We start from the raw sequence: 114967 nt of genomic DNA, 5'->3' as shown, positions 1-114967 counted from the left end.
ACTCGCTCATGATCGTCCCCGTGATCGTCGGGATCGTCCTGCTCGGCGCGAACCTCCGGGTGCCGGTCTGGCTCGCGGCGGTGGCCGCGGTGGGGGCGATGGTGGTCATCGCCGTCTGCGCGACGATCGAGCACGCCTCGGTCCAGTTCGTCCTCGGCACGAGCGGCGGGCTGCTGCTCGGCGTGCTCATCGGGTTCAGCCGCCGGCAGTTCCGGGTCGCGGCGCAACGTGCGCGGCAGGCCGAGCGGGACCAGCAGCGGGCGCAGCTCCTCGCCGACCGGTCCCGGGCCTCGCGGGACATCCACGACGTCCTCGCGCACTCGCTGGGCGGACTCGTGCTGCAGCTCGACGCGGTCGAGGCCCTGCTCGAGGCCGGCCGGGTCGACGACGCGACGAAGCGTGCCGGCGAGGCCAGGACCCTGGCGGCGGACGGCCTCGCCGAGGCCCGCCGAGCCGTGCACGCCCTCCGCGACGACGCGGACGCCGAGCCCGGTGCCACCCCGGACCGGGCCGCCGCCCCGGACCGGGCCGCCCCCGACCCGACCACGACCGCGGACCGCGCCACCACACCGGACCGGACCACGGCCCCGGACCAGGCCACGCGGACCACCGGAGCCGACGTGCCGGACGCGAGCCGCGCCTCCCGGCCGTCCACCGACCACGTGCCGGACCGCGCCGACCACACCGACCGCACCGACCACGTGCCGGACCGCACCGACCTGACCGCCCTGGTCGCCGCCCACCGCTCGTTCGGCGGCACCATCGTGGTGCAGGGCGACGTGACCCTGGCCGCACTCGACGAGGCGCACCGCGCCGCCGTCGTCCAGGTCGTCCGCGAGGCCCTCAGCAACGCCCGCCGGCACGCCCCCAGCCGCCCCGTGTCGCTGTCCGTCAACCGTGACGGCGACGCCGTGGACGTCGTCGTGGCCAACCCGCTCACCGGCGGCGGCCAGGGCCTGCTCGGGATGCGCGAGCGCGTCGAGGAGCTCGGTAGCGGCGCGACGGTCGAAGCGGAGCGGTCCGACGACGAGTTCGTCGTCGCGCTGCACCTGCCGGTGGACCGGGTGGCCGAGCACGAGGTGGACGCCTCGTGACCATCCGTGTCCTCGTCGTCGACGACCAGGCGATCGTCCGCGACGGCCTGGTGACGGTGCTGTCGCTCGTACCGGACCTGCAGGTGACGGGTGAGGCCGCCGACGGCGCCGAGGCGATCGCAGCGGTGGACCGTGACGCTCCCGACGTCGTGCTGATGGACCTCCGCATGCCCGGTACCGACGGGCCGACGGCGACCGCGCGCATCGTGGCCGACCACCCGCAGGTGGCGGTGCTCGTGCTGACGACCTACGCGGACGACGAGTCGATCGTGACCGCGCTCCGGGCCGGTGCGCGCGGGTACCTGACAAAGGACGCCGGACGGACCGAGATCGCGACGGCGATCCGGGCGGTCGCGTCGGGGCAGTCGACGTTCGACGCCACGGTGGGGGCGCGGCTGGTGGCGCAGCTCGCCGGCGGCGGGGCGACGGCATCCGCACCCGCTGTGCCGGCGCTGCGTGACCGGTTCCCGGACCTCACCCCGCGCGAGGCCGACGTGCTCGAGCGCATCGCGGCCGGCCGGACGAACCCGCAGATCGCGGCGGAGTTGTTCCTGACGGTGCCGACGGTGAAGTCGTACGTGAACCAGGTGTTCGCGAAGCTCGGGGTCGCCACCCGCGCCGAGGCGGTCGCGCGCGTCCTGCGCTGACCGGTCCTGGCCGGTACGTGAATGCGTACACATGGACGGCCAGCGGACGCCAAGACTCGTTCCGTACTGTTCATCCGGTCGTCACGCGGGACCGCGTCGATGCGTGCAGTGCCCCACACCTCGCGCGTCCGCCCTCCCGACGTGACCACGACGTGCCGTCGAGCGCCCCCACCGCTCGAGCGTGCGCGCCGTCGGCACGCGTCCGCGTGCCCCTTCCGGTCACCCGCGCGCGCTGGCCGTGATCACATCGCACCCGTCATGTAAAATACGGGATGCAACACTCCGCCGAGCCGCAGGAGACCCGACATGACCGCTGACGCGATGAGCGTGCCCACCGCACGCCCGGCCGCACCGACGACCCGCGCCACCATGCGCACGACCGCGAGCCGGACGACGCGGGTGCCCCGCGCCTCCCGTCCGGCCCACGCCGACCACGAGGCGGCGCCCACCTGGATGCGTGTCGTCGGCGCGGTCCTGCTCCTCGGTGGCCTCGGCCTGACCGCGGCGGTGACCGCCTGGCCCGGCGACGCGCCGGAGACCGCGCTCATCGTTCCGGCGCTGGTCGCCGTCGTGGCGGGCGTGCTGCTGCTGCTCGCACGAGCCGGGTTCGCTGTCACCGACTCGCACGTCACGTTGCACTTCCGGCCGCTGCCGCCACGGCGCATCGCACGTCGGCGCATCGCCGACGTCCGACTCGTGGAGGCGGACGCTCGCACCTACGGCGGCGTCGGCCTGCGGATCGGTCGCGGTGTGCGCGCCCTGATCCTCACCCCCGGACTCGGGATCGAGCTCACCGACGACCGTGGTCGCGTCACCTTCGTGCGCACCCGTCGACCCGAGGACGCCTTCCGTGCGCTGGCCGGACTGCAGGGCCAGCCGGGAGGCGCGGGGCACGTCGAGCGCGAGCGCCTCGGCTGAGCGCACGGCCGGGTCCACTGCGCGGGCCGGGTGCGCAGGCCCGTTGCGGGCCGTCGCGGGCCGGACGCGGGCCGTTGCGGGCCGGGCGCGGGCCGGGAATTCCGCGGGCACGGAGCGGCTTATACACGCCACTGCCGAATCTGGTCAAGCCAGGACTGGACAGCACGACTCGGCGCGAACTATGATGGCAGTTCGCGCTCCCTGGCATCCGTGTCGTCATATTGCGGTCGACGCAGAGTTCTGAGTTGGACAAGCTCAACTCGCCCTGGTGCAGCCGGACCCGTATATGGCGGCGGGTCCCGCTCACGGAGATCATCCCACACGTGCACCGACGTTCCGCGTCAGGCACGCGTCGGCGTGGTCGCAGGGCAAGAACTCGCGGGGATCGCCGAGCGATCATCTACTCACCTACATGCTGCTCGTCAGTATCGGCCCGACGGGGCCTACGGAGGTCACACCCTTGGCTGCTGCGCCCAACGCATCCACCAACCCCAAGAACGGTCGCAACCACTCGCGACTCTCGTTCGCCAAGATCACGGACACCCTCACGGTTCCTGATCTGCTCGCACTCCAGACGGAGAGCTTCGACTGGCTCGTCGGCAACGACGTCTGGAAGGCCCGTCTCGCAGAAGGACAGGAGCAGGGTCGCACCGACCTCGCCCTGCACTCCGGGTTGGAGGAGATCTTCGAGGAGATCTCCCCGATCGAGGACCTCGGCGAGACCATGCAGCTCTCGTTCACGGCGCCCGAGCTCGAGGACCCCAAGTACTCGATCGACGACTGCAAGGAGCGCGGCAAGACCTACGCCGCTCCGCTGTACGTCAACGCCGAGTTCATGAACCACATGACGGGTGAGATCAAGACGCAGACGGTCTTCATGGGCGACTTCCCGCTCATGACCGAACGCGGCACGTTCATCATCAACGGCACCGAGCGCGTCGTCGTGTCGCAGCTCGTCCGTTCGCCCGGCGTGTACTTCGAGCGCCAGCAGGAGAAGACGTCCGACAAGGACATCTACTCCGCTCGCGTCATCCCCTCGCGTGGTGCGTGGCTCGAGTTCGAGATCGACAAGCGCGACCAGGTGGGCGTGCGCATCGACCGCAAGCGCAAGCAGTCCGTGACGGTCTTCCTCAAGGCGCTGGGTCTGACCAGCGAGGAGATCATGGAGGAGTTCCAGGGCTTCGCCTCGATCGAGTCGACCCTCGAGAAGGACGCCATCCTCACGAAGGAAGAGGCGCTCAAGGACATCTACCGCAAGCTGCGCCCGGGCGAGCAGGTCGCTGCCGAGGCCGCGCGTGCGCTGCTCGACAACTTCTACTTCAACTCGAAGCGCTACGACCTGGCGAAGGTGGGCCGCTACAAGGTCAACCGCAAGCTCGGGATCGACGCCCCGCTGTCCGACTCGGTGCTGACCGTCAAGGACATCGTCGCGACGATCAAGTACCTCGTGTCCCTGCACGCCGAGAAGACCACGCTGAACGGCGTGCGTGACGGCGAGCCGGTGCAGCTGCGCCTCGACGTGGACGACATCGACCACTTCGGCAACCGTCGCATCCGCGCCGTCGGCGAGCTCATCCAGAACCAGGTCCGCACGGGTCTGTCCCGCATGGAGCGCGTCGTCCGCGAGCGCATGACCACGCAGGACATCGAGGCGATCACGCCCCAGACGCTCATCAACGTGCGTCCGGTCGTCGCCGCGATCAAGGAGTTCTTCGGAACGTCCCAGCTGTCGCAGTTCATGGACCAGAACAACCCGCTCGCAGGCCTGACGCACAAGCGTCGTCTCTCGGCCCTCGGCCCGGGTGGTCTGTCCCGTGAGCGAGCCGGTGTCGAGGTCCGTGACGTCCACCCGTCGCACTACGGCCGCATGTGCCCGATCGAGACCCCGGAAGGCCCGAACATCGGCCTGATCGGCTCGCTCGCGTCGTTCGGTCGGATCAACTCGTTCGGCTTCATCGAGACCCCGTACCGTCGCGTCGTCAACGGCGAGGTCACGAAGACCATCGACTACCTGACCGCCTCGGAAGAGGACGAGTTCGTCGTCGCGCAGGCCAACGCGCCGCTGACCGACTCGTTCCACTTCGCCGACGACAAGGTCCTCGTCCGCAAGAAGGGTGGCGAGGTCGAACTCGTCGCCAAGGGCGAAGTCGACTACATGGACGTCTCGCCGCGCCAGATGGTGTCGGTCGCGACCTCGCTCATCCCGTTCCTCGAGCACGACGACGCGAACCGCGCCCTCATGGGTGCGAACATGCAGCGTCAGGCCGTCCCGCTGCTCCGTTCCGAGTCGCCGCTCGTCGGTACCGGCATGGAGGGCTACACCGCGATCGACGCCGGTGACGTCGTCACCGCCGACAAGGCCGGTGTCGTCTCCGAGGTCTCGGCAGACGCCGTGACCCTGCAGCTCGACGAGGGTGGCACGCAGACCTTCTACCTGCGCAAGTTCGACCGCTCCAACCAGGGCACGAGCTACAACCACCGCGTGGTCGTCTCGGCCGGCGAGCGTGTGGAGCAGGGCGAGGTCATCGCCGACGGTCCCGCGACGGAGAACGGCGAGCTCGCGCTCGGCAAGAACCTCCTCGTCGCGTTCATGCCGTGGGAGGGCTACAACTACGAGGACGCGATGATCCTGTCGCAGAACCTCATCAAGGACGACACGCTCTCCTCGATCCACATCGAGGAGTACGAGGTCGACGCCCGCGACACGAAGCTCGGCAAGGAGGAGATCACCCGTGACCTCCCCAACGTCAGCCCGGACCTGCTGGCCGACCTCGACGAGCGCGGCATCATCCGCATCGGTGCCGAGGTCCGCCCCGGCGACATCCTGGTCGGCAAGGTCACGCCGAAGGGCGAGACCGAGCTCTCCGCTGAAGAGCGCCTCCTCCGCGCCATCTTCAACGAGAAGTCGCGCGAGGTGCGCGACACCTCGCTGAAGGTGCCCCACGGTGAAGAGGGCACGATCATCGGCGTCAAGGTGTTCGACTCGCAGGACGGCGACGACGAACTCGGCTCTGGTGTCAACCAGCGCGTGGTCGTCTACATCGCCCAGAAGCGCAAGATCACCGCGGGTGACAAGCTCGCCGGTCGTCACGGCAACAAGGGCGTCATCTCGACCATCCTCCCGGTCGAGGACATGCCCTTCCTCGCCGACGGCACCCCGGTCGACATCGTCCTGAACCCGCTCGGCGTCCCCGGCCGCATGAACTTCGGCCAGGTCCTCGAGATCCACCTCGGTTGGCTCGCCAAGCAGGGCTGGAACGTCGAGGGCATCCAGGAGTGGGCGTCGGCCCTCCCCGAGGCAGCGCACAGCGCCGCTCCGGGCACGAAGGTCGCCACCCCGGTGTTCGACGGTGCGTACGAGCGCGAGATCGAGGGCCTCCTCGACTCGACCCTCCCGAACCGCGACGGCGAGCGCCTGATCGGCTCGTCCGGCAAGGCGCAGCTCTTCGACGGTCGCTCCGGCGAGCCGTTCCCCGAGCCCGTCTCGGTCGGCTACATGTACATCCTCAAGCTGCACCACCTGGTCGACGACAAGATCCACGCTCGTTCGACGGGTCCGTACTCGATGATCACGCAGCAGCCGCTGGGTGGTAAGGCGCAGTTCGGTGGCCAGCGATTCGGTGAGATGGAGGTGTGGGCGCTCGAGGCGTACGGCGCCGCTTACGCCCTCCAGGAGCTCCTGACGATCAAGTCCGACGACATCCTCGGCCGCGTGAAGGTCTACGAGGCGATCGTCAAGGGCGAGAACATCCAGGAACCCGGCATCCCCGAGTCCTTCAAGGTCCTCATGAAGGAGATGCAGTCGCTCTGCCTGAACGTCGAGGTCCTCTCGGCCGACGGCCAGGCGGTCAGCCTGCGCGACAACGATGACGAGGTCTTCCGCGCTGCGGAGGAGCTGGGCATCAACATCTCCTCGCGGTTCGAGTCGTCGTCCGTCGACGACATCTGATCTCGCCCGTACATCGAAGCCTGAATCAAGCAAGAGAGAAGAACATTGCTCGAAGCAACTTCCTTTGACGCCATTCGGATCGGCCTCGCGACCGCCGAGGACATCCGTCAGTGGTCGTACGGCGAGGTCAAGAAGCCGGAGACCATCAACTACCGCACCCTGAAGCCCGAGAAGGACGGTCTGTTCGGCGAGCAGATCTTCGGTCCTTCCCGCGACTGGGAGTGCGCCTGCGGCAAGTACAAGCGTGTCCGGTTCAAGGGCATCGTCTGCGAGCGCTGCGGCGTCGAGGTCACCAAGTCCTCGGTCCGTCGTGAGCGCATGGGCCACATCGAGCTCGCTGCCCCCGTCACGCACATCTGGTACTTCAAGGGCGTCCCGTCGCGCCTCGGGTACCTCCTCGACATGGCGCCGAAGGACCTCGAGAAGGTCATCTACTTCGCGGCGTACATGATCATCGACATCGATGAAGAGGGCCGTCACGCGGACATGCCGGGTCTCGAGAACGAGATGCGTCTCGAGATCAAGACCCTCGAGGGCCAGCGCGACTCGATCATCGCCGACCGCCTCAAGAAGCTCGAGGACGACCTCGCAGCCCTTGAGGAAGAGGGAGCGAAGGCCGACGTCAAGCGGCGCACCAAGGACACCGCCGAGAAGGAGATGTCCCAGGTCCGCAAGTCGTTCGACGAGGACATCACCCGTCTCGAGCGTGTGTGGGAGGACTTCCGCAACCTCAAGGTGGGCGACCTCAAGCCCGAGGACGCCGTCTTCCACGAGCTCCAGGACCGGTTCGGGATCTACTTCGACGCCTACATGGGCGCCGAGGCGATCAAGCTCCGGCTCGAGGCGTTCGACCTGGCTGCCGAGGCCGAGGCGCTGCGTCTGCAGATCGCCGAGGGCAAGGGCCAGAAGAAGATCCGCGCGATCAAGCGTCTGCGCGTCGTCAGCTCCTTCCTCGCCACCGGCAACTCGCCGGCAGCGATGGTGCTCGGCGTCGTGCCGGTGATCCCGCCGGAGCTGCGCCCGATGGTGCAGCTCGACGGTGGCCGTTTCGCCACGTCGGACCTCAACGACCTCTACCGTCGTGTGATCAACCGCAACAACCGTCTCCGCCGCCTGCTCGACCTCGGTGCCCCCGAGATCATCGTGAACAACGAGAAGCGCATGCTGCAGGAAGCCGTTGACGCGCTGTTCGACAACGGTCGTCGTGGACGTCCGGTCACGGGTACCGGCAACCGCGCCCTGAAGTCCCTGAGCGACATGCTCAAGGGCAAGCAGGGTCGTTTCCGTCAGAACCTGCTCGGCAAGCGCGTCGACTACTCGGGCCGTTCGGTCATCATCGTCGGCCCGCAGCTGAAGCTGCACCAGTGTGGTCTGCCCAAGCAGATGGCACTCGAGCTCTTCAAGCCGTTCGTGATCAAGCGCCTGATCGACCTGTCGCACGCGCAGAACATCAAGTCGGCCAAGCGCATGGTCGAGCGTTCGCGTCCGCAGGTGTGGGACGTGCTCGAGGAGATCATCCGCGAGCGCCCCGTGCTGCTGAACCGTGCGCCGACGCTGCACCGTCTGGGCATCCAGGCGTTCGAGCCGCAGCTCGTCGAGGGCAAGGCCATCCAGCTCCACCCGCTCGTGTGTGCTGCGTTCAACGCGGACTTCGACGGTGACCAGATGGCCGTGCACCTGCCGCTGTCGGTGGAGGCCCAGGCCGAGGCCCGCATCCTGATGCTCGCCTCGAACAACATCCTGAAGCCGTCCGACGGCCGTCCGGTGACCCTGCCCGCACAGGACATGATCATCGGTCTGCACCACCTGACGACCGTCCGCGAGGGCGCCGTCGGTGAGGGCCGTGCGTTCTCGTCGGTCGCCGAGGCGATCCTGGCCAACGACCAGCACACGCTGCACCTCAACGCCATGGCGAAGATCCGCATGACGGGTGTCCACTTCGCCGAGGGTGAAGCTCCCGAGGGTTACGAGCAGGGCGACACCGTCCTCCTCGAGACGACCCTGGGCCGTGCGCTCTTCAACGAGACCCTCCCGGCGAACTACCCGTTCGTCCAGAAGGTCACCGACAAGGGTGTGCTGTCCGCGATCGTCAACGACCTCGCCGAGCGGTACTCCAAGACCGAGACGGCCGCTGCGCTGGACCGGATCAAGGACGCCGGCTTCTACTGGGGCACGCGCTCCGGTGTGACCGTCGCCCTGTCGGACGTCGTGACGCCTCCTCGCAAGAAGGAGATCATCGCGGGCTACGAGATCCAGGCCGCCAAGGTGCAGGGCGAGTTCGACAAGGGTCTGATCACCGACTCCGAGCGTCGCGCCGACCTGATCAAGATCTGGACCGAGGCCACCAACGAGATCGCGCAGGAGATGCGGGACAACTTCCCCGTCGACAACACGATCAACCGCATGGTGTCGTCGGGTGCTCGTGGTAACTGGCTGCAGGTCCGCAACATCGCGGGTATGCGTGGTCTGGTGAACAACCCGAAGGGCGAGATCATCGCCCGCCCGATCATCAACTCGTACCGCGAGGGCCTGACCGTGGCGGAGTACTTCATCGCCACCCACGGTGCTCGCAAGGGTCTTGCCGACACCGCGCTCCGTACCGCGGACTCCGGGTACCTCACCCGTCGTCTCGTGGACGTCTCGCAGGACGTCATCATCCGCGAGGACGACTGCGGTACGACGCGTGGCCTCGAGCTGCCGATCGCGACCGTGGACGCCGACGGCAAGCTGGTCCGCGACCCGCGCGTCGAGAACACCGTGTACTCGCGCACCCTGGCCACCGAGGCCGTGGACGCCAAGGGCACGGTCGTCGCCGAGGCTCGTGAGGACGTCGGTGACGTGCTCCTCGAGAAGCTGCTGGCAGCCGGTGTCGAGAGCATCAAGGTGCGCTCGGTCCTGACCTGCGAGTCGGCCGTCGGTGTCTGCGCGAAGTGCTACGGCCGTTCGCTCGCCACCGGCAACCTGGTCGACATCGGTGAGGCAGTCGGCATCATCGCCGCGCAGTCCATCGGTGAGCCCGGTACCCAGCTGACGATGCGTACCTTCCACACGGGTGGTTCGGCCTCGGCCGACGACATCACCCAGGGTCTGCCGCGTGTCACGGAGCTCTTCGAGGCCCGTACGCCCAAGGGCGCGTCCCCGATCGCCGAGGCCCCCGGCCGCGTCGTCGTCGAGGACACGGACAAGGGTCGTCGGATCATCCTCACGCCGGACAACGGTGACGAGCCGTTCATCTACCCGGTGCTCAAGCGTGCGACGCTCCTCATCGAGGACAACCAGCACGTCGAGCTCGGCGAGCAGTTCATCGCCGGCACCGTCGACCCGAAGGAAGTCCTCCGGGTCAAGGGTGTCCGAGAGGTCCAGAAGCACCTGGTCAACGGTGTGCAGGACGTCTACGGCTCGCAGGGTGTGCCGATCCACGACAAGCACATCGAGGTCATCGTCCGTCAGATGCTCCGCAAGGTCACCGTCGTCGACCACGGCGACACCGACCTGCTGCCGGGTGAGCTCGTCGACCGGTCGCGCTACAACATGCTGAACCGTGCGGCGCTGCAGGAGGGTCGCAAGACCGCCTCGGCTCGCCAGGAGGTCATGGGCATCACGAAGGCGTCCCTCGCGACCGAGTCGTGGCTGTCCGCCGCTTCCTTCCAGGAGACCACCCGCGTGCTCACGCAGGCGGCCATGGAGGGCAAGCAGGACCACCTCGTCGGCCTCAAGGAGAACGTCATCATCGGTAAGCTCATCCCCGCCGGGACGGGCCTCAGCCGGTACCGCGACGTGGACGTGAACGCGACGGAAGAAGCGAAGGCAGAGCGGTACCCCAACCGCATCTTCGCCGACGACTCGTCGTTCTCGGACGCCGACCTGAGCTTCGTCGACTTCGACAGCTTCTCGTCGGACGACTTCACGCCGGGCACGTACAACTGAGTCTGATGTGATCCCACGAAGGCCCCGTCTCCGCAAGGAGGCGGGGCCTTCTTCGTGTCGTCACCACGTGGCGGACAGGAGGCCCGGTGCCAGGCCGCCACGGGCCTCCCGGCCTGCGACCGGGTGCGTCTAGAGCGCGCGGTCCGCGCCGTTGTCGCGTCCCGATCCGCGACCGGTCTCGTCCACGAGCGAGAACAGGCTGAGGACGTTGCCGTCGGGGTCGCGGACGTCGAACCAGTTCACGGCTCCGTCGACGCACTCGACCGGTCCGATGTCGATGCCGAGCGAGCCGATGCGCGCGTGCTGGGCTCCGACGTCGTCGACGCCGAACCGGACGCTCACGGGGTTCTCCTCGGCGGAGTCGTCCTCGTAGAGCTGGATCCAGATCCCGCCGACCTCGTACTCGGCGACACCGTCCTCGGGTTCGAGGTCCGGTTCGGTGCGCTCGAAGACGGCGCCGTACCAGAGGCAGGACGCCTCGATGTCGGTGACGGGCAGCCCCACGGTCACGCTCGTGATGTCCATGACTCATCATGGTCCCGGTCGGGCCTGCTCGTCGAGGGGCTTTCGGTGGCGTCTCGCCGCGCGGCGGAACTGGCAGGCTGGAGGGATGGCGACCCTGCGCGAACGGATCACGGCCCCGGCACACCTCTCGTTCCCCACGCCGATCGGCGGCTTGACGTTCCGGGCCGGCGGGCTCGACGACGTCGGGGCGATGCACGCCGTCGCGGTCGCGTCGGCCGCGGTCGACGACCCGCACGCCCGTCCCTCCACAGCTGACCTCGAACGGTCGTTGTCCACCGAAGGGCTGGACGTCACCAGGGACACCGTGGTGGGCGTCGATGCTGGAGGGCATGTGCAGGCCTACGGCATCGTCATCGACGTCCCCTCCCGCGTCACCGCTGCGCGCGCTGTGCTCGACGGGGCGGTCCACCCTTCCCTGCGCGGGCAGGGGATCGGACGGCGGGTGCTCGCATGGCAGGTCGGCCGGGCACGGCAACGCCTGGCGACGCTCGACGTCGATCTGCCGGCGACGCTCGACGTCGGTGGGCGCCAGGGGTCCTCGGCGCTCCGGCTGGCGGCGCACCACGGCTTCGCGCCGGTGCGCACCTGGCTCGACATGCAGGTCGTGTTCGACGACCGCGGTCCGGACACCGACGGGGTGCCCGTGCTGGCGGACGGGTTCGTCCTGCGGCCCGTCACCGCGGACGACATCGAGCCGCTCCGGACGGCCATGAACGACGCCTTCCGCGACCACTGGGGTTCCCAGCCGATGGTCGCGTCGGACTGGCGGGGGTTCCTCACCTCGGACAAGAGCCGGCTGGACCTGTCGCGGGTCGTCGTCGGCGCCGACGGTTCGGTCGTGGCGTTCACGATCGTCGAGGTGGAGCCCGACGGGTTCGCTGCCCGGGGCCGTTCGTACGGGTACGTGCACTGGGTCGGCGTCGTGCGTGCAGCACGGGGGACGGGGCTCGCCCCGATCGTCCTCGACGCCACGCTGCAGGCGATCCGCGCCGACGGGTTGTCCGCGGCGGTGCTGCACGTCGACGCCGAGAACCCGAGCGGAGCCGGGCGCATCTACGAGCGACTCGGGTTCGTCGCCGGCGAGGTCCACGTCACCGCGTCGGCGTCGCTCTGACCGTCGTGTCGGGGGTCCTGGACCCCAGTTCTGGGTGCATCCGGACCCCCTCCGCCCCCTCCTTCTGGGACTGCGGCCGACGACTGTCGCAGAAGTAGCGTGGTCGAGCGCCACATCCCTGGTGGTGCGCAACCCGACCACGTCTCGCCGCGCGCGAGTCCAAGGAGGCACAGGACTCATGGCGACCCTGTCCGAGATCCTCATCCTGAACGGCGCCCTGCCGATCGAGCACCTCGACTCGATGACGGGCGACGAGGACCTGGACGAGCGCGCGATCCGCGGCCTGGTCGACCAGGGCGTCGTGAGCGAGGCGCAGTTCATCACCGCCCGCGCGGCGTCGAACAACTCCCGCACCGTCCCGTTGACCGACTACCCGGTCGACGGCACCGCTGTCTCGATCCTCCCCGCTGCGCTCTGCCGGCGCCACGGTGTCCTCGGCGTCGGATTCGAGGGCGAGCTGCTCATCCTCGCGATGGTCAACCCGACCAACGTGCTGGCGATCGACGACGCCCGCGCTGCGTCCGGCCGGCCGATCAAGCCCCTCCAGGTCGACGAGCGCGACCTGCTCACCGCGCTCGACCGCTACCTGCGTGCCGACGACGAACTCAACGACCTGACCTCGTCGCTCGAAGAAGAAGCCTCGGTCAGCTCCTCGGCCCAGGTGGACCTGGCCGACGGCGCCCTCGACGACGTCCCGATCGTCCGCTTCGTGAACCTGCTCGTCTCGCAGGCGATCCAGGACCACGCCTCGGACATCCACATCGAGCCCGGTGAGCACGAGGTCCGGATCCGCTACCGCATCGACGGTGTGCTGCACGAGATGGCCCCGGCGCCGAAGAACATCCAGAACGGCGTCATCAGCCGCCTGAAGATCATGAGCGACATCGACATCGCCGAGCGTCGCAAGCCGCAGGACGGCCGCATGTCGGTCCGCCACGGTGGCCGCCAGATCGACCTCCGCGTGGCGACGCTGCCCACCGTGTGGGGCGAGAAGGTCGTCATGCGGATCCTCGACAACACGAACACGTCGCTGACCCTCAAGGACCTCAACCTCCTCGAGCAGAACTTCCAGGCGTACCAGCGGTCGTACTCGAAGCCCTACGGCATGATCCTGGTCACCGGGCCCACCGGCTCCGGCAAGTCCACGACGCTGTACACGACCCTGAACGCGGTCGCGAAGCCCGAGATCAACGTCATCACGGTCGAGGACCCGGTCGAGTACCGGATGGCCGGCATCAACCAGGTGCAGGTCAACCCGAAGGCCGGGCTGACCTTCGCCTCGGCGCTGCGCTCGATCCTGCGATCCGATCCCGACGTCGTCCTGCTCGGTGAGATCCGCGACCACGAGACCGCCCAGATCGCCATCGAGGCATCTCTCACCGGCCACCTGGTGCTGTCCACCCTGCACACGAACGACGCCCCCTCCGCCGTGACCCGACTCACCGAGATGGACATCGAGCCCTTCCTGGTCGGCTCCGCGTTGGACTCCGTCGTGGCCCAGCGTCTGGCGCGACGGCTGTGCGACCGGTGCAAGGCCCCCGCCGTGTACGAGGCCGAACAGCTCCGCACCCTCGGGTTCCTGCGCCCCGGCGACGAGGTCCCGGCGTTCTTCGCCCCCATCGGCTGCGCGGTCTGCTCGAACACCGGGTACCGCGGCCGCATCGCCCTGCACGAGGTCATGACCGTCACCGAGGAGATCGAACGCCTCGCCGTCTCGCGCGCCTCGAGCGCCGAGATCAGCCGCGTCGCCCAGGCGCAGGGGATGCTGACGCTCCGCCAGGACGGCTTCGAGAAGGTCAAGCTCGGTCTCACGAGCGTCGACGAGATCCTGCGCGTGGTCGCGTAGTCACGAGAGAGCGCAGCAGATGACCGACTCCGTGTACGACATCACGCACCCCGGCGACGAGCCCGTCGCCGGCTGGCACCCGGGCAACCCCGGCACCGAGGTGGGCTCCCGCCGTGCAGCACGCCTGGCTGCCGCCGCAGCGTCGGCCCCTCCGGAGCAGGTGTACGACCTCGGGGACGACACCGCCGGCTGGCCGGCACCGTCCGGGTCGCCCGTCGCCGTGCCCGTCGCGCAGCCGCTCGCCGCTCCGGCGACGCCGCCCGCCGGGGTGCCGTCGTCGATCGCGACCTACGGCTACGCCGAGGCGCCGACGCAGCGGCTACCCACGGCGCTTGCGGCCCCGGCACCGGCCGCCACGATCGGCGGCGACATCGAGTTCTCGCGCCACGCACGCGAGGTCGCCGACCCCGACCTGATCACCGCACTCGCCCAGGTCGTGTACCAGGGCGCATCCGACCTGCACGTCACCGCCGACGCCCCGCCCACCGTCCGCGTCGACGGCTCGCTCCGTCCCGCAGTCCCCGGAGGCGCGTGGTCGCGCGGCAAGGTCATCGCCGCCCTCAAGACGATGCTGTCGGTCGAACAGGCCGGCCAGTTCGACCAGGAGCAGGAACTCGACTTCGCGTACTCGCTGTCGCCGGAGTACCGCTTCCGCGTGAACTTCTACCAGCAGCGCGGCAACTGGGGCGCGGCCTTCCGCATCATCCCCACCAAGATCAAGACGCTCAAGCAGCTCGGCATCCCCGAGCACGTCGGCGACTTCGCCGGCCTGCCCCGAGGGCTCGTCCTGGTCACCGGCCCGACCGGTTCCGGCAAGTCGACGACCCTCGCCGCCCTGATCGACCTGGTGAACGAGAGCCGGGCCGACCACATCGTGACGGTCGAGGACCCGATCGAGTTCATGCACGAGCACAAGAAGGCGATCATCAACCAGCGCGAGGTCGGTGCCGACACGCACTCCTTCGCCGCCGCGCTCAAGCACGTGCTGCGTCAGGACCCCGATGTCATCCTGATCGGCGAGCTCCGCGACCTCGAGACCATCTCGGTCGCGCTCACCGCAGCCGAGACCGGGCACCTGGTGTTCGCCACCCTGCACACGCAGAGCGCCCCCGGCACGATCGACCGTGTCATCGACGTCTTCCCGCCCCACCAGCAGGGCCAGATCCGCACGCAGCTCGCGGCGACCCTGCAGGGCGTCGTCTGCCAGACCCTGGTGCCGAAGGCCAACGGTGTCGGTCGGGTCGTGGCCACCGAGATCATGACGATCACCCCCGCCATCGGCAACCTGATCCGCGAGGGCAAGACCTACCAGATCACGTCCGCCATGCAGGCCGGCCGTGACCTGGGCATGCACACCATGGACCAGGACCTCGCCGAACTGGTCAACGTCGGCACGATCTCGCGCAAGGCCGCGATGGACAAAGTGCACGACGAAGAGGGCTTCGACCGGCTGGTGCAGCGCGTCGAGTCCCCGTCCGACTCCTCGGCAGCCGCGATCGCCGCCAGCGGGATCGACTTCGGCGACAAGTTCTCCGGAGGCTACTGATGTCCCTCGCATTCGACTACCGCGGGCGCGACGGTGCCGGCAAGCTCGTCAAGGGCCGTCTCGACGCCTCGTCCGAAGGAGCGGTCGTCCAGCGGCTCCGGGGCATGGGTGTCTCGCCGATCGCGATCACGGAGTCCAAGGCCGGCACGGGCCTGCAGACCGAGATCAAGATCCCCGGGTTCGAGAAGGGCGTCGGCCTCAAGGACCTCGCGATCATGTCGCGCCAGGCCTCGACGATGCTCACCTCGGGACTCTCGCTGCTGCGCGCGCTGTCGATCCTCGCCGACCAGACCGAGAACAAGAAGCTCAAGGACATCCTCGGCAAGGTCCGTGACGACGTCGAGCGGGGCGTCTCGTTCTCCGACGCGGTGGCGAAGTTCCCGGTCGACTTCCCGCCGATCATGATCAACATGATCCGTGCGGGCGAGACCGGCGGGTTCCTCGACCAGGCCATGGACTCCATCGCCACCAACTTCGAGAAGGAGCACAAGCTCCGCTCGACGATCAAGTCGGCGATGACCTACCCGGTGGTGGTGCTCGTGATGTCGCTGGTGGCAGTCGTCATCATGCTCATCTTCATCGTGCCGATCTTCCAGAAGATGTTCTCGTCCCTGGGCGGGCAGCTCCCGCTGCCGACGATGGTGCTCGTCTACGCGTCGAACGCGATGGTGTACGTCGGTCCGGTCCTGCTCGTCGCGGCCATCGCGTTCTGGGTGTGGTGGCGAGCGAACAAGAACACCGAACGCGTCCGCGCGTTCGTGGACCCGCTGAAACTCCGACTCCCGGTGTTCGGACAGCTCAACCGCAAGATCGTGATCGCGCGGTTCTCACGAAACCTCTCGGACATGATCGGAGCCGGTGTCCCGATTCTGCAAGGATTGCAGATCGCCGGAGAAGTGTCGAACAACTACGTGGTCGAGAAAGCGCTCAGGCGCGTTTCCGAAGCCGTGCGGAAAGGTGAATCCATCGCCGCTCCGTTGGCAAAAGAACCGATATTCCCGGCAATGGTGTCGCAAATGGTCGCGGTCGGCGAGGACGCCGGATCGCTGGAGATCTTGCTCGAGAAGATCGCTGCGTTCTACGACAGCGAGGTCGAGTCCACCACCGAGGCGCTCACCTCACTGATCGAGCCGCTGCTGATCGCGTTCCTCGGTGTCGTGGTAGGCGGCATGATCGTCGCGCTGTACCTGCCGATCTTCCAGATCACCTCGCTCGTCAAGTAACCAATCGGAGTCGATGCCCCCAGTAACGGGGGTATGGAAGCACGCAATGCCCCCGTTACTGGGGACATTTCGGTACCCCCGGACCCCCCGTTCTCGGGATTACGCCCGGAAACGCCTCTGAATACTCTTGTGACCGGCGGCGGAGCAGTCCCCGGCACAAATCCCATCGCATTCCCAGAAGAATGGAAACCACCATGTACTTCGCTCTCATGGGCAAGCTCGACGCTCGCCGCAAGGGCCTGCTGGCCGAGGAGGAGAAGGGCTTCACGCTCATCGAGCTCCTGGTCGTCGTCATCATCATCGGCATCCTCGCCGCGATCGCCATCCCGGTGTACCTGAACGTGCAGAACAACGCGAAGGACGCCTCGGCGAAGTCGGACCTGCAGAACGCGAAGACCGCGGTCATCGCCGCGTACACACAGAACAACACGTTCCCGACGAAGCTCGCCGGCCTCGCGGGCTACTCGGCCAGCGGCACGTACGACACCGGCAAGGGTGTCGCCCCGGAGATCAAGAAGTCCGACGCGACCGCCGGGTCGTTCTGCATCCAGGTCACGAGCAACTCGACGAAGAACTTCTACGTCGACCAGGACGGCGGCGCGAAGGACGGCACCTGCCCCTGACCCCTTCGGGCTCCGAGACGGACTCCGGCTCGTGACGAGTCGGAGTCCGTCTCCAACGAACGCGGCGTATCGGAGGTGACCATGCTGCGACTGACCGAGCTCCTTCGCGACGCCCGCGAACGAGACGATGGCTTCTCGATCATCGAGGTGCTCGTCGCCATGACCGTGTTCGCGATGATCGCAGCAGGTGTCGCCATGGGGATCGCGAGCTCCCTCTACCTCGCACAGGGTTCGCGCTCGCGCGAAGTCGCGATCGGTCTGGCACAGGACGCCATCGACAAGGCGCGGACGAGCAGCAACCTGTTCGGGGTCACCGACGCGACGGACTCGTTGACCCGGAACGGCGTCGACTACTCCGTCAAGCAGACGGCCCGCTGGGTCCCGACCTCCGGCACCGCCAACGCCTGTGGGTCCGGGGGCGGCCCGCTGGCTTACAAGCGGGTGTCGATGACCATCAGCTGGACGGCCGGAGGGCGTGGATCGACCCAGTCGATCTCGATGAACAGCATGGTCGCTCCGACCACCTCGGTGACGGCGGCGAACCTCGGCACCATCGTGGTCTCGGTGTCCCGGGTCGACGGCTCGGGCAACCAGGGTGTGGGCGTGACGATCGCGCCGAACACCAGTAACCCGAACGGCGCCGCAGCGATCACCTCCACGATCGGACAGACGGACGTGACGGGGTGCACCTACGCGCTGAACGTCAAGCCCGGGCGGTACGACGTCACGCTCACGAAGTCCGGGAACATCGACGACGGGACGTCGTCGGGTTCGCTCGGCGCGCAGACCGCCACGCCGTCCACGACGGTCACGGTGCAGACGAACCAGACCTCCGCTGCCAACTTCAACTACGACACCGCGCTCACGGTCGTGCCGCAGTGGTCGGATCCCAACCAGAGCACCACCGCCTTCACGCCACCGACCAGCAGTCCGGTGTCGCTCCGACGGAAGACCGCCGACTACGGTCCCTACGCGGCCGGGACGACGGCCCAGGTCTTCCCCTACGCCGACGGCTACAAGGCGGTGCCGGGAACCCCGGCGACCTGTCTGAGCGTCGACCCGGAGAACTGGACCACGGCGAAGGGCGCCGCGGTGGCCCCGCGCGCCCTCGCGCAGCCCCAGGCCGGCACGAACGCGGTCAAGGCTCCCGTCCAGATCGTCACCGTGAAGCTCGCCGCGAAGACCGACAACGCGCTGACGGCCACAACCGTCGCGCCGACCGCGAACTCGGGCGATCCTGGCTGCGCAACCCCGGTGACCTACACTTTCACAGGCCTGTCGAACCAGACCGCGACGATCGCCTTGCCCTACGGCACGTACTCCTTCCAGTCCGGCACCGTGCTGAAGATCCTCGGTGGTGTCGTCTCCCTGACCCTCAGCAGCGGAACCCCGTCGGCGACCACGGCGACGGGCGTCTCCACCTCGTCCGGCAAGGTCATGCTCGATCCCCGGCGGGCACCGTGATGCGCGCGCTCGCCCGGCTGCGCCGGGATGACCGCGGTCTCTCCCTCGCGGAGCTCATCGTCGCGATGAGCGTCACCGTCCTGCTCCTCGCGATGGCAGGAGCCTTCTTCGCGTCCGTGACCCGCGCGTCCACGACGACCACCGGGGTCGACGGCAACACCCGGGCGGCGTCGACCGCGATGCGGGAGATGCAGCGCATGTTCCGGGTCGCGTCGAACAACCCCGTCGCGAGCGGCATCGACACGCAGTACGCGTTCCAGTACGCCTCGGCGACGTCGGTGCGCTTCTTCGCGTACATCAACCTGAACTCCGCGGTCGACGTCCAGCCCGTCGAGGTGCAGTTCACGCTCGATTCGTCGAAGGGGACGATCACGGAAACGAAGTGGAACGGCACGGCGACCGATGCGTCGAACAGCTACTTCGACTTCCCCCGCGCCACGACGGCGACGCTCGGCAACACCCCGACCTCGAGGCTGACGCTCGCGTCGTCGGTCGTGCCGACTGCGCTGTTCACGTACCGGGATGCGGGTGGGAACGCGCTGATGCCCGGCGCGACCGGTCTGAGCGTCGCTGACCTGCAGTCGGTCCGATCCGTCACCGTCGCCCTGACCGTGGGCGAACGCGACATGTCGAAGCCGTCCGCCGCCAACAACGTCTCGCTCACGAGCACCGTGGGCATGCCCAACCTGCAGTTCGGAGGCTGACCGTGCGCCGCATGCTCGACGCGATCCGCTCGCGGGATGACGACCGCGGGGTCGCCCTCACCGCCGTGCTCGGGATCGGGGTGATCGTGATGATCCTCGCCGCGACGATGGTCGGTCTCTCGACGTCCGGTGCGACGAAGTCCGCCTCCGATCGCGACTACGCGAACGCGATGGCGGCAGCGTACGCCGGGCTCGCCGACTACCAGTCGCGCGTCAACGCCGACAACACGTACGCGACGAAGTACGGCGATTCCGCTCAGCCGTTCAGCGCCGGGAACACATTCCCGAACCGCACAGGGGACAACGCCGCGTTCACGACCTGGGTCGCGGTGCCGGACTCGACGGGTGCCGGCGGCTCGACGTTCTACCGGTACGCGGTCGACAACAGCATCTACGGGCAGCAGGGCATCGTCCGGGTCCAGGTCACCGGTAAGGCCGGCAACACGACGAGGACCTTGGTCGCGAACGTCAAGCCGGACGGTTTCTCGAACTACCTGTACTGGACGGACTACGAATCCGGCGATCCGGACATCACCGGCGAGGACTGCTCGAACGTGTACCAGAACGCGACGTTCTCGAACTCGCCGGGCGGTGGCAAGAGTGCGTGCTCGCGGATCCAGTTCCAGGACGGCGACACCCTGAACGGGCCGATCCGGTCGAACGACGTGATGCTCATCTGCGGCGGGACCTTCAAGAACACCGTGCAGTCCGCGGTCGGCACCACCGACTACGGATGCTCGCCGAAGCGGACGCCGTCGTACCAGTACTACAGCGGCTACGCGCCGGAGACCGTCGGCTCGTACACGCCGCCGTCCACGATCAGCGCCGGGCGCGACCGCATGTACACCGATGACAGCGCGATCATCTCGACGACACCCGGGACGGGGTGCTTGTACACGGGGCCGACCCAGATCACCTTCCTCGGCAACGGCAAGATGACGGTCCGCTCCCCGCTCACGCTGAAGACGAACCTGCAGAAATCGGGTCCGGACTACGGATCGGAGCCGACGAAGTGCGGGGCGATCGCCGATCTGCAGGGTGCTGGGGCCACGCTGAGCACGAGCCTGCTCGCGAACAACCTGGTGTACGTGCAGGACGAACCCGCCTCCGCAGGAAGCGGCAGCTCGACGAACCCGAACTACTACTGGTCGAAGTACACGACCCGCAACGCACCGTCCGCGTGCATGAAGAGCCCGTCGGTGACCGACAACGGATTGGGCTTCCCCTACACGGGGAAGATCTCCGGGTACTCCGGTACCTACTCGGAGTCGGTCCCGCGGAACGCACAGGGAGACCCGGTCCCGTTCAGCTCCGCCTACGGCTGCAGCAACGGTGACCTCTTCGTCTCCGGCAAGGTCGACGCGTCGATCACGCTGTCCGCTGAGAACTACGTCTACATCACCGGGGACCTGCAGTACGTGACCAACCGGGCCGCCTCGACCGTGCTCGGGATCGTCGGGCAGGAAGCCGTGATGGTCTGGAACCCGATGTACTTCAGCGGCGCCAGCGCGTACGCGTTCCTCGCGGACAACCGGACCGTCGCCGGAGCGATCCTGTCGAACCAGGGCACCTTCACGGTGCAGAACTACGCGTACGGCGGTGGCCGGGGAACCCTGACGGTGAACGGTTCGATCGCTCAGCGCTACCGCGGAGCTGTCGGCAAGGGGTCGAACGGCTACCTCAAGGCGTACGGGTACGACACGAGCCTCGCCAGCTACACGCCACCGTTCTTCCCGCAGCCGGTGGTCACCACGTACAAGGTGACCTCGCAGATCGAGGTCAAGCCCGCCTACGACGGCGGCGGGAGCCCACGATGACCGCCGCGGTGATGGTCGTCGGCTTCGCGGCGGCCACGGGACTCGCGATCGGCTCGTTCCTCAACGTGGTGGTCCACCGGGTCCCGGCCGGTCTGTCCGTGGTGGCACCGGCGAGTGCGTGCCCACGGTGCGGTCACGAGATCCGGGCGCGGGACAACGTCCCGGTGCTCTCGTGGGCCGTCCTGCGTGGGCGCTGCCGCGACTGCGCTGAGCCGATCTCGGTCCGCTACCCGCTCGTAGAACTCGCGACAGCAGTCCTGTTCGCGCTCGTCGTCCTGCACTTCGGACCAGCACTGCTGGCCGCCACTGATGCCCGTGCCGCGGCGGTCGCGACGACCGTCCTCGTCGCGATGCTGTACCTGATGGCGGTGTCGGTCGCACTCGCCCTGATCGACCTCGACGTCCACCGCCTGCCGAACGCGATCGTCCTGCCCGCCTACCCGGTGTTCGCCGCGCTGCTGACGGCCACGAGCGCGCTGAGCGGTGACTGGGGTGCCCTCCTGCGCGCGGGCACCGGTCTGCTGGTCCTGGGCGGGGGCTACCTGGTGCTGGCGCTCGCCGTCCCGGGCGGCATGGGACTCGGCGACGTGAAGTTGGCCGGTGTGCTCGGCCTCGTGCTCGCGTACCTCGGATGGGGACCCCTCGCAGTGGGAGCTTTCGGAGCCTTCGTCCTCGGCGGTAGCTTCGCCATCGGCCTCATGGTGGCCGGACGTGCGAAGCGCGGCTCCGGTATCCCGTTCGGCCCCTGGATGCTCGGCGGTGCCTGGCTCGGTGTCTTCATCGGTCAGTCGGTCCTCGACGGGTACCTGCGGATCATCGGACTGGCCTGAGGAAGGACCACACATGGCGAAGAACGTCGTCGGGATCGACATCGGGGGTGAGACCATCCGCGCTGTCGAGGTGACGAACCCGAACAAGCCCGGGCCGGTGATCCAGCGCGTCGCAGAGGTCCCCCTGCCCGTCGGCGCGACCAAGCGCGGCGAGGTCCTCGAGCCGAACACGATCGCGGCCAGTCTCCGGGAACTCTGGCGCGTCGGCCGGTTCCGGTCCAAGGACGTGGTCCTCGGCATGGGGAACCAACGGGTGCTCTCGCGCGACCTCACGGTCCCGAAGGCTCCGCTCGCGCAGATCCGCGAGTCACTGCCCTTCCAGGTCCAGGACATGCTCCCGGTGCCCGTCGGCGACGCGATCCTCGACTTCTACCCGGTGTCCGAGTCCCACGGGACGGACGGTCCGGTCGTGCACGGTCTCCTGATCGCGGCCATCAAGGACGCAGTGCTCGCGAACGTCCGTGCGGTGCAGCTCGCCGGCCTGAACCCGATCGGGGTCGATCTGATCCCGTTCGCCCTCACCCGGGTGTACCTCCCCGCATCGCGGTTCCCCGGGACCCACGCACTCGCTGAGATCGGGGCGAACACCACGACGGTGGTCGTGGCGACCGACGGCGTCCCGCAGTTCGTGCGCATCATCCCGAGCGGCGGCGACGACCTGACCGCGACCCTCGCGACGGCACTCGACATCGCGGTCGACCAGGCTGAGGCAGTGAAGCGCTGGATCGGCCTCGGCGCTCGTGCGCAGACCCCTGATGACGTCCGCGCCGCCACGACCGTCCGTGAACTCAGCAACGAGTTGCTGACGAGTCTGCGCAACACCGTGAACTACTTCGTCAGCACGCGGCCAGGAGCGGGCGTGCAGAGCCTCGTCCTCGCTGGCGGTGGCGCCCAGCTGCCGGGCTTCGCCGAGGCGCTCCAGGCGTCGACCGGCATCGACGTCAGCATCGGCGACCCGTTCGCCGACGCGCCCACGGACCGGTCGATCCGGCGAGAGGACGTCGCCGGCCGTGGGCTCGCAGTGGCGGTCGCCTGGGGCCTCGCGACCGGGAGCTGTGCAGCATGACCAAGATCCTCGAACCCTCGAAGCGCGCACGACGCGGCGCAGGGACCTCCCACGAGGTCCGGATCGCGGCGGACACCGCCCAGCGGACGAAACGTCAGGGACGCGGTAACGGCCAGTCGGTCGTCGTGGGCGGTGTGCCGCGAGTCGATCTGCTGCCGACCGAAGTCCTCATCGATCGTCGCCAGCGCGCGGTCGTCCGGCGGGCCTGGCTCGGTGTCGTGGTCGTCGCGGTGGCGGTCGGGGCCGGAGTCGTCCTGGCCTCCGCGACGGCCATGCAGGCCGACGCTCAGCTGGCAGCGGCCCGCGAGCAGACCGACTCGCTCCTGGTCGAGCAGCAGCAGTACCGTGAGGTGCGCAGCACGGAGACGCAGTCCGAGCTGCTGCGTGCGGCTCAGCAGGTCGGTGGGTCGACGGAGATCGACTGGCAGGCAACGCTCCAACGGGTGCAGGACTCGCTCCCTGCCGGTGTGACGATCACGGGCGTCCAGATCGACTCCGCAACCCCGCTCGAGGCCTACGCCCAGGCGACCAGCCCGTTGCAGGGGCAGCGTGTGGCGACGCTCACGATCGACGCCGCGAGCCCGACCCTTCCGTCGGTGCCGACCTGGCTCGACTCGGTGAAGGGTCTCCGGGGGTTCGTCGACGCGAACGCCAACTCGGTGACGCTCGACACGTCGACGAACGTCTACACGGTGGACATGACGATCCACCTCGATGAGAAGGTCTACGACGGCAAGTACGCAGCGAAGGACGGATCATGAGCCGCAACCGATTGATGCTCCTCCTCGCGGTCGTCGCAGCGGTCGTGGTGGCCGCCGGCGGTTTCTTCCTCGGCGTGCAGCCGCAGCTCGACCGTGCTGCGACGGCGAAGAGCGACACCGAGAGCATCAGCGCCGGCAACGCGACGACGCGCGCTGAGATCGCACGGCTCCGGCAGCAGGCGAAGTCCCTGCCCGAGATGCGTACCCGCCTCGCGACGCTGCAGGCGTCGGTGCCCGACGCGGCTGGCGTCTCGTCGTTCATCAGCCAGCTCAACGGGACCGCTGACACGGCCGGCGTTCAGGTCGCGACGATCACCGTCGGTGACGCGACCGCGTACTCCCCGCCCGCGGCACCGGCCGGAGGGGACACGAGCAGCGACGCTGCCTCCGACGACTCTGCGACGGCCACGGCCACGGCGACGCCGGCACCGACTGCGGTCGCGACGACCCCGGCGGCTCCGGAGACGGCGACGGACAGCAGCATCACGTCGCGGAACTTCTCCGTCATCCCGGTGTCGGTGACCGTCAACGGTGAGTTCCCAGGAGCGCTCACCTTCGTCAAGGGTGTGCAGTCGAACTCGCGGCTCTTCCTGATCGACTCGATCTCGTCGTCGTCGCCGAGCACCGCAGCCGCCGATGATTCCGACGCGCAGGCGGAGTCTCCGTCGTGGACCTTCAGCGGGTCGATCTACGTGCTCTCGGACGCCGCAGCCGCGGCCTCCGCGAAGGGCTGATCCGACCCCCTCCCACTGGGGTGTGACGCGCCACGCCGACCCCTCTTCCGCGACACCCGTCGCTGTGCGTACGATGCTCACGACGCCGTGATCGCGGCTGCTCATCTCCCTCTCGAACGGTCGGCTCGAACCGGCCGTTCCCGTCGTGCCCGGAGTCGCGCGTGTTGGTCGGAATCGTGGAATTCCTTGGTTGGTTCGGCGCTGTAACCGTGCTGGCTGGTTACATTCTCTTCTCCACGGGGAAGCTCCCGAACGGGCCGGTCTACCAGCTCTTCAACCTCGTCGGCGGGCTGGCCGTCGCCGTCAACGTGGCCGCGCACCACGCGGTGCCGTCGACCATCGTCAACGGCATCTGGGCGATCGTGGCCGTGGTCGTCCTGGTGAAGATGGGACGCGCCCGTCGTGCGGCGAAGCGCGGCGAGCCGGCGGCCTCCGAGGCGACCGTCCTGCACGCCGAGCCGGCGTCCACCACCGGCGTCCTGCCGATCATCGGCCCGGCCCTGCGTGACCACGAGCCGGATGAGCCCTCCGGGGCGGACGCAGCCCCGGGCCTCCAGGCCGCACCGACCACCAGCACGACGCAGGTCGCTCCGATGACCGAGACCGTCCCGATCATCACCGCGACGATCGCACTCGCCCTGGTCGCCGCAGCCCAGGGGCACGTGGAGCGTGCAGACAGCGCGGACAGCGCAGTCTCCCCTGAAGGCGCCGACCACGCGGAGCGGACCGAAGCCACCCGCTGACCGTCCCGTCGGCGATACGATCACCTCATGTCCCGGTGGTTGATCGCGACGATGACGTCCGTTCTCTTCATCGCGCTCGTCGTCGCCGTCGCGGGGTTCGAAGCGCTCCTCGCCGACGTCGAGGCGATCGCGCAGCCGGACGCGACCCCGTACCTCGGCCCGGCCATGGTGATCGGCGCCGCAGTGGTGGTGTTCCTCGCGACCGCGGTCGGCGCGCGAGAGGGCAACCCCGGTGTCACCGGCCTGGTCGCCGCCGCGACCGCCTACCTGGTCATGCTCGGCGTCGGTGCCGTCGGGTACGCGGCGATCCGCCGCGACCTGACCGAGCTCCTCGTCTTCCCGGCCGGCTACGCACTCGGACCGTTCGTCGTCGGCTCCGTCGTGGTGGCGCTCCTGTCGGTGATCGGCGGGATCTCCATGGCCCGGCACCAGGCCCGGACGACGGGCTCGACATCCACGGCAGGGCAGCGGCAGGAGCCGACCGTCGCGGGTGACGACACCGTCGGGCGGTAGTCTGCCCGGGCAGGACGCACACGCAACGGGGGAACGATGAGCGACGAGAACACGCCGGATCCGGACCAGCATGACGGTTGGGGAGCCGTGCCGTCGGTGGCGTCGATCCGCGGGACGCAAGAGACGCCCGCGGCCGCGCAGAACGCGCAAGCCGGGCAGGCCACGCAGTCCATGCAGAGCGCGCAGTACGCTCCGACCGCGTCGCGCGCTCCGCGCCGGAAGCTCCGCCGCGGCCAGCTGGTCGGGATCATCGCCGGCAGCACCGCCGTCGTGCTGTTGCTCGTCGCCGGTGTCGTCGGGTTCTCGGTCGGCTCGGCCACCCACTCGGCCGACCGCCCCGTGCGGGCGTTCCTCGACGACCTGACCGCGGGGAAGGTCACCGACGCCCTCGATGCAGCGGGCATCGACCGGACGAAGTCGGACGTGCTCCTCACCGACGCCGCGTACGCGAAGGCGACCGCGAAGGTCACCGGATACCGGGTGGCCGCGACGCGCACGGACGGCGACACCGCCACCGTCCGCGCCTACCTGCGCCAGGCCGGCCGTGACGTCGCGGCGACCTTCACGCTCGACAAGACCGGCACCGACTGGGGCGTGTTCTCCGTGTGGGAGTTGCAGGCGCCGGAGCTCGGCAGCGTCGACGTCAGCGTCCGGGGCCCGTCCGGCGCTTCGGTGCAGGTCGCGGGCACGTCGACGAAGACCCCGAAGGACGGCACGGTCGGTCTCCGCGCCCTCCCCGGCACCTACGCGGTCACGTACGACGGCGGCAAGTGGACCAAGGCCACTGGAGGCAGCGCCGTCGTGGGCGGGTTCGGTGGCAGCACCTCGACGCCCGTGCAGATGACCGCGACGCTCACGAACGCGGGCGACCAGGCGGCGAAGCGGGCCGTGGACGCCTGGGTGGACGGCTGCATCGCCTCGAACGACGCCGCACCGGCCGGGTGCAGCTTCTACGCGTACGGCGAGAACCCCGCGTACACCTACACGAACGAGAAGTGGACGCTCGAGTCGCGGCCGACCGTCGCCGTCGGCAGCTGGACCACGAACGGCTGGCTCGTCTCCACCACCACCTTCGGCCGGGCCACCTTCACGGCGGACATCGCCGGCGCGGGCGGTACCGGGACGGCCACGGCCGGACCGCTCAACGTCAACGCGAGCGGGTACATCACGGGGTTCTCGAGCTCGGGCGCGACGTTCCGGTCGGCGGTCGGCAACGGGTCCTCGGACACCGGCTCATGACGGTGTCCGGCGTGGTGCCGGCCCGGATTGATTTCGTCCCGTTACGCGGGTAGTCTCTTCTGGGTGTGCGCCCTCGGGCGCGCCCGAAAAGTCCGGCGAGCGAGATCGCCCAGTCGGACCACTCCGTCCCCCCGCAGGTTCCTCCGCCGTCAGGCGGTCATCAGCGTGGGACGAGGAAGCCGGCGGATCGCGCCGGCCAGAGAGCACGAGCGAAGAACCAGGAGAACAGTTGCCTACTATTCAGCAGCTGGTTCGCAAGGGTCGTACGCCGAAGGTCACCAAGACCAAGGCGCCCGCCCTGAAGGCGAACCCCCAGCAGCGTGGTGTGTGCACCCGCGTCTACACCACCACCCCGAAGAAGCCGAACTCCGCACTGCGCAAGGTCGCTCGTGTGAAGCTCTCGAACGGCACCGAGGTCACGGCGTACATCCCCGGTGAGGGCCACAACCTCCAGGAGCACTCGATGGTGCTCGTCCGTGGCGGTCGTGTGAAGGACCTCCCCGGTGTGCGGTACAAGATCATCCGTGGCGCCCTGGACACCCAGGCCGTGAAGAACCGTAAGCAGGCTCGTAGCCGCTACGGCGCGAAGAAGGGTTGAGTTAGATGCCTCGTAAGGGTCCCGCCCCCAAGCGTCCCGTCGTCGCCGACCCGGTCTACGGTGCGCCGATCGTCAGCCAGCTCGTCAACAAGATCCTGCTCGACGGCAAGAAGGGCCTCGCCGAGCGCATCGTCTACGGTGCACTCGAGGGCGTCACTGCCAAGAACCAGCAGGATGCTGTCGTCACGCTCAAGAAGGCGCTCGACAACGTCCGTCCGACCCTCGAGGTCCGCAGCCGCCGCGTCGGTGGCTCGACCTACCAGGTCCCGGTCGAGGTCAAGCCGCACCGCGCGAACACCCTCGCGCTCCGCTGGCTGACCTCGTACGCCAAGGCCCGTCGCGAGAAGACGATGACCGAGCGTCTCATGAACGAGATCCTCGACGCGTCGAACGGTCTCGGTGCCGCGGTCAAGCGCCGCGAGGACACGCACAAGATGGCCGAGTCGAACAAGGCCTTCGCCCACTACCGCTGGTAGTCCCGGCACCGTCCGGGCACCGGTGGTCAAGAACCCCGGCGCCCGGACGGCCGCCAACCTCTCCTACAACTCTTCCGGAGGAACCCTGTGGCACAGGACGTGCTCACCGACCTGAACAAGGTCCGCAACATCGGCATCATGGCGCACATCGATGCCGGCAAGACCACGACGACCGAGCGCATCCTGTTCTACACGGGCATCACGCACAAGATCGGTGAGGTCCACGACGGCGCTGCCACGATGGACTGGATGGCGCAGGAACAGGAGCGCGGCATCACGATCACGTCGGCCGCGACGACCTGCTTCTGGGACAACAACCAGATCAACATCATCGACACCCCCGGTCACGTGGACTTCACGGTCGAGGTGGAGCGTTCGCTCCGCGTCCTCGACGGTGCGGTCGCCGTCTTCGACGGCAAGGAGGGCGTCGAGCCCCAGTCCGAGACCGTGTGGCGTCAGGCTGACAAGTACAACGTCCCGCGCATCTGCTTCGTCAACAAGATGGACAAGCTCGGCGCGGACTTCTACTACACCGTCGACACGATCATCAACCGCCTCGGTGCGGAGCCCCTCGTGCTCCAGCTGCCGATCGGTTCGGAGAGCTCGTTCGAAGGCGTCGTCGACCTCGTCCAGATGCGTGCACTCACCTGGCGCGGCGACGCCAAGGGTGACGTCGCGATGGGTGCGAAGTACGAGATCGAAGAGATCCCGGCCGACCTGCAGGACCGCGCCGCCGAGTACCGCGAGAAGCTCATCGAGCGCGTGGCCGAGGCAGACGACGTCCTCATGGAGCGTTACCTCGAGGGCGACACCGACTTCTCGGTCGACGAGATCAAGGCCGCGATCCGCGCCCTCACCGTGAGCAGCACGCTCTACCCGGTACTGTGCGGTTCCGCGTTCAAGAACCGCGGTGTCCAGCCGATGCTCGACGCCGTCATCGACTACCTCCCGTCCCCGCTCGACGTGCCGCCGATGATCGGCCACGACGTCAAGGACGAGGAGAAGGAGATCATCCGCAAGCCCGACGCGTCGGAGCCGTTCTCGGCTCTCGCGTTCAAGGTCGCGGTGCACCCCTTCTTCGGTCGCCTCACCTACGTCCGCGTGTACTCCGGCTCGATCGAGTCCGGCGCACAGGTCATCAACTCGACCAAGGGCAAGAAGGAGCGCATCGGGAAGATCTTCCAGATGCACTCCAACAAGGAGAACCCGGTCGCCAACGTGACCGCTGGCCACATCTACGCGGTCATCGGCCTCAAGGACACCACCACCGGTGACACCCTGTGCGACCCGACCAACCAGGTCGTCCTCGAGTCGATGACGTTCCCGGAGCCGGTCATCGAGGTCGCGATCGAGCCGAACACGAAGGCTGACCAGGAGAAGCTCTCCACGGCCATCCAGAAGCTCGCCGAAGAGGACCCGACGTTCCGCGTCGAGCTCAACGCCGAGACCGGTCAGACGACGATCAAGGGCATGGGCGAGCTCCACCTCGACATCCTCGTCGACCGCATGAAGCGCGAGTTCCACGTCGAGGCGAGCGTCGGCAAGCCCCAGGTGGCCTACCGCGAGACGCTCACCAAGATCGTCGAGCGCTACGACTACACCCACAAGAAGCAGACCGGTGGTTCCGGTCAGTTCGCGAAGGTGCAGATCGCGCTCGAGCCGATGGAGGTCACGAGCGAGAAGGTCTACGAGTTCGTCAACGCGACCTCCGGTGGCCGTGTCCCGCGCGAGTACATCCCCTCGGTCGACGCCGGTATCCAGGACGCCATGCAGGTCGGCATCCTCGCGGGCTACCCGACGGTCGGCGTGAAGGCCATCCTCAAGGACGGCGCGGCGCACGACGTCGACTCGTCCGAGATGGCGTTCAAGATCGCCGGTTCCATCGCCTACAAGGAAGCGGCCCGCAAGGCCGGTCCCGCGATCCTCGAGCCGATCATGGCCGTCGAGGTCCGTACTCCTGAGGAGTACATGGGCGACGTCATCGGTGACCTGAACTCCCGTCGTGGCCAGATCGCCTCGATGGAGGACGCCTCGGGCGTCAAGGTGGTCCGCGCGAGCGTGCCGCTGTCCGAGATGTTCGGCTACGTCGGCGACCTGCGGTCGAAGACCTCTGGTCGTGCGGTCTACTCGATGACCTTCGAGACCTACAGCCAGGTCCCGGCCAAGGTCGCCGAGGAGATCATCGCGAAGAACGCGGGGGAGTAGCGCTCAGCGCTTCTCCACAGGCGGGGGTGCCCGGCGACGGGCCCCTCGCCACCAAGTAAAGTACAGACACACACCGCGCATCAACGGTCGCGAGCCCATCCAGGGCCGGCCGGGGATGACGCTTCCGAGTCCTGAGGAGGACCCACAGTGGCCAAGGCCAAGTTCGAGCGCACCAAGCCGCACGTCAACATCGGAACCATCGGTCACGTCGACCACGGCAAGACCACGCTCACGGCGGCGATCACCAAGGTTCTGCACGACCAGTACCCGGACCTCAACGAGGCCCGTGACTTCGCGCAGATCGACAACGCTCCCGAGGAGCGCCAGCGCGGCATCACGATCAACATCTCGCACGTCGAGTACCAGACCGAGAAGCGTCACTACGCGCACGTCGACGCCCCCGGTCACGCCGACTACGTGAAGAACATGATCACGGGTGCGGCGCAGATGGACGGCGCGATCCTCGTGGTCGCCGCCACCGACGGCCCGATGCCCCAGACGCGTGAGCACGTGCTGCTCGCCCGCCAGGTCGGCGTCCCCTACATCGTCGTCGCGCTGAACAAGTCCGACATGGTGGACGACGAGGAGATCCTGGAGCTCGTCGAGCTCGAGGTCCGCGAGCTCCTCGGCTCGCAGCAGTTCGACGAGGACGCCCCCGTCGTGCAGGTCTCGGCGCTCAAGGCGCTCGAGGGCGACGAGAAGTGGGTCAAGTCGGTCCAGGAGCTCATGGCCCAGGTCGACGAGCACGTGCCGGACCCGGTGCGCGCCACCGACCAGCCCTTCCTGATGCCGATCGAGGACGTCTTCACGATCACCGGTCGTGGAACGGTCGTCACCGGTCGTGTCGAGCGTGGAACGCTCAACCTGAACGCCGAGGTCGAGATCGTCGGCATCCGCGCGACGCAGAAGACCACGGTCACGGGCATCGAGATGTTCCGCAAGCTGCTCGACCAGGCGGTCGCCGGTGACAACACCGGTCTGCTCATCCGTGGCCTCAAGCGCGAGGACGTGGAGCGCGGCCAGGTCGTCGTGAAGCCGGGTTCGGTCACGCCGCACACCGAGTTCCAGGCGAACTCCTACATCCTGACCAAGGAAGAGGGCGGGCGTCACAACCCGTTCTACGCGAACTACCGTCCGCAGTTCTACTTCCGCACCACGGACGTCACCGGCGTCATCACGCTGCCCGAGGGCACCGAGATGGTCATGCCCGGTGACACCGTCGCCATGACCGTCGAGCTGATCCAGCCGATCGCCATGGAAGAGGGCCTCCGTTTCGCCATCCGTGAGGGTGGTCGTACGGTCGGCGCCGGTACGGTCGAGAAGATCCTCAAGTAACTCCGGTTACCTGCCGCAGCGGGGTCGAGCCTTCGGGCTCGGCCCCGCTGTGTCGTTGCCCCGGTCGACGTGGCAGCGCTCGGAGCCACTGTCGGCCGCTCACGGCCCTGGCGGGCGGCGGACGGGAGGCCCGGGGTACGCCCGCCACGACGGCGTCCGTCCGCCCCGTACGGCGTCCCAGGCAGCGGGGAGTTGGCTCGGCCGGGTGACTCGTCTGCGCCGTTCCACGACCTCCGGTCGTGGCTACCACCGTGTCCGGAGCGGCCGCGGCTTCTCGTACCGTGACCCCGACGGTGCGACCGTCACCGATGCCTCGGTGCGTCAGCGGCTCGAGGACCTCGTCATCCCGCCGGCCTGGGACGACGTCTGGATCTCGCCGTACGAGAACGGGCACGTCCTCGCGACCGGCATCGACGGAGCCGGACGCCGCCAGTACATGTACCACCCGTCGTGGCGCGAACGGATGGACCGGATCAAGTACGACCGGGCGCTCGCCCTCGCGGAGTCGCTGCCGGTCGCACGGCGCGGGGTCACGCAGGACCTCCGACGACCGGAACCCGATCGCCGCCGAGCGCTGGCCGCAGCGTTCCGGATGCTCGACCAGGGCTCGCTGCGGGTCGGATCGGAGCGGTACGCCAGCGAGCACGGCAGCCGCGGACTGTCGACCCTGCTGTGCGCGCACGCCCACGTCTCCGGTGACGACATCGAGCTCGACTTCCCCGGCAAGAGCGGGCAGGAGTGGTCGTCGTCGATCCACGACGCCGACCTCGCGACGGTGATCGCCGGCATGAAGCGCCGTGGGTCGAACGCCCGACTGCTGTCGTTCCGCGAACGCCGCGGTGACGAGTGGGAGCCGCTGTCCGCCGAGGACATCAACGCCTACGTCAAGGAGCGTGCTGGTGACGACTTCACGGCGAAGGACTTCCGCACCCTGCACGGCACGGTGGCTGCGGCCGTCGACCTTGCCCAGACCGGTCCGCTGTCGTCGCAGGCGAAGCGGAAGCGTGCGGTGTCCCATGCCGTGAAGGCCGCGAGCGACGAGCTCGGCAACACCCCGACGGTGTGCCGGCAGAGCTACATCGACCCGCGGCTGCTCGACGCCTACGAGCACGGCGAGACCATCGATCCGGCCCGGATCCACGCCGCCGAGTCCGAGGTCCGGGCACTGCTCTACCGACAATGACCCCGGGAGCGTCCGGATGACGTAGCGTTGGTCGACGTGCCGGACCACCCCACACGGCACGGAAGGACCCACAACAGTCGTGACTGACGAGTGCATCCACGGTTTCCCCACCGAGCTCTGCGACATCTGCGCGCCCCGGCAGCGTGAGGAGTCGGCGATCCCAGCCGCTCCGGCGCCACGGCGGACCCGCATCACCACCAACCTGCGCGTCGACCCGCCGGCCTCCGGCCCCGGGACGTCGCTGCGCTCACCGACGTCGCTCCGGTCGTCGTCGGCCGACCTGCCCGAGGCTCGGGTGTTCGCGTCGCTGCGTGCGCACCACGTGACCCACATCGACAACCTCGACGGCATCGTCGGGTCCGGCGCCATCCTGGCGGCCGACCAGGCGGAGCCCGCCGTCGACGTCAGCAGCCCCGAGACCCGGGCCGCACGCGCCGAGGCCGAAGCGCCCGACGGCAGCACCATCGCGAGCCACGTGCCGTTCACCCTGTCGCCGGATGCCGTCCGGTGGGACGAACTCCGCACCGGCGCCGTCGGGGAGCGGTGGTCCGACGCCGCCCGACGCACGCGCGCGGTGGACTACGTCGTGCTCGTCGTCCCGGTCTCGGCGTTCGGTGACTCGGTGGTCGTCGCCGACCAGGACGCCGACGCCGACGACGTCCGGTTCGCCGTCGGCCCCGACGCCGGGACGAACCTGATCCGCCGCACCGACTTCTCCGACCCCGAGATGCTCGGACTCGAGCTCCTCGCGGGGCCGAGCGTGCCGTTCTCGTCCGTTGCGGTGATCGGTGTCCCGAACGACAAGGCCCGTCAGACGGTCCGTGCGGTGCTCGCCGACCACGGCGGCCACGCGCCGCGCGTGGCGGTCTTCCCGCCGTGGTTCGTCCCTCCGGTGACGGCCGAGTAACCGTCTCCACGAGCGCCCTCCGGACCATGTCCGGAGGGCGCTCCGCGTTGCGGCGGCGACCCGTGCCTCCAGGCCGTCCGATCCGCGTGGATCCGGGGAAGCGAGCCGGTGTCGACACGCCCGGCACATCGCGACACGCCCGGGTTGCACGTGGGCTCGGGACATGCGAGACTTGTCCGGTTCCGAATTCCCCGCGGGTGCGAGTCCGCAGGATCACTGCTCTGGCAGTGCACAACCCCCCTGTTCAGCAGGGCTGGGTTGGGCCGCAGGCAGCAGAACACGACTCCCCGAGGTCATGACGGACGCGACACTGTTGCGCCCGGAGTGCGAGGAAGTCGATTGCCCACGCTGGACGGCCAAGGTCGCCCGCGCGGTTGACAGGTGAACAGCGGTCATCCCCAGCGGATGCGGCCGGTTGGTTCAGGAAAACAGCACGGTCTGCAGCAATGCGGAGCCGAGCGGCGTCAGGCGGCCTGCGGGTGCGCGGCGCAGAGAGAGGACAAGAGACACATGGCGGGACAGAAGATCCGCATCCGGCTCAAGTCGTATGACCACGAGGTCATCGACACGTCGGCCCGGAAGATCGTCGACACGGTGACCCGTGCCGGTGCAACCGTGGTCGGCCCGGTGCCACTCCCCACCGAGAAGAACGTGATCGCAGTGATCCGTTCCCCTCACAAGTACAAGGACTCGCGCGAGCACTTCGAGAAGCGCACGCACAAGCGGGTCATCGACATCGTCGACCCGACGCCGAAGGCCGTCGACTCGCTCATGCGACTCGACCTGCCGGCAGACGTCAACATCGAGATCAAGCTGTAAGGGGGCTGACCAATGGCGAACTCAACCAAGACCGTCAAGGGCCTCCTCGGCAAGAAGCTCGGGATGACCCAGGTGTGGGACGAGAACAACAAGTTCATCCCCGTCACCGTGATCGAGGTCGGCCCGAACGTGGTCACCCAGATCCGCAACGCTGAGCGCGACGGCTACGAGGCGATCCAGATCGCCGCCGGTGCCATCGACCCGCGCAAGGTCAACAAGCCGGCCGCTGGCCACTTCGAGGCCGCTGGCGTGACCCCGCGTCGCACCCTCACCGAGATCCGGACCAACGACTCCGCTGAGTACACGCTCGGCCAGGAGCTCACCGTGGACGGCACGTTCACGGCGGGCCAGAAGGTCGACGTCGTCGGTACCTCCAAGGGCAAGGGCTTCGCCGGTGTCATGAAGCGCCACGGCTTCCACGGCGTCGGCGCCTCGCACGGTGCACACCGCAACCACCGCAAGCCCGGCTCGATCGGTGCTTCCTCGACCCCGTCGCGTGTCTTCAAGGGCATGCGCATGGCCGGTCGTATGGGTGGCGACCGCGTGACCGTCCTCAACCTCACGGTGCACGCCGTCGACGCCGAGAAGGGTCTGCTGCTCGTCAAGGGCGCCGTCCCCGGTGCTCGTGGCCGCTCCGTCTTCGTCCGCACCGCCGTGAAGGGTAAGTGATCATGGCCACCACGACCGCAACCACGATCGACGTCCTCGACGCATCGGGTGTCAAGTCCGGCACCGTCGAGCTGCCCGCAGCTCTCTTCGACGTCGAGACCAACGTCCCGCTGATCCACCAGGTCGTCACCGCGCAGCTCGCAGCCGCGCGTCAGGGCACCCACAAGACCAAGAACCGCGGCGAAGTCCGCGGTGCCGGTCGCAAGCCGTTCAAGCAGAAGGGCACCGGCCGCGCCCGTCAGGGTTCCGTCCGTGCTCCCGAGCACACCGGTGGTGGCGTCGTCCACGGACCGACCCCCCGCGACTACTCGCAGCGCACCCCCAAGAAGATGATCGCCGCAGCGCTGCTCGGCTCGCTCTCGGACCGCGCCCGCGGTGGCCGCATCTCGGCTGTCGACGGCTTCGTCGAGGCCGACGTGCCGTCGACCAAGGTCGCTCGCACGCTCCTCGAGAAGGTCGCGCCCGTCAAGCACGTGCTGATCGTGCTCGAGTCGAACGACGAGCTGACGCTCAAGTCGATCCGCAACCTGCCGAACGTCCACGCGCTCTCGTACGGCCAGCTGAACGCCTACGACGTCCTCAAGTCGGACGCCGTCGTCTTCAGCAAGAGCGCCCTCGACGCCTTCATCGCGTCGAAGACCGCGAAGGAGATCACCGCATGAGCGGCTTCAACAAGGACCCGCGCGACGTCATCATCTCGCCGGTCGTCTCGGAGAAGAGCTACGCGCTCATCGACCAGGGCAAGTACACGTTCATCGTGGACCCCCGTTCGAACAAGACCGAGATCAAGCTCGCCATCGAGAAGATCTTCGAGGTCAAGGTCGCGAGCATCAACACGCTGAACCGCCCGGGCAAGACCCGTCGCACCAAGTTCGGTCTCGGCAAGCGCAAGGACACCAAGCGCGCCATCGTGACGCTCAAGTCCGGTTCGATCGACATCTTCACGGCTGTCGGCTGAGGACCAGAGGGATAAATCATGGCTATTCGTAACTACAAGCCGACGACCCCCGGTCGTCGCGGCTCGTCGGTCGCCGACTTCGCTGAGATCACCCGTTCGACTCCGGAGAAGTCCCTGCTTCGTCCGCTGCCGAAGACCGGTGGTCGCAACAGCTCCGGCCGCATCACCACGCGTCACATCGGTGGTGGCCACAAGCGCCAGTACCGCGTGATCGACTTCCGTCGCTCCGACAAGGACGGCGTGGACGCCAAGGTCGCTCACATCGAGTACGACCCCAACCGCACTGCGCGCATCGCGCTCCTGCACTACGTGGACGGCACGAAGCGGTACATCATCGCGCCGAACAAGCTCAAGCAGGGCGACGTCATCGAGCAGGGCCCCGGCGCCGACATCAAGCCCGGCAACAACCTGCCGCTGCGCAACATCCCCGTGGGTACCGTCGTGCACGCCATCGAGCTCCGCCCCGGTGGCGGCGCGAAGATGGCCCGCTCGGCCGGCGCCTCGGTGCGTCTCGTCGCCAAGGACGGCCCCTACGCGCAGCTCCGTCTGCCGTCGGGCGAGGTCCGCAACGTCGACGCACGCTGCCGCGCCACGATCGGCGAGGTCGGCAACGCCGAGCAGTCGAACATCAACTGGGGCAAGGCCGGCCGCATGCGCTGGAAGGGCGTCCGCCCGACCGTGCGTGGTGTCGCGATGAACCCGGTCGACCACCCCCACGGTGGTGGCGAGGGCAAGACCTCCGGTGGTCGTCACCCGGTCAGCCCCTGGGGCCAGGCCGAGGGTCGCACGCGCAAGCCGAACAAGCCGAGCGACAAGCTCATCGTCCGTCGCCGTAACGCCGGCAAGAAGCGCAAGTAGGAGTTCAGAAGATGCCACGCAGTCTGAAGAAGGGCCCCTTCGTCGACGAGCACCTGCTCCGCAAGGTCGTCACGCAGAACGAGGCCAACACCAAGAACGTGATCCGTACCTGGTCGCGACGGTCGATGATCGTCCCGAACATGCTCGGTCACACCATCGCGGTGCACGACGGCCGCAAGCACATCCCGGTGTTCGTCACCGAGTCGATGGTCGGTCACAAGCTCGGCGAGTTCGCGCCGACCCGCACCTTCCGTGGTCACGTGAAGGACGACAAGAAGGGCCGTCGCCGCTAACGCGGGGACGCAGAGGAGGAACGAAATGGTGGAGTCGATCGCACGCGTGCGACACATCCGCGTCACGCCTCAGAAGGCCCGTCGCGTCATCGAGCTGATCCGCGGCAAGCAGGCCCACGAGGCGCTCGCCATCCTGAAGTTCGCCCCCCAGGGCGCTTCGGAGCCCGTGTACAAGCTGGTCGCCTCGGCGATCGCGAACGCCCGGGTGAAGGCTGACTCGACGAACAGCTTCCTCGACGAGCGCGACCTCTACGTGAGCCGCGTCTTCGTCGACGAGGGAACGACCCTGAAGCGGTTCCAGCCGCGCGCCCAGGGCCGGGCCTTCCGCATCAACAAGCGCACCAGCCACATCACGGTCGTCCTCGCGACGCCGGAAGAGGCCGAGGCTGCCGCGACGAGCAAGAAGGCGAGCAACTAATGGGCCAGAAGGTCAACCCGTACGGCTTCCGTCTCGGGATCACGACGGACCACGTCTCGCACTGGTTCACCGACAGCAAGAAGGCCGGTCAGCGCTACGCCGACTACGTGGCCGAGGACATCAAGGTGCGCGAGTACCTGAAGAAGACCCTCGACCGCGCCGGTGTTGCTCGCATCGAGCTCGAGCGCACCCGTGACCGTGTCCGCGTGGACATCCACACGGCGCGTCCGGGCATCGTCATCGGCCGCCGCGGCGCCGAGGCGGAGCGCGTTCGCGGTGAGCTCGAGAAGCTCACCAAGAAGCAGATCCAGCTGAACATCCTCGAGGTCAAGAACCCCGAGACCGAGGCCCAGCTCGTCGCGCAGGGCATCGCCGAGCAGCTCTCCGCTCGTGTCGCGTTCCGTCGCGCCATGCGCAAGGGCCTGCAGGGTGCACAGCGCGCCGGCGCCAAGGGTGTCCGCATCCAGGTGTCGGGCCGTCTCGGCGGCGCCGAGATGTCCCGTTCGGAGTTCTACCGCGAAGGCCGTGTGCCGCTGCACACCCTCCGCGCGAACATCGACTACGGCTTCTACGAGGCCCGGACCACGTTCGGCCGCATCGGCGTGAAGGTCTGGATCTACAAGGGCGACATCACGAACAAGGAGCTCGCTCGCGAGCAGGCGAACCAGCGTTCGTCGCGCCCCGAGCGTCGTGGCGGCCCGCGCGGTGAGCGTGGCGACCGTGGCGGCGACCGTCGTGGCGGCGACCGCGGTGACCGCCGCCCGCAGCAGGCCCCGCAGGACGCGCCGGCCGGCGCAGGAGTTGAGGCGTAACCATGCTTATTCCCCGTCGAGTCAAGCACCGTAAGCAGCACCACCCGAAGCGTTCGGGTCAGGCAACCGGTGGTACCAAGGTCAGCTTCGGCGACTACGGCATCCAGGCCCTCACCCCGGCGTACGTGACCAACCGTCAGATCGAGTCCGCTCGTATCGCCATGACGCGTCACATCAAGCGTGGCGGCAAGGTCTGGATCAACATCTACCCGGACCGTCCGCTCACGAAGAAGCCGGCTGAGACCCGCATGGGTTCCGGTAAGGGCTCGCCCGAGTGGTGGGTCGCCAACGTCAAGCCGGGTCGTGTGCTCTTCGAGCTCTCCGGCGTCACCGAGGACATCGCCCGTGAGGCGCTGACCCGTGCAATCCACAAGCTGCCCCTCAAGGCACGCATCATCAAGCGCGAGGAGGGCGACGCATAATGGCGATCGGTTCCAAGGAGCTCCGTCCGACGGAGCTCGACACGTTCGAGAACGAGCGTCTCGCTGACGAGCTGAAGAAGGCCAAGGAGGAACTCTTCAACCTCCGCTTCCAGTCGGCCACCGGCCAGCTGGAGAGCCACGGTCGTCTCCGTGCCGTCAAGCGCGACATCGCTCGCATCTACACCGTCCTCCGCGAGCGCGAGCTCGGCATCCGTGCCACTCCCGCGCCCGTCGAGACCGCCACCAAGGCCAAGAAGACGACGAAGAAGGCTGACAAGCCGGCTGAGTCGACCGAGGCCGAGACCGCCGAGGAGAAGTAATGGCGAACGAAGAGAAGACCTCCGCCGCCCTCACTCGCGGCTACCGCAAGACGCGTCGCGGCTACGTGACCAGCGACAAGATGGACAAGACCATCGTCGTCGAGGTCGAGGACCGCGTGAAGCACGCGCTCTACGGCAAGATCATCCGTCGCACGTCCAAGGTGAAGGCCCACGACGAGCTCGGCACCGCTGGTGTCGGCGACCTCGTCGTGATCAGCGAGACCCGTCCCCTCAGCGCTTCCAAGCGCTGGCGCCTGGTCGAGATCCTCGAGAAGGCCAAGTAGGCCTCGGCCTGCTTCGGAATAGGAGACAGCAGTGATTCAGCAGGAATCCCGCCTGAAGATCGCCGACAACACGGGTGCCAAGGAGATCTTGACCATCCGCGTGCTCGGTGGTTCGGGTCGTCGCTACGCCGGTCTCGGTGACGTCATCGTCGCCACGGTGAAGGACGCCATCCCCGGCGGCAACGTGAAGAAGGGTGACGTCGTGAAGGCGGTCATCGTTCGCACCAAGAAGGAGACCCGTCGTCAGGACGGCTCCTACATCAAGTTCGACGAGAACGCGGCAGTGATCCTCAAGGCCGACGGCGACCCGCGCGGCACGCGCATCTTCGGTCCGGTCGGTCGCGAGCTCCGTGACAAGAAGTTCATGAAGATCATCTCGCTCGCGCCGGAGGTGCTGTAAGCCATGGCGAACATCAAGAAGGGTGACCTCGTCCAGGTCATCACGGGCGCGACGCAGGAGCGTGGCGGCGACCGTGGCAAGCAGGGCAAGGTCATCGAGGTCCTCAAGGACAAGCAGCGCGTCGTCGTCGAGGGCGTGAACTTCGTCACGAAGCACGTCCGCGTCGGCCAGACGCAGCGCGGCTCGAAGACGGGTGGCATCGAGAAGCACGAAGCCTCGATCCACGTGTCCAACGTCGCGCTCGTCGACCCGAAGACGAAGAAGCCGACCCGCGTCGGCTTCCGTACCGAAGAGGTGGAGAAGGGCGGGGTCAAGAAGACCGTCCGTGTCCGCTACGCCAAGAAGTCAGGTGAAACGCTCTGATGACTGACACGACTGCAACGACTGAGGCCCCCAAGGCCCAGCCGCGCCTCAAGCAGAAGTACAAGGACGAGATCAAGGCCACGCTCACCGAGCAGTTCGGCTACGCGAACGTCAACCAGGTCCCCGGCCTGGTCAAGGTCGTCGTGAACACCGGTGTCGGCGAGGCCGCTCGCGACTCGAAGATCATCGAGGGGGCCATCAAGGACCTCACGGCGATCACGGGTCAGAAGCCGCAGGTCAACATCGCTCGCAAGTCCATCGCGCAGTTCAAGCTGCGCGAGGGTCAGGCGATCGGTGCGCACGTCACCCTCCGTGGTGACCGCGCCTGGGAGTTCCTCGACCGCCTGATCTCCCTCGCACTGCCCCGCATCCGCGACTTCCGCGGTCTCAGCGACAAGCAGTTCGACGGGAACGGCAACTACACGTTCGGTCTCTCGGAGCAGTCCGTGTTCCACGAGATCGACCAGGACCGCATCGACCGTGTCCGCGGCTTCGACATCACTGTCGTCACCACCGCGAAGACGGACGACGAGGGACGCGCGCTGCTCCGTCAGCTCGGCTTCCCGTTCCGCTCCAACGAGCAGACGGTCTAAACTACTTCGGGCGGTGCGGGCCGGAGGATTCACGTCCTCCGGCCCGCACGCACGAACACACCGATCCTGGGGAACCGCCCCGGGATCACTCGATCGCTCAGGTCGGCATTCGTGGAACGGGTGTCGAAACCAGGCGAGAAATGGACGAACATCATGACGATGACCGATCCGGTCGCAGACATGCTGACCAGATTGCGGAACGCGAACTCCGCGCACCACGACGCCGTCGCGCTCCCGAGCTCCAAGCTCAAGAAGAACATCGCCGACATCCTCAAGCGTGAGGGCTACATCAGCGAGTGGAAGGTGGAGGACGCCCGAGTCGGGCAGACCCTCACCATCGACCTGAAGTACGGCCCCGAGCGCGAGCGTTCGATCGCCGGCATCAAGCGCGTGTCGAAGCCGGGCCTCCGGGTCTACGCGAAGTCGACGGAGATCCCCCAGGTCCTCGGTGGCCTCGGCGTGGCGATCCTCTCGACCTCGTCCGGCCTGCTGACCGACCGCGAAGCCGAGCAGAAGGGCGTGGGTGGGGAAGTCCTCGCCTACGTGTGGTGATCGACAATGTCACGAATCGGACGTCTTCCCATCGACATCCCCGCCGGCGTGACCGTCTCCGTTGACGGTCAGAGCGTGGCGGTCAAGGGCCCGAAGGGCGAGCTCGCGCTCGTCATCGCGGAGCCCATCCAGGCCAAGGTCGAGGAGAACCAGGTTCTCGTCACCCGTCCGGACGACGAGCGCGAGTCGCGTTCGCTCCACGGCCTGACCCGTACCCTCATCGCCAACAACATCATCGGCGTGACCCAGGGCTACACCAAGGGCCTCGAGGTCGTCGGCACCGGTTACCGCGTGCAGGCGAAGGGCTCGAACCTCGAGTTCGCGCTCGGGTACTCCCACTCGATCACGGTCGAGCCGCCCGCGGGCATCAGCTTCGCGGTCGAGGGCAACAACAAGGTCACGGTCGCCGGCATCGACAAGCAGGCAGTCGGCGAAGTGGCGGCGAACATCCGGAAGCTCCGGAAGCCCGAGCCGTACAAGGGCAAGGGTGTCCGTTACGCCGGCGAGAACGTGCGCCGCAAGGCCGGAAAGTCAGGTAAGTGATCATGGGACTCCTCAAGACACGAGGCAAGAGCAAGGCGGCCGCCAAGGCGCGTCGTCACAACCGTCTCCGCAAGAAGATCACCGGCACCGAGGCTCGTCCCCGTCTCGCCGTCACCCGCTCGTCGCGTCACGTGTTCGTGCAGGTCATCGACGACGCGAAGGGTCACACCCTCGCAAGCGCCTCGACGATGGAGGCAGACCTCCGCTCGTTCGACGGCGACAAGACCGCCAAGGCCCGTCGCGTCGGTGAGCTCCTCGCCGAGCGCGCGAAGTCGGCTGGCGTCGAGGCCGTGGTCTTCGACCGCGGTGGCAGCAAGTACGCCGGTCGCGTCGCCGCGATCGCCGATGGTGCCCGTGAAGGAGGGCTGAACCTGTGAGCGACAACGCGAACACCAACGAAGACGCCAAGACCGAGGCCGTCGAGGCCACGGACGCCGTCGAGACCACCGAGGCGAGCACGGAGGCCCCCGAGGCCACCGAAGCGACCGCTGAGGGCACCGAGGCAACTGCTGAGGGCACCGAGGCAGCCGCTGAGGGCACCGACACCGCCGCGAAGGGCAAGGAGGCGGAGGCACCTGCCGTCGCCGAGCGTCCCGTCGAGACCGCTGCCGGTTCCGCATCGAACAACCGCGACTCGGCTGACAACCGTGGCCGTCGTGGTGGCGGTCGTGACCGTCAGCAGGGCCGCGACCGCAACAACCGCGGTGGCGACAGCCAGTTCCTCGAGCGCGTGGTGACCATCAACCGCGTGTCGAAGGTCGTCAAGGGTGGTCGTCGCTTCAGCTTCACGGCGCTCGTCGTCGTGGGTGACGGCAACGGCCTCGTGGGCGTCGGCTACGGCAAGGCCAAGGAGGTCCCCACGGCGATCTCCAAGGGTGTCGAAGAGGCGAAGAAGAACTTCTTCCGCGTCCCCCGCGTCGGCAACACCATCCCGCACCCCGTGCAGGGTGAAGCCGCTGCTGGCGTCGTCCTCCTGCGTCCGGCCGGCCCGGGTACCGGTGTCATCGCCGGTGGTCCCGTCCGCGCCGTGCTCGAGTGCGCCGGCATCCACGACGTCCTGAGCAAGTCGCTCGGTTCGTCGAACACCATCAACATCGTGCACGCGACCGTCGAGGCTCTGAAGCAGCTCGAGGAGCCCCGCGCCGTCGCGAGCCGTCGTGGCCTCGACGTCGAGCGGGTCGTCCCGGCTCGTCTGCTCCAGGCCGAGGCCGCAGCACTGCGTGCCGCGACCGAGAAGGCAGGTGCGTGATGGCGACGCTGAAGATCACGCAGATCAAGTCCGTTATCAGCGAGAAGCAGTACCAGCGCGACACGCTCCGCAGCCTGGGTCTCAAGCGCATCGGCCGTACGGTCGAGCGTGAGGACAACGCCCAGAACCGCGGGTACATCGCAACGGTGGCGCACCTCGTGAAGGTCGAGGAGGTCGACGCATGAGCGACGAGAAGAACGAGCGCGTGCAGGTGCTGAAGCTGCACCACCTCCGCCCCGCAGAGGGCGCCAAGAAGGACCGCACCCGTGTGGGTCGCGGTGAGGGCTCGAAGGGCAAGACCGCTGGGCGTGGTACCAAGGGCACGAAGGCCCGTTACCAGGTCCGGGTCGGCTTCGAGGGTGGGCAGATGCCGCTGCACATGCGCACCCCGAAGCTCCGTGGGTTCAAGAACCCGTTCCGGGTCGAGTACCAGGTCGTGAACCTGGACAAGATCTCGGAGCTCTACCCCGATGGTGGCGACGTCACCGTTGCGGGCCTGGTCGCCAAGGGCGCCGTCCGCAAGAACGAGAAGGTCAAGGTTCTCGGTCAGGGTGACATCACCGTGAAGATCACGGTCACGGTCGACAAGGTCTCGGCGTCCGCCGCCGAGAAGATCGTGGCTGCTGGCGGCACCGTCTCCCAGTAACCCCCGTCGGCGGCCCGTGCGTTTGCGCACGGGCCGCCGTTACGGTTTCCTTGACAGTGGCCGGCATCCGCCAGCCTGGTCGGCCCTGCCGACCGACACCGGAACGGCCGCGATCGACGGCCCCGGTCCCAGAAGTTCGGAGTCCTCGTGTTCAGAGCGGTCGCGCGCATCATGCGCACCCCTGATCTTCGCAAGAAGATCGGCTTCACCCTCGCGATCATCGCGCTGTTCCGCCTCGGGTCGTACATCCCAGCACCGTTCGTCGACTACGCGGCCGTGCAGAGCTGTCTCGCCAGCGCCTCGTCGTCCGGCGGTCTCTACGACCTGATCAACCTGTTCTCCGGCGGCGCGCTGCTGAAGCTCTCGGTCTTCGCGCTCGGCATCATGCCGTACATCACGTCGTCGATCATCGTGCAGCTCCTGCGCGTGGTCATCCCGCACTTCGACTCCCTCTACAAGGAGGGCCAGTCCGGTCAGGCGAAGCTGACGCAGTACACGCGCTACCTCACGATCGCGCTGGGCGTGCTGCAGTCCACCACCCTGATCACGGTCGCCCGCTCGGGTGCCCTCTTCGGCACGAACGCGTCGTCCTCCTGCTCGTCGATCATCTCGAACGACAGCTGGTACGCGATCATGCTCATGGTCGTCACGCTGACCGCCGGTACCGGCCTCATCATGTGGATGGGCGAGCTCGTCACCGAGCGCGGCATCGGCAACGGCATGTCGCTCCTCATCTTCACGTCGATCGCGGCGCAGTTCCCGTCGGCGCTCTGGGCCATCGAGCAGTCGCAGTCGTTCGAGCTCTTCCTGTTCGTCATCCTGGTCGGACTGGTCATCATGATGGCCGTCGTGTTCGTCGAGCAGTCGCAGCGGCGGATCCCGGTCCAGTACGCCAAGCGCATGGTCGGCCGACGCACGTACGGCGGCAACAACACGTACATCCCGATCAAGGTGAACATGGCCGGCGTCGTGCCCGTCATCTTCGCGTCGTCGCTGCTGTACCTGCCGGCCCTGGTCGCGCAGTTCAACAAGCCCTCCGACGGCTCCGAGCCCGCGGCGTGGGTCACCTGGATCGAGAACAACCTCGTCTCCGGCGACAACCTGTTCTACATGGTGCTGTACTTCCTGCTCATCGTCGGGTTCACGTACTTCTACGTGGCGATCACCTTCAACCCTGAAGAGGTCGCCGACAACATGAAGAAGTACGGCGGGTTCATCCCCGGCATCCGTGCCGGTCGTCCGACCGCCGAGTACCTCGACTACGTCCTCACCCGGGTGACGCTGCCCGGCTCGCTCTACCTCGGTTTCATCGCGCTCATCCCGCTGGCAGCACTGGCGCTGTTCGGCGCGAACCAGAACTTCCCGTTCGGTGGCGCGAGCATCCTGATCATCGTGGGTGTTGGTCTCGAGACCGTGAAGCAGATCGACTCGCAGCTGCAGCAGCGTCACTACGAAGGGCTTCTCCGTTGAGCGCACGTCTCATCATCGTCGGACCCCCCGGAGCGGGGAAGGGCACCCAGGCCGGACGGATCGCCGAGTCCTTCGGGATCCCGGCGGTCTCGACGGGCGACATCTTCCGCAAGAACGTCGCAGAGGGCACGCCGCTCGGTGTGCAGGCCAAGGCGATCATGGACGCCGGCGACTACGTGCCGGACTCCTTGACGAACGAGCTCGTGAAGTCGCGCCTGAACGAGGCCGACGCAGCCGAGGGGTTCCTGCTCGACGGGTACCCCCGCACGGTCGGGCAGGTCGAGTACCTCGACGCGCTGCTCGCCGAGCAGGGCACCGGGATCGACGCGGTCGTGCAGCTCGTCGCCGACCAGGACGAGCTCGTCGGCCGGTTGCTCAAGCGTGCCGAGCAGCAGGGCCGCAGTGACGACAACGAGGAGACGATCCGTCGTCGCCAGCAGGTCTACACCGAGCAGACCGCTCCGATCGTCGGTGCCTACGGCGACCGCGGTCTCGTCCTCGACGTCGACGGCCTCGGCGCGATCGACGAGGTCGGCGACCGCATCCAGGCGGCGCTGTCGGCTCGCGGGCTCACCGCGGGCGTCTGACCCGGCGTGGTCCGCTTCCGCAAGCCCTCGATCTACAAGACGCCGGACGAGCTCCGCGCCATGGTGCGCCCCGGGCTGCTGACCGCCGAGGCGCTCGACGCCGTGCGGGCGGCGATCCGTCCCGGCATCACGACGGGTGAGCTCGACGCGATCGCCGAGCGGACGATCCGCGACGGCGGCGGGATCCCGAACTTCCAGCTCGTGCCGGGCTACCGGCACACGTTGTGCGTGTCCGTGAACGACGAGATCGTGCACGGCATCCCCGGTGACCGCGTGCTCGCTCCCGGTGACATCGTGTCGGTGGACGCCGGTGCCGAGGTCGACGGCTGGAACGGCGACAGCGCGTTCACCACGGTCGTCCCCGGTGGTGACGCCGAGGTGTCCGCAGCACGCCAGACGCTCTGCGACACCACGGAGCGCTCGCTCTGGCACGGCATCGCGGCGCTCGCCCACGCGAAGAACCTGCACGAGGTCGGTTCCGCGGTCGAGGACGCGATCGACGAGACCGGTGCCTGGGGCATCGTCGAGGACTACACGGGGCACGGCATCGGTCGCTCCATGCACGAGGACCCGCCGGTCTTCAACTACCGCGTCCGCGGTGCCGGTCCGGCGGTGAAGCCCGGCCTGGTGGTGGCCATCGAGCCGATGGTCACCGCGGGCACGATCGACAGCTCGACGGACGACGACGACTGGACCGTCCGCACCATCGACGGCAAGGACGCCGCGCACTGGGAACACAGTGTCGCTGTGCACGCCGACGGCGTGTGGGTCCTGACGGCCGCCGACGGCGGCGCTGCGGGCCTGGCCCCGTTGGGCGTGACGCCCGTCCCGATCCCGTAGGACGGGCCTCCAGTCCGACACGCCACTGCCGGCCGCACCCCCGACCGGGAGGCTCGGCGCAGCTCCGTCCCGCGGCGCGCGCTCGGCGGTCCCACGTCCACGGCCGCGCGAGACGCCGTCGTCGTGCGGAGACGCCGGCAAGACGCCGAGACGCCGTCGGATCCGGCGGCGTCTCGTGCGTTCGGGGGTGTCGTGGCAGGACGACGGCGTCTGGGGTGCGGTCAGTTGCCGACGGAGCAGGTCTGCTCGGAGGCGCTCTGCCCGGTGATCGACGACGGCAGCGGGGTCGACGTCGCCGTGCTCGTGGCCGACGAGCTCGGTGCGGACGACGTTCCCGACGATGCGCCGCTCGACGCGGGCGCCGACGCCGTGTCGGACGGCGTGGTGCCGGTCGACGGTGCGGTCGTCGCAGTGCCCCCGGCGGTCGGTGACTCCTCGGACGCGCGCCCGGTGCTCGAGTCGCTCAGCGAGGACTTCACATCGTTCTGCAGTGCCACGTTGAGCGTGTGGGCGGTCTCCTGGTCGACGATCACCCGCGCGCTGTCGTCGGGGTCGTCGGCGACGGGGTACTGCACGAAGAGCATGTTGGCGGTGCTCATGCCGCGCAGTGCGGAGGCGAGGCCGACGAGGGTGCGGGTCTGGGCCAGGCCGTCGGACAGCGTCATGTTCGACAGGGCCGCGCCGGCGAGCTTGTAGAGCGTGATGGGGTTCGACAGGGTGCCGTCGGAGGTGACCTTGCGGAGCAGCGCCGACAGGAACACCTGTTGCGAGCTGATCCGGGCCAGGTCGCTGCCGTCGCCGACGCCGTGGCGGGTGCGCAGGAACGCGAGGGCGTCGGAGCCCTCGAGGTTGTGCGAGCCGGCGGTGAGGTGCAGACCGGTGAAGGTGTCGTCGATGGGCTCCGCGACGCAGACGTCGACGCCGCCCAGGGCGTTCGACATCTCGATCACGCCGTCGAAGGTGATGAGCCCGGCGTAGGGGATGCTCAGGCCGGTGAGGTTCTCGACGGTGTCGACGACGCACGAGACGCCACCGTTGCCGAGCGCCGTGTTGAACATGGCGGAGGTCGAGGCCGGGTAGGTCGTCCCGCTCGCGGGGTTGGTGCAGGCCGGGATCGGGACCATCAGGTCGCGGGGGAAGCTGACCGCGGTGAGCTGCTGGTGGTCCTCGGAGATGTGGATGAGCATCGTGACGTCGTTGCGGGCGCCTTCGACGTCGTCGTCGGAGTCGAACTGTCCGACGCGGGTGTCGCTGCCGATGAGCAGGATGTTCGCCCCGCCCTTGATCGCCGTGATGTCGGCGGTCTTCGCGGTGCTCTGGTCGTCGGTGCTGAGCTGCACGGTCTGCGGTGCGGTCGCCAGCTGCGCGCCGGCGATGGCGGCGACGCTCGTCCCGCTCACGAGCACGACGGCGAGTGCCGAGGCCACGACGGTCACGAGCGTGGTCCAGCCGCGACGGCGGGCCTGCTTGCCGTGTGCGGCGAAGGGGCGTCGTGTGGCATCGGGCACGTGGTCTCCGTTCGGTGGTCCGCGCAGGGTACGTGGGCGGCGGACGTGGCTGCGGAGCAACGCTACGGTCCGGGCACAAGCTCCGGCCCGGAGCACGCCGTCAAACCACTGTGGAACACTCAGGCGTGCCACCGGAAGCCCCAGGTGAGGGGGCGTGCCGCGCCTGCACTTGGCAATTGCGGGTTTACCACATAAGATCGATCTTTGGTGTGTCATGCCCTCTCGGGTGTGGCGACCGACCCGCAGACCGGTTCGGGGATCACACCTGTTCCACAACCAAGCGACAGTGAGGCTATGGCCAAGAAAGACGGCGTCATCGAGATCGAAGGCTCGGTGCTCGAAGCTCTGCCCAACGCGATGTTCCGCGTTGAGCTGACGAACGGACACAAGGTCCTCGCGCACATCTCCGGGAAGATGCGCCAGCACTACATCCGCATCCTCCCCGAGGACCGCGTGATCGTGGAGCTGAGCCCGTACGACCTGACCCGCGGCCGGATCGTCTACCGCTACAAGTGATCCGCGAGCTGGAAAGGAACGGCTCGGCAATCCTGCCGCGCACGAAGCCAGCGAGCACGAGGAAAGAACAATGAAGGTCAACCCCAGCGTCAAGCCCATGTGCGAGCACTGCCGAGTGATCCGCCGCAAGGGCCGCGTCATGGTGATCTGCAAGAGCAACCCGCGTCACAAGCAGCGCCAGGGCTAGTCCCGGGCGCGTGACCGGCGCCGACGCTGTCCCTCGGACAGCAGGCTGCTCGAGCACGACCCACAACTGAAGATCGACAACGCAGTACCAGAACCCGGTCGCACGACGGCCGGGGGACACCTCGGGTCGGAGGCCCGGGCACCGGTACTGCTCCACACCTCCATCGACAACAGGAGCAGCCATCACATGGCACGTCTAGCAGGCGTCGACATCCCGCGCGAGAAGCGCGTGGAGATCGCACTCACGTACATCTACGGCGTCGGCCGTACCCGCGCGGTCCAGGCACTCGCCGAGACCGGTATCTCCGGTGACATCCGCGTCAAGGACCTGACCGACGACCAGCTCGTCGCCCTCCGTGACTTCATCGAGGGCAACTTCAAGGTGGAGGGTGACCTCCGCCGCGAGGTGGCAGCCGACATCCGTCGCAAGGTCGAGATCGGTAGCTACGAGGGTCTTCGCCACCGTCGTGGTCTCCCGGTGCGCGGTCAGCGCACCAAGACCAACGCGCGTACCCGCAAGGGACCGAAGCGCACCGTGGCAGGCAAGAAGAAGGCTCGATAGGAGACCCCGATGGCTACCCCCAAGACTGCCGCGCGCAAGCCGCGCCGCAAGGAGAAGAAGAACGTCGCAGTGGGCCAGGCCCACATCAAGAGCACGTTCAACAACACGATCGTCAGCATCACCGACCCGTCGGGTGCCGTCCTCAGCTGGGCGTCCTCGGGTGCCGTGGGCTTCAAGGGTTCGCGCAAGTCGACGCCGTTCGCGGCGCAGCTCGCCGCCGAGTCCGCTGCGCGTCAGGCGCAGGAGCACGGCGTCAAGAAGGTCGACGTCTTCGTGAAGGGTCCGGGTTCGGGCCGCGAGACCGCGATCCGTTCGCTCCAGGCCGCTGGCCTCGAGGTCGGTTCGATCAACGACGTCACTCCGCAGGCGCACAACGGTTGCCGCCCGCCGAAGCGTCGTCGCGTCTGACGCGAGGAGCAACCGGCCGCGCCCTGCTCGTCCCCTGACGGGGTCGGGCAGGGCCCGCGGCCATTCCTGGTCGTTCGATCGCGCACATCGGTGCGCGTGATCACAACTCAACAGACCCGTCGGGGCCCACGCGGCCCCGTCGTACCGCCAAGTGTCATATAGCGGACACTTCGCCGAAAGGAATCCCACAGTGCTCATTGCACAGCGCCCCACCCTGACCGAGGAGTCGATCTCCGAGCACCGCTCGCGCTTCGTCATCGAGCCGCTCGAGCCGGGCTTCGGTTACACCCTCGGCAACTCGCTGCGCCGCACGCTCCTCTCCTCGATCCCCGGCGCGGCTGTCACCAGCATCCGCATCGACGGTGTCCTCCACGAATTCAGCACCGTTCCCGGTGTGAAGGAAGACGTCACCGAGATCATCCTCAACATCAAGAGCCTCGTCGTCTCCAGCGAGCACGACGAGCCGATCACCGCGTACCTGCGCAAGCAGGGTGCCGGTCAGGTCACCGCAGCGGACATCTCCGCTCCGGCCGGCGTCGAGATCCACAACCCGGAACTCGTCATCGCGACCCTGAACGACACCGCGCGGTTCGAGCTCGAGCTCACGATCGAGCGCGGCCGCGGCTACGTCTCGGCCACGCAGAACCGTTCCGAGTTCTCCGAGGCCGGTCAGATCCCGATCGACTCGATCTACTCGCCGGTCCTCAAGGTCACCTACCGCGTCGAGGCGACGCGTGCCGGTGAGCGCACGGACTTCGACCGCCTGGTCGTCGACGTCGAGTCGAAGCCGGCGATCACGCCGCGCGACGCCATCGCGTCGGCCGGTCGCACGCTGGTCGAGCTGTTCGGGCTCGCTCGCGAGCTCAACACGGCCGCAGAGGGCATCGAGATCGGCCCCGCGCCGGTCGACGCTGTCCTGTCGAACGAGCTGCAGACCCCGATCGAGGACCTCGACCTGTCGGTCCGCAGCTACAACTGCCTGAAGCGCGAGGGCATCAACACGGTGTCCGAGCTCGTCGCCCTGTCGGAGACGCAGCTCATGAACATCCGCAACTTCGGTCAGAAGTCGGTGGACGAGGTCAAGGACAAGCTCACCGAGCTCGGCCTGTCCCTCAAGGACACCGTCCCCGGATTCGACGGCGCCCACTTCTACAGCGGGTACGACGAGGACGAGTCCAACAACTGATCTCGCGCTCACGCGCAAGCGCGCTGACACCGCGCGCACCACTTTCACCACTGGAGAACTGACATGCCGAAGCCCACCAAGGGCCCCCGCCTCGGTGGCGGTCCCGCTCACGAGCGCCTGCTCCTGAGCAACCTCGCCAACGCCCTCTTCACGCACGGCCGCATCACGACCACCGAGACGAAGGCCAAGCGCCTCCGTCCGGTCGCCGAGCGGCTCATCACGTTCGCGAAGCGCGGCGACCTGCACGCTCGTCGTCGGGTCATCGCGACCCTGCGCGACAAGTCCGTCGTGCACACGCTGTTCACGGAGATCGCCCCGCAGGTCGAGGACCGTCAGGGCGGTTACACCCGCATCACGAAGCTCGGCTTCCGCAAGGGCGACAACGCCCCGCTGGCGTCGATCGAGCTCGTCCTCGAGCCGGTGTCGGGCACGCCCGCCCCGGTGAAGCGCACCGCGGCTCCGGCCGCCGCCGCTCCGGTCGAGGAGCCGGCTGCCGACGAGACCACCGAGGAGGCCCCGGTCGAGGCGACCGAGACCACCGAGGAGTCCGCGCCGGTCGAGTCGGAGACCGAGACCGAGGCTGCCGCCGAGGTCGAGGCCGACGCCGCCGAGAAGAGCGACGACACCAAGTAGGACCCCGCGTCACCACGAAGCCCCCGCGACCCAGGTCGCGGGGGCTTCGTCGCGTTCGGGAGCGCTACCCCTGCTCCCCGACGTCCGGAGAACGCAGGACCGTCGCCTTCCCAGTGGGCGCCCCGTAGCGTGTCCGCCCGACAGGGAGAGTCACCACATGGAGTTCCAACACATCGCGGGCGTCGGTCGCCGCGCGTGGCGGTGGAGCCGTACGTCCGGCACACAGCCGCGACTGCTGCACGCAGCCAAGGCCGCCGGCGCCGCTGCACTGGCCTGGTTCATCGCCAGGCACGTGCCCGGGGTCGCGTCCGACTACCCGTACTACGCACCGCTCGGGGCGATCGTCGCGATGCAGACGACGGTCTACGCGGGGCTGCGCAACGGCATCCAGACGCTCGTCGGCATCCTGCTCGGCATCGCCGTCGCGGGCTTCACGATGATCGTGGGCGACCCGGGGATCCTCGCCGTGGCCCTGGCGGTCGGCATCGGGGTGCTCGTCGGCGGGTTCCGGGTGCTCGGCGAGGGCAGCACCTGGGTCTCGACGGCGGCGTTGTTCGTGCTGCTCGTCGGCGGGGCGAACGCCGAAGGCTACTCGTTCGGGTACCTGGTGCAGATGGGCGTCGGCGTCGTCGTCGGCCTGCTCGTGAACTTCCTGGTGTTCCCACCGCTGCACTTCTGGGACGCCGAACGTCGGATCGACGAGGTGAACGCCGTGTTGGCCGAGCACCTCGAGGGGCTCGCGCGCGTGCTGGAGACCGGCAAACGCGACGAGGACGCCTGGAACCGGCAGCAGGACAAGCTCGACCGTGCGATCGCCGACGTGCGCGCGCGGGTGTCCGTCGCGCACGAGAGCCGGAAGATCAACCCCCGCGGGGCGCTCCGCGGGTCACGGGCTCGGCTCCAGCAGGACGGGGCACGCTTCCGGGCGCTCGAACGGGTCGCCTGGTACACGACGGACCTCACCGAGCTCGTCGCCCGGTCGGGTCCGGTGTCGGCGAACATCGGGCGTCCGGATCCGGCGTTCACCGAGCCCCTCACGGAGGCGCTCCGTCAGCTCGCGTGCATGATCCGCGGGGAGTGCCCCGAGGACGAAGGCGACAAGGCGATCGAGCGACTCGAGCAGGCGCTCGACGCCTCGCGCGAGAATCCGTCGCACGTCGCGGTGACGGCGTCCGCGCTCGTGGCGCTCCGCGGCATCGTGGAGTCCGAGCGCCGTGCGACGGACAACCTCGACACCCGCACGGGGCCGTCGGCGTTCCACCGTCCGCGCGGCTGACGCGAGGACCCCGTGACACCGGCGCTCCGTAGACTCGCACCGTGACCGTCCCGCCCCGAATCAACGTCCTCGGACCGGTCACGGTGACGGGTGCGGACGGCCGGCAGTCGCCGGTGCCCGGGGCGCTCGCTCGGGCGTTCCTGACGGCGCTGGTGCTCGCGCGCGGCCACGCCCTGACCACCGAGTCCCTGATCGACGACCTCTGGCCGGACGTGCAGCCGCGGGGTGCCCGTGCAGCGCTGCAGACGCTCGTGTCCCGACTGCGCCGGAGCGTGGCGGACGGCCTCGTGGTGTCGACGAGCACCGGGTACGCGTTGGGCGGCGACCCCGAGGACGTCGACCTCGCCCGTGCCGAGCGTGCGGTGGGCGGGGCGGAGCCGGCAGCGGTCCGTGCGGCCCTCGACCTCTGGCGTGGTGACCCGGGCGCGGACGTCGACGGCGACCTGGGCGCGGCACTCGCGGACCGAGCGGCAGCGCTCCGGCGGACACTCCGGCGCGCGCTCGGCGGTGCACTGCTCGACGAGGGCGACGCCGACGAGGCCGCCGCGCTCTGGGCGGCAGAGGCGGTCGCCAACCCCTACGACGAGGTCGCGGTCGCCGGTTCGATGCGTGCCCTCGCCGCGGCCGGCCGCACGAGCGAGGCCATCGCCGCCTTCGCGGCGCACCGTGACCGCCTCGCCGACGAACTCGGCGCCGACCCCTCGGCCGACCTGGTCCGCCTCAACGCCGAGTTGCTGCGTCGGTCCGGCCCCGCCACGGGCAGCGTCCGCCGCGTCGGCCTGCGTGCTGCGCCGAACACGTTGGTCGGGAGGGAGGCCGACCTCGCCGCCGTCTCGGACCTGCTGTCCGCCGGACGGCTGGTCACGATCCTCGGTGCGGGTGGGCTGGGGAAGACCCGCCTCGCGCAGGCGGTCGCCGCCGGCCTGCCGCCGACACAGGGCGTCGTCGTGTTCGAGCTCGCGCCGCTCGCCACGGCCGACGACATCGTGCCGGCCCTCGGCGCGCTGCTCGGGATCGCCGAGTTCCGCTCCACCAGGTCGCTCCGGGACGCCGTCGCGGCCGACCTGCGCACCCGCGTCGTGCGGGCACTCGCCGACGGGCCGACCGTGCTCGTCCTGGACAACTGCGAACACCTGGTGGCCGAGGTCGCCGCCTTCGCCGCGGACCTGCTCGCGACCGTGCCCGAGCTGCGGATCCTGACGACGTCGCGCGCGCCGCTCGCCATCGCCGGCGAGGTCGTGGCTCCCCTCGCGCCCCTGCCCGTCGAGGCCGACGGGGCAGCCGTCCGGCTGTTCACCGAGCGGGCGCGGGCCGCACGACCCGGAGCCGTGCTGCCGGTGGACGCGGTGCGCCGGATCTGCACGCGGCTCGACGGGTCACCGCTGGCCATCGAGCTCGCGGCTGCACGCATCCGGGGGATGAGCGCCGACGAGATCGAGCGCCGGCTGGACGACCGGTTCGCGCTGCTGCGCGGCGGCGACCGGAGCGCCCCGGAGCGGCACCGCACCCTGCTCGCCGTGATCGAGTGGAGCTGGCGCCTGCTCGACGACGGGGCCCAGGACCTGTTGACCCGGCTGGCGCTCTTCCCGGACGGACTCGCGGTCGATGCGGTCGAGGCCGTCGCGGCCCCGGACCGCAGGGCCGACGCGCTCGACGACCTCGCCGAGCTCGTGGAGCAGTCGCTCGTGCAGCTCGTCGAGCACGAGGGCGAGCCCGTGCGGTACCGGCTGCTCGAGACGGTGCGGGAGTTCGGTGCCGCCCGGCTGGGGGACCGCGGCGCCACCGAGGCCGTCCGTACGGCCATGATCAGCTGGGGCCGTGGGTTCGCGGCCGAGCGCAACCTGCTCACGATCACGGGTTCCGCCCAGCTCGAGCGGTTCCGCGAGGTCGCCCGCGAATCCGACAACCTCGTCACGCTGCTCCGCTGGAGCCTGGCGGCCGACGACACCGCGGCGGTCGCGCACCTGTTCGCGGCCCTCGGCGGCTACTGGTCGCTGCGCGGGGCCCACGGCGAGGTCGTCGCACTCGGCCCCGAGGTCGTCCCGGTCCTGCGCCGCACCGGACCGGCGACCGCGGACCGTGCCGCGACCGTGCTCGGACTCGTCGTCACCGGCGGGTCGTCCGCGTTCAGCGACAAGCGCACCGCAGCCCTGGCCGTGTCGACCCTGCGCCGCGTGATGCGCGACGGCACCACCGGGTTCGCGGTGCTCGACGCCCAGGCAGCGCTGCTCCTCACCCTGGGGCGACCGGCCGACGGGTACGCACTGCTCGCCCGCTACCGCGACGACCCGGAGCCCGGGGTCGCCTGCCTGGCGAACATGCTCAGCGCGCCGCTCGCCGAGAACGACGGGGAGTCCGCCGTCGCCCTGCGGTACGCGACCCGCGCCGAGACGCTCTCACGGTCGAGCGACGATGCCTGGACCACCGGGTCGATCGCCGTCACCATGACCCAGCTCCTGGCGCAGACCGGCCGGCACGCCGACGCCCTGCGGTCCGCCGAGGTCGCCCGCGAGCAACTCGAACGGTTCGGGGCCGACGACGACCTGTACGAGATCGGCTGGACCGTCGGCCTCTGCGCCGCGACCACCGGCGACGTCGTGCGCGCCCGGCAGGTCGCCGACGACCTGCAGCACCGTCCGGTCGAGGCCCGCGGCGGGTTCGACGAGGACGGGGTGCAGATCGGCGTGCTCGCGATGGCCATCGGTGCGGAGTGCTCGCGCTGGGAAGGAGCCCTCGACGACGCGGCGGCGGAGTACGCCCGCGCCTGGGACTCCGTGCTGCCCCTGCGGAAGCAGACGCCGCACTGGACGCTCATGGCGGGCTCGGCGCGGATCGCGGCGCGGGACGAGGCGGCGGTGCGCCGGTCCGACGGAGCCGCGCCGGGCCTCCCGGTCGACGACGTGGCGGTCGCGAGACGCCTGCGCGTCGGTGCGCTCGTGATGCTGCGCGTCCACCCGTGGTGGCTGGACCTGCCCGTGATCGGGACCGCCTTGCTCGGCCTGGCGCTCGCCGCCGCCCGTGACGGACAGCCGGAGCACGCCGCTCGCTGCTGGGGGCTGGCGACCCGACTCGGTTCGCGGCAGGACTTCGGCGTGCTCGCGCACCCACGGATGCGGTCGGTGCTGGCCGACGCCCTCGGCGACGCGGTGCTGGCGGACGCCGAGACGGCCTCGGCCGGATCGAACCGGACCGAGGCCGTATCGGAGGCGCGGCTCCTGCTCGAGGAGCTGCGGTTCCGCGTGCGCTGACCGGCGCCCGTCAGGCCTTCCGCATGTACGCGCGGACCGTCAGTGGCGCGAACACCGCGACCACGACCGCTGCGCCGAGCAGGCTGATCCAGAGGTCGACGCCCACCGTGCCGTGGTTCACGAGCTCGCGGACCGCCGTGATGAGGTGCGAGATCGGGTTCACCTCGGAGAACCAGCGCAGCCAGTCCGGCAGGGTGTCCGCCGGCACGAACGCGTTCGACAGGAACGTCAGCGGGAACAGCACCATGTTGGAGATGCCGGAGACGCTCGACGCCGTCCGCGCGACGACGCCGAAGTAGGCGAAGATCCAGCTGATCGCCCACGCGACGACGATGACCAGCAACCCGGCCAGGACGACCGCACCGAACCCGCCGGCGGGACGCAGACCCATGATGATGCCGACCGTGAAGGTGATCGTCGTGGCGATCGCGTACCGGACGGTGTCGGCGAGCAGCGCACCCGCGAGCGGGGCGATCCGGGCGATGGGCAGGGACTTGAAGCGGTCGAAGACGCCCTTGTCCATGTCCTCGCGCAGCTGCACGCCGGTGACGATCGACGACGTGATGTTCGTCTGGACCAGGATGCCGGGGATGATGATCGGCAGGTAGCTCGCGACGTCACCCGCGATCGCACCACCGAAGATGTACGTGAACATCACGGTGAAGATGATCGGCATCAGGGTGACGTCGAACAGCTGCTCCGGGGTGCGCCGGACCTTGATCAGGCCGCGGTACGCCATCGTGAGCGACTGCCGGACGGTGGCGCCGAGGCCGGTCGCACCGACGCCGGGGCGCGGGGTGATCCGGGGCGCAGCGGTGCCCGTGGTGGTGGTGATGGTGGTCATGCGATGCTCCCTGCGAGTTCGCGGTCGGTGCTGTCGTTGTCGTCGTCGGTGCCGTCGTCGTCGGTGGTCGCCGGTGCGCCGGTGATCGTCAGGAAGACCTCGTCGAGGGTGGGCTTCTGCACGCTCATCTCGGCGAGGGTGATGCCGGCCTCGCGGAACGACACCAGCAGGTCCGTCACGCGGTCGGGGTCCGACATCGGTGCGGTGAGACGCGAGCCCTCGGGGCTGGCCACCGCGTCGACACCGAGGGTGTTCCGGACGATCGTGCGCGCGGCGTCGAGCCGGAGCGCATCGGTCAGGCGGAGCTGCAGCGACGAACTGCCGATCGAGGCCTTCAGCTCGTCGCTCGTGCCCTCGGCGACGACCTTGCCGTGGTCGATGACCGCGATGCGGTCGGCGAGCTGGTCCGCCTCGTCCAGGTACTGCGTCGTCAGCAGCACCGTCGAACCCGTCGCCACGAGCTCGCGGATGGTGTCCCACATCTGCGCACGGGTCCGGGGGTCGAGCCCCGTGGTCGGCTCGTCGAGGAAGATCAGCGGCGGCTGCGCGATGAGGCTCGCAGCCAGGTCGAGCCGGCGACGCATGCCACCGGAGAAGCCCTTGAGCGGGCGTGACGCGGCCTCGGTCAGCCCGAAGCGTTCGAGCAGCTGGACGGCTTTCCGCTTCGAGTCGGCGCGGGACAACCCGAGCAGGCGCGCGAAGATCACCAGGTTCTCGGTCGCGCTGAGCGTCTCGTCGACGCTGGCGTACTGACCGGTCACCCCGATCAGGGTGCGGACCGTCTGCGCCTCGCGCCGGACGTCGTGCCCGAAGATCCGGGCCTCGCCGCCGTCCGCCTTGAGCAGGGTCGCGAGCATGGAGATGGTGGTGGTCTTGCCGGCGCCGTTGGGACCGAGCACGCCGTAGACCGTGCCGGCCTCCACACGGAGGTCGACACCGTCCACTGCGCGGTTCGTCCCGAAGGTCTTCACGAGGCCGGAGGCCTCCACCGCGAGCGGTGTCGTGGTCATCGAAATGTCCTTTCGTCGATGTCGAGGACGATGGTGCCGCGGGGCGCTCACGCGGCACTGACGTGGCGCTGACATGGCTACCGTGGGGACGTGAGCGAAACGGTGCGACTGCGGCTGGACATCGCGTACGACGGGGCCGCGTTCTCCGGGTGGGCCAGGCAGCCCGGGCTGCGGACCGTGCAGGGCGCGCTCGAGGCCGCCCTCGCCACCGTCTTCACCCGGTGGGGCGAGCCGCCACTGCTCACCGTCGCCGGACGCACCGACGCCGGCGTGCACGCCACCGGGCAGGTCGCCCACCTCGACCTGTCCGCCGAGCAGTGGGACGCACTCAGCGCCAAGCGCGGCACGGGGCGCTCGCCGCTGGACGGGCTCGTCAAACGCGTGAACGGCATCGCGGCACCCGAGGGCGACGTCGTCGTCACCCGGGCGTCGGTCGCGCCGGACGGGTTCGACGCCCGGTTCTCGCCGCTCTGGCGACGGTACGAGTACCGGATCGCGGACGCCGACGCCCCGCGCGATCCACGTCGGCGCGGGCACACGGTCTGGCACGGGGCGAGCCTCGACCCGGCAGCGATGGAGCGCGGTGCGCTGACGTTGTTGGGGCTGCACGACTTCGCGACGTTCTGCAAGCCGCGCGAGGGCGCGACGACCATCCGGACGTTGCAGGAGTTCCGCTGGGACCGCGAGCCGGACGGCGTGCTGGTGGCGCGCCTCCAGGCCGATGCGTTCTGCCACTCCATGGTGCGCGCGATGGTGGGGGCGACCATCGCCGTCGGCGAGGGACGGTTCGGGCCGGAACGACTCGAGGAGCTCCGCGTCGCCGAGACGCGGACGAGCGCGTTCAAGACCGCTCCGGCGAAGGGGCTGACCCTGACCGAGGTGGGGTACCCGGCCGACGAGGAGCTCGCGGGGCGGGCGGAGCAGACGCGGGCGCGGCGGGAGTGAACGCCCGGCCTTGATGTTGCCGAACGCAATCATTCACCTGCGCGAAACCTGAGGGACTCCGCAGGTCGGTAGCGTGCGGGCATGCCCAACTCCCTCGGGCGCACTCTGCTGTGCGCCACGGCTGCCGCGACACTCCTCGCAGCCCCGCTCGTCACCGTCACCGCAGCGACCGCGAACCCCGAGGGGAGTGGCCTCGTCATCGAGGAGGCCTACCTGAAGGCGGGCAGCAACGGCGCCTTCTACAACCAGAAGTTCATCGAGATCGGCAACCCGACCGACGCCCCGGTGTCGCTCGACGGCTGGTCGCTGCAGTACCGCTCGGCGACGAGCACCGGCGCCTTCTCGACGAGCGCGCTCGAGGGGACGGTGCCGGCCGCGGGCACGTTCCTGGTGTCGATGGCCGGCAACGGCGGCGCCACCCCGGTCGGAGCGGACCTGCCGACGGCGGACGACACCGCCTCGCTGAACCCCTCCGGAACCACGGGCACGCTCGTGCTGTCCGACGCCTCCACGCCGGTGGCGCTCGCCGCGGGTCCCGTGACGACCGGCACCGCTGGCGTCGTCGACCTGCTCGGCTACGGCGCCTCGAACACCTTCGAGGGCACCGTGCGCACCGTCGAGGGTGCGAACGCCGTGCCGAACGGCCTGGTCCGCCAGGGCACCGCGGACACCGACGACAACGGCGCGGACTTCTCGGTGACGACGACCCTGACCCCGCGGAACGCCGCGGGTGAGACGGCTGCGCCGACCGACCCGACCGAGCCCACCGACCCGACGGAGCCGACGGACCCCGGCGCCCCCGCCGAGGCCGTGACCATCGCCCAGCTGCAGGGCACCACGGACACCTCGCCCTACGCCGGCAAGACCGTCACCACCGACGGTGTCGTCACCGCGGTGTACGCGTCCGGCGGCTTCAACGGCTACACGATCCAGACCCCGGGGACCGGCGGCGCGATCGACTTCGGCACCCACACCGCGTCCGACGCCGTGTTCGTCTTCTCGTCCGCGACCGCCGGGCTGGTGGCCGAGGGTGACCACGTGCGCGTCACCGGTGGGGTCTCCGAGTACTTCGGCCTGACCGAGCTGACGGTGTCGGGGGCATCCTCGCTCGAAAAGCTCAGCGACGCCGTCGTCGCTCCGCAGCCCGCCGCGGTCGCGTTCCCGTCGTCGGACGCGCAGCGCGAGTCGCTCGAGAGCATGCTCATCGCCCCGCAGGGCTCCTTCACGGTCGCCGACAACTACACGACGAACCAGTACGGCGAGGTCGTGCTCGCCAGCGGCGCCGGCCGGCTCGTCCAGCCGACCGAGGTCGGTCGTCCGGGCAGCGCCGCGGCGACGGCCGCCGCGGCGTCGAACGCCGCGCGCAAGGTCACGCTCGACGACGGTGCCAGCACCAACTTCCTGACGAAGGCCAACCAGGGCATCCCGGTGTCGTGGCTCACCCAGGGTCCGGTCACCGTCGGTGCGACCGCCACGTTCGAGGGTCCGGTCGTCCTCGACTACCGCAACAGCGGGTGGAAGTTCCAGCCGACCGCGCCGATCACCGGTGCGACCCCGGCGGCGGACCTGCCCGCGTCGTTCTCGAACGTGCGGCAGGCCGAGCCGCAGGACGTCGGCGGTGACCTCAAGCTCGCTGGGTTCAACGTGCTGAACTACTTCCCGACCACGGGTGACCAGCTCACCGGCTGCTCGTACTACACCGACCGTGCGGGCGACCCCGTCACGGTGAACTCCGGCTGCGACGCCCGCGGTGCTGCTGAGGAAGAGGACTTCCTGCGCCAGCAGGTCAAGATCGTCAAGGCGATCAACGGCCTCGGTGCCGACGTCGTCTCGCTCGAGGAGATCGAGAACTCGGCGCGCTTCGGCCAGGACCGCGACGCCGCGGTCGCCACGCTCGTCGACGCCCTGAACGCCGCCACCGGCGAGGACACCTGGGCCTACGCGAAGTCGCCCGCGACCGTCCCGGCGAGCGAGGACGTCATCCGCCTCGCGCTCATCTACAAGCAGGACCGCGTCGAACCCGTCGGTGAGTCGACGATCCTGCTCGATGACGCCTTCACGAACGCCCGGCAGCCCGTCGCGGACGCGTTCCGCCCCGTCGGCGGCACCGCGGACGACGACTTCCTGGTGATCGCGAACCACTTCAAGTCGAAGGGCTCCGGCACCGGCGAGAACGCCGACCAGGGTGACGGCCAGGGCGCCTCGAACGCCGACCGGGTGCGGCAGGCGAAGGCCCTCGTGACCTTCTCCACCGACATGCAGGCGCAGTACGGCACCGACAAGGTGTTCATGCTCGGCGACTTCAACGCCTACAGCAAGGAGGACCCGGTGGTCGTCCTCGACGACGCCGGTTACACCGACCTCGGCCCGGCGCTCGACGCCACCGAGTACTCCTACGTGTTCTCCGGCCTGAGCGGGTCGCTCGACCACGTGTTCGCGTCCCCGGCCGCCACCGAGACGGTCACGGGCGTGGACATCTGGAACATCAACTCGGTCGAGTCGGTGGGTCTGGAGTACAGCCGCTACAACTACAACGCGTCGGACCTGTACACCGACGACGTGTTCCGCGCGAGCGACCACGACCCGATCCTGGTGGGCTTCGACCTCGATGCTGCGGGCACCGACCCGGGCACCGACCCCGGGACCGACCCGACCCCGGTGCCGACCCCGACCCCGACGCCGGGTGACGGCGGCACGACCCCGACCCCGACCCCGACGCCGACGCCCACGTCGAAGCCGACCCCTGCTCCGACCCCGTCCGCTCCGAGCACGGTGCCGCCGGTGGCCCCGTCGGAGACCGGTCTGACCGACGCGAACCGCGGGAGCGTCTCGGCGCCGTCGTCGGCTCGTGCGGGGGAGACCATCACGGTGACGGTCGGCTCGCAGTACGCGGGTGACGTCGTGAACGTGTGGCTGTACTCGACCCCGACGCTGCTCGGCACCGTGACGGTCGGCGCTGACGGCACGGTGCGCGTCACGATCCCGTCGGACACCCCCGCTGGTGCACACCGCCTCGCGGTGACGGCCGCGGACGGGAGCCTGATCGGCTGGACCCCGATCACGATCACCGCTGACGGGCAGCTCGCGTTCACGGGTGCCGAGGGCCTCGGTGTCGGTGCGCTCATCGCGTTCCTGCTGCTCGCCGCGGGTGCGGGCGTCCTGATCGTCCGCCGCCGGAGGACCGCGGCCGCCGCGGAGTAGTCCCCACGCCCCACGGGGGCACTTCGTGAGCAGGAATGGTCGGGTTCGCCGTGCGCGACCCGACCATTGCTGCTCACCATGCGGGGGTGGGCGCGACCCCAGTGCGGACGGGAGGCCCGTGGCCAGGCCGCCACGTGCCTCCCGTCCGGCAGTGGCTGCGTTTGACCGACGCGACCCGCGTCGGCTAGGCTCTCACCTTGGTCTGTGCGCCACGCGCGCCGGACAGTCAGATGAGCCCTCCATCCGGGCGTTCCGCCGGCTTCTGCCGCGGGGAACCCCGACCGGAGTGGGATTCACGGACTCCTCACCTCGACACGAAAGCAGCACTCCTGTGACTCGCACGTTCTCACCGAAGCCGGCAGACGTCCAGCACGACTGGATCGTCATCGACGCGACCGACGTCGTCCTCGGCCGTCTCGCCACCCACGCCGCGGCGCTCCTGCGCGGCAAGCACAAGGCCACCTTCGCCCAGCACATGGACATGGGTGACTACGTCATCATCGTGAACGCCGACAAGGTCGCCCTGACCGGTTCGAAGCTCGCGAAGAAGGTCTACTACCGCCACTCCGGGTACCCGGGCGGCCTGACGGCGACCTCCTACCCGGAGATGCTCGAGAAGCACCCTACCCGCGCCGTCGAGAAGGCGATCCGCGGCATGCTGCCGAAGAACACCCTCGGTCGCGAGCAGCTCAAGAAGCTGAAGGTCTACGCCGGCGCGGAGCACCCGCACTCCGCGCAGCAGCCCAAGGCGTACATCTTCGACCAGGTCGCACAGTAGTTCCGGCCACGACGACTTCAAGGACACAGAAAACTCATGGCTCAGATCGCTGATTCCCTCGACCAGACCCCGGAGAGCTTCACCACGGAGAGCGCACCCGCCGCTGCCGAGGCTGCTCCCCGTCAGATCCTCAACGTCTCCGGCGGTGCCGTCGGGCGCCGCAAGGAGGCCATCGCGCGCGTTCGCCTCGTTCCGGGCTCCGGCACGTTCGTCGTGAACGGTCGCTCGCTCGAGGACTACTTCCCGAACAAGCTGCACCAGCAGCTCATCAACGACCCGTTCAAGGTCCTCGAGCTCCTCGGCTCGTACGACGTCGTCGCCCGCATCACCGGTGGCGGCCCCTCGGGTCAGGCCGGCGCACTCCGCCTCGCCATCGCCCGCACGCTGAACGAGATCGACCGCGAGAACAACCGCGCGACCCTCAAGAAGGCCGGCTTCCTCACCCGTGACGCCCGCGTCATCGAGCGCAAGAAGGCCGGTCTCAAGAAGGCCCGCAAGGCTTCGCAGTTCTCGAAGCGCTAGTCGTCACCGGCTGAAGATCGCAATGCCGCGTCTGTTCGGTACCGACGGGGTTCGTGGTCTCGCCAACGGCGAGCTGACGGCCGCGCTCGCACTGGGTCTTGCCCAGGCGAGCGCGGCCGTCCTCACACACGGACACCATGCCGACGCCCGCCGGGCGTCCGGTCGACCGCGCCCGCGCGCGGTCCTCGCGCGCGACCCGCGCGTCTCCGGTGAGTTCCTCGGGTCCGCTGTCGCGGCCGGGCTCGCCTCCGCCGGCGTCGACGTGCTCGACGCCGGAGTCATCCCCACTCCCGCTGCGGCGTTCCTCGTCGCGGACATCGACGCCGACTTCGGCGTGATGATCTCCGCGTCGCACAACCCCGCCCCGGACAACGGGATCAAGTTCTTCGCCACGGGTGGTCGCAAGCTGCCGGACGAGGTCGAGGACCGCATCGAAGCGGCCATGCACGACCACTCCGCGCCGACCCCCACCGGCATCGACGTCGGTCGGATCACCCGGTTCGCCGACGCCGAGGACCGCTACGTCGTCCACCTGCTCGGCACGCTGCCGCACCGGCTCGACGGCATCCACGTCGTGCTCGACTGCGCCAACGGTGCTGCCGCCGGCGTCTCGCCCGAGGTGTTCGTGAACGCCGGGGCCCGCGTGACGCTCATCGGCGCCGAGCCCGACGGCTGGAACATCAACGACGGCGTCGGCTCGACCCACATCGACAACCTGTCCCGCGCCGTCCTGGCTGCCGGCGCGGACATCGGCATCGCGCACGACGGCGACGCCGACCGCTGCCTGGCGGTGGACGCCGCGGGCAACGCCATCGACGGTGACCAGATCATGGCGATCCTGGCGCTGTCGTTGCAGGAGCGCGGCCGGCTGAAGGACGACACCCTCGTCGCGACGGTCATGTCCAACCTCGGGCTGAAGCGTGCCATGGCGGATGCGGGCATCACCGTGATCGAGGCCGGCGTCGGTGACCGCTACGTGCTCGAGAAGATGAACGAGGGCGACTACTCCATCGGTGGCGAGCAGTCCGGCCACATCATCTTCAACGAGTACGCCACCACGGGTGACGGCATCCTGACCGGGCTGCACCTGGTCGCCGAGATGGCGCGCACCGGGAAGTCGCTGCAGGAGCTCGCCTCGTGCATGACGGTGTTCCCGCAGGTGCTGCTCAACGTGCGCGGGGTCGACCGGCACGGTCTCGCCGACCAGGGTGTGCAGGACGCCATCGCCGCCGCCAGCGAGGCGCTCGGAGACAGCGGCCGTGTGCTGCTCCGTCCGTCGGGCACCGAGCCCGTCGTGCGCGTGATGGTCGAGGCCGCCTCGCAGGACGATGCCCAGCGCATCGCCGAGGAGCTCGCCGCCGTCGTGCAGGAGCGCCTGGCGCTCGACGCCGCGTAGGCCGGAGTGCCGACCGCACGCTGCACAACCAAAGTTCGTTCGAACCATGCAGATGCGCGGTTCGAACGCACTTTGGTTGTGCGGGCGGATCCGCACCGGCCGTGCAGGCAACGCTCCGACTAGATCTTGCGGAGCAGGACCGAGTTCACCTTGTGGTCGGCGGCCTTCTTCAGCACCAGGGTCGCCCGGGACCGGGTCGGCAGGACGTTCTCGAGCAGGTTCGGCTCGTTGATCGCCCGCCAGACCTCGGTCGCCGTCCGGACCGCGTCGTCGCGCGACAGCGAGGCGAACCGGTGGAAGAAGGAGTCCGGGCTCGAGAACGCCTCTTCCTGCAGGGCCAGGAACCGGTCGACGTACCAGGCCTCGATGTCCTTGGTCTTGGCGTCGACGTAGATCGTGAAGTCGAACAGGTCGGACAGCGCGAGCCGCCCGTGCACCGGCGGGGCGAGCACGTTCAGGCCCTCGACGATGAGGATGTCCGGCTGGCGGACGACGATCTCGGCGTCCGGCACGATGTCGTAGACCAGGTGCGAGTAGTACGGCGCCCGGACTTCGGTCGCGCCGCTCTTCACCTGGCTGACGAACCGCAGCAGGGAGCGACGGTCGTAGGACTCCGGGAAGCCCTTCCGGTCCATGATCCCGCGACGCTCGAGCTCGGCGTTCGGGTACAGGAAGCCGTCGGTGGTCACCAGCTCGACCCGCGGGGTGTCCGGCCAGCGCTTCGTCAGCTCGCGGAGCAGTCGGGCGACGGTCGACTTGCCGACGGCGACGGAGCCCGCGACGCCGATGACGAACGGCGTGCGTCCGGCTCGGTCACCCAGGAACGCCGATGTCGACGCGTGCAGGTTCCGTGCGCCGGCGGCGTAGAGCGTCAGCAGCCGTGACAGCGGCAGGTAGACCTCCTGCACCTCCTGCATGTCCAGCCGGTCGCCGAGCCCGCGCAGCTGCACGATCTCGGTCTCGGTGAGCGACAGGTGCTCCTTGGGTGCGAGCTGCGACCACTCGTGCCGCGGGATCTCCACGAACGGGGTCGGGTGCGCGACGGCGGTCTCCGGGATCGGCATGGGGACGAGCGTACAGACGGGAGGCCCGGTGCAGGTGAGCTGACCGGCTCACCTCTACCGGGCCTCCCGTCCAGTGCTCGGTGTGCGTCCGCAGGACGCGGTGCGTCAGGCGGGCAGGGCGGCCTCGATGGCCGCGATCACCTCGGGGGCGTCCGGCTTCGTGGTCGGACGGAAGCGCGAGACGGTGCCGTCGGGGGCGACGAGGAACTTCTCGAAGTTCCAGCTGACCCGTCCGGCCTTGCCGTCGGCGTCCGGGGTCTCCTTGAGCGCCTGGTAGAGCGGGTGCGCGCTCTTGCCGTTCACCTTGACCTTCTCGGACATCGGGAAGGTGACGCCCCACGTGGTGGAGCAGTACTCGTCGATGGCCTCGGACGAGCCGAGCTCCTGCAGGAACTGGTTGCTCGGGAACCCGAGGACCGTGAAGCCGCGCGGGCCGTACTGCTTCTGGAGGGCCTCGAGCTGCTCGTACTGCGGAGCGAGACCGCACCGCGACGCCACGTTCACGACCAGCACCGCCTTGTCCGCGAACGAGCCGAACGTGGTGTCCTCGCCGTGCAGCGTGGTGATGGCGATGTCGTCGAAGCGTCCCATGGCCGAAACGTTATCCCCAGCCCTGCTGCTTCGCAGGGTCCGCGCTCAGGCAGACCGTAGGATCGCTTCCATGTGTGGAATCGTCGGCTACGTCGGCAGCAACAGCAGCCAGGACGTCCTCCTCGGTGGCCTCCGTCGCCTCGAGTACCGCGGCTACGACTCGGCGGGCATCGCCGTGGTCGACCCTGCGGGGGACCTCGTCTCCGCCAAGAAGGCGGGCAAGCTCCAGGCTCTCGTCGACGAGCTCGAGTCGTCGCCGATCCCGGACGGCACCACGGGCATCGGGCACACCCGCTGGGCGACCCACGGCGGCCCGACGGACGGCAACGCCCACCCGCACCTGGCCGACGGCGACAAGCTCGCCCTCATCCACAACGGCATCATCGAGAACTTCTCCGAGCTGCGCGCCGAGCTGCAGGCCGAGGGCATCGAGTTCCGCAGCGAGACCGACTCCGAGGTCGCCGCGCACCTGGTCGGTCGGGCGTTCCGCGAGACCGGTGACCTGACCGCCGCCATGCAGCAGGCCGTGCAGCGACTGGACGGGGCGTTCACGCTCCTCGTCGTGCACGCCGACCAGCCCGGCGTCGTCGTCGGCGCCCGTCGCAACTCCCCGCTCGTGGTGGGCCTGGGCGACGGCGAGAACTTCATGGGCTCGGACGTCGCCGCGTTCGTCGCCTACACACAGCGCGCGCTCGCGATCGGGCAGGACGAGATCGCCACGATCCGCCCCGACCGCGTCGACGTCATCCACTTCGACGGCACCCCGGCCACCCCGAGCGAGTTCGAGGTGAACTGGGACGCCTCCGCCGCCGACAAGGGCGGCTGGTCCTCGTTCATGGCGAAGGAGATCAGCGAGGAGCCCGAGGCCGTCGCCAAGACGATCCTCGGCCGCGTGCACGACGGTGCCGTCACCCTGACCGACCTCGACCCGATCGCCGAGCGTCTGGCCACGGTCGACCGCGTCATCGTGATCGCCTGCGGCACCGCTGCGTACGCCGGCATCCTCGGCAAGTACGCCATCGAGCAGTGGGCCCGGATCCCGGTCGAGGTCGAGCTCGCCCACGAGTTCCGCTACCGCGACCCGGTGCTGAACGACCGCACGCTCGTCGTCTCGATCAGCCAGTCCGGCGAGACGATGGACACGCTCATGGCCGTCAAGTACGCCCGCGAGCAGGGCGCGCAGGTGCTGTCGATCTGCAACACCCAGGGCGCGACGATCCCGCGCGAGTCCGACGCCGTGATCTACACGCACGCCGGGCCCGAGGTCGCCGTCGCGTCGACGAAGGCCTTCATCGCCCAGGGCGTTGCGCTGTACCTCCTGGGGCTGCACCTGGCCACCCTTCGCGGCACCATGACGGCAGAGCAGATCGCCGAGCAGGTCGCCGAGCTCGAGGGCCTGGCCCCGAAGCTGCAGCAGACCATCGAGGACGCCGCTGGCATCAAGGACCTGGCGCGCTGGATGGCGGACACCCGCAGCGTGCTGTTCCTCGGTCGCCACGTCGGCTACCCGATCGCGCTCGAGGGCGCGCTCAAGCTCAAGGAGCTCGCGTACATCCACGCCGAGGGCTTCGCTGCGGGTGAACTCAAGCACGGCCCGATCGCGCTCATCGAGCCCGGACAGATCGTCTTCGTCATCGTGCCGTCGCCGCGTGACCCGCGGTCGCTGCACCCGAAGGTCGTTTCGAACATCCAGGAGATCCGCGCCCGTGGTGCTCGCGTGATCGCCATCGCGGAAGAGGGCGACGCCGCCGTGCTGCCCTTCGCCGACGAGGTCCTGCGCATCCCGCTCGCGACCCCGCTGTTCGAGCCGCTGCTCGCCGTGGCGCCGCTGCACATGTTCGGCATGGAGCTCGCCGCGGCCAAGGGCCTCGACGTCGACCAGCCGCGCAACCTCGCGAAGTCGGTCACCGTCGAGTAGTCGCACGATGATCATCGGCATCGGGGTCGACGTGGTGGACCTGGAGCGGTTCGAACGGGTGCTGTCGCGCACGCCGGCGATGCGTGCACGGTTGTTCACCCCGGCCGAGCAGGTCCGCGACGGCGAACAACGGCCGATCGCGTCGCTCGCTGCGCGGTTCGCGGCCAAGGAAGCCCTGATCAAGGCGTTCGGCTCCAGTGCCGGGCTCAGCTGGCAGGACCTCGAGGTCGTGTCGGACGACCAGCGCAACCCGTCGCTGACGCTGCACCAACAGGCGCGACAGGTGGCGGACGCGCGTGGCGTGACGGGCGTGCACCTGTCGCTCTCGCATGATGGAGGGATCGCGACCGCGTTCGTGGTCCTGGAGGGAACAACGAAGTGAGTGCGTTCACCGGCATCACGGTCGATCGTGAAGCGCTGATCGAGAACTACGCGACGATCGCCGAGCAGGTCGCACCGGCCGGCGTCATCGCGGTCGTGAAGGCCAACGCCTACGGCCACGGCGCACTCGACGCCGCACGGGCCTTCGTCGACGCCGGTGCCGAGTGGCTCGGGGTCGCGGACATCGACGAGGCCGTCGCGCTCCGGCAGGGCGGCATCGACGAGGACGTCCGGATCCTCGCGTGGTTGCACGCCCCCGACGAGGACTTCCGCCGGGCAGCGCAGTACGGCATCACCCCGGCGGTGTCGAGCGTCGAGCAGCTGTCCGCCGCTGCCGACTCCGAGGTCGGCGCCGTGCACATCTGCGTCGACACCGGCCTCAGCCGCAACGGTGCGGTCGAGTCCGAGTGGACCGAACTCTTCGCGACCGCCGGGGCCCTCGCCCGTGGTGGCAACCGCACCCGTGTCGAGGGGCTGATGTCGCACCTGTCGAACGCGTCGCGCACGGACGACCTCGACCAGGACGCCGCACTGCAGCGCGCACTCGACGGCCTCGCCGCCAACGGGATCGTGCCCGACCTGGTGCACCTCGCCGCGAGTGCCGCGAGCATCGCCGTGCCGGAGACGCGCCGCGACCTGTCCCGCGTCGGGCTTGCCCTGTACGGCCTGAGCCCGTTCACCGACCGCACGTCGGCCGACCTCGGCCTCCGCCCCGCGATGCGTGTGACCGCTGCCGTGCTCCGCACCGTCGACGTCCGCGCCGGCGAGGGTGTGTCCTACGGCTACACCTGGCGGGCGTCGACCGACACCCGCCTCGCTGTCATCGGCCTCGGGTACGCCGACGGCTTCGACCGCGACTTCGGCAACCGGGTCTCGGTCCGCATCGGCGACCGCACGTTCCCGGTGGTCGGCCGGGTCGCGATGAACGCCATGCACGTGGACATCGGCGACGCCGACGTCAGCATCGGCGACGAAGCCGTGCTCTGGGGTGACCCGGCGAACGGCGACCCCGCGGTCGAGGACTGGGCCGCCGCGATCGGCACCATCAACTACGAGGTGGTCGCCCGGGTCGGCCACAGCGTGCACCGGAGGACGACGTGAGCTCCGCACCCCTGCGCCAGGCACGGATCGATCTGGACGCCTACCGCGCGAACCTCGACCTGGTCCGCGAGTGGATGGACCCCGTCGCGGTCATGGCGATCATGAAGGCCGACGCCTACGGCCACGGCCTCGAGCCGATCGCGCTCGCCGCGGTGGACGCTGGCATCCGCTGGATCGGGGTGCTCACGGTCCCTGCGGCCCTGCGTCTGCGGTCGATCGGCGTCGGTGAGGACGTCCACCTCTTCACCTGGCAGCACGACCCCGCCCTGGACTTCCGCGACGCCATCGACTCCGCCGTCGACCTCGGTGTCTCGAACGTGCCGGAGCTGCGGCGCGTCATCGACGCCGTCGACCAGCGACCCGCGCGCGTGCACCTCGGCTTCGACTCCGGGCTGCACCGCGACGGAGCGACCCCGGCGGCCTGGCCGGCGCTCGTGTCGCTCGCGCTGGACGCCCAGCGCGCCGGCCGCATCGAGGTCGTCGCGGCGTACACGCACCTGGCGGAGTCCTCGGACCAGGACGACGCCGACGCCGTGGCGCTCTTCGACGCCGCCGTGGAGCAGGCCGACGACCTCGGGCTCGACCTCCCGATGGAGCACGTCGCCGCCTCGCTCGCCGGGTTGGAGCGCAAGGAGTTCCGCAAGGACATGGTCCGGATGGGCGCCAACCTGTTCGGCATCCCCGGCGCGGACGGTGTGTCGGCGGCCGACCTCGGGCTCGAACCCGTGATGACCCTGACGGCGTCGGTCGCGAAGACCAAGCGGGTGCCCGTCGACACCGGCGTCTCGTACGACTACACGTACCGCACCGCCTCGGAGACCACCCTCGCGCTCGTGCCCGTCGGGTACGCGGACGGCGTCCCCCGACTGGCGCAGGGCCGCATCGAGGTCGCGATCGGCGGCAAGCGCTATCCGATCGCCGGCCGTGTGGCCATGGACCAGTTCCTGGTCGACGTCGGCGACGACGACGTCCGCACCGGCGACACCGTGACCCTGTTCGGCACCGGCGAGCACGACGAGATGACCGTCCTCGACTGGGGCCGTTCGCTCGGCACCATCGGCGAGGAGATCGTCTGCCGCATCGGGACCCGCGTGCCACGGTTCTACGAGGGCCACGACATCGAGGGACGCGTCGGGGAGTACCTGCGGGGCGACCAGTCGTGACCGGCGCCGCTCGGGTCCTGCTGGACACCGCCGTCGACGGCACCGATGCGATGGGCCAGCTCGGGGCGCGGTTGGCCGAGGTCCTGCGTGCCGGGGACCTGGTCGTGCTGACCGGTCCGCTCGGCGCCGGCAAGACGACGCTGACCCGTGGCCTCGGCGCCGCCCTCGGTGCGCGTGGCCAGGTGTCGAGCCCGACCTTCGTCCTCGCCCGGACGCACCCCACCACCGCCGGCCCGGACCTGGTGCACGTCGACGCCTACCGGCTGTCCGACCCCGTCGAGCTCGACGACCTCGACCTCGACTGGGATGCGTCGATCGTCGTGGTCGAGTGGGGCCGCGGCATGGTCGACGGGATCAGCGACAGCGTGCTCGACGTCGAGATCACCCGTGCCACCGGTGCCGACGTCTCCGGCACCACCGAGGCCGACGACCCCGACGACGTCCCCGACGAACCCCGCCGCGTCGTCGTCACCGCGACCGGCCCGCGCTGGGCCGACGTCTCGCTCTGACTCCGCCCCGACGACCAGGCGTGGTGCCGACGATCCAGGCATCGGGCAGCCTCCACGGTGAAGATGGACCGTGCCCACGCTCATCGTCACCGCCCACCCGGACCCCGATTCGCTGACGAGCCACCTCGCGCAGCGTCTCCGCGACGCGTTGCCCGCGGGTTCCGTCGAGATCGCCGATCTGGCCGCCGAGGACTTCGACCCGCGCTTCACGCTCGCCGACCGTCACACCTACCGCACCGGTGACGACACCCCGGGCGACATCGTCGCCGAGCAGCGTCGCATCGACCAGGCAACCGACCTCGTCCTGGTGTTCCCGGTCTGGTGGTGGTCGATGCCCGCGCTGCTCAAGGGCTGGATCGACCGCGTGTTCGTCAACGGGTGGGCCTTCGACGTCGACCCAGATGGCGGCATGCGACGGAACCTCGGCCGGTTGCGGGTGCACCTGGTGCCGATCGCCGGGGACGACGCAGGCGTCTACGAACGCCACGGGTACGGCGAGGCCTTCCGGACGCAGGTCGAGCACGGCATCGTCGACTACTGCGGTGCCCGTCGCGGCGTCACCGCATTCGTCCACGAGTCCGAACACGACGACACCGAGGTCCGTGAGCGCGCGGTCGCCAGCGCCATCGACACCGTTCGCCGTGCAATCACGACGGACAACGCGTGACCATCTGCAAGTTCCGTCGGAACTTATAACTCAAAGCCCGTTTTGCTTATGATGACGGGATGCGCCGAGAAGACGCGGTCGCTGGCAGCCTCGACGAGGACTGACCCCTCGCCGCACCCCGCCTACGATGGACGGGTGCTCCTCGCCATCGACACCTCCGCCGGAACCTCCGTGGCCGTCGTCGACCCGGCCACCGGCACGCCCCTCGCCACCCGCGACACCGAGGACAGCCGCCGGCACGCCGAGGTGATCGGCCCGTTCCTGGCCGAGGCACTCGCCGAGGCCGGCATCACCGGCGCGGACGTCACGGGCGTCGTCGCCGGCATGGGCCCCGGCCCGTTCACCGGTCTGCGCGTCGGCATCGCCGCCGCCCGCACCTTCGCCGCCGCGGTCGGCGTCCCCGTCCTGCCACTCGTCAGCCACGACGCGGTCGCGGCCGACGAGCGCGACGGCCGACGGGACGGACCGTTCGTCGTCCTGACGGACGCCCGCCGGCGCGAGGTCTACTGGAGCGCGTACGACCAGACCGGCACGCGCGTTGCGGGTCCGGGTCTCGCCAAGCCCGCCGATCTCGACGAGGCGATCCGTGCCTCCCGGCCCGAAGCGGTGGGCTGGGACCGCGTGACGGCCCTGTCCATCCCTGCCTGGAGGCTCGGATCACTCGCCGCGGACCGCCTGCGGTCCGGCGCGGGGTTCGACCAGGACACCCCCCTCTACCTGCGGGAACCCGACGTCACGGTGCCGGGTGCGCCGAAACGGGTGAAGCAGTGACGGTGCCGGACGGGCTCCGCCTGCGGCGGGCGCACCCGCAGGACCTGGACGACATCATGTGGCTCGAGCACGTCTCGTTCCCGACGGACGCCTGGTCGGCGTCGCAGATGTCGGGCGAGCTGTACTCGCCGCACGGGTACTACGTCGTGATCGAGACCGTCGACGACTCGGCCGCGCCGTCGGTCGTCGGGTACGCCGGACTGTCCTCGTTGGCGGGCAACCCGGTCGCCGACGTGCAGACCATCGCGGTCGCGGCCGAGCAGCGCGGCAAGGGACTCGGGCGGGTGCTCTTCACGGACCTGCTCGACGAGGCCCGTCGCCGCGGTGTGCGCGAGGTGTTCCTCGAGGTCCGCGCCGACAACCCCGTCGCGCAGTCGATGTACACGGCGTTCGGGTTCGAGCACATCGCGACCCGGCCCCGGTACTACCAGCCGGACGGCGTCGACGCGTGGGTGATGCGGGCGGAGCTGCCGGTCGCAGTAGACGCGGCGCCGGCGCCGACGCCGACGACGACGCCAACGCCGACGCCGTCGACCGTCGGCCCGATCGGACAGGAGGCGCTCGATGAGCGTGGCTGAACCACTGGTGCTCGGCATCGAGACGAGCTGCGACGAGACGGGCGTGGGCATCGTGCGGGGGAGCACCCTGCTCGCGAACGTCATCGCGTCGAGCATGGACGAGCACGCCCGGTACGGCGGCGTCGTGCCCGAGGTCGCCGCGCGGGCCCACCTCGAGGCGATGACCCCGACGCTGCACGAGGCCCTCGAGCGGGCCGGGGTCACCCTCGAGGAACTCGACGCCGTCGCGGTCACCGCCGGGCCGGGGCTGGCGGGCGCGCTCATGGTCGGGGTCGGTGCCGCGAAGGCGCTCGCCGTCGCCACCGGCAAGCCCCTGTACGGCGTGAACCACCTGGTCGGGCACGTCGGTGCCGACGTCCTGCGCACGGACGGCAGTGACATCGAGCTGCCGACGATCGCGCTGCTGGTGTCCGGCGGGCACACCTCGCTGCTGCTCGTGAAGGACCTGGTCGGCGACGTCGAACTGCTCGGCGAGACCATCGACGACGCCGCGGGTGAAGCGTTCGACAAGGTCGCACGGCTGCTCGGCCTGCCGTACCCCGGCGGGCCGCAGATCGACCGCGCCGCGGCGGACGGCGACCCGAAGGCCATCCGGTTCCCCCGCGGCCTGACGTTGCCGAAGGACCTGGCCGCGCACCGGTACGACTTCTCGTTCTCCGGGCTGAAGACCGCCGTCGCCCGCTGGGTCGAGCGCTGCCGCGACGAAGGCCGCGAGGTGCCCGTGGCCGACGTCGCCGCGAGCTTCCGCGAAGCCGTCGTCGACGTCCTGCTGACCAAGGCCCTGAACGCGTGCCGCGACACCGGCGTGGATCGGCTCCTGCTCGGTGGCGGTGTGGTCGCGAACGCTCGGCTGCGGCAGGTCGCCGAGGAGCGGTGCGCCGCCGCGGGGGTGCAGCTGCGGATCCCGCCGTTCGACCTGTGCACGGACAACGGCGCCATGATCGCGGCCGTCGGCGCACGGCTGGTCGCCGAGGGGCACGCGCCGAGCGACCTCGGGATCGCGGCCGACTCGACGTTGCCGGTGACGACCGTCCAGGTCTGAACCTTCCGGGCCCCGTCCAGGTCTGAACCGTCCGGGCACCGACCCGGTCTGAACCGTCCGGGCCCCGACCGGTCGGCCCTCGGGTGCCTGTGGGAGGATTCACGTGGCGTCGGAGAGACCGGGCGCCGAGAGGGGTGGACGGTGTCCGATCAGAACGAGTGGCCGAAGCCGGGCGAGACGACGCCGGGCGGCACGACCGGCGGGCAGCCCGAGGGGACGCCCGCTCCGGATGCACCGCAGGCCCCCGACGCACCCCAGGCCCCGTCGGCTCCCGAGCAGCCGCAGCAGTCCAACCCGTACGGGCAGCAGCAGCCGTCGAACCCGTACGCCGCACCGCAGCAGCCGAACCCGTACGGCCAGCCGCAGCAGCCGAACCCGTACGGCCAGCCGCAGCCGTCGAACCCGTACGCGGCTCCGCAGCAGCCGCAGCAGCCGCAGAACCCGTACTCGGCACCGCAGGCGCCGCAGGACCCGTACGGCGCCGCCCAGAACACGTACGGTCAGCAGAACCCGTACGTGCAGCAGCAGGGCGGCCAGAACCCCTACGCGCAGCCGCAGCAGCAGCCGTACGCGCCCGCGGGTGCCTACGGTCCGACGGGTTACCAGCCCTACGCGCAGCGCCCGAAGACGAACACCCTGGCGATCCTGTCGATCGTGTTCGGACTCGCCGCCGTCCCGATGTGGTTCATCGCGATCCTGCTCGGCCCCGCCGGCGCGATCCTCGGCCACGTCGCGCTCGGCAAGATCAAGCAGAACGGTGAGGCCGGCCGAGCGCTCGCCCTGACCGGCATCATCGCCGGCTGGGTGATGACCGGCATCTGGCTGATCTGGATCGCCTTCATCATCTTCCTCGGCGTGATCGGCCAGAGCTCGTACTCCACGTACGACTACGACTCGGGAACCGGCGCGTTCCTCAGCTGAGCCGCTCGCACAGGATCGCGCTGTGCCGGCCCTCGAGCCGGGTGAGCACGAGGGTCACACGACCGGTCCCGCGCAGCCGCAGGCGCTTGCGGAACTGCGCCGGGTCGACGTCGACGCCGCGCTTCTTGATCTCGACGGTACCGATGCCGTCGGCGGCGAGCCGCGCTGACAGGCGCTTCACGTCGAGCGGCATGGTGTCGAGCACCCGGAAGCCCTGGGCGAAGGGCGTCGACACGGCACGGTCCGAGGTGACGTAGGCGATCCCGTCGGAGAGCATGTGGCCGTCCAGGGTGCGGGCGAGGTCGCCGATGAGCCGTGCGCGGATGACGGCGCCGTCCGGCTCGTACAGGTAGGCTCCGAGCGGCCCCACCTCGGCGTCGTCCGAGTCTGCCGGGCCGGTCATCTCGGCGATGCCGTGTGCACCGATGACGGTCGCCGCTCGGCGGATGCCCGGTCGTGCGAGGGGTCCGAACCACAGCGCGAGCTCGACGACCTCGCGGTCGACGGACGTCCACTGCGCCTCGGCGGTGTCCGGGATCAGGTCGCGGTCGATCCCCGGCCCGAGCTTCACGCCGGTCGGCGTCGTCGTCGCGGTGGCGAACACGGTGTCCAACGAGGGTGACCAGTCGTCCGGGTCGGCCAGCCGGCGGGTGTCGGAGTGGCCGGAGGTCCGACGTGCGGGGTCCATCCAGATGCCGTCGACGCGCGAGACGTCGAACGAGGCCGCGTCGCCGAGTTCGACCCGGGCGTTCGGCCACACCGCGAGGTTGTGCGTCGCGACCGCCGCGGTGACCTCGTCACGGTCGACCGCCGTGACGTCGAGGTCGAGGGCCGCCATCGCCATCGCGTCGCCGCCGATCCCGCACCCGAGGTCCGCGACCCGGGTCAGCCCGGCCGCGGCGAAGCGCCCGGCGTGCTGGGCGGCGACCTGCAAGCGGGTGGCCTGCTCGAGTCCGGCCTCGGTGAAGAGCATGCGCGCGGCGAAGTCGCCGAACTTGCCACGGGCCTTCTGCCGGAGCTTGGCCTGGGTCAGGACCGCCGCGACGAGCTGCGGGTCGTGGCCCTCGGCACGGAGCCGCGACACCACCCGGACGATCTCGCCGCCGTCCGAGACACCGGGGGTACGGTCGAGCAGGGCCATCCCGTCGGGGGTCAGCAGTGCGGCGAGTTCGGCGGCTTCCATGTCCCGATCCTCCCAGGTGCTGGATGTTCCCCTGATGTGCTGGCACTCGGATTGACCGAGTGCCAGTGTCCCCCTAGAGTTGGCGTTGGCACTCTCCTGTGCGTAGTGCCAACCCGGTTTTCATCTGTACCGAGTCCGTACCGAGAAAGAAGAGGTCACCGTGGCCGTCAGCATCAAGCCGCTCGAGGATCGCATCGTCATCCGCCAGGTCGAGGCGGAGCAGACCACTGCATCCGGTCTGGTCATCCCCGACACCGCGAAGGAGAAGCCCCAGGAGGGCGAGGTCGTCGCCGTGGGCCCCGGTCGCATCGACGACAACGGCAACCGCGTCCCGCTGGACGTCGCCGTGGGTGACAAGGTCATCTACTCCAAGTACGGCGGAACCGAGGTCAAGTACTCGGGCGAGGACCTGCTGGTCCTGTCGGCCCGCGACGTCCTCGCGGTCGTCGTCAACTGAGTCCAGTACTCCACGCGAACGCCCCGTTCGGCCTGTCGGCCGGCGGGGCGTTCGTGCGTCTGCGGGCTTCCGGCGGATCCGTCGCGTGCACGTGCTCCGACCGGGAGGCCCGTGGCACGCCCGGCCCGTCGGCGGCCGTTCCTAGGATGGTTCCGTGAGTGAACCGAGTCCCGCGCGACCCGTCCGCAGCGAGGCATCCGTCGGCGTGGTGCAGGCGATCGTCGCGTACGGGCTCTGGGGACTCATGCCCCTGCTCTTCGCGGCGATGGCCCCGGCCGGCGCGTTCGAGATCGTCGCCTGGCGCATCGTCTTCGGGCTGGTGTTCTGCGCGGTCGCGATCGCCGTCACCCGCTCGTGGCTCCGGACCCGCACCCTGATGGCGCAGCGCCGGGTGATGGCCGTGATGGGGCTCGCCGCGGTCCTCATCCTGGTGAACTGGACCGTGTACGTCCTGGCGACCACGACCGGCCACACCGTCGAGGCCGCGCTCGGGTACTTCATCAACCCCCTCGTGACGATCGCGCTCGGCGTCGTCGTGCTCCGCGAACGCCTGCGGCCGGCGCAGTGGGCCGCGGTCGGCATCAGCGTCGTGGCGGTCGTCGTGATCGCCGTCGGCTACGGGCAGGTGCCGTGGATCTCGCTCGTGCTGGCGTGCTCGTTCGGCCTGTACGGCCTGGTGAAGAAGCGGGTCGGCGGCACGGTCGACGCGCTGAGTGGTCTGACGATCGAGACCGTGTGGCTGCTGCCGATCGCGGTCGTGGCGCTGGTCGTGCTCGGCGCGACGGGGCTCGGCGGCGGCGTGACGTTCACGAGCGAGGGCTGGGTGCACGTCCTCGTGACGGTGCTCACCGGTCCGGCGACGGCGGTACCGCTCCTGCTGTTCGCCTCGTCGGCGCGGCGGGTGAGCCTGTCGACCCTCGGGCTGACGCAGTACCTCGCGCCCGTGATGCAGTTGCTCGTCGGTGTCGTGGTGCAGCACGAGGCGATGCCGCCCGCGCGCTGGTTCGGCTTCGGCATCGTGTGGTTGGCGCTCGTGGTGCTGACGGCGGACTCGTTCGTCGCCGCGCGGGCGTCCCGTCGCCGAGCGCTCGCACCTGCTCCGGCCGAGCCTGCCTGACGGACGCACCCCGGGCCTCCCGTCCGCCCGTCCCACACGCGAAAGCGACAGTTCCCTGCCGATGATCCGCAGGGAACTGTCGCTTTCGTGAGGTGGAGCCGGTGCCCTACTTCTTGACCGCGCCCTGGATGGCGCTCTGGTAGACGGGCTTGTTGTCGCCGTCGAACTTGTAGATGCCGATGTAGGCGCTCGACGGGTCGTTGTTGTCGTCGAACGGACCGATGCCGGACGGGCCGGTGTAGTGGATGTCCTTGCCGTCGTCGAGGAGCGCGACGCACTCCTTGTACGTGGCGCACTCGGTGCCGCCGTCCGCTCCGGAGACCGCGGCCATGTTGGCCTGGATCGTGCCCGAGTCGGTGCCCTTGCCCTTCACCGCGGCGAGGGCGGCGAGGACGGTGGCGTCGTAGGACTCCGCCGCGTACGAGTAGTCGGCGAGCGTCTTGTTCGACGAGTCCTTGTAGAAGGCGGACAGCTGCTTCTTGAAGTCGTCCTTCGGCGAGGCACCGGGGATGGTGCCCTGGGCGCCGGTCAGGGTGCCCTTGTCGAAGTCCTTCGAGTAGTCGGCCGTGTTGCCGTCGGACATGTAGATCTTCGCCGTGTTCCCCTGCGAAACGAGCTCCGGGATGATCGACTTCGTCTCGTCGAAGGCCAGGACGACGATCGCGTCCGGCTTGGCTGCGAGTGCGGCCGTCACCTCGGACGAGAACGTGGTCTGACCGGGCGGGAACTCCTGGCCCTCGCCCTTGCCGCCGTAGACGACCTGGCCACCAGAGGCCTCGACCGCGGACTGCACCGAGTTGCGGAGGCCCGTGCCGTAGGTGTCGTTGAAGACGAGGAACGCGACCTTGGCGTTGCCGTCACCGGTCACGAGCTGACCGAGTGCCGAACCCTGCACGGAGTCCGGCGGAGCGGTCCGGTAGTAGTACGACGAGTAGCCGGACAGGTCGCTCGCGGTGTTCGCGGGTGAGATCTCGACGATGCAGTTGCTGGTGAGCTGGTCGATGACGTTGAGCGTGACCGACGAGGACTCGGCGCCGATCGCGACCGGGACCTTCGCGTTCACGAGCTTCGTCGCCGCCGAGCTCGACACGGTCATGTCGTTGCTGTCGCCCGAGTCCGTCGCCGGGTCGATGGTGACGTCCTTGTCGAGGACGCCGCCCGCGGCGTTGATGTCCTTCACCGCGAGGCCGACACCGGACTCGGCCGGCGGGTTCAGGTACGCCAGCGAACCGGTGAGCGGCAGGATCGTGCCGATCTTCAGCGCATCGGTGCTGGGGGTGTCGGGGGCCTTGCAACTGGCGGCGGGGTCCTTCTTCGCACCGCTCGACGCCGAGCTGGACGGGGAGTCGCCGCTGCTGGTGGTGGAACACGCGGCGAGCAGGACGGCTGCTGCGCCTGCCAACGCCAGTGCCGTGGTGGCACGGGTGGTTCTGATCATCCGTGGAGCCCTTTCTCTGCGCGGAGGCCGTGCCGCTTCGGGTCGAACGCGGCGCCTCCACTGGATGTCGAGAAACGTAGGGTCCCGGTGTTTCGCCCGTGTGACGGGGCGGTACGGAAAGTGTTTCGTTACCGAGCCGTGATCGTTTCTGTGCGGAGGATCAGGGATCGGCGAGCCGCGCAGCCCGCGCGTCAGCCGTCGAGTTCAGCCACGGAACGCAGCACGCAGAACTCGTTGCCCTCCGGATCGGCGAACACGACCCACCCACCGTCGTCGTGTCGGAGGTCCGCGAGTTCGGTCGCACCGATGCCCCGCAGCCGCTCGACCTCGGCATCGCGCGTGCGGTCGGTGGGACGCAGGTCGAAGTGGATCCGGTTCTTCACGGACTTCGCCTCGGGCACCTGGATGAACAGCACCTGGTGCGAGCCGTCGGGAGCGGTGATCATGCACTCCTCGTGCCCGGGGCCGTTCGGGTCGTCGGCGATGTCGACGTAGCCGAGGACCTGCTTCCACCACTCCGACAGAGCGAAGGCGTCACGGCAGTCGATCGTGGTGTGGGAGACGGCGCTGACCATGCCGTGACACTACTGCCGGCGGACGACGAACGCCCCGCTCCGGTGGGGAGCGGGGCGTTCGGGGTGCAGTCGGCTCAGCTGCGGTAGTTCGGTGCCTCGACGACCATCTGGACGTCGTGCGGGTGCGACTCCTTGAGCCCGGCAGCCGTGATGCGGACGAACTTGCCGCGGGCCTTGAGCTCCGGGATCGTGCGGCCGCCGACGTAGAACATCGACTGCCGGAGTCCACCGGTGAGCTGGTACACGACGTTGCCGACCGAGCCGCGGTAGGGCACCTGGCCCTCGATGCCCTCGGGGATCAGCTTGTCGTCGTTGGGGACGTCCGCCTGGAAGTAGCGGTCCTTCGAGTACGAGGTCTTCTTGCCGCGGGTCTGCAGTGCGCCCAGGGAGCCCATCCCGCGGTACGCCTTGAACTGCTTGCCGCCCACGAAGACCAGGTCGCCGGGGGACTCGTCCGTGCCGGCCAGCAGCGAACCGAGCATGACGGTGTCGGCGCCGGCCACCAGGGCCTTGGCGATGTCGCCCGAGTACTGCAGGCCACCGTCGGCGATGATCGGCACGCCGGCCTCGCGCGCAGCGAGGGACGCCTCGTACACGGCGGTGACCTGCGGGACGCCGACGCCAGCGACGACGCGGGTGGTGCAGATCGAGCCGGGTCCGACGCCCACCTTGACGGCGTCGACACCGGCGTCGATGAGCGCCTGCGCACCGGCACGCGTCGCGACGTTGCCGCCGATGACGTCGATGTCCGCGAAGGACGGGTCGGCCTTGAGGCGGCGCACCATGTCGAGCACGCCTTCGCTCTCGCCGTTGGCGGTGTCGACCACGAGCACGTCGACGCCCGCGTCACGCAGGGCCTCGGCACGCTGCCAGGCGTCGCCGAAGAAGCCGATCGCGGCACCGACGCGCAGTCGGCCCTCGTCGTCCTTGGTGGCGTCCGGGTACTGCTCGCTCTTGTCGAAGTCCTTGACGGTGATGAGGCCGCGGAGCTTGCCCTCGGCGTCCACCAGCGGGAGCTTCTCGATCTTGTGCTGCGCGAAGATCGCGATGGCTTCTTCGGGGTCGATGCCCTCCATCGCGGTGATCAGCGGCGCCTTGGTCATGACGTCGCGCACGAAGGTGGTCGACTGCTCGAACGTCGCCACGAACCGCATGTCGCGGTTGGTGATGATGCCGACGAGGGTGCCGTCCGCTTCGACCACGGGCAGGCCGGAGACCCGGAACTGTCCGCAGATCGCGTCGACCTCGGCCACGGTGGCGTCCGGGGTGGTGGTCACCGGGTTGGTGATCATGCCCGACTCGGAGCGCTTGACCTTGTCGACGTAGGCCGCCTGGTCCTCGATGGAGAGGTTGCGGTGGAGGATCCCGATGCCACCCTGCCGCGCCATGGCGATGGCCATGCGGGCTTCGGTGACGGTGTCCATCGCTGCGGAGAGCAGCGGGACGTTGACGGAGATCCGCCTGGTGAGCCGGGACGCGGTGGACGCCTCGCTCGGGATGACGTCGGTGTGCCCCGGCAGGAGCATGACGTCGTCGTACGTGAGTCCGATGAATCCGAACGGATCCGGCTGGTCCATGGGTCCCCTTCGTGGGCGAGTGAAGTGGTCGAGACACCGAGAACGCAACGGCGGGTTCCGGATAGGACATGGTAACGCGCGTGGGCCGTCCCGCTATTCCGCGTTCCGCCTGGGAGAACGGATCGCGGCTCTCCTCCACACAGGTCACGGTTGCGCGACGACTCACAGCGGGAACGAGTTGGAAACACGGGTGTCACACAATCCCCATAGCGTCACTCGACATCCGAACGAGAGGCTCTTCCGTGGGATCCATCACTCCTCCGGGACGGGCGCAGCCGCGCCTGTTCCGCCTCCGCCAGGCCCGGCGACGACCGGTCCTGGCGGCCGTGCTCGTCGCCGCGTTCCTGGCGACCTTCCTGATCGACTGGGCGGTCACCCTGCCGGCCTTCAGTGCCACGTCGGCACCGGCGACCAGCCAGGCCTGCACCGTCAGCCCGACGAACGGGTGCATCCAGGGCACGATCACCGACTCCGAGCGGGAACCGGCCGACGACGTCGACGTCGACGTCGCCGGGCCCGGCGGCTTCGCCGAGACCGCCACCACGAACGCCGACGGCCGCTGGTCGGTCAGCGTCGACGAGGCCGGCGAGTACACCGTGAGCGTCGACCAGGACACCCTGCCGAAGGGCCAGTACCTGACGAACGCGGCGGACGCGGAACGCAAGGTCCAGGCGACCCTGAACGCCAACGTCGGGCAGATCTTCCAGCTGTCCGACCAGAAGGGCGCCACCACCACGACGGACTCGTCGAGCGTCAGCCCGCAGCGGGCCTGGCAGCAGTTCGCCTCGGGGATCCGCCTCGGCCTGCTCATCGCGCTGGCGTCGATCGGCCTCTCGCTCATCTACGGCACGACGGGGCTGTCGAGCTTCTCGCACGGCGAGCAGGTCACCCTCGGCGGACTGCTTGCCTACGTGTTCGCGAACCAGCTCGGCTGGAACATCTGGGTGACCGGCATCGTCGTCACGCTGCTGTGCGCGGCGACCGGGTACCTGCAGGACGCCGGGATCTGGCGGCCACTGCGGCGCAAGCGGATCAGCCTCACGCAGCTCATGATCGTGACGATCGGTCTGTCGATCGCCGCCCAGTACGCGTTCCAGTACTTCTTCGGCGCCGCGACCGTCCGCATCCAGCAGGGCAACCCCGAGACCGTCCGGTTCGCCGGGGTCACGCTCACGGTGCAGTCCTACGTGGCGATGGGCATCGCGCTGGTCGTCCTGATCGCCACCGGCCTGTTCCTGGCGAAGACCCGCTTCGGCCGGGCCACCCGCGCGGTGTCGGACAACCCGGCGCTCGCCGCGGCATCCGGCATCGACGTCGACCGGGTCATCCGGTTCGTGTGGACGCTCGCCGCCGGTCTCGCCGGCCTGTCCGGCGTGATGCTCGGCCTGGTGCTGAACGGCGTGAACTGGCAGACCGGCCTGCAGCTGCTCCTGCTCATGTTCGCCTCGGTGACCCTCGGTGGTCTCGGGACGGCCTACGGCGCGCTGGTGGGGTCGATGATCATCGGCGTCGTCGTCGAGCTCACGAACCTCGTGCTCCCCGGTGACTTCAAGTACGCCACCGCCCTCGTCATCCTCATCCTCATCCTGCTGTTCCGGCCGCAGGGCATCTTCGGCCGCGCCGAGCGGGTCGGCTAAGGGAGCACGCGCATGGACTACATCCTCAACCTGCTGTCCTCGCTCACCCAGGAGGCTCTCGCCCCGACCACGGCGGCGTTCGCCCTGGCGGCCATCGGACTGAACGTGCACTTCGGCCTGACCGGGCTCGTGAACATGGGCCAGGCGGCGTTCCTGCTGCTCGGCGCCTACGGCTTCGCGATCTCGATCACGAACGGGCTGCCGTTCGTGATGGCCGTGCTCATCGCCCTGCTCGTCGCCATCGTGTTCGCGATCATCCTCGGCGTCCCGACGTTGCGGCTCCGCGGCGACTACCTGGCGATCGTGACGATCTCGGGTGCCGAGATCATCCGCATGGTCGGCCGCTCCAGCCTGCTGACCACGACGACGGGTGGCTCCAACGGCATCACCGGGTCGAGCTACCGCGACCCGTTCACCGCCCTGAGCCCGCTGCCGGACGGCACCACGACCATCCTCTGGTTCACCTACGCGAACAACGGCGTCAACGGCTGGTGGATCCGCATCGCCGCCTGGGCCCTCGTCGCGCTGTTCACCTTCGTGCTCTTCCTGCTCATGCGCAGCCCCTGGGGCCGTGTCCTGAAGGCGATCCGCGAGGACGAGGACGCCGTCCGCTCCCTCGGTAAGAACGTGTACTCGTACAAGATGCAGGCACTCGTCTTCGGTGGTGCGCTCGGAGCGCTGGCGGGGATCATCTACGTCCTGCCGAGTTCGGTGCAACCGGACGCCATGGGCCGCTCGATGACGTTCTTCATCTGGACGGCGCTCATCCTCGGCGGTGCCGCGACGGTGTTCGGTCCGGTGCTCGGCGCAGTGCTGTTCTTCGTCGTCCGGCTCTTCATCCGCACCCTGGCCGGCGACTTCATCCCCGACTCGATCATGAACGCCCAGCAGGCCGAGCAGTTCTCGTACGTGCTCGTCGGCGTCGCGCTCATGCTCCTGATCGTGTTCCGCCCACAGGGCCTGCTCGGCAACAAGAAGGAGCTGACGTTCAGTGTCTGAGACCTACGGCTACACGAAGGCCGACCCGATCCTCACGGTCGACGGCGTCACCCGGCACTTCGGCGGCATGACCGCCGTGGACGTCGACCACCTCGAGGTCCAGCGCGGCTCCATCACCGCCCTGATCGGCCCGAACGGCGCCGGCAAGACGACCTTCTTCAACCTGCTGACCGGCTTCGACAAGCCCAGCCCCGGTGCCAGGACGCAGTTCAACGGCGCCACGCTGCAGAAGACCAGCGCGACCCACATCGCCAACCGCGGCATGGTCCGTACCTTCCAGCTGACGAAGGCGTTGTCGCGGCTCACCGTGATGCAGAACATGCTGCTCGGCGCCCGCGACCAGCCCGGCGAGAACTTCTTCGCCGCGCTGATCAAGCCGGTGTGGGCGAAGCGCGAGCGGGAGATCACCGCGAAAGCCGAGGACCTCCTCGCCCGCTTCAAGCTCGACGACAAGGCGGACGACTACGCCGGTTCGCTGTCGGGCGGCCAGCGGAAGCTCCTCGAGATGGCCAGGGCACTGATGTCCGACCCGACGATGATCATGCTCGACGAGCCGATGGCGGGCGTGAACCCCGCGCTGACGCAGTCGCTGCTCGGCCACATCCAGTCCCTGCGCGACGACGGCATGACCGTGCTGTTCGTCGAGCACGACATGCACATGGTCCGGCACATCTCGGACTGGGTGGTCGTGATGGCCGAGGGCAAGGTCGTCGCCGAGGGGCCGGCGGACACCGTGATGGACGACCAGGCGGTCATCGACGCGTACCTGGGTGCGCACCACGACACCGACCTGGGTGACGACTCGCTCCTCACCGAGGAGACCTTCGAGGAACTGGCGGAGGAAGTCGCGGAAGAAGACGCGGCGGACGCAGCAGCAGAGGAGAAGACCCGATGACGGACGCAGTCGACCCCACGAACGCGAGCAGCGCCTCCAGTCCGGAAGCGCCGAAGGCGAGCACCGCCACGCTGGAACGCGAGCCGGTGCTGAGCGCGAAGAACCTCGTCGCCGGCTACCTGCCGGGGGTGAACATCCTGAACGGCTGCGACCTGGACTGCTACCCCGGCGAGCTGATCGGGATCATCGGGCCGAACGGCGCGGGCAAGTCCACGCTGCTCAAGGCCCTGTTCGGTCTCGTGTCGATCCGCGAGGGGTCGGTCACGCTGCAGGGTGAGGACATCACGAACCTCAAGGCGAACAAGCTCGTGCAGGCCGGCGTCGGCTTCGTCCCGCAGACGAACAACGTGTTCCCGTCGCTGTCCATCGAGGAGAACCTGCAGATGGGGCTGTACCTGCGGCCCCGCAAGTTCGCCGAGCGCCTCGAGGTCATCTACGACCTGTTCCCGGTGCTCGCGCAGCGCCGCGGCCAGCGGGCGGGGTCCCTGTCCGGCGGCGAGCGGCAGTCGGTCGCCATGGCACGTGCGCTGATGATGGACCCGAAGGTGCTGCTGCTCGACGAGCCGAGTGCCGGGCTGTCCCCGGTGCGGCAGGACGAGACGTTCTTGCGGACCCGCCGGATCAACAAGGCCGGTGTGTCGATCGTCATGGTGGAGCAGAACGCGCGACGCTGTCTGCAGATCTGCGATCGTGGGTACGTGCTCGACCAGGGGAGGAACGCGTACTCGGGCACGGGGAAGGAACTCGCGGACGACCCGAAGGTCATCGAGCTGTACCTCGGGACGCTCGCCAAGGACGTCGACGCGGGGCGCTAGCGCACTGTGTCGACTGCGGGTACCGCTGTGGGGGTGGTATCCGCGACGGGTGGGGCCGTGCGTGGTCGCTTCGCGCCGCACGGCCCCGCTCCTGCATGCGGTTGTCTGTTGGCCCACCCCGGTGCGTGGCCGGCTCCGGTTCTGACGGGAGGCCCGCCCCGCGTCCGCCGGGTCGGTATCGTTCCGCAGGTGCAGAGACTGTCGGCGGGCGCGATGGACGCCCTGGTGTGGGTGGTCTTCGTCGCGCTGTTCGTCGGTGCGGCGCTGCTCGTGAAGGTGGCGGCTGCGCTCCTGGTCGTGCTCGTGGTGCTCGCGCTCCTGCTCGGCTTCGTGTTGCGGGTGCTCCGCAAGCGACGCCGGACCCCGCGCCGCCCCCGCTGACCGCACCATGCGCGGCGCCCCTCGCACGGTGCGAGGCCGCCAGCCGCGGTCCGCACCGTCTGGTCCGTGCACGCCCCCGGACCTGCCCGGTAGGCTTGCCGGGTGAGCGAAGTCGAGATCGGTGCAGGCAAGCGCGGACGTCGGGCGTACGCGTTCGACGACATCGCGGTGGTCCCCTCCAGGCGCACGCGTGACCCGCGCGACGTCAGCGTGCAGTGGTCGATCGACGCGTTCACCTTCGCGTCGCCGATCCTCTCCGCGCCGATGGACTCCGTGTCCTCGCCGGCCACGGTCATCCAGATGGGCAAGCTCGGCATCCTGGGCGTCCTCGACCTCGAGGGGCTGTGGACCCGCTACGAGGACCCGACGCCCTACTACGACGAGATCAAGTCGCTCACCGACGGCAACGTCACCAAGCGCATGCAGGAGATCTACTCCGAGCCGATCAAGCCGGAGCTGATCACCGCGCGCCTGGCCGAGATCCGTGCCGCCGGGGTGCCGGTCGCCGGCTCGCTCAGCCCGCAGCGCACGCAGGAGTTCTCGAAGACGGTCGTCGACGCCGGTGTCGACCTGTTCGTCATCCGCGGCACGACGGTCTCGGCCGAGCACGTGTCGCAGAACGAAGAGCCCCTCAACCTCAAGAAGTTCATCTACGAGCTCGACGTCCCGGTGATCGTGGGCGGTGCCTCGACGTACACGTCGGCGCTGCACCTCATGCGCACCGGTGCCGCCGGTGTCCTCGTGGGCTTCGGCGGCGGTGCTGCGTCCACCACGCGGGCCGCGCTGGGCATCCACGCGCCGATGGCCACCGCGGTCGCCGACGTCGCGGGTGCGCGTCGTGACTACCTCGACGAGTCGGGTGGCCGCTACGTGCACGTCATCGCCGACGGCGGTCTCGACACCGCCGGCGACATCGTCAAGGCGATCGCGGTCGGTGCGGACGCCGTCATGCTCGGTACCGCGCTCGCCCGTGCCACCGAGGCACCGGGTGGCGGCTTCCACTGGGGTGCCGAGGCGCACCACCCGGAGCTGCCCCGTGGCCGCCGGGTCGAGGTGGGCACGATCGCCCCGCTCGAGAACGTGCTGAACGGCCCGACCCCGACGTTCGACGGCCGCGCCAACCTCGTCGGTGCGCTGCGCCGCTCGATGGCGACGACCGGATACTCCGACGTCAAGGAGTTCCAGCGAGTAGAAGTGGTCGTGGCGCCGTACCACCAGTGATCCTGGTGGCACCCGCGCACCGACGCGGGTGACGCTTCGGCGCCGACCGTGACCCGGAGGCGACGATGGCGAAGTCCAGCACCACGAAGCAGACCAGTTCGGCCGGACGTCCTGGCGACGTCGTGCCGGGGGCGGGATTCGACCCCGCGGCCAAGCTCGGCCCCGACGAACGCGCGGCGGCGATCGAGACCCTCAAGACGAAGGAACTCGACGTCCTGGTCGTGGGCGGCGGCATCGTCGGTGCGGGCAGTGCGCTCGACGCCGTCACCCGTGGCCTGACCGTCGGCATCGTCGAGGCTCGTGACTGGGGTTCCGGCACGTCGAGCCGTTCGTCGAAGCTCGTGCACGGTGGCATCCGCTACCTGGAGCAGTTGAACTTCGGGCTCGTGCGCGAGGCCCTCATCGAACGCGGTCTGCTGCTGCAGCGGATCGCCCCGCACCTGGTGAAGCCGGTGCGCTTCCTGTACCCGCTCAACCACCGCGTGTGGGAGCGGTTCTACATCGGCATCGGCATGGCGATGTACGACGCCTTCAGTTGGTCCGGCGGTCGTCCGCCCGGGGTCCCGCACCACCGGCACCTCAGCCGCACGCAGGTGCTCCGTTCGATGCCGTCGCTCAAGAAGGACGCCTTCGTCGGCGGCATGACCTACTACGACGCCCAGGTCGACGACGCCCGCTACGTCGCTTCGCTCGTCCGCACGGCGGCGTCCTACGGTGCGCACGCCGCGAGCCGGATCCGGATCGAGGGCTTCATCAAGGTGGGGGAGCGCGTGGTCGGCGCCCAGGCCCACGACATCCAGACCGGCGAACGGTTCGAGATCCGCGCGAAGCAGGTCGTGAACGCCACGGGCGTCTGGACCGACGACACCCAGGCGATGATCGGCACCCGCGGGCAGTTCAAGGTGCGGGCGTCGAAGGGCGTGCACCTGGTCATCCCGCGCGACCGGTTCCAGTCGAACATGGGCATGATCCTGCGCACCGAGAAGAGCGTGCTGTTCGTGATCCCGTGGGGCCGGCACTGGCTGGTCGGCACGACCGACACCGACTGGTACCTCGACAAGGCGCACCCGGCGGCGACCGCGGCCGACATCGACTACATCCTCGAGCACGTCAACAAGGTGCTCCGCGTCCCGCTCACCCGTGAGGACGTCGAGGGCGTCTACGCCGGCCTCCGTCCCCTGCTGGCGGGGGAGTCCGACCAGACCTCGAAGCTCAGCCGCGAACACGTGGTGGCGCACACGGTGCCCGGGCTCGTGGTGGTCGCCGGCGGCAAGTGGACCACCTACCGGGTGATGGGCAAGGACGCCATCGACGAGGCCGTCGCCGCGATGGACGGCAAGATCCCGGCGTCGACGACCGAGGACATCCCACTGCTCGGGGCCGAGGGGTACCCGGCCGCGTGGAACCGTCGCGCACGGACCGCCCGCAGCTTCAACGTGCACAAGGTCCGCATCGAGCACCTGCTGAACCGCTACGGCACCCTGGCCACCGAGGTGCTGCAGCTCGTCGAGCACGACCCTGCCCTGGCCGAGCCGCTGCCGGGAGCCGACGACTACATCGGTGCCGAGGTCGTCTACGCCGCCTCGCACGAGGGGGCCCTGCACCTGGAGGACGTCCTCGCCCGCCGCACCCGCATCTCGATCGAGGCCTGGGACCGTGGTGAGTCGGCGGCCCCGGTCGCCGCGAAGCTCATGGCCGACGTGCTCGGCTGGGATCAGGAGACCACCGAGCACGAGGTGTCGAACTACCTGAAGCGCGTGGCCGCGGAACGCGAGTCGCAGCTGCAGCCCGACGACGAGAGTGCCGACCGCGTGCGGCTGGAAGCGCCGGACATCGCGTTCGGTTTCGACGAGGACGACGTCGTCGTGGGCGGCGGCCGCAGCAGCGGCGCCGAGGGCGCGAAGGCGTCCGACGAGCAGGTGGTGGGGGAGAAGACGAGCGAGCCGGAGTAGCGACCGCGCGTTGCGGACGCGGCCACGGGCTTCCGGACGGGAGGCCCGTGGTGCGTCCGTCAGGCGGCCAGCGTCCCCGACACGGCGCGGCCACGGCGTCGCTCGCCGACGACGAGCACGACCGGGATCGCGAGCAGCGCGACGAGGCTGGTGACGTAGAGGACACCGGCCCAGATGGTGTGGTCCTCGCCGCCGATGCCGTAGCCGTCGGCCACGTCCATCCCGAGCTTGAAACCGGAACCGAACACCTGGACGGCGCCGGCGGCCACGATGGCCAGCAGCCAGGCGGCGGCGACGTGTGCCGTCGTCCTCCGGACCAGCGTCACGATCAGGACCGTGACCGCCAACGCGATGCCGACCGCCGCGATCACGAGCACGGCCACGACGTCGGTCCGCACCCGGTACCCCTGCGCGTCGAGGTGGCCGTAGATCGCACCGAGCGACTGCCCCGGCACCGCGCCGAGCGGATCGAGCACGAGCGCGTTGAGCGCCAGCAACCCCGCGTACAGCGTGACGACCAGCGTCCCGACGACCCCGACGACGATCCGAGTTCTCCCCATCCACAGAACAGTAGCGACCGGAATGCGCGGGGCCGTGCGGTGGTTAGCATGGGCGTACTCGAAAAGGGAGCCATCATGGTCGACGTCCATCGCGTCAAACTCCCCGGAGTCGGCGTGCTGCACAGCTTCTACACCGACGACGGTGGCAAGTGCGGTGTCATCACGCACCGGTCGGGTCACTCCGACCTCATCTCGTTCGCCGACGTCTCCGACGGCGCGGACAAGTCCGAGAAGGTCTCGCTGCGTCTCAGCGAGGACGAGGCGCACACCCTCGCCGAACTCCTGGGCGGCACCCGGATCACCGAGGGCCTCGACAAGCTCGACGAGATCCCCGGGCTGTCCATCGACTGGTTCTCGGTCGACTACGACGACGCGATCGCCGGCAAGCCGCTCGGTGACCTGCACGACTCCGGCTTCATCGGCCTGACCGTCGTGGCCGTCGTCCGTGGCGACAGCGCCAACCCGGCACCCTCGCCGGACTTCGTCGTCTTCCCCGGTGACACCATCGTCGTCGCCGGTTCCCCCGAGAAGGTCGCCAAGGCCTTCTCCTTCTACCGCAGCGGAGAGCTTGCGGCCGCATCGGCCGAGGCCCCGCGGAAGAGCTAGCGCATGCACCTGGGCGGTGAACTGCTCACCATCGGGGTGCTGTTCGTCATCGCCTACGTGCTCGGGCGGCTCGGCAAGACCATCGGTCTGCCGGCGATCCCGATCTACATGATCGTCGGGCTCATCGCGAGCCCGCACACGCCGTGGATCGGCCTGAACGTCGAGTCGCACACGATCGAGCTCATCGCGACCTTCGGGCTCATCCTGCTGCTGTTCAACCTCGGGTTGGAGTTCGACCAAGAGGAGTTCTACGGCAACGCCGGCAAACTCCTGGTGTCCGGCGGCACCTACGTCGTCATCAACATGGGCGTCGGGTTCGCGTTCGGGTTCTCGCTCGGCTGGGGCACCCGTGAAGCCCTGATCATCGCCGGCATGACGGCCACCTCGTCGAGCGCGATCGTGACGAAGCTCCTCATCGAGCTGCGACGACTCGCGAACGACGAGACCCCGATGATCCTGGGCGTCACGGTCATCGAGGACGTCTTCATCGCCGTCTACCTGGCGATCGTCTCCGTCGTGCTGTCCGGCGACACCAACGCCTGGGCCGTCGTCGGCAAGCTCGCGCTCGCGTTCGGCTTCCTCATCGTGATGTTCACGCTCGCCCGGTTCGCCGGCAAGTGGGTGTCGAAGATCTTCGCGACGCGTGACGACGAACTCTTCACGGTGCTGTTCTTCGGGCTCGCCGTGATGTTCGGTGGCATCGGCGACCTGCTCGGCGTGACCGACGCCATCGGCGCGTTCGTCATCGGGCTGCTCTGCGGCGCCACCCGGTACCGCGACCGCATCGAACAGCTCGCCCTGCCGATGCGTGACGTCTTCGCCGCGTTCTTCTTCGTGAACTTCGGCCTCGGCCTCGACCTGTCGACCTTCGGCGAGGTGCTCTGGCCGGTCCTCGGTGCGATCGGCATGACGGTCGTGCTCAACGCGGTCGCCGGGCAGATCGTCGCGCGCATGAACGGCTTCAACGTCCAACAGGGGATCAACACCGCCGTCATCCTGGTGAACCGTGGCGAGTTCGCGCTGATCCTCGCGACGCTCTCGGCTGCCGCCGGACTGGAGGCCCGGATCACCGCGTTCGCGGGCCTCTACGTCCTCGTCATGGCGATCCTCGGGCCGCTGCTCGCGGTGAACTCGGAGCGGATCGGCCGCCTCGTGGTGCGCCCCGCCCGCCTCGCCCGCCTGCGCGGACGACTCGGTGGTCGCCGTGCGGTCGCTGCGGCTGCCGCCGCCGAGGCGGCAGAGGCCGAGGAAGCCGAAGCAGCGTCCGCCGCCGCGGTCCGCCGTGCCGAGCGGGACCGCCAGTTCGCGGAGGAGTTCGCGCTCGTGGAGGCCGCTGGCAGGGACGAGCAGGAGAATGGGTCACCGGAGGCGACCGACGAACCCGTCACGTCGCCCGTCGAGATCCCCACCGAGCGCCCCGAGCGTCCGGTCCGACAGCGCGATCCGGAGTACTGATACAGATGTGGGCCGTTGCCCGACGACCGAGGTGGATCGCGCTGCTGTTGCTGGCGCTCGTGCTCGCGGCGGTGTTCGCCGGGCTGGGCAAGTGGCAGCTCGAGCGGAGCATCGCCAACGGCAAGCCGCTGCCGGCGACCACCGAGACCCGCAAGACGCTCGAGGCGGTCACCGCCCCGGAAGAACCCGCGAGCGAGACCATCGCCGGCCAGAAGGTCACCGTCACCGGCACGTTCGTCGCCGGCGACACCACGATCCTGACCGGCCGCACCGGGGGTGGGACGTACCAGACCGTCGGACACTTGGTGGACTCGGATGGTGGGGCGAGCCTCCCGGTCGTCATCGGGTGGTCCGACCAACGGTCGGCCGCCGTCGCCGGTGGTGACCGCCTGACGGACGGGCAGACGCTCACGGTGCAGGGCCGGTACTACCCCGCCGAGTCGCCCGACCAGGACACCTACAAGCAGGCTGAGTACTCCGCCGTGGCACCCGCGCGCTTCGTGAACACGTGGAAGGCGTTCGACGACCGGATGTACCTCGGGTACGTCGTCGCCGACGGTGCCACCGCGCAGGCCGCCGACCTCGGCACCATCGCCGACCGGGCGCCGTCGCGCGAGGTCCAGTTCGACTGGCTGAACCTGTTCTACGCGATCGAGTGGGTCGTCTTCGCCGGCTTCGCGGTGTTCCTCTGGTACCGGTTCGTGAAGGACGCCTGGGAGCGCGAGGAAGAGGAGCGGCGTGAGGCTGCCCTCAGCGTCGACGGGGCCCTCGCGGACCGACGGTAGGCTGGTCGTCATGGCCTTGACCGTCCGAACCCGCGACATCCCGAAGATCCCGGGTGCGGTGAAGTGGTACCGCGTCTCCGCGTACATCACCGGTGTGCTGCTGCTGGCCCTCGTGATCGAGGTCATCATCAAGTACACGCCGCTCCAGCTCGAGATGCAGCTCGGCAACGGCCCGTTCTTCGTGCCGAACGGCACGGCCGGTGAAGCACCCGGCACGTTCAACCTGTCGATCGCGATCCTCATCGCGCACGGCTGGCTGTACGTCCTCTACCTCTTCACGGACTTCCGTCTGTGGAGCATCATGCGCTGGAAGCCCTCCCGCTTCCTGCTCATCGCCCTCGGTGGCATCATCCCGTTCATGTCCTTCGTGGTCGAACACCGCATGCAGCAGAAGGCCATGGACACCTACCACGAGCTGATCGCTGCCCAGCAGCGTGAGAAGGAGGCCGCTCGGTGAGCGAGACCGAACAGCGTCCCGTCCTCGTCGTCGACTTCGGGGCCCAGTACGCGCAGCTCATCGCGCGTCGGGTCCGTGAAGCGAACGTCTACAGCGAGATCGTCCCGCACTCCATCACGGCGGAGGAGATCCGCGCGAAGGACCCCGCAGCCATCGTGCTGTCCGGTGGTCCGTCGTCCGTGTACGAAGAAGGTGCACCGTCCCTCGACGGCGACATCCTCGACCTCGGCGTCCCCGTGCTCGGCATCTGCTACGGCTTCCAGGCCATGGCGACCGCCCTCGGAGGCGAGGTCGCGAACACCGGCCTGCGCGAGTACGGCGCGACGTCCGTCGACGTCAGCGGCACCGACAGCGTCCTGCTCGGCGGGCAGCCGGGGTCCCAGGTCACGTGGATGTCGCACGGCGACTCCGTGGCGAAGGCCCCCGAGGGCTTCGAGGTCCTCGCGTCGAGCGCGTCGACCCCCGTCGCGGCGTTCGCGTCCGACGAGCGCAAGCTCTACGGCGTGCAGTGGCACCCCGAGGTGAAGCACTCCGAGCACGGCCAGGCCGTCCTTGAGAACTTCCTGCACCGCGCCGCCGGTCTGCCCGGCGACTGGAACTCGAGCAACGTCATCGACGAGCAGGTCGCCCGGATCCAGGCCCAGGTCGGGTCGAACCGTGTGATCGCCGGCCTGTCCGGCGGTGTCGACTCCGCCGTCGCCGCAGCCATCGTCCACAAGGCCGTCGGTGATCAGCTCACCTGCGTCTTCGTCGACCACGGGCTCCTCCGCGCCGACGAGCGCAAGCAGGTGGAAGAGGACTACGTCGCCTCCACGGGTGTCCGGCTCATCACGATCGACGCCGAGCAGCAGTTCCTCGACGCCCTCGCCGGCGTGAGCGACCCCGAGCAGAAGCGCAAGATCATCGGGCGCGAGTTCATCCGCACGTTCGAGGCCGCGGCCGAGGCGCTCGTGCTCGAGGCGCGTGGGGACGGTGACGACGGCGAGGTCAAGTTCCTCGTGCAGGGCACCCTCTACCCCGACGTCGTCGAGTCCGGCGGCGGAGCGGGCACCGCGAACATCAAGTCGCACCACAACGTGGGCGGCCTGCCCGAGGACATGACCTTCGAGCTCGTCGAGCCGCTCCGTGCGCTCTTCAAGGACGAGGTCCGTGCCGTCGGTCGCGAGCTCGGTCTTCCCGAGGTCATCGTCGGCCGCCAGCCGTTCCCCGGACCGGGGCTCGGCATCCGCATCGTGGGTTCGGTCGACAAGCAGCGGCTCGAGCTGCTCCGCGCCGCCGACAAGATCGCGCGCGAGGAACTCTCCGCAGCGGGCCTCGACGGGGAGATCTGGCAGTGCCCGGTCGTCCTGCTCGCCGACGTCCGCTCCGTGGGCGTCCAGGGTGACGGTCGCACGTACGGGCACCCGATCGTGCTCCGTCCGGTCTCGTCGGAAGACGCCATGACCGCGGACTGGACGCGCCTGCCGTACGACGTGCTCGCGAAGATCTCGAACCGCATCACGAACGAGGTGCCCGACGTCAACCGGGTCGTGCTCGACGTCACGTCGAAGCCGCCGGGGACGATCGAGTGGGAGTGACGCTCCCCTGAACGACCGGAGGCCCGGCACGCCCTGCGTGCCGGGCCTCCGCGCGTCCGGGGCGGCGTGCGCGTGCGTCGGGCGTCGGGCGTCCCCGAGGTTCCGAAATCTCGGCATCTCGAGCCTCCCCCGGGGCGCCAGTGGAACCTCGGCGTCGGACTGGCGGCATGTCGTGGAACCTCAGCGCCGCAGGGACGGCGAGTCGTCACGGCCCCACAGCCCCACGCCCCCACAGCGCCCCGGGAACGACGAAGGGCCCCGGCAGCGCCGGGGCCCTTCGTGGACGCGGTGGTGCTAGTTGCGCGCGCTGCTCGCGACGATGGCGAGGATGCGCAGGATCTCGAGGTACAGCCACACGAGCGTCACGATGAGGCCGAACGCCGCGGTCCACGCGTAGATCTTCGGAGCGCCGCGCTGGACGCCCGTCTTGATCTGGTCGAAGTCGAGGATCAGCGAGTACGCCGCCATGACCACGACGAAGATGCCGATGAGGACGCCGAGCGGGATACCGAAGATCGTCGTCCCCATGAGCCCGAAGGCCGTGCTGGTGACGCCGGTCCACATCAGGACGAGGTTCACCAGCGAGAACGCCATGTACCCGACCATTGCGATCAGGAAGAAGCGGGTGGCCTTCGGGGTCGCACGGACCTTGCCCGACAGGAACAGGAGCAGCGTGACGCCGAACACCCCGAGCGTGCCGAAGACCGCCTGCGCGACGATGCCGTCCGCTTGCGGGAACGCGGTCTGGAAATAGTTCGAGATCCCGCCGACGAACAGGCCTTCGAAGAACGCGTACGTCAGCACCAGACCCGGCGACGGCTTCTTCTTGAAGGTGTTCACGAGCGCCAGGACGAACCCGACGACGGCGCCGACGATCCAGACGATCGGGGGCAGGTTCCAACCGGCCACCGCACCGACGAGCAGCACGCCGAAGGCGAGCAGCGTCTTGACGATGGTGTCCTCGTACGACATGCGGTCGGTGTCGACCGTCGATGCCGCCGGGCGGTCGTACATGTACTGCAGCTGCTCGGGGGTCATCCCGCCCTGTGCCTGCTGCGGGGTCTGTCCCCAGCCGGCCTGCTGCTGACCAGCGCCACGCCCGCCCCAGGTGTTGGGTCCCTGGGCGTTGAAGGCGGGGGACTGGTCGAAACCGGGCTTGAAGGCCATGGTGTCCTCTTCCTAGGAGATATGAGTCCTCTCAGCCTAGGTGCGCTCGGTCGCGGAAGGCTGAGGATTCGCGGCGAGCGGACGCGGGCCCGGAGGCCCTGACGACGGCAGCCTATGGGCACCCGCTGCGCGCGCGCCTCGAAGTCGTCGAGAGTCCGCCGTCCAACGCGCCGAGCCGGACGGCAGCGCCGGGTAGAGCCAGGTGACGAGCGCGACCGAGATCGTCATGAGCAGGAACCACGCCACGATCTTCGTCGGGGCCACCGGGTGCCAGACGGCGAGCTGCGCGGGGTAGCTCCAGGCCCCGGCCCAGGTCGCGACGTTCTCGGCGAACCAGATGAACACGGCGACGAGTCCCATGGCGACGAGCACCGGCATGCGCATCGTCGATCGGTGGATCCGGACGTGCATGGTCGTGCGGGCGAAGAGCAGCACGACGAGTGCGAGCAGGACCCAGCGGGCGTCGGGCAGGAAGTGGTGCCCGAAGAAGTTCAGGTACACGCCGGCAGCGACGACGGCGAGCAGCCACTGCCGCGGGTACCGGTCGAACCGCAGGTCGAACAGGCGGTGCACACGGACCATGTACGACCCGACCGCGCCGTACATGAACCCGGAGAACAGCGGGACCCCGGCGATGACGAACAGCCCGCCGGGTTCGTACGACCACGAGCCCATGTGCGTCTTGAAGACCTCCATGGCGGTGCCGACGACGTGGAAGAGCAGGACGACCCGGAGTTCCCGCACGGTCTCGAGCCCGAACACGAGCATGCCGAGCTGCAGCAGCACCGCCACGACGGTCAGCGCGTCGTTCCGGAACGCCGCCGGCACGGTCAGCGAGGCCACGGCCATCGAACCGAGCAGCAGCGCCCCGAACGCGCACGCCCACGCCTGCTTCGCGCCGAACACCAGGAACTCGGTGACGAACAGCCGGACGGGCCGGTGCGGCTGGTGCCCGGCGTCGAGCAGTCGGCGGGCGGCACGGTCGATCCTGGCCTCGACGGCGGTGGAGAGCGATCGGACGGTCATGCAGCGATGGTCAGCGCCGATGCTGAGATGCACGGGCTCCGGCCGGGCGCGTGTGTCCCGCGACACAGGACGGTCCGCCGTCACCCTGGCCCAGTAGGGTCGCGCCATGACCCTCGTGATCGCCCACCGCGGTGCGTCCGGCTACCGCCCCGAGCACTCGCGGAGCGCGTACGAACTCGCCATCGAGCTCGGTGCCGACGCGATCGAGCCGGACCTGGTGCCCACGAAGGACGGCGTGCTCGTGCTCCGCCACGAGAACGAGGTGTCCGGCACCACCGACGTCGCGGACCACCCGGAGTTCCGGCACCTGCGCACGACGAAGACCGTCGACGGCCAGAGCCTGTCCGGCTGGTTCACCGAGGACTTCACCTGGGCCGAGCTGCAGACGCTCCGCACCCGGGAACGTCTGCCCGCCCTGCGGCCCGGGTCGGCCGAGCACGACGGTGAGGAGCCGATCCTGCGCCTCGAGGACCTGCTCGCGATCCTCGACGCCGCGCCTCGTCCGGTCGGGCTGGTCGCCGAGGTCAAGCACGCGGCGTTCTTCGACCGCGCGGGCTTCCCGATGGGCGAACTCGTCGACCGCACGCTCGGTGACGCCGGGTGGCGCCGTGACGAGCGGCTCACGGTCGAGAGCTTCGAGAAGGGCGTGCTCCGCGACCTGCGCGAGCGGCACACGGGTGGTCGGCTGGTGTACCTCCAGGAGGCCCGTGGCAGTGCCGCCGACGAGGTCGCGTCCCACGGATCGCTCGCCCCCACCTACGCCGCGGAGCGTTCCGAGGACGCGCTCGCGTCGTTCGCGACCGAGTTCCACGGCATCAGCGTCGACCTCGGCACGCTGATGGCCGGGGTGGACAGCGTCGCGCTCGAGGACCCGACGCCGGTCCGGAGCGCGATCGTCGACCGTGCGCACGCCGTGGGCCTCGCGGTGTACACGTGGACGCTCCGACCGGAGAACCGGTTCCTGCCCGGGCCGCTGCGCCGCGGTGGCGACGTCGCGGCCTTCGGCGACTGGGAGCGCTGGTACACCTCGGTGATCCGGACCGGCCTCGACGGGGTGTTCGCGGACCACACCGACCTGGCGGTCCTCGCCCGGTCGGCTGTCGGGGGTCCCGCTTAGACTGTCCCGAACATGACGATCGTGCTCGACCCCTTCGAATCGACGCCCGAGCCGGGCGCCGGTGCCCGTGCGTACGAAGACCCGTTCACCGCGGGTCTGAACCCCCAGCAGAAGGAAGCCGTCGAGTACCGCGGCGAGTCCCTGCTGATCGTGGCCGGTGCCGGATCCGGCAAGACGAGCGTCCTCACGCGCCGCATCGCGCTGCTGCTCGCCAACCGTGAAGCCTGGCCGTCGCAGATCCTCGCGATCACCTTCACGAACAAGGCCGCGGCCGAGATGCGTGAGCGCGTCCGGGCCCTGGTGGGTGGCGAGTCCGACGGCATGTGGATCTCGACGTTCCACTCGGCGTGCGTGCGCATCCTCCGGCGCGAGGCCGAGCGCTTCGGGTTCGCGCAGTCGTTCACGATCTACGACTCCGCCGACTCCAAGGCCCTGCTGAAGCGGATCATCAAGGACCTCGAGGCGGACACGCTCGGGCTCACGGTGGGCGCCGCGGCGTCGAAGATCTCGAAGCTCAAGAACGAGCTGCAGGACATCGACTCGTACGCGCGCAACATCAACGTGAACGACCCGCAGGAAGTCATGTTCACCGAGGTCTTCCGTCGGTACACGAACGACCTGCGCCGGGCGAACGCGTTCGACTTCGACGACCTCATCGGCCAGACCGTCTTCCTGTTCCGGGCGTTCCCCGAGGTCGCTGCGCTCTACCAGCGGCGCTTCCGCTTCATCCTGGTCGACGAGTACCAGGACACCAACCACGCGCAGTACTCCCTGATCCGCGAGCTCACGCGTCCGGTGCCGGTCGACCAGGTCGACAAGCTCGAGGACTCCGGCCAGCACGTCGCCCGCATGCGCGAGCGCGACGGGTCGATCGCCGGAGCGTCCCTGACCGTCGTGGGCGACTCGGACCAGTCGATCTACGCGTTCCGCGGGGCCGACATCCGCAACATCGTCGAGTTCGAGCGCGACTTCCCGAACTCCAAGGTGATCCTGCTCGAGCAGAACTACCGCTCGACGCAGACCATCCTCGACGCCGCGAACGCCGTCATCGCGAACAACTTCGACCGTCAGGCGAAGAACCTGTTCACCGACGTCGGCGCGGGCGAGAAGATCGTCGGCTTCACCGGGTACACCGGCCACGACGAGGCCCAGTTCGTCGCCGACGAGATCCAGCGCTTGCGCGAGGACGGCATGGACTACCGCGACATGGCGGTGTTCTACCGGACGAACTCGCAGACCCGTGCGCTCGAGGAGATCTTCATCCGCGCCGCGATCCCGTACCGGGTGCTCGGCGGCACGAAGTTCTACGAGCGCGCCGAGATCAAGGACGCCATGGCGTACCTGATCACCGTGGCGAACCCCGCCGACCCGATGGCGCTCCGTCGTGTGCTCAACGTGCCGAAGCGCGGCATCGGCTCCGTCACCGAGACGACCCTGCAGCGCTACGCCGACGAGCACGAGACCACGATGCGTGATGCCCTGCGGCACGCGGGTGAGCTCGGCTTCGGGCCGAAGGTGCGGAACGCCATCACCGAGTTCGCGGCGCTGCTGGACTCCGTGTCCGAGAAGGCCCCGACGCAGCCGGTCGTCGACACCCTGACCCAGCTGCTCGACGGCTCCCACCTGCTCGAGAACCTGCGGAAGTCGCCCGACGCGCAGGACGCCGCCCGGGCCGACAACATCGACGAGCTCGTGGCGGTGACGCGCGAGTTCCAGAAGAACAACCCCGAGGGCACGCTGACGGACTTCCTGACCGAGGTCTCGTTGGTGGCCGCGGCGGACGAGCTCGACGACTCGTCCGGCACGGTGTCGCTCATGACGCTGCACACGGCCAAGGGGCTGGAGTACGAGGCTGTGTTCCTGACCGGGGTCGAGGAAGACCTGCTGCCGCACCGGATGTCCGCGAACGAACCGGGTGGTCCGTCGGAGGAACGCCGGCTGTTCTACGTCGGCATCACCCGCGCGAAGAAGGTCCTGTTCCTGTCGCTGGCGATGACCCGCGCCCAGTTCGGTGACGTCAACGTCGCCATGCCGTCGCGCTTCCTGCAGGAGATCCCCGAGGGGCTCATCGAGTGGAAGCAGTCGCCGGGCATGGCGAACAGCCGTGGTGGCACGCAGCCCCGGGCGCTCAACGCGAAGCGCGAGGGCGGCATCGGCGGCGGCGGTGGCGGTGGTTACCGCGGCGGTGGCGGCTGGGGCGGAGGCTCGTACGACCGCGCGGCCGCTGCGTCGAAGACCCGCCCGAAGACCGAGTGGGCGAACCGGGTGTCCGGCCAGGTCCGCGACAACGGCGACATGGAACTCGTCGCCGGCGACCGGATCAAGCACGTCGACTTCGGCGAGGGCACCGTCTCGGCGGTGACCGGACAGGGCGCGAAGCGCATCGCCGAGATCGCGTTCGACTCCGCGGGCCGCAAGAAGCTGCTCATCAAGATCGCGCCGATCGAGAAGCTCTAGCCAGATCCGGCTGAACGTCCGTACACCCCGCCGGTTCCCCGGCGGGGTGCGTTCGTCGTGCGCACGAGGACGTCGCGCCACGCCCGAGACCTGGGAGTCCACCCCTGTTCGGGTGACACCGAAATCCAGGTGAGGTTAGCCTTACCTAACGTGACACCCATCGAACTGCTGACCACTGCCAACGCCGAGCGCTACCGGTCGACCGTCGGGTCGACGGTGGACCAGCTCGCCGACCGACTCGCCACCGTCGACCGCCCGACGACCGCGACTGCCCCGGACGCGCTGCACGACCGGGTGCGCGCGGTCGACCTGGACGCCGCTCCTGTCGGGCCGGAACAGGCGCTCGCCGAACTCGACGACCTGTTCGTCCGCGAGGCCGTGTGGTTCCACGACCCCGGCTACCTCGCGCACCTGAACTGCCCGGTCGCACTGCCCGCGGTCGCCGCCGAGTCCGTCCTCGCCGCGGTGAACCCGTCGGTCGACACCTGGGACCAGTCCCGCATCGGCACGGACATCGAACGCCACGTGGTCGACTGGCTGGCCCGCCGGGCTGGGTTCGCTGCCGGTGACGGAGTGTTCACCTCGGGTGGCTCGCAGTCCAACCTGCAGGCGCTGCTGCTGGCACGCGAAGCCGTCGGAGTCGCCGGCACCGTGTTCACGACGGCGGAGACCCACTTCAGCATCGCGAAGTCGGCACGCCTCCTCGGTCTCGAGGCCGTGGTCGACGTCGCTACCGACCACACCGGTCGGATGCAACCGGCAGCCCTCGCGGAGGCGATCGCCGCGACCCGGGCAGCGGGCCGTACCCCGATCGCGGTCGTCGCGACCGCCGGCACCACCGACCGCGGGGTCATCGACCCGATCGAGCCGATCGCCGACGTGTGTGATCTCGAGGACGTCTGGCTGCACGTCGACGCCGCGTACGGCTGCGGGCTGCTCGTCTCCCCGACGCGTCGGCACCTGCTCGCCGGCATCGAGCGGGCGCGCAGCGTGACGACCGATCTGCACAAGTCCTTCTTCCAGCCGGTGTCCTCGAGCGCGCTGCTCGTCCGTGACCCGGCCGACCTGCGCCGGACGGCCTGGTACGCCGACTACCTCAACCCCGAGGATGCCGCCGAGCCGAACCAGGTCGACAAGTCGCTGCAGACCACCCGCCGCTTCGACGCCCTGAAGCTCTGGGCGACGCTGCGCGCGACCGGGGCCGACGCGATCGGCACCGCGTTCGACGCCGTCATCGACCTCGCCGCCGTCACCCACCGGATCGTCGAGGAGCACCCCGACCTGGTGCTCGTCGCGCCGACGCAGCTCAGCACCGTGCTCTTCCGCTGGCAGCCGGCCGGGGTGACCGACGAGCAGGCCGACGCGCTCGTCGCCCCGATCCGTGCGGCGCTGCTCGCCGAGGGCCGGGTCCTCATCGCGAAGACCGTGATCGACGGCCGACCCTGCAACAAGTTGACGCTGCTCAACCCCGAGACCACCCCGGCGCAGATGCGCGCCTCGCTCGAGCACGTCGCCGCGACGGCGGAGCGCGTCCGAGCCGTCACCACCACCCCGGAAGGAGCGATCCGATGAGCCACGACGAACAGCCCGTCCACGACCTGATCGGCATCGGCATCGGCCCGTTCAACCTCGGCCTCGCCTGCCTCACCGACCCGCTCGACGACCTCGACGCGGTGTTCCTCGACGCCGCCGACGGCTTCGCCTGGCACCACGGCATGATGCTCGACGACGCCACGATCCAGGTGCCCTTCATGGCGGACCTGGTGACGATGGCCGACCCGACCTCGCCGTTCTCGTTCCTCGCGTGGCTCAAGGAGACCGGCCGCCTGTACCCGTTCTACATCCGCGAGGACTTCCACCCCCTGCGCAGCGAGTACGACGCCTACTGCCGGTGGACCGCCGACCGGCTCGACACGCTCCGGTGGGGCCGGTCCGTCACGGCGGTCGAGCACGACCCGGCGACGGACGTGTTCACGGTGCACGCCGAGACCGATCAGGGTCCCGAGACGTACCGCGCACGCCACGTCGTGGTCGGCATCGGCACGGAGCCGTCGGTCCCCGCGCCGCTGCGCGGGATCGCCGGACCGGTCATCCACTCCGCCGAGTTCCTGCCGAACCGCGATGCGCTCCGCGGTGCCGGCTCGATCGCGGTGGTCGGCAGCGGGCAGTCCGCCGCCGAGGTCTACCGCGAGCTGCTCGAGGACCTGCGCCAGGACGACTACCGGCTCGACTGGATCACCCGGTCGCCGCGGTTCTTCCCGATGGAGGACACGAAGCTCACGCTCGAGATGACGAGTCCGGAGTACACGGACCACTTCCACGGCCTGCCCGAGGATGCTCGCGACCGTCTCGGGCGCGAGCAGCGCGGGCTGTACAAGGGCATCAGTGCGGACCTGGTCGACGAGCTCTACGACCAGCTGTACCGGATCAGTGCTCGAGGCCCGATCCCGACGACCCTGCGCACCGAGACCAGTGTCGTCGACGCCGAGTGGCTCGCCGACCGGGGGACGTACCGGCTGACGCTCCGCCACGAGCAGCTCGGCGCGACGTACGACCACGAGGTCGAGCGGCTGGTCCTGGCGACCGGCTACACGCCGCGCACGCCGCGGTTCCTCGACCCCGTCGAGCACCTCGTCGCCCGTGACTCCCGTGGTCGCCTGGCCGTCGCGCGCGATCACCACGTCGACACCCTCGGCGGACGCATCTGGGTGCAGAACGCCGAGGAGCACACGCACGGCCTGACCGCGCCCGACCTCGGCATGGGCGCGTGGCGGAACGCGTCGATCATCCGGTCCGTCACGGGTCGCCCCGTGTACGGCCTGGAGGCCCGGATCGCCTTCCAGGAGTTCGGCCTGCCCGCCACGGACCAGTCCACCGCCGCTCCCGCCGGTGCGCACCGCGCGCCGGCCCGGCAGGCGACCGAGCGCACGGAGGTGCCCGCATGAGCGCGCACCTGACGGGTACCGACGTGACGGGTAGTGGACTGACCAGTGCGCCCGAGGCGACGGTGTCTGCCGGAGCTGCTCCGGGCCTCCTGGCCGTCGAACCCGTGGTCCCGGAACGCGACGCCGTCGTCGTCCAGTCGTGGCTCGCGCATCCGGCGTCGTCGTGGTGGGAGATGGGCGACCTCGACGTGGACGGCGTCCGGGACTACCTGACCGGCGTGCAGGCGGACCCGGCGCAGGCTACGTGGCTCGGCCGACGCGACGGTGAGCCGTGCTTCCTGGTCGAGACCTACGACCCCGCCGCCGTCCTGCTCACCGACGTGTGGGCGGCGGAGCCCGGCGACGTCGGCATGCACCTGCTCGTCGCACCGGTGCCCGCCGGCGGCCGCGTGCACGGACTGACGAGCGCCGTCATGCGCGCCGTCGTCGAGCACTGCCGCGACGTCCTCGGCGCGCGGCGGGTCGTCGTCGAGCCGGACGCGCGGAACACCGCGGTGCAGGCGAAGAACGCCGAGGTGGGCTTCCGCGCGCTGCGCCAGGTCGACGTCGACGGCAAGCGGGCACTGTTGTCGGTGCTCGACACCGACCGGATCGGCGTGCCCGACGACGACGGTCCGGCCGCGCACCTGCGACCCGAGCACCTGGAACCCGCCGAACGACACCTGGTGGCGAAGGCCATCGCCGAGTTCACCCACGAGCGGCTGATCGCACCCGTGCCGGACGGGGAGGGGTGGCGGCTCGACGCGGGGGACTCGACCTACCGGTTCCGGGCACGGCAGCACGTGCTCGAACACTGGTCGATCGACGAAGCCTCGCTGACGCGCACTCGCGCTGGGATGCCGGCGTCGCTCAGTGCGCAGGACCTCGTGCTCGAACTGCACGAGGTGCTCGGGATCCCCGACGAGCTGCTCGGCACGTACCTGGAGGAGATCGCGTCGACCCTGGCGAGCGCCGCTGCGAAGCACCGGCGGGGCGGCCCATCCGCCGCGCAGCTCGCTCGTGGGCGGGCGGGCGGTTCCGTCGAGGCTGCCGTCGCCTCGTTCCAGGACGTCGAGGCGGCGATGACCGAGGGCCACCCGGCGTTCGTCGCCGCGAACGGGCGGATCGGGTTCGGGCTCGACGAGTACCGGGCCTTCGCGCCGGAGGTCGGCGGCCGGTTCCGGTACCGGTGGCTCGCCGCCCGACGGGAGCACACGCACCTGGCGCTCGCCGCGGACCGGACCGAGCGCGACCACTGGGCGGCCGAGCTCGACCCGCAGACCATCGCCGGGTTCCGCGCCACGCTGGAACGTCGGGGCCTCGACCCCGACGACTACGTGTGGATCCCCGTGCACCCCTGGCAGTGGCAGCACCGGATCGCCGTGACGTTCGCACCCGACCTGGGGCAGCAGGACCTCGTCGACCTCGGCGAGGGGCCGGACGAGTACCAGCCGCAGCAGTCGATCCGTACCGCATTCGACCGCTCGGACCCGACGCGCTCGTACGTCAAGACGGCGCTCGCCGTGCAGAACATGGGGTTCCTGCGCGGGATGTCGCCCGCGTACATGCGGAACACTCCGGCGGTGAACGACTGGGTCGAGTCGATCGTCAGCGCCGACCCGACGCTGACTGCCGCCGGCTTCTCGGTGCTCCGGGAGCACGCCGCCATCGGCTACACCGGCGACGCGTACCACCGGGTCGACGTGTCGTCGCCGCAGCGCAAGATGCTCGCGGCCCTGTGGCGGGAGAGCCCGCTGCCACGGGTGACGGACGGCGAGCGGCTGCTGACGATGGCGGCGCTGCTGCACCGGGACGCCTCGGGGAACGCCGTCGTGTCGGCGCTGATCGAGGCATCGGGGCTGCCTGCCGACGAGTGGGTGCGGCGCTGGCTCGACGCCTACCTGTTGCCCGTCGTGCACTGCCTGACCGTGCACGACCTGGTGTTCATGCCGCACGGCGAGAACCTCGTGCTCGTCGTCCGCGACGGCGCCGTTGTCCGTGCCGTCATGAAGGACATCGGGGAAGAGGCAGCGGTGCTCGGGCGCCACGACGATCGTCCCGTGCCCGCCGACATCGACCGGATCGTGCACCCGGTGTCCGACGACGAAGCGGCCCTCGCGGTGTTCACCGACGTGTTCGACGGGGTGCTGCGGTTCGTCGCGGCGATCCTCGACGACGACGGAGTGCTGCCGGAAGGCCGGTTCTGGGAGGTCGTAGGGGAGTGCATCGACGCGCACGCCGCCGCGCACCCGGACCGCCGCCGGCCGTTGGACCTGCGGGTGCCGACGTTCGAGCACTCCTGCCTGAACCGGTTGCAGCTGCGGAACACCCTGTCGATGGTCGACCTGGCGGACCAGTCGTCGTCGCTCATCCGGGCGGGGGCGATGGCGAACCCGATCGGACGGTAGCGCGGTTCCGTTCCGCGCTCGCTCTGCGTCGGCAGGTGCGTCGGCGTCACGTCGGCCGGTTCCGCTCCCACTCGCACAACCAAAGTGCGCTCGCGCCGCGGAATCCCGCGGTTCGAGTGCACTTTGGTTGTGCGGGGTGCGGGAGACTGGACGGGTGCAGACGGGCGGGGGCGGCGCGACGGGTGAGGTCACGGTCGACATCGGGGACGTCGTCGACGCGGATCAGACCTGGCGCCGTGCATTCCGACCAGTCAGGCGCATCCGAGGCGCCGGACTGTTGCTCGGCGGGGCGGTCCTTGTCGGGGGAGTCGCCGTCGCGGACCAGCCGAGAGACCGCGGTACCGCAGTGGTCCTGGTCGGCACGGTGCTGGTTGCCGCGGGGCTCATCGCCCTCGGGTACCTGGTCACGCGACGCCGGCTCCGGCTGGCCCGGGCCGCGCGGTCGACGGCCGTCGATGCCGGTGTCGCTCGTGTCCTGACGCAGGCACGGGCTGCTGGCGTTCCCGAACTCGACCCGGCCAGCGTTCGGCGCGCGCTGGTCGAGAGCGACAACGGACCGGGGCCCTGGTACGACCCGAAGCTCGGTCCGCACACATGGCCGGTGTGGCGCGTGCGGACCACCGACCCCACGGCGACGGTGTTCGTGGTGGCCAGGAAGTCCGACGACGCCCGGTCGCTGACGATCACCGTCGAGTCCGCGAAGCCGTCGTGGTGGCAGCGGGACTGACCGGGAGCGGACTCGACTACGGCTGCAGGCGGGTGGCCGACCAGGCGCCGTCGGCGAGCACGTACTGCAGGCGGCGGTGCATCCGGTCGCGGCTGCCGTGCCAGAACTCCACCACGTCGGGCTCGAGCCGCCACGCGACCCACCCAGCCGGCCGTGGCACGGCGTCGTCGGACTCGTCGAGCAGCACGTTCGCGTCGTCGATCAGGTCCTGTAACGTCCGCGGTTCGAGCACGGCGGACTGGTCGGCGATGGCGGTGGCGGCGCGGGACTTCGGCGAGCGGTCGGCGAACAGCGCGTCGGATTCGTCGTCGGACAGCTGCACGGCCCGGCCCTCGAACCGGAGCTGCTGCATGGTCTCGCGCCAGTAGACCTGGAGTGCCGCGTGTGGGTTGTCGGCGAGCTGACGACCCTTCGGGCTCAGCGTCGAGGTGCCGAACACGAGCCCGCGGTCGTCGAGCCGCTTCACGTCGACCGTGCGGGCAGACACTCGGCCGTCCACACCTGCCGTGGCGAGGGTCATCGACTTCGGCTCGGAGACGTCGCGTTCGTCCGCGGCATCCAGCCACTGCTGCGCGAGGTCGAGCGGCGACGCCGGGGGTGCGTCGAACTCGGGCAGGTGCAGGGAGTCGTCACCGGACAGGGAGGAGGACATGGGTCCACCCAACCGTGCTCAGTCCTGCCACGTCCAGGCTGCCGGGGGACGCCCGCCCCGGGGTCCCGCACTCGCTGGGAGGTCGACCCGGGCAAGCGCGGTGTTCGTACGGAGCGTCCGGTTGAGGTTGCCCGGGTCCGGTGTGGTCCCCGTCAGGGCGATCCGCAGCCGAGCGGCGTCCGCCGTGGTGAACGGATCGCCGAGCAGCGCTCGTGTGAACGGCAGGTCAGACCAGAGGAGGACCCGTGCGCGCTCGAGCGCCGAGTCGACGATCCGGTCGTGGTCGAACGGCAGTCCGAGCGGCAGCGCGCCGACCTCGTGCCACGTTGCGTCGGCGTGCGCTGCCGGGTCGATGACCGCGAGGAACGCGATGCTGATCGCGGAGCTCCGTGGATCGCGGTCGGGTCCGTCGAACGCGCCGACCTGCGCGAGGTGGCGCACCGCTGCCGGGCCGACGCCGGTCTTGGTCCGCAGGGCGCGCCGCGCACCGTCGGCGAGGATCTCGGTGCCGTCGAGGAGCACGCCGGGGAGCGCTTCCTGTCCGGCGTACGGTGCGTACGCCCGACGCGCGGTGGCGACCCGTAGACCGTCCGTCGTCACGAAGGACACCGGGACGACGTCGATCGCGATGAGCGGTTGGTCGCGGATCGCCGCTGCGGCATCGGTCACGCGGTGGCCCCCCGGCGGGTGGCACGAGCCGAACGCTCGTCGCGGAGCGTCTTGCGGACGTCGGCGAAGGACTGGAGGCGCGTGAAGCGGCCGTCGACCCACACCGGCTGGAGCAGGCTGGTCGCCTCGTCGTCGGCCGTGGCCTGGTCCGTCTGCCGGATCTCGCCGGTCTCGTCGCGGTGCAGGGCGATGCGGCCCTTCGCGCTCTTCTTGCCGCTGCCGGTCTTCGGGTCCTTCTGGATGTCGACGGGCTCGCCGTCGACGAGTGCCCATGTGGCCTTGACCGCGCTGCCGAGGTTGTCGCGGGTCATGTACTGGTACGTGTACGACCCGATGCCGAGCACGATGTTGTCGCTCGAGTACCCCTTGGCGGCCAGGCGCTCGTAGATGCGACGGGCACGATCGAGCGTGATGCTGTCGCCGTAGATGACGCCGATGTGCTGGTCGAGGACCTTGAAGCCCTGCTCGTTCACGGTGTGCCCGAAGATCTCGTCGAGCAGTTCGACGACGCCCTTCTGCTCGTGGCTGCGGTCGGCGGCGAACAGTTCCGCCTCGTCGACACCGTGCACGGTGCCGGTGACGATGTCGACCGGGTCGCCCGAGTCGGGTCGGATGACGAGCTTGCCGTCACGACCGGTGATGCGGTCCTTGAGCTGCGGCAGGGTCTCGGTGATGACCTTGAACAGGTCGAAGCCGTCGCTGACCGCCGAGACGATGCCCGTCGGGTACACGTCGAGGATCTGCTCGAAGGTCGCCAGCTCGCCGTCGGCGCCGCGGACGCACATCACGCTGTGCTCGGTGGCGGGCACGCTCGCGGCCACCCAACCGTTGTCGCCCGGGTAGTAGCGGTCGATGAAGTCGAGCGACGGCATCGAGTCAGTGCCGAGGAACGAGAGCAGGTGGCCCGCGCCACCCGCTGCGGCAGACTCGATGCTCGACTGCCCACGGAACGAGAAGTCGTGCGCGGCGAAGTCGATGCCGGCCGGGACCGCGCCGGTGCGGGCGGCCCAGTCCTCCATCAGGTCGCGGTACTCGAGCGCCTTCGTCGCGACCGTCGACGGGTGCCAGATCGACGCCGACAGGGCGGTCTCGATGTAGTTGGGCAGCCAGTAGAACTCGTCGATCGTGTTCTCGACGGTCAGGGTCGCGACGCCGATCGGTGCGAGGGTGCCCTCGGGCAGCGCACGGATCTCGAGGGGCAGGTAGCCGAGGCGGTGGAGGGCCCGGACGTGGTCGGTGCCGATGTGGTTCGGGCCGAAGTAGCTCTGCAGTGCTTCATCGAAGAGCCGGACGACCTCGTCTTCGTCCGCCGCGAAGAACGGTGCCCAGGCCTCGACGAGCGAGCGCTGGATGAACGCCTGCAGCCCGAAGACCACGGCGTGCGTCGACTCGGGCATGTGCGCGTTCGACCGGTTCGTCCAGTTGATCAGGATGCGGGTGGTGCCGGCCGGGTAGACCTGCCGGTGCGAGTGCTTGTAACCGTCGACGGCCAGCAGCGGCGCGATCGGGCTCGCCGTGGTGATGCGCGGCTCGATCCCGGTGCCCGTACTGGTCGTGGTGCTCGTGGTCTGCGTCATCGGATCTGCTCCGTCAGGTAGGGGGTGAGTGCGATCGTGCGCAGGCCGTCGATGGCGTTCTGCGCCGGGTACGAGTCGGTGGTGACGATCTCGCCGAAGTGGTCGGCGAGCTGTGCTGCCCGGCCGGAGAAGACGCCGTGCGAGACCCAGAGGCCGAGGCGTTCCTTGGGCAGGCCCGTCGAGCCCGCGAGCCCCATGAACGTGCCGCCGCCGTCGCAGATGTCGTCGACCACCAGGAATCGGCCGGTGTCGGGCAGGGGTTCGCAGGTGAAGCCGTCGAGCTTGCCGGTGTCGGGGTTGCGGTGCTTCTCGGCCCGGTAGAGCGGCAGCCCGCACGCCTCGGCGACCGCGGTTGCACGGGGGACCGCGCCCTTGTCCGGAGCGATGATGCCGGTGTACGGGGCGCCGCCGTCGTGCTCGGGTGCGCCGACCACGGCGTCACGGACGACCTGCTCGCTCGTGACGACGGTCAGGTTGTCGACCAGGCCGACGATGACCGGCGAGTGCGGGTCGAACGCGATGACCTGGTCGAGGTGGAAGCCGTTGAGGACATCCGCGTAGACCTTCGCGCCGAACGGCAAGCCGCGGTCCTGCCGGGCTCCGGGCAGGTAGGGGACGAGGGCGACGGACCTCGATCCGCGCTGCCGCACGGCGTCCGCCCACATGCCGAGCATGATCAGGTCGTCGCCGCTCGTGCCGCGCAGGGTCGCGATCTCGGTGAGTCCCCCCGGCTCGGCGGTGTCGTTCGCGACCTTGACGTGGGCTTCACCGGCGGGGAACCGCATGGTGGAGAACGTCGGTGTCGTCTGGTTGCCCTGGGCGTCCCAGGTGCTGAGTTCGACTGCCATGGCTCGACCGTACCACGGTATTTGTCAGGAGGACAAGAACGCAGCCTCGATCGCTGCCCGCGCTCCAGCCCGCCACGGCCGCGGCAGCCCTCCGGGACGTTCCACCACGAAGATCGCCGGGTGCGGGCGGTCGCCGAGGGCGTGTCTGATCGCCGCAGCCGTCACCCGGGGGTCTCGGGCCAGCACCACGGGGAGCGACCACCGACCCGAACGGAGCATGAGCGACCGCCCGGGCGAGACGGTGTCGGCGGTGATCGCGGCCCAGAGGCCGGCGGTCGTCCCGAGCGGAGTCGGCGTCACGGACCGGAGCGTGGCGAGCACCGGCGGCCGAGGAGGCGGGAGGAACTCCGTACCGGCGCGGGACGGGCCCGCCGGGTCGATGACGAACCGTACCGAGCCCGTGGCTTCGCGCTGGCGGAGCGTGTCGCTGGAGATGCACTGCGTCCCGGCACCGAAGTCGGTCGGACGGTCGGTCGGATCGCTGTAGGCCCAGTGCACCGCGGCACCGTGGTCGAGCTGCTCCCGTTCTGGTCGGCCGCGCGAGTCGACGACCACGTGCAGTTCTACCGGGACGCCGACCCGCTGGACCACGACCGCCGGGTGTCCACGGTGCATCGGGCTCAGTGCCGTTCGACGTGCGTGAGCGGCGGCTGCTGACGCACCCACGTGGCGTGCTCGACGGGGAGCTCGTCGATCCAGGCGGTGATGACCGGCACCGGCACGTCGTGCGCGCGTGCGACCTCGAACACGATCTCGGAGAAGGCGAACGCGGCGTCACGGTCCGCCGTCGCCACCACGACCATCAGGTCCTCGGGCACGATGTCGACGCCGTGGCGGAACAGCCACACGCGGACCACGCCAGGCGTGAGCGGGGCTCGTTCGGCGAGCGCGTCGGAGAACCCCTGGGACGCGGACGGTGCCGGGCGGAGCGTGACCTCGGCTCCGTCGGGGAACGGACCACCCGCGGCGATGACCGTCTGCTTCTCATCGGGCTGCACGACCTGCGGGTAGGGCTGGTCGATGTCGAGCACGAGACCCCAGTCAGCGGGCAGGCCGGCGACCAGACGTGACATCGGCAGTGACAGCGGCGTCGCGGCGACCCCGGCCGGGATGCGGGCGACGGCCGCTGCGGGATCGGTGAAGGCCAGCGCGAGGGGGCTGCCCTCGGGGCTGACGACGCCGAGTGGGATTCCCTGCTCGTCGTGTCGGAGCGCGACGACCTCGGCAGCTGCGAACGCGAACCGCGAGCGCACCATCAGGGCGCGTCGCTGTGCGGAGGTGAGGTTCGTGGTGGTGCTCATCAGGAGAAGATCCTCGCGAACAGGCTCGGTCGTGCCGCCGACGGGGGTGTGAACACGAGCGCGAACGTCGGGTGCAGCGGGTCGCCGGGGTGGGGGATGTCGCGGATGATCGCGTACCCGTCGGAGAGTACCTCTGACTGGACGCCCTGCGGGAACACGAACCGGGCGAGCAGTTCGGCCCAGTCGTCGGCTCCGCGGATCTCGGTGCCCCACGTCGGGCGGACGACACCGGACAGCGTCGTGTACGCGCCGAGGTCGGGACGGACGTCGTACCCGAGATCGCCGATCGTGCGGACGATCGGAGCGAGTCTGCCCCAACCCTGTTCGTACGGGCCGGTCGACGGCACGGTGTACGTTCCGCGGGCATCGGCCGGCAGGGGTTCCACGGTCTTCTCGATGCGGGACACCGTCGTCGGCACCACCCCGGGTTCGTGGCGGTCGATCGCTGCTCGGTCCGGGCTCAACGTCGTGCGGAAGCGGCGCGGTTCGTACTCGTTCCGCCAGCCGTCCTCGATGTTCGCGTCGGTCCGGCGGTCGACGGCGAACGATGCGACGTGGAACGAGTCCGGCAGGGCCACCGACTCGAGGACCGCGGGTGCGGAAGCCGTGTGGACGAGCGCCGCGCGCGGGACGACGACCTGTCGCCCGCGTTCGAACAGCGTGCCGTCGAGGTCCTCGACCTCGTGGCCATCGTCCGACAGGGCGTTGAGCAGTCGCAGGCTCGCGCCGTACTCCGGCCACAGTGGGTCGACGGTGTCGGTGATGGTCCACCGGCCGTCCGCGGCGCGCTCGGGCAGGGCGTTCCAGGACGGTGAACGGTCCAGGAGCTCGTGACCCGCCCGGGTGACGCCGCTGCGGGTCACCGCAGTCGGTCCTGGACGGACTGCGTCGCCTCGCTGATGTCCCACGGCGCCGTCACGATGCCCGCCGCGACGGCCGGCCCGCGCGAGCCGAGGTCGTGCAGCGCGTTCGCGTACTGGTTCGTCGTGAGGACCCCCGGCTGTGGACTCCGCGTGGCCGGGTCCATCAGCACCTGGTTCATCCCGTCGGGGACGACGTTCCCCGCCTGGTCGACCGGGCTGAGCACGCCGGTGTTCACCAGGTCGCTCGTCGACTTGTCCGTGAAGAGCTGGTGCTGCCCGCCACCGCCGAACTGGGTGTTCGCCTGCGCGGTGCCCTCGGCGTGCGGCAGCGGTTGGTTCACCAGGTAGCTGTCGCCGGTGTTGCGGTAGTCGGGGTGCGTCGAAGCTCCTGCCGGGACGCCGTCGTGACCGGCGTGGGACTGCACGCCCACCTGCACGGACTCGCTGTAGTTCGAGGCGCTGCCGCCGGCGTGCATGGTGCCGTCGGGGACGTAGAAGTTGCCGTGGCCAGGACCGCTGATCTGGAGCGTCTGCCCGACGAGCGAGTCGGCGTCGCCGTTCGCCCAGCGGTCGACACCGAGGTAGCCGCTCTGGAAGCCGCCCTTGCCGCCCTGCCAGTGCCGCGCGAGCTCGGCGAGGGAGGACCCGCCGTTGTCCCAGTACGCCTGCGTGGCCTTGTTCGCGATCTCCGGCATCGACCGGACCGAGGCGATGAAGCCGTCGCCCGGACGTCGGAGCGCACCGACCGCCGCGGAACCGCCGTGCACGGCGAGGGCGCGGAGCGACTCGACCGAGCGGAGGGCTGCACCGTGGCGCAGGTTGTTGACGAGGTGCAGACCCGGCGCGAACAGCTGTCGGCTCTCCGAGGCGACGTGTCGACCGGCCGAGCTGAACTTGGCAGCGAGTGAGGCGCCCTTCGCGAACTCCTCGCCGATCTTCGCCGCGGTGGTGATCCCCTTCATCCCCGGGATGCAGTCGAGCAGCGCGAAGGCGAGGTCCCACCCATCGGCGGTGCCCTTCGACATCTTGTACAGGGTGTCGGCGAGGACGAGCAGGGCTGCGCCGAGCACGATCCAGGCGAGTGGCCCGCCGATGATCATGACGATGATGCCGCCCACGGCGACGACGACCTTCGCGATGGAGACGATGGTCTCCCACGCCTCGGACCCGAAGATCTTGTCCCACGTGGACTGCTTCCCGAGGCCCGCGTCGGCTGCTTCACCGATCTTCGTCGCGGTCCGCTGCTCGGCGTCCTGCCAGTCACCCTTCGCATCCGCGACGAGCCGCTTCGCTGCGTCGATCCGGGACTGCGCCGCCGCGATGTCGCCCTGCGCGGACGACACGGACCCCTGCGCGACGGAGGCGTTGTCGGACGCCGCCCGCAGCTGCGCCGGCGAGGGTACGTCCACCCCGTCGGGCACCTCGGAGCCGGCCGGGTACTCGTCCGCGACTTTCGACAGGTCGGACGACGCCGATTGGTAGTGCGACAGGTTCGACTGCGCGTCGGAGAGCCGGTCCTGCGCCGCGGCGAGGTCC

The 114967-nt window shown here is 69.4% G+C and carries 113 protein-coding genes (2 of these 113 only partly in view); 92 read left to right on the top strand and 21 right to left on the bottom strand.

All coding sequences use genetic code 11. The features are described 5' to 3' along the window. The 5 genes from M4960_RS09290 to rpoC all read left to right on the top strand — a co-directional run. A protein-coding gene (locus tag M4960_RS09290) for a sensor histidine kinase (protein ID WP_248704080.1) crosses the window boundary here: on the top strand, positions 1 to 1094 show its 3' portion. Its footprint begins 274 nt before the window's first position; only the last 1094 of its 1368 coding nucleotides appear in the window; its start codon lies off the left edge, out of view; the stop codon is at positions 1092 to 1094. Beyond that, positions 1091 to 1741, top strand: a complete 651-nt coding sequence (locus M4960_RS19705; protein ID WP_131877677.1) for a response regulator transcription factor — start codon at positions 1091 to 1093, stop codon at positions 1739 to 1741. The genes M4960_RS09290 and M4960_RS19705 overlap by 4 nt, the downstream gene beginning before the upstream one ends. A 306-nt stretch (positions 1742 to 2047) precedes the next feature. Beyond that, the gene (locus M4960_RS09280; protein ID WP_248704079.1) at positions 2048 to 2659 is read left to right on the top strand and encodes a hypothetical protein; all 612 of its coding nucleotides are present in this window, start codon (positions 2048 to 2050) and stop codon (positions 2657 to 2659) included. A 460-nt stretch (positions 2660 to 3119) separates the two neighbouring features. Further along, entirely contained in the window at positions 3120 to 6608 is a 3489-nt protein-coding gene (rpoB, locus tag M4960_RS09275; RefSeq protein WP_111083490.1) for a DNA-directed RNA polymerase subunit beta, read from the top strand. Between the two features lie 45 nt (positions 6609 to 6653). Continuing rightward, positions 6654 to 10535, top strand: a complete 3882-nt coding sequence (gene rpoC / locus M4960_RS09270; RefSeq protein ID WP_111083489.1) for a DNA-directed RNA polymerase subunit beta' — start codon at positions 6654 to 6656, stop codon at positions 10533 to 10535. A gap of 129 nt (positions 10536 to 10664) precedes the next feature. Here rpoC and M4960_RS09265 read toward each other — a convergent pair whose 3' ends face one another. After that, positions 10665 to 11060, bottom strand: a complete 396-nt coding sequence (locus M4960_RS09265) for a VOC family protein (protein ID WP_123671416.1) — start codon at positions 11058 to 11060, stop codon at positions 10665 to 10667. An 85-nt stretch (positions 11061 to 11145) separates the two neighbouring features. Here M4960_RS09265 and M4960_RS09260 point away from each other — a divergent pair, with 85 nt between their 5' ends. From M4960_RS09260 to map, 44 genes are all read left to right on the top strand, one after another. Beyond that, positions 11146 to 12174, top strand: coding sequence for a GNAT family N-acetyltransferase (locus M4960_RS09260; RefSeq protein ID WP_248704078.1), 1029 nt, complete (start codon positions 11146 to 11148; stop codon positions 12172 to 12174). A gap of 178 nt (positions 12175 to 12352) precedes the next feature. Then, positions 12353 to 14020 carry a GspE/PulE family protein gene (locus M4960_RS09255; protein WP_111083486.1) on the top strand — a complete coding sequence of 556 codons (1668 nt, stop codon included), beginning with the start codon at positions 12353 to 12355 and terminating at the stop codon, positions 14018 to 14020. Between the two features lie 19 nt (positions 14021 to 14039). Beyond that, positions 14040 to 15566, top strand: coding sequence for a type IV pilus twitching motility protein PilT (locus tag M4960_RS09250; RefSeq protein WP_308222006.1), 1527 nt, complete (start codon positions 14040 to 14042; stop codon positions 15564 to 15566). Further along, the gene (locus tag M4960_RS09245) at positions 15566 to 16789 is read left to right on the top strand and encodes a type II secretion system F family protein (protein ID WP_248704077.1); all 1224 of its coding nucleotides are present in this window, start codon (positions 15566 to 15568) and stop codon (positions 16787 to 16789) included. Before M4960_RS09250 ends, M4960_RS09245 begins: the two co-directional genes overlap by 1 nt. Positions 16790 to 16983: 194 nt before the next feature. Then, positions 16984 to 17412: a prepilin-type N-terminal cleavage/methylation domain-containing protein gene (locus M4960_RS19700; protein WP_308222005.1), complete on the top strand. Its 429-nt coding sequence runs from the start codon at positions 16984 to 16986 to the stop codon at positions 17410 to 17412. 81 nt (positions 17413 to 17493) lie between these two features. Then, the gene (locus M4960_RS09235; RefSeq protein ID WP_248704076.1) at positions 17494 to 18876 is read left to right on the top strand and encodes a prepilin-type N-terminal cleavage/methylation domain-containing protein; all 1383 of its coding nucleotides are present in this window, start codon (positions 17494 to 17496) and stop codon (positions 18874 to 18876) included. Further along, on the top strand, positions 18873 to 19580 hold the full coding sequence (locus M4960_RS09230) for a hypothetical protein (protein ID WP_123936969.1): 708 nt from the start codon (positions 18873 to 18875) through the stop codon (positions 19578 to 19580). The genes M4960_RS09235 and M4960_RS09230 overlap by 4 nt, the downstream gene beginning before the upstream one ends. An 11-nt stretch (positions 19581 to 19591) precedes the next feature. Beyond that, the gene (locus M4960_RS09225) at positions 19592 to 21397 is read left to right on the top strand and encodes a hypothetical protein (protein WP_248704075.1); all 1806 of its coding nucleotides are present in this window, start codon (positions 19592 to 19594) and stop codon (positions 21395 to 21397) included. Further along, on the top strand, positions 21394 to 22227 hold the full coding sequence (locus M4960_RS09220; RefSeq protein WP_248704074.1) for an A24 family peptidase: 834 nt from the start codon (positions 21394 to 21396) through the stop codon (positions 22225 to 22227). Before M4960_RS09225 ends, M4960_RS09220 begins: the two co-directional genes overlap by 4 nt. 13 nt (positions 22228 to 22240) lie before the next feature. Further along, the gene (pilM, locus tag M4960_RS09215) at positions 22241 to 23293 is read left to right on the top strand and encodes a type IV pilus assembly protein PilM (RefSeq protein ID WP_248704073.1); all 1053 of its coding nucleotides are present in this window, start codon (positions 22241 to 22243) and stop codon (positions 23291 to 23293) included. Continuing rightward, positions 23290 to 24054, top strand: a complete 765-nt coding sequence (locus tag M4960_RS09210; RefSeq protein ID WP_248704072.1) for a hypothetical protein — start codon at positions 23290 to 23292, stop codon at positions 24052 to 24054. The genes pilM and M4960_RS09210 overlap by 4 nt, the downstream gene beginning before the upstream one ends. Next, positions 24051 to 24788, top strand: a complete 738-nt coding sequence (locus M4960_RS09205) for a hypothetical protein (protein WP_248704071.1) — start codon at positions 24051 to 24053, stop codon at positions 24786 to 24788. Before M4960_RS09210 ends, M4960_RS09205 begins: the two co-directional genes overlap by 4 nt. Positions 24789 to 24964: 176 nt before the next feature. Next, positions 24965 to 25531, top strand: coding sequence for a hypothetical protein (locus M4960_RS09200; protein WP_248704070.1), 567 nt, complete (start codon positions 24965 to 24967; stop codon positions 25529 to 25531). Positions 25532 to 25558: 27 nt separating this feature from the next. Then, the gene (locus tag M4960_RS09195) at positions 25559 to 26044 is read left to right on the top strand and encodes a DUF6121 family protein (RefSeq protein WP_131877658.1); all 486 of its coding nucleotides are present in this window, start codon (positions 25559 to 25561) and stop codon (positions 26042 to 26044) included. 36 nt (positions 26045 to 26080) lie between these two features. Next, positions 26081 to 27283 (top strand): hypothetical protein, encoded by a 1203-nt coding sequence (locus M4960_RS09190; RefSeq protein WP_248704069.1) that lies wholly within the window; start codon positions 26081 to 26083, stop codon positions 27281 to 27283. A gap of 229 nt (positions 27284 to 27512) precedes the next feature. Continuing rightward, a complete protein-coding gene (rpsL, locus tag M4960_RS09185; protein ID WP_017885540.1) occupies positions 27513 to 27881 on the top strand; it encodes a 30S ribosomal protein S12 in 369 nt (122 codons plus the stop codon). Between the two features lie 5 nt (positions 27882 to 27886). Then, positions 27887 to 28357 (top strand): 30S ribosomal protein S7, encoded by a 471-nt coding sequence (rpsG, locus tag M4960_RS09180; RefSeq protein ID WP_055950927.1) that lies wholly within the window; start codon positions 27887 to 27889, stop codon positions 28355 to 28357. A gap of 87 nt (positions 28358 to 28444) precedes the next feature. Further along, complete coding sequence (gene fusA, locus M4960_RS09175) at positions 28445 to 30562, top strand: elongation factor G (RefSeq protein WP_111083473.1); 2118 nt, start codon at positions 28445 to 28447, stop codon at positions 30560 to 30562. A 147-nt stretch (positions 30563 to 30709) separates the two neighbouring features. Further along, entirely contained in the window at positions 30710 to 31897 is a 1188-nt protein-coding gene (gene tuf / locus M4960_RS09170) for an elongation factor Tu (protein WP_123293136.1), read from the top strand. Between the two features lie 205 nt (positions 31898 to 32102). Then, positions 32103 to 33080, top strand: coding sequence for a DNA topoisomerase IB (locus M4960_RS09165; RefSeq protein WP_173168936.1), 978 nt, complete (start codon positions 32103 to 32105; stop codon positions 33078 to 33080). A gap of 79 nt (positions 33081 to 33159) precedes the next feature. Next, positions 33160 to 33987, top strand: coding sequence for a DarT ssDNA thymidine ADP-ribosyltransferase family protein (locus tag M4960_RS09160; RefSeq protein WP_123293140.1), 828 nt, complete (start codon positions 33160 to 33162; stop codon positions 33985 to 33987). Between the two features lie 510 nt (positions 33988 to 34497). Continuing rightward, a complete protein-coding gene (gene rpsJ, locus M4960_RS09155; protein WP_017885534.1) occupies positions 34498 to 34806 on the top strand; it encodes a 30S ribosomal protein S10 in 309 nt (102 codons plus the stop codon). A gap of 12 nt (positions 34807 to 34818) precedes the next feature. Continuing rightward, positions 34819 to 35475, top strand: coding sequence for a 50S ribosomal protein L3 (gene rplC / locus M4960_RS09150; RefSeq protein ID WP_027466731.1), 657 nt, complete (start codon positions 34819 to 34821; stop codon positions 35473 to 35475). A gap of 2 nt (positions 35476 to 35477) precedes the next feature. Beyond that, entirely contained in the window at positions 35478 to 36137 is a 660-nt protein-coding gene (gene rplD / locus M4960_RS09145; protein WP_111083469.1) for a 50S ribosomal protein L4, read from the top strand. Beyond that, complete coding sequence (gene rplW, locus M4960_RS09140) at positions 36134 to 36433, top strand: 50S ribosomal protein L23 (RefSeq protein ID WP_111083468.1); 300 nt, start codon at positions 36134 to 36136, stop codon at positions 36431 to 36433. The genes rplD and rplW overlap by 4 nt, the downstream gene beginning before the upstream one ends. An 18-nt stretch (positions 36434 to 36451) precedes the next feature. After that, entirely contained in the window at positions 36452 to 37291 is an 840-nt protein-coding gene (gene rplB / locus M4960_RS09135) for a 50S ribosomal protein L2 (RefSeq protein ID WP_111083467.1), read from the top strand. A gap of 11 nt (positions 37292 to 37302) precedes the next feature. Next, positions 37303 to 37584 carry a 30S ribosomal protein S19 gene (gene rpsS / locus M4960_RS09130; protein ID WP_017885529.1) on the top strand — a complete coding sequence of 94 codons (282 nt, stop codon included), beginning with the start codon at positions 37303 to 37305 and terminating at the stop codon, positions 37582 to 37584. A gap of 25 nt (positions 37585 to 37609) precedes the next feature. Beyond that, on the top strand, positions 37610 to 38002 hold the full coding sequence (gene rplV / locus M4960_RS09125; protein ID WP_111083466.1) for a 50S ribosomal protein L22: 393 nt from the start codon (positions 37610 to 37612) through the stop codon (positions 38000 to 38002). Further along, positions 38002 to 38814, top strand: coding sequence for a 30S ribosomal protein S3 (rpsC, locus tag M4960_RS09120; RefSeq protein ID WP_017885527.1), 813 nt, complete (start codon positions 38002 to 38004; stop codon positions 38812 to 38814). Before rplV ends, rpsC begins: the two co-directional genes overlap by 1 nt. A 2-nt stretch (positions 38815 to 38816) precedes the next feature. After that, positions 38817 to 39236, top strand: coding sequence for a 50S ribosomal protein L16 (rplP, locus tag M4960_RS09115; RefSeq protein WP_111083465.1), 420 nt, complete (start codon positions 38817 to 38819; stop codon positions 39234 to 39236). Then, positions 39236 to 39556 (top strand): 50S ribosomal protein L29, encoded by a 321-nt coding sequence (rpmC, locus tag M4960_RS09110; protein WP_111083464.1) that lies wholly within the window; start codon positions 39236 to 39238, stop codon positions 39554 to 39556. The genes rplP and rpmC overlap by 1 nt, the downstream gene beginning before the upstream one ends. Then, a complete protein-coding gene (gene rpsQ, locus M4960_RS09105) occupies positions 39556 to 39840 on the top strand; it encodes a 30S ribosomal protein S17 (RefSeq protein WP_111083463.1) in 285 nt (94 codons plus the stop codon). Before rpmC ends, rpsQ begins: the two co-directional genes overlap by 1 nt. A 31-nt stretch (positions 39841 to 39871) precedes the next feature. Beyond that, on the top strand, positions 39872 to 40240 hold the full coding sequence (gene rplN / locus M4960_RS09100; RefSeq protein ID WP_111083462.1) for a 50S ribosomal protein L14: 369 nt from the start codon (positions 39872 to 39874) through the stop codon (positions 40238 to 40240). Between the two features lie 3 nt (positions 40241 to 40243). Continuing rightward, a complete protein-coding gene (gene rplX, locus M4960_RS09095) occupies positions 40244 to 40603 on the top strand; it encodes a 50S ribosomal protein L24 (protein ID WP_111083461.1) in 360 nt (119 codons plus the stop codon). Further along, a complete protein-coding gene (gene rplE, locus M4960_RS09090) occupies positions 40603 to 41196 on the top strand; it encodes a 50S ribosomal protein L5 (RefSeq protein ID WP_111083460.1) in 594 nt (197 codons plus the stop codon). The genes rplX and rplE overlap by 1 nt, the downstream gene beginning before the upstream one ends. A 153-nt stretch (positions 41197 to 41349) precedes the next feature. Then, positions 41350 to 41748, top strand: a complete 399-nt coding sequence (gene rpsH, locus M4960_RS09085; RefSeq protein ID WP_017885519.1) for a 30S ribosomal protein S8 — start codon at positions 41350 to 41352, stop codon at positions 41746 to 41748. 6 nt (positions 41749 to 41754) lie between these two features. Beyond that, entirely contained in the window at positions 41755 to 42291 is a 537-nt protein-coding gene (rplF, locus tag M4960_RS09080) for a 50S ribosomal protein L6 (RefSeq protein ID WP_111083459.1), read from the top strand. Positions 42292 to 42293: 2 nt separating this feature from the next. Next, positions 42294 to 42668 carry a 50S ribosomal protein L18 gene (gene rplR / locus M4960_RS09075; RefSeq protein WP_031259041.1) on the top strand — a complete coding sequence of 125 codons (375 nt, stop codon included), beginning with the start codon at positions 42294 to 42296 and terminating at the stop codon, positions 42666 to 42668. Then, on the top strand, positions 42665 to 43540 hold the full coding sequence (rpsE, locus tag M4960_RS09070; protein ID WP_248704068.1) for a 30S ribosomal protein S5: 876 nt from the start codon (positions 42665 to 42667) through the stop codon (positions 43538 to 43540). Before rplR ends, rpsE begins: the two co-directional genes overlap by 4 nt. After that, positions 43540 to 43725 (top strand): 50S ribosomal protein L30, encoded by a 186-nt coding sequence (gene rpmD / locus M4960_RS09065; protein ID WP_173168934.1) that lies wholly within the window; start codon positions 43540 to 43542, stop codon positions 43723 to 43725. Before rpsE ends, rpmD begins: the two co-directional genes overlap by 1 nt. After that, entirely contained in the window at positions 43722 to 44186 is a 465-nt protein-coding gene (gene rplO, locus M4960_RS09060; RefSeq protein ID WP_027466723.1) for a 50S ribosomal protein L15, read from the top strand. Before rpmD ends, rplO begins: the two co-directional genes overlap by 4 nt. A gap of 147 nt (positions 44187 to 44333) precedes the next feature. Further along, positions 44334 to 45656, top strand: a complete 1323-nt coding sequence (gene secY, locus M4960_RS09055) for a preprotein translocase subunit SecY (RefSeq protein WP_111083457.1) — start codon at positions 44334 to 44336, stop codon at positions 45654 to 45656. Then, on the top strand, positions 45653 to 46243 hold the full coding sequence (locus M4960_RS09050) for an adenylate kinase (protein ID WP_123293144.1): 591 nt from the start codon (positions 45653 to 45655) through the stop codon (positions 46241 to 46243). The genes secY and M4960_RS09050 overlap by 4 nt, the downstream gene beginning before the upstream one ends. Positions 46244 to 46303: 60 nt before the next feature. Further along, entirely contained in the window at positions 46304 to 47083 is a 780-nt protein-coding gene (gene map / locus M4960_RS09045) for a type I methionyl aminopeptidase (protein WP_248704166.1), read from the top strand. A gap of 221 nt (positions 47084 to 47304) precedes the next feature. On the opposite strand, the gene M4960_RS09040 is transcribed toward map, so the two are convergent. After that, a complete protein-coding gene (locus M4960_RS09040; RefSeq protein WP_173168932.1) occupies positions 47305 to 48591 on the bottom strand; it encodes an LCP family protein in 1287 nt (428 codons plus the stop codon). Between the two features lie 294 nt (positions 48592 to 48885). Between M4960_RS09040 and infA the strand changes: the two genes are divergently transcribed. From infA to M4960_RS09000, 8 genes are all read left to right on the top strand, one after another. After that, a complete protein-coding gene (gene infA / locus M4960_RS09035) occupies positions 48886 to 49107 on the top strand; it encodes a translation initiation factor IF-1 (RefSeq protein WP_017885509.1) in 222 nt (73 codons plus the stop codon). Positions 49108 to 49177: 70 nt separating this feature from the next. Then, positions 49178 to 49294, top strand: a complete 117-nt coding sequence (gene rpmJ, locus M4960_RS09030) for a 50S ribosomal protein L36 (protein WP_071276701.1) — start codon at positions 49178 to 49180, stop codon at positions 49292 to 49294. A 186-nt stretch (positions 49295 to 49480) separates the two neighbouring features. Next, the gene (gene rpsM / locus M4960_RS09025) at positions 49481 to 49855 is read left to right on the top strand and encodes a 30S ribosomal protein S13 (RefSeq protein ID WP_058728274.1); all 375 of its coding nucleotides are present in this window, start codon (positions 49481 to 49483) and stop codon (positions 49853 to 49855) included. Between the two features lie 9 nt (positions 49856 to 49864). Continuing rightward, complete coding sequence (rpsK, locus tag M4960_RS09020) at positions 49865 to 50263, top strand: 30S ribosomal protein S11 (protein WP_017885507.1); 399 nt, start codon at positions 49865 to 49867, stop codon at positions 50261 to 50263. A gap of 190 nt (positions 50264 to 50453) precedes the next feature. Beyond that, positions 50454 to 51449 carry a DNA-directed RNA polymerase subunit alpha gene (locus tag M4960_RS09015; protein WP_071259847.1) on the top strand — a complete coding sequence of 332 codons (996 nt, stop codon included), beginning with the start codon at positions 50454 to 50456 and terminating at the stop codon, positions 51447 to 51449. A gap of 63 nt (positions 51450 to 51512) precedes the next feature. Then, complete coding sequence (gene rplQ / locus M4960_RS09010) at positions 51513 to 52082, top strand: 50S ribosomal protein L17 (RefSeq protein ID WP_123293149.1); 570 nt, start codon at positions 51513 to 51515, stop codon at positions 52080 to 52082. 157 nt (positions 52083 to 52239) lie between these two features. Further along, positions 52240 to 53358 (top strand): aromatic acid exporter family protein, encoded by a 1119-nt coding sequence (locus M4960_RS09005; RefSeq protein ID WP_123293150.1) that lies wholly within the window; start codon positions 52240 to 52242, stop codon positions 53356 to 53358. Between the two features lie 41 nt (positions 53359 to 53399). After that, complete coding sequence (locus M4960_RS09000) at positions 53400 to 56606, top strand: BTAD domain-containing putative transcriptional regulator (protein WP_248704067.1); 3207 nt, start codon at positions 53400 to 53402, stop codon at positions 56604 to 56606. A 10-nt stretch (positions 56607 to 56616) separates the two neighbouring features. Here the strand turns inward: M4960_RS09000 and M4960_RS08995 are convergent, their stop codons facing one another. Both M4960_RS08995 and M4960_RS08990 read right to left on the bottom strand, forming a co-directional pair. After that, the gene (locus M4960_RS08995) at positions 56617 to 57450 is read right to left on the bottom strand and encodes an ABC transporter permease (RefSeq protein WP_123339476.1); all 834 of its coding nucleotides are present in this window, start codon (positions 57448 to 57450) and stop codon (positions 56617 to 56619) included. After that, on the bottom strand, positions 57447 to 58460 hold the full coding sequence (locus M4960_RS08990) for an ATP-binding cassette domain-containing protein (protein ID WP_248704066.1): 1014 nt from the start codon (positions 58458 to 58460) through the stop codon (positions 57447 to 57449). The genes M4960_RS08995 and M4960_RS08990 overlap by 4 nt, the downstream gene beginning before the upstream one ends. Before the next feature lie 90 nt (positions 58461 to 58550). Between M4960_RS08990 and truA the strand changes: the two genes are divergently transcribed. The 5 genes from truA to glmM all read left to right on the top strand — a co-directional run bounded on the left by truA (position 58551) and on the right by glmM (position 65302). Next, positions 58551 to 59405, top strand: coding sequence for a tRNA pseudouridine(38-40) synthase TruA (truA, locus tag M4960_RS08985; RefSeq protein WP_248704065.1), 855 nt, complete (start codon positions 58551 to 58553; stop codon positions 59403 to 59405). Positions 59406 to 59486: 81 nt separating this feature from the next. Further along, entirely contained in the window at positions 59487 to 62606 is a 3120-nt protein-coding gene (locus M4960_RS08980; RefSeq protein ID WP_248704064.1) for an ExeM/NucH family extracellular endonuclease, read from the top strand. Between the two features lie 331 nt (positions 62607 to 62937). Next, positions 62938 to 63384: a 50S ribosomal protein L13 gene (gene rplM / locus M4960_RS08975; protein ID WP_071259898.1), complete on the top strand. Its 447-nt coding sequence runs from the start codon at positions 62938 to 62940 to the stop codon at positions 63382 to 63384. Positions 63385 to 63420: 36 nt separating this feature from the next. Further along, positions 63421 to 63906, top strand: coding sequence for a 30S ribosomal protein S9 (rpsI, locus tag M4960_RS08970; protein ID WP_111083442.1), 486 nt, complete (start codon positions 63421 to 63423; stop codon positions 63904 to 63906). Positions 63907 to 63928: 22 nt separating this feature from the next. Next, positions 63929 to 65302 (top strand): phosphoglucosamine mutase, encoded by a 1374-nt coding sequence (gene glmM / locus M4960_RS08965; protein ID WP_248704063.1) that lies wholly within the window; start codon positions 63929 to 63931, stop codon positions 65300 to 65302. A gap of 119 nt (positions 65303 to 65421) precedes the next feature. Here glmM and coaA read toward each other — a convergent pair whose 3' ends face one another. Next, positions 65422 to 66366 (bottom strand): type I pantothenate kinase, encoded by a 945-nt coding sequence (gene coaA / locus M4960_RS08960; protein ID WP_123339480.1) that lies wholly within the window; start codon positions 66364 to 66366, stop codon positions 65422 to 65424. A gap of 105 nt (positions 66367 to 66471) precedes the next feature. Then, positions 66472 to 66957, bottom strand: a complete 486-nt coding sequence (locus tag M4960_RS08955) for a glutathione peroxidase (RefSeq protein WP_111083439.1) — start codon at positions 66955 to 66957, stop codon at positions 66472 to 66474. 70 nt (positions 66958 to 67027) lie between these two features. Here M4960_RS08955 and glmS point away from each other — a divergent pair, with 70 nt between their 5' ends. From glmS to M4960_RS19695, 10 genes are all read left to right on the top strand, one after another. After that, positions 67028 to 68875: a glutamine--fructose-6-phosphate transaminase (isomerizing) gene (gene glmS, locus M4960_RS08950; protein WP_123936953.1), complete on the top strand. Its 1848-nt coding sequence runs from the start codon at positions 67028 to 67030 to the stop codon at positions 68873 to 68875. Between the two features lie 7 nt (positions 68876 to 68882). Next, positions 68883 to 69257, top strand: a complete 375-nt coding sequence (locus tag M4960_RS08945; RefSeq protein WP_248704062.1) for a holo-ACP synthase — start codon at positions 68883 to 68885, stop codon at positions 69255 to 69257. Then, positions 69254 to 70357, top strand: coding sequence for an alanine racemase (alr, locus tag M4960_RS08940; RefSeq protein ID WP_134194341.1), 1104 nt, complete (start codon positions 69254 to 69256; stop codon positions 70355 to 70357). Before M4960_RS08945 ends, alr (M4960_RS08940) begins: the two co-directional genes overlap by 4 nt. After that, positions 70354 to 71520 carry an alanine racemase gene (alr, locus tag M4960_RS08935; protein WP_173168924.1) on the top strand — a complete coding sequence of 389 codons (1167 nt, stop codon included), beginning with the start codon at positions 70354 to 70356 and terminating at the stop codon, positions 71518 to 71520. The genes alr (M4960_RS08940) and alr (M4960_RS08935) overlap by 4 nt, the downstream gene beginning before the upstream one ends. Then, positions 71517 to 72029 carry a tRNA (adenosine(37)-N6)-threonylcarbamoyltransferase complex ATPase subunit type 1 TsaE gene (gene tsaE / locus M4960_RS08930; RefSeq protein ID WP_248704061.1) on the top strand — a complete coding sequence of 171 codons (513 nt, stop codon included), beginning with the start codon at positions 71517 to 71519 and terminating at the stop codon, positions 72027 to 72029. Before alr (M4960_RS08935) ends, tsaE begins: the two co-directional genes overlap by 4 nt. A gap of 70 nt (positions 72030 to 72099) precedes the next feature. Next, positions 72100 to 72696 carry an NAD(P)H-dependent oxidoreductase gene (locus tag M4960_RS08925; RefSeq protein ID WP_173168923.1) on the top strand — a complete coding sequence of 199 codons (597 nt, stop codon included), beginning with the start codon at positions 72100 to 72102 and terminating at the stop codon, positions 72694 to 72696. Between the two features lie 135 nt (positions 72697 to 72831). Continuing rightward, a complete protein-coding gene (gene tsaB, locus M4960_RS08920; RefSeq protein ID WP_248704060.1) occupies positions 72832 to 73467 on the top strand; it encodes a tRNA (adenosine(37)-N6)-threonylcarbamoyltransferase complex dimerization subunit type 1 TsaB in 636 nt (211 codons plus the stop codon). Next, positions 73464 to 74045, top strand: a complete 582-nt coding sequence (gene rimI, locus M4960_RS08915; protein ID WP_248704059.1) for a ribosomal protein S18-alanine N-acetyltransferase — start codon at positions 73464 to 73466, stop codon at positions 74043 to 74045. Before tsaB ends, rimI begins: the two co-directional genes overlap by 4 nt. Beyond that, entirely contained in the window at positions 74032 to 75087 is a 1056-nt protein-coding gene (gene tsaD, locus M4960_RS08910) for a tRNA (adenosine(37)-N6)-threonylcarbamoyltransferase complex transferase subunit TsaD (protein WP_248704058.1), read from the top strand. Before rimI ends, tsaD begins: the two co-directional genes overlap by 14 nt. Before the next feature lie 141 nt (positions 75088 to 75228). Then, positions 75229 to 76008, top strand: coding sequence for a DUF4190 domain-containing protein (locus M4960_RS19695; protein WP_308222003.1), 780 nt, complete (start codon positions 75229 to 75231; stop codon positions 76006 to 76008). Here the strand turns inward: M4960_RS19695 and M4960_RS08900 are convergent. Further along, positions 76001 to 77191, bottom strand: a complete 1191-nt coding sequence (locus tag M4960_RS08900; RefSeq protein ID WP_248704057.1) for a class I SAM-dependent methyltransferase — start codon at positions 77189 to 77191, stop codon at positions 76001 to 76003. The two genes, M4960_RS19695 and M4960_RS08900, sit on opposite strands and share 8 nt — an antisense overlap. Before the next feature lie 160 nt (positions 77192 to 77351). On the opposite strand from M4960_RS08900, the gene groES reads away from it, so the two are divergent. Both groES and rarD read left to right on the top strand, forming a co-directional pair. Continuing rightward, positions 77352 to 77648, top strand: coding sequence for a co-chaperone GroES (gene groES / locus M4960_RS08895; RefSeq protein WP_110893972.1), 297 nt, complete (start codon positions 77352 to 77354; stop codon positions 77646 to 77648). A 154-nt stretch (positions 77649 to 77802) separates the two neighbouring features. Beyond that, positions 77803 to 78765, top strand: coding sequence for an EamA family transporter RarD (gene rarD, locus M4960_RS08890; protein ID WP_248704056.1), 963 nt, complete (start codon positions 77803 to 77805; stop codon positions 78763 to 78765). Between the two features lie 106 nt (positions 78766 to 78871). On the opposite strand, the gene M4960_RS08885 is transcribed toward rarD, so the two are convergent. The 3 genes from M4960_RS08885 to guaB all read right to left on the bottom strand — a co-directional run bounded on the left by M4960_RS08885 (position 78872) and on the right by guaB (position 82355). Beyond that, positions 78872 to 80203, bottom strand: coding sequence for an ABC transporter substrate-binding protein (locus M4960_RS08885; protein WP_248704055.1), 1332 nt, complete (start codon positions 80201 to 80203; stop codon positions 78872 to 78874). A 191-nt stretch (positions 80204 to 80394) separates the two neighbouring features. Continuing rightward, positions 80395 to 80778: a VOC family protein gene (locus M4960_RS08880; RefSeq protein ID WP_123293171.1), complete on the bottom strand. Its 384-nt coding sequence runs from the start codon at positions 80776 to 80778 to the stop codon at positions 80395 to 80397. 74 nt (positions 80779 to 80852) lie between these two features. Beyond that, complete coding sequence (gene guaB, locus M4960_RS08875; RefSeq protein WP_123293173.1) at positions 80853 to 82355, bottom strand: IMP dehydrogenase; 1503 nt, start codon at positions 82353 to 82355, stop codon at positions 80853 to 80855. 242 nt (positions 82356 to 82597) lie between these two features. On the opposite strand from guaB, the gene M4960_RS08870 reads away from it, so the two are divergent. The 7 genes from M4960_RS08870 to M4960_RS08840 all read left to right on the top strand — a co-directional run bounded on the left by M4960_RS08870 (position 82598) and on the right by M4960_RS08840 (position 90255). Further along, positions 82598 to 83992 (top strand): branched-chain amino acid ABC transporter permease, encoded by a 1395-nt coding sequence (locus tag M4960_RS08870; RefSeq protein ID WP_235035783.1) that lies wholly within the window; start codon positions 82598 to 82600, stop codon positions 83990 to 83992. 12 nt (positions 83993 to 84004) lie between these two features. Next, entirely contained in the window at positions 84005 to 84991 is a 987-nt protein-coding gene (locus tag M4960_RS08865) for a branched-chain amino acid ABC transporter permease (protein ID WP_123293176.1), read from the top strand. Then, on the top strand, positions 84984 to 85886 hold the full coding sequence (locus tag M4960_RS08860; RefSeq protein WP_123293178.1) for an ABC transporter ATP-binding protein: 903 nt from the start codon (positions 84984 to 84986) through the stop codon (positions 85884 to 85886). The genes M4960_RS08865 and M4960_RS08860 overlap by 8 nt, the downstream gene beginning before the upstream one ends. Then, a complete protein-coding gene (locus M4960_RS08855) occupies positions 85883 to 86701 on the top strand; it encodes an ABC transporter ATP-binding protein (RefSeq protein WP_123293180.1) in 819 nt (272 codons plus the stop codon). Before M4960_RS08860 ends, M4960_RS08855 begins: the two co-directional genes overlap by 4 nt. Before the next feature lie 189 nt (positions 86702 to 86890). Then, entirely contained in the window at positions 86891 to 87082 is a 192-nt protein-coding gene (locus M4960_RS08850) for a hypothetical protein (protein ID WP_173168917.1), read from the top strand. Positions 87083 to 87184: 102 nt separating this feature from the next. Next, positions 87185 to 88303, top strand: coding sequence for a GuaB3 family IMP dehydrogenase-related protein (locus M4960_RS08845; RefSeq protein ID WP_123339491.1), 1119 nt, complete (start codon positions 87185 to 87187; stop codon positions 88301 to 88303). Positions 88304 to 88368: 65 nt separating this feature from the next. Beyond that, positions 88369 to 90255: a glycerol-3-phosphate dehydrogenase/oxidase gene (locus M4960_RS08840; protein ID WP_131921083.1), complete on the top strand. Its 1887-nt coding sequence runs from the start codon at positions 88369 to 88371 to the stop codon at positions 90253 to 90255. A 59-nt stretch (positions 90256 to 90314) separates the two neighbouring features. Here the strand turns inward: M4960_RS08840 and M4960_RS08835 are convergent, their stop codons facing one another. Then, the gene (locus M4960_RS08835; protein ID WP_248704054.1) at positions 90315 to 90815 is read right to left on the bottom strand and encodes a hypothetical protein; all 501 of its coding nucleotides are present in this window, start codon (positions 90813 to 90815) and stop codon (positions 90315 to 90317) included. 75 nt (positions 90816 to 90890) lie between these two features. On the opposite strand from M4960_RS08835, the gene M4960_RS08830 reads away from it, so the two are divergent. The 5 genes from M4960_RS08830 to guaA are packed head-to-tail and all read left to right on the top strand — an operon-like array spanning position 90891 to position 95695. Continuing rightward, a complete protein-coding gene (locus M4960_RS08830; protein ID WP_071260110.1) occupies positions 90891 to 91421 on the top strand; it encodes a cation:proton antiporter regulatory subunit in 531 nt (176 codons plus the stop codon). Between the two features lie 3 nt (positions 91422 to 91424). Then, a complete protein-coding gene (locus M4960_RS08825; RefSeq protein WP_132099123.1) occupies positions 91425 to 92876 on the top strand; it encodes a cation:proton antiporter in 1452 nt (483 codons plus the stop codon). Positions 92877 to 92881: 5 nt separating this feature from the next. Further along, the gene (locus M4960_RS08820; RefSeq protein ID WP_123671443.1) at positions 92882 to 93661 is read left to right on the top strand and encodes an SURF1 family cytochrome oxidase biogenesis protein; all 780 of its coding nucleotides are present in this window, start codon (positions 92882 to 92884) and stop codon (positions 93659 to 93661) included. A 10-nt stretch (positions 93662 to 93671) separates the two neighbouring features. Next, a complete protein-coding gene (locus tag M4960_RS08815) occupies positions 93672 to 94118 on the top strand; it encodes a DUF3817 domain-containing protein (RefSeq protein ID WP_111083416.1) in 447 nt (148 codons plus the stop codon). Continuing rightward, a complete protein-coding gene (gene guaA, locus M4960_RS08810) occupies positions 94115 to 95695 on the top strand; it encodes a glutamine-hydrolyzing GMP synthase (RefSeq protein ID WP_111083415.1) in 1581 nt (526 codons plus the stop codon). The genes M4960_RS08815 and guaA overlap by 4 nt, the downstream gene beginning before the upstream one ends. A gap of 294 nt (positions 95696 to 95989) precedes the next feature. On the opposite strand, the gene M4960_RS08805 is transcribed toward guaA, so the two are convergent. Beyond that, on the bottom strand, positions 95990 to 96862 hold the full coding sequence (locus tag M4960_RS08805; RefSeq protein ID WP_123936937.1) for a Bax inhibitor-1/YccA family protein: 873 nt from the start codon (positions 96860 to 96862) through the stop codon (positions 95990 to 95992). 36 nt (positions 96863 to 96898) lie between these two features. Then, complete coding sequence (locus M4960_RS08800; RefSeq protein ID WP_248704053.1) at positions 96899 to 97888, bottom strand: DUF817 domain-containing protein; 990 nt, start codon at positions 97886 to 97888, stop codon at positions 96899 to 96901. A 106-nt stretch (positions 97889 to 97994) separates the two neighbouring features. On the opposite strand from M4960_RS08800, the gene M4960_RS08795 reads away from it, so the two are divergent. From M4960_RS08795 to M4960_RS08770, 6 genes are all read left to right on the top strand, one after another. After that, the gene (locus tag M4960_RS08795) at positions 97995 to 99005 is read left to right on the top strand and encodes a glycerophosphodiester phosphodiesterase family protein (protein ID WP_123293190.1); all 1011 of its coding nucleotides are present in this window, start codon (positions 97995 to 97997) and stop codon (positions 99003 to 99005) included. A 12-nt stretch (positions 99006 to 99017) separates the two neighbouring features. After that, positions 99018 to 101462: an ATP-dependent helicase gene (locus M4960_RS08790; protein WP_123936935.1), complete on the top strand. Its 2445-nt coding sequence runs from the start codon at positions 99018 to 99020 to the stop codon at positions 101460 to 101462. A 150-nt stretch (positions 101463 to 101612) separates the two neighbouring features. Continuing rightward, positions 101613 to 103034: a pyridoxal-dependent decarboxylase gene (locus M4960_RS08785; protein WP_308222002.1), complete on the top strand. Its 1422-nt coding sequence runs from the start codon at positions 101613 to 101615 to the stop codon at positions 103032 to 103034. Beyond that, on the top strand, positions 103031 to 104407 hold the full coding sequence (locus M4960_RS08780) for a lysine N(6)-hydroxylase/L-ornithine N(5)-oxygenase family protein (RefSeq protein WP_248704052.1): 1377 nt from the start codon (positions 103031 to 103033) through the stop codon (positions 104405 to 104407). Before M4960_RS08785 ends, M4960_RS08780 begins: the two co-directional genes overlap by 4 nt. Next, positions 104404 to 106794: a GNAT family N-acetyltransferase gene (locus M4960_RS08775; protein ID WP_248704051.1), complete on the top strand. Its 2391-nt coding sequence runs from the start codon at positions 104404 to 104406 to the stop codon at positions 106792 to 106794. The genes M4960_RS08780 and M4960_RS08775 overlap by 4 nt, the downstream gene beginning before the upstream one ends. A 154-nt stretch (positions 106795 to 106948) precedes the next feature. Beyond that, on the top strand, positions 106949 to 107521 hold the full coding sequence (locus M4960_RS08770; protein WP_248704050.1) for a hypothetical protein: 573 nt from the start codon (positions 106949 to 106951) through the stop codon (positions 107519 to 107521). A gap of 16 nt (positions 107522 to 107537) precedes the next feature. Here the strand turns inward: M4960_RS08770 and M4960_RS08765 are convergent, their stop codons facing one another. The 8 genes in view from M4960_RS08765 to M4960_RS08730 are tightly spaced (at most 24 nt apart) and all read right to left on the bottom strand, a layout consistent with a single transcriptional unit that may run on beyond the window. Beyond that, complete coding sequence (locus tag M4960_RS08765; protein WP_131922731.1) at positions 107538 to 108173, bottom strand: pyridoxal 5'-phosphate synthase; 636 nt, start codon at positions 108171 to 108173, stop codon at positions 107538 to 107540. Between the two features lie 18 nt (positions 108174 to 108191). Then, positions 108192 to 108842 (bottom strand): NUDIX hydrolase, encoded by a 651-nt coding sequence (locus M4960_RS08760; RefSeq protein WP_194671716.1) that lies wholly within the window; start codon positions 108840 to 108842, stop codon positions 108192 to 108194. Beyond that, entirely contained in the window at positions 108839 to 110419 is a 1581-nt protein-coding gene (locus M4960_RS08755) for a nicotinate phosphoribosyltransferase (protein WP_248704049.1), read from the bottom strand. Before M4960_RS08755 ends, M4960_RS08760 begins: the two co-directional genes overlap by 4 nt. Then, the gene (locus M4960_RS08750; protein ID WP_248704048.1) at positions 110416 to 111267 is read right to left on the bottom strand and encodes a phosphoribosyltransferase family protein; all 852 of its coding nucleotides are present in this window, start codon (positions 111265 to 111267) and stop codon (positions 110416 to 110418) included. The genes M4960_RS08755 and M4960_RS08750 overlap by 4 nt, the downstream gene beginning before the upstream one ends. Before the next feature lie 24 nt (positions 111268 to 111291). Continuing rightward, the gene (locus tag M4960_RS08745) at positions 111292 to 111882 is read right to left on the bottom strand and encodes a hypothetical protein (RefSeq protein ID WP_248704047.1); all 591 of its coding nucleotides are present in this window, start codon (positions 111880 to 111882) and stop codon (positions 111292 to 111294) included. Positions 111883 to 111887: 5 nt separating this feature from the next. After that, positions 111888 to 112568 carry a hypothetical protein gene (locus M4960_RS08740; protein WP_248704046.1) on the bottom strand — a complete coding sequence of 227 codons (681 nt, stop codon included), beginning with the start codon at positions 112566 to 112568 and terminating at the stop codon, positions 111888 to 111890. Next, a complete protein-coding gene (locus M4960_RS08735; protein WP_248704045.1) occupies positions 112568 to 113431 on the bottom strand; it encodes a hypothetical protein in 864 nt (287 codons plus the stop codon). Before M4960_RS08735 ends, M4960_RS08740 begins: the two co-directional genes overlap by 1 nt. Continuing rightward, positions 113428 to 114967, bottom strand: the 3' portion of a protein-coding gene (locus tag M4960_RS08730) for a putative T7SS-secreted protein (RefSeq protein ID WP_374202931.1). Its footprint extends 347 nt past the window's final position; only the last 1540 of its 1887 coding nucleotides appear in the window; the start codon falls outside the window, past its right edge; it ends in the stop codon at positions 113428 to 113430. Before M4960_RS08730 ends, M4960_RS08735 begins: the two co-directional genes overlap by 4 nt.

The organism is Curtobacterium sp. MWU13-2055 (assembly GCF_023242305.1).
Classification (GTDB): domain Bacteria; phylum Actinomycetota; class Actinomycetes; order Actinomycetales; family Microbacteriaceae; genus Curtobacterium.
The sequence above is the reverse complement of the archived record's forward strand: the minus strand, read 5'-3'. Positions and strand labels throughout refer to the sequence as shown.

What these genes read in the sequence shown, in the direction of transcription:
- M4960_RS08830 (WP_071260110.1), top strand. Translation starts at nt 90,891, where the DNA reads ATGGTCGACGTCCATCGCGTCAAACTCCCCGGAGTCGGCGTGCTGCAC.
- M4960_RS09225 (WP_248704075.1), top strand. Translation starts at nt 19,592, where the DNA reads ATGCTCGACGCGATCCGCTCGCGGGATGACGACCGCGGGGTCGCCCTC.
- guaB (WP_123293173.1), bottom strand. Translation starts at nt 82,355, where the DNA reads ATGGACCAGCCGGATCCGTTCGGATTCATCGGACTCACGTACGACGAC.
- M4960_RS08835 (WP_248704054.1), bottom strand. Translation starts at nt 90,815, where the DNA reads ATGGGGAGAACTCGGATCGTCGTCGGGGTCGTCGGGACGCTGGTCGTC.
- rpsJ (WP_017885534.1), top strand. Translation starts at nt 34,498, where the DNA reads ATGGCGGGACAGAAGATCCGCATCCGGCTCAAGTCGTATGACCACGAG.
- M4960_RS08825 (WP_132099123.1), top strand. Translation starts at nt 91,425, where the DNA reads ATGCACCTGGGCGGTGAACTGCTCACCATCGGGGTGCTGTTCGTCATC.
- M4960_RS08955 (WP_111083439.1), bottom strand. Translation starts at nt 66,957, where the DNA reads ATGGGACGCTTCGACGACATCGCCATCACCACGCTGCACGGCGAGGAC.
- rpsQ (WP_111083463.1), top strand. Translation starts at nt 39,556, where the DNA reads ATGGCGAACGAAGAGAAGACCTCCGCCGCCCTCACTCGCGGCTACCGC.
- M4960_RS08865 (WP_123293176.1), top strand. Translation starts at nt 84,005, where the DNA reads ATGGACTACATCCTCAACCTGCTGTCCTCGCTCACCCAGGAGGCTCTC.
- rpsH (WP_017885519.1), top strand. Translation starts at nt 41,350, where the DNA reads ATGACGATGACCGATCCGGTCGCAGACATGCTGACCAGATTGCGGAAC.
- M4960_RS09005 (WP_123293150.1), top strand. Translation starts at nt 52,240, where the DNA reads ATGGAGTTCCAACACATCGCGGGCGTCGGTCGCCGCGCGTGGCGGTGG.
- rplD (WP_111083469.1), top strand. Translation starts at nt 35,478, where the DNA reads ATGGCCACCACGACCGCAACCACGATCGACGTCCTCGACGCATCGGGT.
- M4960_RS08765 (WP_131922731.1), bottom strand. Translation starts at nt 108,173, where the DNA reads ATGTCCTCCTCCCTGTCCGGTGACGACTCCCTGCACCTGCCCGAGTTC.
- M4960_RS09255 (WP_111083486.1), top strand. Translation starts at nt 12,353, where the DNA reads ATGGCGACCCTGTCCGAGATCCTCATCCTGAACGGCGCCCTGCCGATC.
- map (WP_248704166.1), top strand. Translation starts at nt 46,304, where the DNA reads ATGGTGCGCCCCGGGCTGCTGACCGCCGAGGCGCTCGACGCCGTGCGG.
- pilM (WP_248704073.1), top strand. Translation starts at nt 22,241, where the DNA reads ATGGCGAAGAACGTCGTCGGGATCGACATCGGGGGTGAGACCATCCGC.
- rpmC (WP_111083464.1), top strand. Translation starts at nt 39,236, where the DNA reads ATGGCGATCGGTTCCAAGGAGCTCCGTCCGACGGAGCTCGACACGTTC.
- M4960_RS08805 (WP_123936937.1), bottom strand. Translation starts at nt 96,862, where the DNA reads ATGGCCTTCAAGCCCGGTTTCGACCAGTCCCCCGCCTTCAACGCCCAG.
- rpmD (WP_173168934.1), top strand. Translation starts at nt 43,540, where the DNA reads ATGGCGACGCTGAAGATCACGCAGATCAAGTCCGTTATCAGCGAGAAG.
- M4960_RS08780 (WP_248704052.1), top strand. Translation starts at nt 103,031, where the DNA reads ATGAGCCACGACGAACAGCCCGTCCACGACCTGATCGGCATCGGCATC.
- M4960_RS08840 (WP_131921083.1), top strand. Translation starts at nt 88,369, where the DNA reads ATGGCGAAGTCCAGCACCACGAAGCAGACCAGTTCGGCCGGACGTCCT.
- M4960_RS19700 (WP_308222005.1), top strand. Translation starts at nt 16,984, where the DNA reads ATGTACTTCGCTCTCATGGGCAAGCTCGACGCTCGCCGCAAGGGCCTG.
- M4960_RS08800 (WP_248704053.1), bottom strand. Translation starts at nt 97,888, where the DNA reads ATGACCGTCCGATCGCTCTCCACCGCCGTCGAGGCCAGGATCGACCGT.
- M4960_RS08885 (WP_248704055.1), bottom strand. Translation starts at nt 80,203, where the DNA reads ATGATCAGAACCACCCGTGCCACCACGGCACTGGCGTTGGCAGGCGCA.
- rpsM (WP_058728274.1), top strand. Translation starts at nt 49,481, where the DNA reads ATGGCACGTCTAGCAGGCGTCGACATCCCGCGCGAGAAGCGCGTGGAG.
- M4960_RS08790 (WP_123936935.1), top strand. Translation starts at nt 99,018, where the DNA reads ATGACGATCGTGCTCGACCCCTTCGAATCGACGCCCGAGCCGGGCGCC.
- M4960_RS08775 (WP_248704051.1), top strand. Translation starts at nt 104,404, where the DNA reads ATGAGCGCGCACCTGACGGGTACCGACGTGACGGGTAGTGGACTGACC.
- M4960_RS08990 (WP_248704066.1), bottom strand. Translation starts at nt 58,460, where the DNA reads ATGACCACGACACCGCTCGCGGTGGAGGCCTCCGGCCTCGTGAAGACC.
- M4960_RS08755 (WP_248704049.1), bottom strand. Translation starts at nt 110,419, where the DNA reads ATGACGCAGACCACGAGCACCACGACCAGTACGGGCACCGGGATCGAG.
- tsaD (WP_248704058.1), top strand. Translation starts at nt 74,032, where the DNA reads ATGAGCGTGGCTGAACCACTGGTGCTCGGCATCGAGACGAGCTGCGAC.
- M4960_RS09190 (WP_248704069.1), top strand. Translation starts at nt 26,081, where the DNA reads ATGAGCGACGAGAACACGCCGGATCCGGACCAGCATGACGGTTGGGGA.
- M4960_RS09265 (WP_123671416.1), bottom strand. Translation starts at nt 11,060, where the DNA reads ATGGACATCACGAGCGTGACCGTGGGGCTGCCCGTCACCGACATCGAG.
- rplR (WP_031259041.1), top strand. Translation starts at nt 42,294, where the DNA reads ATGGGACTCCTCAAGACACGAGGCAAGAGCAAGGCGGCCGCCAAGGCG.
- M4960_RS08995 (WP_123339476.1), bottom strand. Translation starts at nt 57,450, where the DNA reads ATGACCACCATCACCACCACCACGGGCACCGCTGCGCCCCGGATCACC.
- rplQ (WP_123293149.1), top strand. Translation starts at nt 51,513, where the DNA reads ATGCCGAAGCCCACCAAGGGCCCCCGCCTCGGTGGCGGTCCCGCTCAC.
- infA (WP_017885509.1), top strand. Translation starts at nt 48,886, where the DNA reads ATGGCCAAGAAAGACGGCGTCATCGAGATCGAAGGCTCGGTGCTCGAA.
- rpmJ (WP_071276701.1), top strand. Translation starts at nt 49,178, where the DNA reads ATGAAGGTCAACCCCAGCGTCAAGCCCATGTGCGAGCACTGCCGAGTG.
- rplC (WP_027466731.1), top strand. Translation starts at nt 34,819, where the DNA reads ATGGCGAACTCAACCAAGACCGTCAAGGGCCTCCTCGGCAAGAAGCTC.
- rplP (WP_111083465.1), top strand. Translation starts at nt 38,817, where the DNA reads ATGCTTATTCCCCGTCGAGTCAAGCACCGTAAGCAGCACCACCCGAAG.
- M4960_RS08900 (WP_248704057.1), bottom strand. Translation starts at nt 77,191, where the DNA reads ATGGAAGCCGCCGAACTCGCCGCACTGCTGACCCCCGACGGGATGGCC.
- M4960_RS08795 (WP_123293190.1), top strand. Translation starts at nt 97,995, where the DNA reads ATGACCCTCGTGATCGCCCACCGCGGTGCGTCCGGCTACCGCCCCGAG.
- rplV (WP_111083466.1), top strand. Translation starts at nt 37,610, where the DNA reads ATGGTGGAGTCGATCGCACGCGTGCGACACATCCGCGTCACGCCTCAG.
- M4960_RS09260 (WP_248704078.1), top strand. Translation starts at nt 11,146, where the DNA reads ATGGCGACCCTGCGCGAACGGATCACGGCCCCGGCACACCTCTCGTTC.
- M4960_RS09220 (WP_248704074.1), top strand. Translation starts at nt 21,394, where the DNA reads ATGACCGCCGCGGTGATGGTCGTCGGCTTCGCGGCGGCCACGGGACTC.
- rplB (WP_111083467.1), top strand. Translation starts at nt 36,452, where the DNA reads ATGGCTATTCGTAACTACAAGCCGACGACCCCCGGTCGTCGCGGCTCG.
- glmM (WP_248704063.1), top strand. Translation starts at nt 63,929, where the DNA reads ATGCCGCGTCTGTTCGGTACCGACGGGGTTCGTGGTCTCGCCAACGGC.
- rplF (WP_111083459.1), top strand. Translation starts at nt 41,755, where the DNA reads ATGTCACGAATCGGACGTCTTCCCATCGACATCCCCGCCGGCGTGACC.
- rpsG (WP_055950927.1), top strand. Translation starts at nt 27,887, where the DNA reads ATGCCTCGTAAGGGTCCCGCCCCCAAGCGTCCCGTCGTCGCCGACCCG.
- M4960_RS09195 (WP_131877658.1), top strand. Translation starts at nt 25,559, where the DNA reads ATGTCCCGGTGGTTGATCGCGACGATGACGTCCGTTCTCTTCATCGCG.
- M4960_RS09210 (WP_248704072.1), top strand. Translation starts at nt 23,290, where the DNA reads ATGACCAAGATCCTCGAACCCTCGAAGCGCGCACGACGCGGCGCAGGG.
- rplO (WP_027466723.1), top strand. Translation starts at nt 43,722, where the DNA reads ATGAGCGACGAGAAGAACGAGCGCGTGCAGGTGCTGAAGCTGCACCAC.
- M4960_RS08815 (WP_111083416.1), top strand. Translation starts at nt 93,672, where the DNA reads ATGGCCTTGACCGTCCGAACCCGCGACATCCCGAAGATCCCGGGTGCG.
- M4960_RS09280 (WP_248704079.1), top strand. Translation starts at nt 2,048, where the DNA reads ATGACCGCTGACGCGATGAGCGTGCCCACCGCACGCCCGGCCGCACCG.
- rplE (WP_111083460.1), top strand. Translation starts at nt 40,603, where the DNA reads ATGACTGACACGACTGCAACGACTGAGGCCCCCAAGGCCCAGCCGCGC.
- M4960_RS09245 (WP_248704077.1), top strand. Translation starts at nt 15,566, where the DNA reads ATGTCCCTCGCATTCGACTACCGCGGGCGCGACGGTGCCGGCAAGCTC.
- rpsK (WP_017885507.1), top strand. Translation starts at nt 49,865, where the DNA reads ATGGCTACCCCCAAGACTGCCGCGCGCAAGCCGCGCCGCAAGGAGAAG.
- rpsC (WP_017885527.1), top strand. Translation starts at nt 38,002, where the DNA reads ATGGGCCAGAAGGTCAACCCGTACGGCTTCCGTCTCGGGATCACGACG.
- M4960_RS08980 (WP_248704064.1), top strand. Translation starts at nt 59,487, where the DNA reads ATGCCCAACTCCCTCGGGCGCACTCTGCTGTGCGCCACGGCTGCCGCG.
- M4960_RS08740 (WP_248704046.1), bottom strand. Translation starts at nt 112,568, where the DNA reads ATGAGCACCACCACGAACCTCACCTCCGCACAGCGACGCGCCCTGATG.
- M4960_RS08750 (WP_248704048.1), bottom strand. Translation starts at nt 111,267, where the DNA reads ATGGCAGTCGAACTCAGCACCTGGGACGCCCAGGGCAACCAGACGACA.
- M4960_RS09205 (WP_248704071.1), top strand. Translation starts at nt 24,051, where the DNA reads ATGAGCCGCAACCGATTGATGCTCCTCCTCGCGGTCGTCGCAGCGGTC.
- M4960_RS08745 (WP_248704047.1), bottom strand. Translation starts at nt 111,882, where the DNA reads ATGCACCGTGGACACCCGGCGGTCGTGGTCCAGCGGGTCGGCGTCCCG.
- M4960_RS08855 (WP_123293180.1), top strand. Translation starts at nt 85,883, where the DNA reads ATGACGGACGCAGTCGACCCCACGAACGCGAGCAGCGCCTCCAGTCCG.
- M4960_RS09235 (WP_248704076.1), top strand. Translation starts at nt 17,494, where the DNA reads ATGCTGCGACTGACCGAGCTCCTTCGCGACGCCCGCGAACGAGACGAT.
- rpsS (WP_017885529.1), top strand. Translation starts at nt 37,303, where the DNA reads ATGCCACGCAGTCTGAAGAAGGGCCCCTTCGTCGACGAGCACCTGCTC.
- coaA (WP_123339480.1), bottom strand. Translation starts at nt 66,366, where the DNA reads ATGCCGATCCCGGAGACCGCCGTCGCGCACCCGACCCCGTTCGTGGAG.
- M4960_RS08945 (WP_248704062.1), top strand. Translation starts at nt 68,883, where the DNA reads ATGATCATCGGCATCGGGGTCGACGTGGTGGACCTGGAGCGGTTCGAA.
- rplX (WP_111083461.1), top strand. Translation starts at nt 40,244, where the DNA reads ATGGCGAACATCAAGAAGGGTGACCTCGTCCAGGTCATCACGGGCGCG.
- glmS (WP_123936953.1), top strand. Translation starts at nt 67,028, where the DNA reads ATGTGTGGAATCGTCGGCTACGTCGGCAGCAACAGCAGCCAGGACGTC.
- M4960_RS09250 (WP_308222006.1), top strand. Translation starts at nt 14,040, where the DNA reads ATGACCGACTCCGTGTACGACATCACGCACCCCGGCGACGAGCCCGTC.
- M4960_RS08880 (WP_123293171.1), bottom strand. Translation starts at nt 80,778, where the DNA reads ATGGTCAGCGCCGTCTCCCACACCACGATCGACTGCCGTGACGCCTTC.
- M4960_RS08820 (WP_123671443.1), top strand. Translation starts at nt 92,882, where the DNA reads ATGTGGGCCGTTGCCCGACGACCGAGGTGGATCGCGCTGCTGTTGCTG.
- rplW (WP_111083468.1), top strand. Translation starts at nt 36,134, where the DNA reads ATGAGCGGCTTCAACAAGGACCCGCGCGACGTCATCATCTCGCCGGTC.
- rpsI (WP_111083442.1), top strand. Translation starts at nt 63,421, where the DNA reads ATGGCTCAGATCGCTGATTCCCTCGACCAGACCCCGGAGAGCTTCACC.